General features: G+C 58.4%; 105 protein-coding genes and 13 pseudogenes (1 of these 118 running past the window's edge). 53 read left to right on the top strand and 65 right to left on the bottom strand.

From position 1 onward, the window contains the following. Positions 1-88, bottom strand: the 5' portion of a protein-coding gene (locus AC1D2N_RS04350) for a bifunctional sugar phosphate isomerase/epimerase/4-hydroxyphenylpyruvate dioxygenase family protein (protein ID WP_065276487.1). Its footprint begins 1,808 nt before the window's first position; the window shows 88 of its 1,896 coding nt (coding positions 1-88); the start codon lies at positions 86-88; its stop codon lies beyond the left edge, outside the window. A 247-nt stretch (positions 89-335) separates the two neighbouring features. Between AC1D2N_RS04350 and AC1D2N_RS04345 the strand changes: the two genes are divergently transcribed. The 7 genes from AC1D2N_RS04345 to AC1D2N_RS04315 all read left to right on the top strand — a co-directional run bounded on the left by AC1D2N_RS04345 (position 336) and on the right by AC1D2N_RS04315 (position 5,851). Beyond that, the gene (locus tag AC1D2N_RS04345) at positions 336-1,166 is read left to right on the top strand and encodes a transporter substrate-binding domain-containing protein (protein ID WP_113541669.1); all 831 of its coding nucleotides are present in this window, start codon (positions 336-338) and stop codon (positions 1,164-1,166) included. A 111-nt stretch (positions 1,167-1,277) separates the two neighbouring features. Beyond that, positions 1,278-1,721 (top strand): type II 3-dehydroquinate dehydratase, encoded by a 444-nt coding sequence (locus tag AC1D2N_RS04340; RefSeq protein WP_065276489.1) that lies wholly within the window; start codon positions 1,278-1,280, stop codon positions 1,719-1,721. A gap of 30 nt (positions 1,722-1,751) precedes the next feature. Beyond that, entirely contained in the window at positions 1,752-2,420 is a 669-nt protein-coding gene (locus AC1D2N_RS04335; RefSeq protein ID WP_018246292.1) for an amino acid ABC transporter permease, read from the top strand. Positions 2,421-2,430: 10 nt separating this feature from the next. Then, entirely contained in the window at positions 2,431-3,072 is a 642-nt protein-coding gene (locus AC1D2N_RS04330; RefSeq protein ID WP_065276490.1) for an amino acid ABC transporter permease, read from the top strand. A 52-nt stretch (positions 3,073-3,124) separates the two neighbouring features. Continuing rightward, positions 3,125-3,889 (top strand): amino acid ABC transporter ATP-binding protein, encoded by a 765-nt coding sequence (locus AC1D2N_RS04325; RefSeq protein ID WP_025397739.1) that lies wholly within the window; start codon positions 3,125-3,127, stop codon positions 3,887-3,889. A 59-nt stretch (positions 3,890-3,948) separates the two neighbouring features. Continuing rightward, positions 3,949-5,016, top strand: coding sequence for a Gfo/Idh/MocA family protein (locus AC1D2N_RS04320; protein WP_130653801.1), 1,068 nt, complete (start codon positions 3,949-3,951; stop codon positions 5,014-5,016). Positions 5,017-5,020: 4 nt separating this feature from the next. Beyond that, positions 5,021-5,851 carry a shikimate dehydrogenase family protein gene (locus AC1D2N_RS04315; RefSeq protein WP_130653800.1) on the top strand — a complete coding sequence of 277 codons (831 nt, stop codon included), beginning with the start codon at positions 5,021-5,023 and terminating at the stop codon, positions 5,849-5,851. Between the two features lie 7 nt (positions 5,852-5,858). Here AC1D2N_RS04315 and AC1D2N_RS04310 read toward each other — a convergent pair whose 3' ends face one another. Further along, positions 5,859-6,626 carry an SDR family oxidoreductase gene (locus AC1D2N_RS04310; RefSeq protein ID WP_130653799.1) on the bottom strand — a complete coding sequence of 256 codons (768 nt, stop codon included), beginning with the start codon at positions 6,624-6,626 and terminating at the stop codon, positions 5,859-5,861. A 47-nt stretch (positions 6,627-6,673) separates the two neighbouring features. On the opposite strand from AC1D2N_RS04310, the gene AC1D2N_RS04305 reads away from it, so the two are divergent. Then, a complete protein-coding gene (locus AC1D2N_RS04305) occupies positions 6,674-7,150 on the top strand; it encodes a helix-turn-helix domain-containing protein (RefSeq protein ID WP_281032827.1) in 477 nt (158 codons plus the stop codon). Here AC1D2N_RS04305 and AC1D2N_RS04300 read toward each other — a convergent pair. The 5 genes from AC1D2N_RS04300 to pcaD form a co-directional block, all read right to left on the bottom strand. After that, a complete protein-coding gene (locus tag AC1D2N_RS04300) occupies positions 7,147-8,193 on the bottom strand; it encodes a 3-carboxy-cis,cis-muconate cycloisomerase (RefSeq protein ID WP_130653798.1) in 1,047 nt (348 codons plus the stop codon). The genes AC1D2N_RS04305 and AC1D2N_RS04300 overlap by 4 nt on opposite strands. Before the next feature lie 123 nt (positions 8,194-8,316). Next, positions 8,317-8,928, bottom strand: a complete 612-nt coding sequence (gene pcaG / locus AC1D2N_RS04295; RefSeq protein ID WP_130653797.1) for a protocatechuate 3,4-dioxygenase subunit alpha — start codon at positions 8,926-8,928, stop codon at positions 8,317-8,319. A gap of 2 nt (positions 8,929-8,930) precedes the next feature. Continuing rightward, entirely contained in the window at positions 8,931-9,680 is a 750-nt protein-coding gene (gene pcaH / locus AC1D2N_RS04290) for a protocatechuate 3,4-dioxygenase subunit beta (protein ID WP_130653796.1), read from the bottom strand. A 9-nt stretch (positions 9,681-9,689) separates the two neighbouring features. Continuing rightward, positions 9,690-10,094, bottom strand: a complete 405-nt coding sequence (gene pcaC, locus AC1D2N_RS04285) for a 4-carboxymuconolactone decarboxylase (protein ID WP_130653795.1) — start codon at positions 10,092-10,094, stop codon at positions 9,690-9,692. Then, the gene (pcaD, locus tag AC1D2N_RS04280; protein WP_130653794.1) at positions 10,091-10,900 is read right to left on the bottom strand and encodes a 3-oxoadipate enol-lactonase; all 810 of its coding nucleotides are present in this window, start codon (positions 10,898-10,900) and stop codon (positions 10,091-10,093) included. The genes pcaC and pcaD overlap by 4 nt, the downstream gene beginning before the upstream one ends. A 95-nt stretch (positions 10,901-10,995) precedes the next feature. Between pcaD and pcaQ the strand changes: the two genes are divergently transcribed. Then, a complete protein-coding gene (gene pcaQ, locus AC1D2N_RS04275) occupies positions 10,996-11,913 on the top strand; it encodes a pca operon transcription factor PcaQ (protein WP_130748248.1) in 918 nt (305 codons plus the stop codon). 308 nt (positions 11,914-12,221) lie between these two features. Here pcaQ and AC1D2N_RS04270 read toward each other — a convergent pair whose 3' ends face one another. After that, the gene (locus tag AC1D2N_RS04270) at positions 12,222-12,800 is read right to left on the bottom strand and encodes an acyloxyacyl hydrolase (protein ID WP_130653792.1); all 579 of its coding nucleotides are present in this window, start codon (positions 12,798-12,800) and stop codon (positions 12,222-12,224) included. A gap of 740 nt (positions 12,801-13,540) precedes the next feature. On the opposite strand from AC1D2N_RS04270, the gene AC1D2N_RS04265 reads away from it, so the two are divergent. The 3 genes from AC1D2N_RS04265 to AC1D2N_RS04255 all read left to right on the top strand — a co-directional run bounded on the left by AC1D2N_RS04265 (position 13,541) and on the right by AC1D2N_RS04255 (position 15,348). Continuing rightward, positions 13,541-13,969: a lysozyme inhibitor LprI family protein gene (locus tag AC1D2N_RS04265; protein WP_130653791.1), complete on the top strand. Its 429-nt coding sequence runs from the start codon at positions 13,541-13,543 to the stop codon at positions 13,967-13,969. A 162-nt stretch (positions 13,970-14,131) separates the two neighbouring features. Further along, positions 14,132-14,653, top strand: a complete 522-nt coding sequence (locus AC1D2N_RS04260) for an MbcA/ParS/Xre antitoxin family protein (RefSeq protein WP_130653790.1) — start codon at positions 14,132-14,134, stop codon at positions 14,651-14,653. Then, the gene (locus tag AC1D2N_RS04255) at positions 14,650-15,348 is read left to right on the top strand and encodes an RES family NAD+ phosphorylase (protein ID WP_477980788.1); all 699 of its coding nucleotides are present in this window, start codon (positions 14,650-14,652) and stop codon (positions 15,346-15,348) included. Before AC1D2N_RS04260 ends, AC1D2N_RS04255 begins: the two co-directional genes overlap by 4 nt. Here AC1D2N_RS04255 and AC1D2N_RS04250 read toward each other — a convergent pair. Then, the gene (locus AC1D2N_RS04250) at positions 15,345-15,986 is read right to left on the bottom strand and encodes an alpha/beta hydrolase family protein (RefSeq protein WP_130653788.1); all 642 of its coding nucleotides are present in this window, start codon (positions 15,984-15,986) and stop codon (positions 15,345-15,347) included. The genes AC1D2N_RS04255 and AC1D2N_RS04250 overlap by 4 nt on opposite strands. Before the next feature lie 70 nt (positions 15,987-16,056). Here AC1D2N_RS04250 and AC1D2N_RS04245 point away from each other — a divergent pair, with 70 nt between their 5' ends. Further along, positions 16,057-16,239, top strand: a complete 183-nt coding sequence (locus AC1D2N_RS04245; RefSeq protein ID WP_018071481.1) for a hypothetical protein — start codon at positions 16,057-16,059, stop codon at positions 16,237-16,239. A gap of 519 nt (positions 16,240-16,758) precedes the next feature. Then, on the top strand, positions 16,759-17,202 hold the full coding sequence (locus AC1D2N_RS04240) for a hypothetical protein (RefSeq protein ID WP_130653787.1): 444 nt from the start codon (positions 16,759-16,761) through the stop codon (positions 17,200-17,202). Positions 17,203-17,491: 289 nt separating this feature from the next. Here the strand turns inward: AC1D2N_RS04240 and AC1D2N_RS04235 are convergent, their stop codons facing one another. Further along, positions 17,492-18,001, bottom strand: coding sequence for a hypothetical protein (locus tag AC1D2N_RS04235; RefSeq protein WP_130653786.1), 510 nt, complete (start codon positions 17,999-18,001; stop codon positions 17,492-17,494). A gap of 208 nt (positions 18,002-18,209) precedes the next feature. Here AC1D2N_RS04235 and AC1D2N_RS04230 point away from each other — a divergent pair. Beyond that, a pseudogene (locus AC1D2N_RS04230) lies at positions 18,210-18,404 on the top strand (LysR family transcriptional regulator); the annotation flags it as partial. Between the two features lie 188 nt (positions 18,405-18,592). On the opposite strand, the gene AC1D2N_RS04225 reads toward AC1D2N_RS04230, so the two are convergent. Continuing rightward, the gene (locus AC1D2N_RS04225) at positions 18,593-19,195 is read right to left on the bottom strand and encodes a hypothetical protein (RefSeq protein ID WP_130653785.1); all 603 of its coding nucleotides are present in this window, start codon (positions 19,193-19,195) and stop codon (positions 18,593-18,595) included. 134 nt (positions 19,196-19,329) lie between these two features. Between AC1D2N_RS04225 and AC1D2N_RS04220 the strand changes: the two are divergent. Continuing rightward, positions 19,330-19,477, top strand: a pseudogene (locus AC1D2N_RS04220) (recombinase family protein); the annotation flags it as partial. A 98-nt stretch (positions 19,478-19,575) separates the two neighbouring features. Beyond that, complete coding sequence (locus tag AC1D2N_RS04215) at positions 19,576-19,953, top strand: sunset domain-containing protein (RefSeq protein WP_065276502.1); 378 nt, start codon at positions 19,576-19,578, stop codon at positions 19,951-19,953. A 69-nt stretch (positions 19,954-20,022) separates the two neighbouring features. Here the strand turns inward: AC1D2N_RS04215 and AC1D2N_RS04210 are convergent. Continuing rightward, positions 20,023-20,493, bottom strand: a pseudogene (locus AC1D2N_RS04210) (alpha/beta hydrolase); the annotation flags it as partial. Here AC1D2N_RS04210 and AC1D2N_RS04205 point away from each other — a divergent pair. Beyond that, positions 20,415-20,624 carry a DUF3606 domain-containing protein gene (locus AC1D2N_RS04205; RefSeq protein ID WP_412104594.1) on the top strand — a complete coding sequence of 70 codons (210 nt, stop codon included), beginning with the start codon at positions 20,415-20,417 and terminating at the stop codon, positions 20,622-20,624. The pseudogene AC1D2N_RS04210 and the gene AC1D2N_RS04205 sit on opposite strands and share 79 nt — an antisense overlap. A gap of 125 nt (positions 20,625-20,749) precedes the next feature. Beyond that, the gene (locus tag AC1D2N_RS04200; RefSeq protein WP_027687745.1) at positions 20,750-20,986 is read left to right on the top strand and encodes a hypothetical protein; all 237 of its coding nucleotides are present in this window, start codon (positions 20,750-20,752) and stop codon (positions 20,984-20,986) included. Here the strand turns inward: AC1D2N_RS04200 and AC1D2N_RS04195 are convergent. After that, positions 20,929-21,156: pseudogene (locus AC1D2N_RS04195) on the bottom strand (CrpP-related protein); the annotation flags it as partial. The gene AC1D2N_RS04200 and the pseudogene AC1D2N_RS04195 overlap by 58 nt on opposite strands. Before the next feature lie 479 nt (positions 21,157-21,635). Here AC1D2N_RS04195 and AC1D2N_RS04190 point away from each other — a divergent pair. Then, entirely contained in the window at positions 21,636-22,577 is a 942-nt protein-coding gene (locus tag AC1D2N_RS04190; RefSeq protein ID WP_130653784.1) for an ATP-binding protein, read from the top strand. 121 nt (positions 22,578-22,698) lie between these two features. Beyond that, positions 22,699-22,930 (top strand): annotated as a pseudogene (locus AC1D2N_RS04185) (DUF599 family protein); the annotation flags it as partial. On the opposite strand, the gene AC1D2N_RS04180 reads toward AC1D2N_RS04185, so the two are convergent. Both AC1D2N_RS04180 and AC1D2N_RS04175 read right to left on the bottom strand, forming a co-directional pair. Further along, a complete protein-coding gene (locus tag AC1D2N_RS04180) occupies positions 22,908-23,033 on the bottom strand; it encodes a hypothetical protein (RefSeq protein ID WP_281032829.1) in 126 nt (41 codons plus the stop codon). The pseudogene AC1D2N_RS04185 and the gene AC1D2N_RS04180 sit on opposite strands and share 23 nt — an antisense overlap. 31 nt (positions 23,034-23,064) lie before the next feature. Then, positions 23,065-23,294: pseudogene (locus AC1D2N_RS04175) on the bottom strand (transposase domain-containing protein); the annotation flags it as partial. A 964-nt stretch (positions 23,295-24,258) separates the two neighbouring features. On the opposite strand from AC1D2N_RS04175, the gene AC1D2N_RS04170 reads away from it, so the two are divergent. Further along, entirely contained in the window at positions 24,259-24,552 is a 294-nt protein-coding gene (locus AC1D2N_RS04170; RefSeq protein WP_027687747.1) for an ArsR/SmtB family transcription factor, read from the top strand. Positions 24,553-24,558: 6 nt separating this feature from the next. Here AC1D2N_RS04170 and AC1D2N_RS04165 read toward each other — a convergent pair whose 3' ends face one another. The 8 genes and pseudogenes from AC1D2N_RS04165 to AC1D2N_RS04130 form a co-directional block, all read right to left on the bottom strand. Further along, positions 24,559-25,557: a GlxA family transcriptional regulator gene (locus AC1D2N_RS04165; protein ID WP_130653783.1), complete on the bottom strand. Its 999-nt coding sequence runs from the start codon at positions 25,555-25,557 to the stop codon at positions 24,559-24,561. A 90-nt stretch (positions 25,558-25,647) separates the two neighbouring features. Continuing rightward, positions 25,648-26,199, bottom strand: coding sequence for a G/U mismatch-specific DNA glycosylase (mug, locus tag AC1D2N_RS04160; protein WP_130748247.1), 552 nt, complete (start codon positions 26,197-26,199; stop codon positions 25,648-25,650). Next, positions 26,196-27,989, bottom strand: a complete 1,794-nt coding sequence (locus AC1D2N_RS04155; RefSeq protein WP_245484519.1) for an acetolactate synthase 3 large subunit — start codon at positions 27,987-27,989, stop codon at positions 26,196-26,198. Before AC1D2N_RS04155 ends, mug begins: the two co-directional genes overlap by 4 nt. A gap of 150 nt (positions 27,990-28,139) precedes the next feature. Next, entirely contained in the window at positions 28,140-28,667 is a 528-nt protein-coding gene (locus AC1D2N_RS04150; RefSeq protein WP_245277550.1) for a TetR/AcrR family transcriptional regulator, read from the bottom strand. Positions 28,668-28,801: 134 nt separating this feature from the next. Continuing rightward, the gene (locus tag AC1D2N_RS04145; protein ID WP_130653781.1) at positions 28,802-29,755 is read right to left on the bottom strand and encodes an aldo/keto reductase; all 954 of its coding nucleotides are present in this window, start codon (positions 29,753-29,755) and stop codon (positions 28,802-28,804) included. Between the two features lie 82 nt (positions 29,756-29,837). Then, a pseudogene (locus AC1D2N_RS04140) lies at positions 29,838-30,644 on the bottom strand (adenylate/guanylate cyclase domain-containing protein). A 38-nt stretch (positions 30,645-30,682) separates the two neighbouring features. Further along, complete coding sequence (locus tag AC1D2N_RS04135) at positions 30,683-32,230, bottom strand: MFS transporter (protein WP_130653780.1); 1,548 nt, start codon at positions 32,228-32,230, stop codon at positions 30,683-30,685. Then, positions 32,223-33,383 carry an HlyD family secretion protein gene (locus tag AC1D2N_RS04130; protein WP_245484520.1) on the bottom strand — a complete coding sequence of 387 codons (1,161 nt, stop codon included), beginning with the start codon at positions 33,381-33,383 and terminating at the stop codon, positions 32,223-32,225. The genes AC1D2N_RS04135 and AC1D2N_RS04130 overlap by 8 nt, the downstream gene beginning before the upstream one ends. Positions 33,384-33,771: 388 nt before the next feature. On the opposite strand from AC1D2N_RS04130, the gene AC1D2N_RS04125 reads away from it, so the two are divergent. After that, a complete protein-coding gene (locus AC1D2N_RS04125) occupies positions 33,772-35,529 on the top strand; it encodes an MOSC and FAD-binding oxidoreductase domain-containing protein (RefSeq protein WP_130653778.1) in 1,758 nt (585 codons plus the stop codon). A gap of 95 nt (positions 35,530-35,624) precedes the next feature. Here AC1D2N_RS04125 and tehA read toward each other — a convergent pair whose 3' ends face one another. The 7 genes from tehA to AC1D2N_RS04090 all read right to left on the bottom strand — a co-directional run bounded on the left by tehA (position 35,625) and on the right by AC1D2N_RS04090 (position 41,743). After that, positions 35,625-36,602, bottom strand: coding sequence for a dicarboxylate transporter/tellurite-resistance protein TehA (tehA, locus tag AC1D2N_RS04120; RefSeq protein WP_245484521.1), 978 nt, complete (start codon positions 36,600-36,602; stop codon positions 35,625-35,627). A gap of 58 nt (positions 36,603-36,660) precedes the next feature. Further along, positions 36,661-37,944, bottom strand: coding sequence for an epoxide hydrolase family protein (locus AC1D2N_RS04115; RefSeq protein ID WP_130653776.1), 1,284 nt, complete (start codon positions 37,942-37,944; stop codon positions 36,661-36,663). A gap of 204 nt (positions 37,945-38,148) precedes the next feature. Further along, a complete protein-coding gene (locus AC1D2N_RS04110) occupies positions 38,149-38,520 on the bottom strand; it encodes a response regulator (protein ID WP_130653775.1) in 372 nt (123 codons plus the stop codon). A gap of 142 nt (positions 38,521-38,662) precedes the next feature. Then, positions 38,663-39,652, bottom strand: a complete 990-nt coding sequence (locus tag AC1D2N_RS04105; RefSeq protein ID WP_130653774.1) for an enoyl-CoA hydratase/isomerase family protein — start codon at positions 39,650-39,652, stop codon at positions 38,663-38,665. A 24-nt stretch (positions 39,653-39,676) separates the two neighbouring features. After that, a complete protein-coding gene (locus AC1D2N_RS04100; RefSeq protein WP_130653773.1) occupies positions 39,677-40,156 on the bottom strand; it encodes a RidA family protein in 480 nt (159 codons plus the stop codon). Then, the gene (locus AC1D2N_RS04095; RefSeq protein ID WP_130653772.1) at positions 40,150-40,875 is read right to left on the bottom strand and encodes an SDR family NAD(P)-dependent oxidoreductase; all 726 of its coding nucleotides are present in this window, start codon (positions 40,873-40,875) and stop codon (positions 40,150-40,152) included. Before AC1D2N_RS04095 ends, AC1D2N_RS04100 begins: the two co-directional genes overlap by 7 nt. A gap of 226 nt (positions 40,876-41,101) precedes the next feature. Further along, complete coding sequence (locus AC1D2N_RS04090) at positions 41,102-41,743, bottom strand: response regulator transcription factor (RefSeq protein WP_165403124.1); 642 nt, start codon at positions 41,741-41,743, stop codon at positions 41,102-41,104. Between the two features lie 380 nt (positions 41,744-42,123). On the opposite strand from AC1D2N_RS04090, the gene AC1D2N_RS04085 reads away from it, so the two are divergent. Continuing rightward, positions 42,124-42,831, top strand: a complete 708-nt coding sequence (locus AC1D2N_RS04085) for a type 1 glutamine amidotransferase domain-containing protein (RefSeq protein ID WP_130653771.1) — start codon at positions 42,124-42,126, stop codon at positions 42,829-42,831. Between the two features lie 43 nt (positions 42,832-42,874). Here AC1D2N_RS04085 and AC1D2N_RS04080 read toward each other — a convergent pair whose 3' ends face one another. Then, on the bottom strand, positions 42,875-43,294 hold the full coding sequence (locus AC1D2N_RS04080) for a hypothetical protein (RefSeq protein ID WP_051447684.1): 420 nt from the start codon (positions 43,292-43,294) through the stop codon (positions 42,875-42,877). 43 nt (positions 43,295-43,337) lie between these two features. Continuing rightward, positions 43,338-44,387 carry an alpha/beta hydrolase gene (locus AC1D2N_RS04075; RefSeq protein ID WP_130653770.1) on the bottom strand — a complete coding sequence of 350 codons (1,050 nt, stop codon included), beginning with the start codon at positions 44,385-44,387 and terminating at the stop codon, positions 43,338-43,340. Between the two features lie 453 nt (positions 44,388-44,840). On the opposite strand from AC1D2N_RS04075, the gene AC1D2N_RS04070 reads away from it, so the two are divergent. Next, positions 44,841-45,062, top strand: a complete 222-nt coding sequence (locus tag AC1D2N_RS04070) for a hypothetical protein (protein ID WP_130653769.1) — start codon at positions 44,841-44,843, stop codon at positions 45,060-45,062. Between the two features lie 322 nt (positions 45,063-45,384). Here AC1D2N_RS04070 and AC1D2N_RS04065 read toward each other — a convergent pair whose 3' ends face one another. The 7 genes and pseudogenes from AC1D2N_RS04065 to AC1D2N_RS04035 form a co-directional block, all read right to left on the bottom strand. Further along, a complete protein-coding gene (locus AC1D2N_RS04065; RefSeq protein WP_130653768.1) occupies positions 45,385-46,332 on the bottom strand; it encodes an AEC family transporter in 948 nt (315 codons plus the stop codon). After that, positions 46,332-47,318, bottom strand: a complete 987-nt coding sequence (gene cydB, locus AC1D2N_RS04060) for a cytochrome d ubiquinol oxidase subunit II (protein ID WP_130653767.1) — start codon at positions 47,316-47,318, stop codon at positions 46,332-46,334. The genes AC1D2N_RS04065 and cydB overlap by 1 nt, the downstream gene beginning before the upstream one ends. Next, entirely contained in the window at positions 47,315-48,724 is a 1,410-nt protein-coding gene (locus AC1D2N_RS04055; protein WP_130653766.1) for a cytochrome ubiquinol oxidase subunit I, read from the bottom strand. Before AC1D2N_RS04055 ends, cydB begins: the two co-directional genes overlap by 4 nt. Before the next feature lie 10 nt (positions 48,725-48,734). Continuing rightward, positions 48,735-50,465, bottom strand: coding sequence for a ubiquinone-dependent pyruvate dehydrogenase (gene poxB / locus AC1D2N_RS04050; RefSeq protein ID WP_130653765.1), 1,731 nt, complete (start codon positions 50,463-50,465; stop codon positions 48,735-48,737). Continuing rightward, entirely contained in the window at positions 50,455-51,804 is a 1,350-nt protein-coding gene (locus tag AC1D2N_RS04045) for an NAD(P)/FAD-dependent oxidoreductase (protein ID WP_130653764.1), read from the bottom strand. The genes poxB and AC1D2N_RS04045 overlap by 11 nt, the downstream gene beginning before the upstream one ends. Before the next feature lie 13 nt (positions 51,805-51,817). Then, the gene (locus AC1D2N_RS04040; protein WP_130653763.1) at positions 51,818-53,449 is read right to left on the bottom strand and encodes an NAD-dependent malic enzyme; all 1,632 of its coding nucleotides are present in this window, start codon (positions 53,447-53,449) and stop codon (positions 51,818-51,820) included. A gap of 214 nt (positions 53,450-53,663) precedes the next feature. Further along, positions 53,664-54,305, bottom strand: a pseudogene (locus AC1D2N_RS04035) (HD domain-containing protein). A 144-nt stretch (positions 54,306-54,449) separates the two neighbouring features. Here AC1D2N_RS04035 and AC1D2N_RS04030 point away from each other — a divergent pair. Together AC1D2N_RS04030 and AC1D2N_RS04025 are read left to right on the top strand one after the other, a co-directional pair. Further along, positions 54,450-55,076 (top strand): VOC family protein, encoded by a 627-nt coding sequence (locus tag AC1D2N_RS04030; RefSeq protein ID WP_245484522.1) that lies wholly within the window; start codon positions 54,450-54,452, stop codon positions 55,074-55,076. 128 nt (positions 55,077-55,204) lie between these two features. Then, positions 55,205-55,780 (top strand): response regulator transcription factor, encoded by a 576-nt coding sequence (locus tag AC1D2N_RS04025; protein WP_130653762.1) that lies wholly within the window; start codon positions 55,205-55,207, stop codon positions 55,778-55,780. Between the two features lie 45 nt (positions 55,781-55,825). Here the strand turns inward: AC1D2N_RS04025 and AC1D2N_RS04020 are convergent, their stop codons facing one another. After that, complete coding sequence (locus AC1D2N_RS04020) at positions 55,826-61,402, bottom strand: trifunctional serine/threonine-protein kinase/ATP-binding protein/sensor histidine kinase (protein ID WP_130653761.1); 5,577 nt, start codon at positions 61,400-61,402, stop codon at positions 55,826-55,828. 388 nt (positions 61,403-61,790) lie between these two features. On the opposite strand from AC1D2N_RS04020, the gene AC1D2N_RS04015 reads away from it, so the two are divergent. From AC1D2N_RS04015 to AC1D2N_RS04000, 4 genes are read left to right on the top strand one after another with little or no spacing between them, the layout of a single operon-like run. Continuing rightward, on the top strand, positions 61,791-62,738 hold the full coding sequence (locus AC1D2N_RS04015) for a substrate-binding domain-containing protein (RefSeq protein WP_027687776.1): 948 nt from the start codon (positions 61,791-61,793) through the stop codon (positions 62,736-62,738). A 22-nt stretch (positions 62,739-62,760) separates the two neighbouring features. Further along, the gene (locus tag AC1D2N_RS04010; RefSeq protein WP_130653760.1) at positions 62,761-63,822 is read left to right on the top strand and encodes an ABC transporter permease; all 1,062 of its coding nucleotides are present in this window, start codon (positions 62,761-62,763) and stop codon (positions 63,820-63,822) included. Next, positions 63,800-64,543 (top strand): ATP-binding cassette domain-containing protein, encoded by a 744-nt coding sequence (locus tag AC1D2N_RS04005; protein WP_130653759.1) that lies wholly within the window; start codon positions 63,800-63,802, stop codon positions 64,541-64,543. The genes AC1D2N_RS04010 and AC1D2N_RS04005 overlap by 23 nt, the downstream gene beginning before the upstream one ends. A 48-nt stretch (positions 64,544-64,591) precedes the next feature. After that, positions 64,592-65,035 (top strand): response regulator transcription factor, encoded by a 444-nt coding sequence (locus tag AC1D2N_RS04000; protein ID WP_130653758.1) that lies wholly within the window; start codon positions 64,592-64,594, stop codon positions 65,033-65,035. Between the two features lie 179 nt (positions 65,036-65,214). On the opposite strand, the gene fumC is transcribed toward AC1D2N_RS04000, so the two are convergent. From fumC to AC1D2N_RS03985, 3 genes are all read right to left on the bottom strand, one after another. Beyond that, a complete protein-coding gene (gene fumC, locus AC1D2N_RS03995) occupies positions 65,215-66,669 on the bottom strand; it encodes a class II fumarate hydratase (RefSeq protein ID WP_130653757.1) in 1,455 nt (484 codons plus the stop codon). Positions 66,670-66,719: 50 nt separating this feature from the next. After that, a complete protein-coding gene (locus AC1D2N_RS03990; RefSeq protein WP_130653756.1) occupies positions 66,720-67,292 on the bottom strand; it encodes a HupE/UreJ family protein in 573 nt (190 codons plus the stop codon). A 68-nt stretch (positions 67,293-67,360) separates the two neighbouring features. After that, on the bottom strand, positions 67,361-68,389 hold the full coding sequence (locus AC1D2N_RS03985) for a DUF4331 family protein (protein WP_130653755.1): 1,029 nt from the start codon (positions 68,387-68,389) through the stop codon (positions 67,361-67,363). A gap of 1,264 nt (positions 68,390-69,653) precedes the next feature. Between AC1D2N_RS03985 and AC1D2N_RS03980 the strand changes: the two genes are divergently transcribed. Then, complete coding sequence (locus AC1D2N_RS03980; RefSeq protein WP_130653753.1) at positions 69,654-73,181, top strand: ATP-binding protein; 3,528 nt, start codon at positions 69,654-69,656, stop codon at positions 73,179-73,181. Between the two features lie 41 nt (positions 73,182-73,222). Beyond that, a complete protein-coding gene (locus AC1D2N_RS03975) occupies positions 73,223-73,483 on the top strand; it encodes a DUF4242 domain-containing protein (RefSeq protein WP_018246314.1) in 261 nt (86 codons plus the stop codon). A gap of 212 nt (positions 73,484-73,695) precedes the next feature. Here AC1D2N_RS03975 and AC1D2N_RS03970 read toward each other — a convergent pair whose 3' ends face one another. The 3 genes from AC1D2N_RS03970 to AC1D2N_RS03960 form a co-directional block, all read right to left on the bottom strand. After that, positions 73,696-74,001 carry a DUF982 domain-containing protein gene (locus AC1D2N_RS03970; protein ID WP_130653752.1) on the bottom strand — a complete coding sequence of 102 codons (306 nt, stop codon included), beginning with the start codon at positions 73,999-74,001 and terminating at the stop codon, positions 73,696-73,698. A 1,576-nt stretch (positions 74,002-75,577) separates the two neighbouring features. Next, positions 75,578-77,053, bottom strand: a complete 1,476-nt coding sequence (locus tag AC1D2N_RS03965; protein WP_245484523.1) for an EAL domain-containing protein — start codon at positions 77,051-77,053, stop codon at positions 75,578-75,580. Positions 77,054-77,441: 388 nt separating this feature from the next. Next, positions 77,442-77,705 carry a helix-turn-helix domain-containing protein gene (locus tag AC1D2N_RS03960; protein WP_130653751.1) on the bottom strand — a complete coding sequence of 88 codons (264 nt, stop codon included), beginning with the start codon at positions 77,703-77,705 and terminating at the stop codon, positions 77,442-77,444. Positions 77,706-77,829: 124 nt separating this feature from the next. Here AC1D2N_RS03960 and AC1D2N_RS03955 point away from each other — a divergent pair. After that, positions 77,830-78,723, top strand: a pseudogene (locus AC1D2N_RS03955) (LysR family transcriptional regulator). A gap of 461 nt (positions 78,724-79,184) precedes the next feature. Further along, positions 79,185-79,853 carry a hypothetical protein gene (locus AC1D2N_RS03950; protein ID WP_130653750.1) on the top strand — a complete coding sequence of 223 codons (669 nt, stop codon included), beginning with the start codon at positions 79,185-79,187 and terminating at the stop codon, positions 79,851-79,853. Positions 79,854-79,956: 103 nt separating this feature from the next. Here AC1D2N_RS03950 and AC1D2N_RS03945 read toward each other — a convergent pair whose 3' ends face one another. Further along, on the bottom strand, positions 79,957-80,328 hold the full coding sequence (locus AC1D2N_RS03945) for an RT0821/Lpp0805 family surface protein (RefSeq protein ID WP_112908487.1): 372 nt from the start codon (positions 80,326-80,328) through the stop codon (positions 79,957-79,959). Between the two features lie 303 nt (positions 80,329-80,631). Between AC1D2N_RS03945 and AC1D2N_RS03940 the strand changes: the two genes are divergently transcribed. Both AC1D2N_RS03940 and AC1D2N_RS03935 read left to right on the top strand, forming a co-directional pair. After that, entirely contained in the window at positions 80,632-80,877 is a 246-nt protein-coding gene (locus AC1D2N_RS03940) for a hypothetical protein (RefSeq protein WP_130653749.1), read from the top strand. Further along, positions 80,874-81,113 (top strand): DUF2934 domain-containing protein, encoded by a 240-nt coding sequence (locus AC1D2N_RS03935; protein ID WP_477980772.1) that lies wholly within the window; start codon positions 80,874-80,876, stop codon positions 81,111-81,113. Before AC1D2N_RS03940 ends, AC1D2N_RS03935 begins: the two co-directional genes overlap by 4 nt. Positions 81,114-81,515: 402 nt before the next feature. Here the strand turns inward: AC1D2N_RS03935 and AC1D2N_RS03930 are convergent, their stop codons facing one another. The 9 genes and pseudogenes from AC1D2N_RS03930 to AC1D2N_RS03890 all read right to left on the bottom strand — a co-directional run bounded on the left by AC1D2N_RS03930 (position 81,516) and on the right by AC1D2N_RS03890 (position 87,766). Then, on the bottom strand, positions 81,516-81,899 hold the full coding sequence (locus AC1D2N_RS03930; RefSeq protein WP_130653747.1) for a response regulator: 384 nt from the start codon (positions 81,897-81,899) through the stop codon (positions 81,516-81,518). A gap of 585 nt (positions 81,900-82,484) precedes the next feature. Further along, positions 82,485-82,613: pseudogene (locus tag AC1D2N_RS03925) on the bottom strand (DUF1236 domain-containing protein); the annotation flags it as partial. A gap of 151 nt (positions 82,614-82,764) precedes the next feature. Next, a pseudogene (locus AC1D2N_RS03920) lies at positions 82,765-83,492 on the bottom strand (CHAD domain-containing protein). Between the two features lie 35 nt (positions 83,493-83,527). Then, the gene (locus AC1D2N_RS03915; RefSeq protein ID WP_130653746.1) at positions 83,528-84,682 is read right to left on the bottom strand and encodes a sulfite oxidase; all 1,155 of its coding nucleotides are present in this window, start codon (positions 84,680-84,682) and stop codon (positions 83,528-83,530) included. 311 nt (positions 84,683-84,993) lie between these two features. Then, a complete protein-coding gene (locus tag AC1D2N_RS03910; protein WP_130653745.1) occupies positions 84,994-85,323 on the bottom strand; it encodes a hypothetical protein in 330 nt (109 codons plus the stop codon). A gap of 471 nt (positions 85,324-85,794) precedes the next feature. Further along, on the bottom strand, positions 85,795-86,319 hold the full coding sequence (locus AC1D2N_RS03905; RefSeq protein ID WP_130653744.1) for a cytochrome P460 family protein: 525 nt from the start codon (positions 86,317-86,319) through the stop codon (positions 85,795-85,797). A gap of 108 nt (positions 86,320-86,427) precedes the next feature. After that, positions 86,428-86,760, bottom strand: a complete 333-nt coding sequence (locus AC1D2N_RS03900; protein WP_130653743.1) for an SH3-like domain-containing protein — start codon at positions 86,758-86,760, stop codon at positions 86,428-86,430. Beyond that, complete coding sequence (locus tag AC1D2N_RS03895) at positions 86,757-87,419, bottom strand: nitrile hydratase subunit alpha (protein ID WP_112908501.1); 663 nt, start codon at positions 87,417-87,419, stop codon at positions 86,757-86,759. Before AC1D2N_RS03895 ends, AC1D2N_RS03900 begins: the two co-directional genes overlap by 4 nt. Beyond that, on the bottom strand, positions 87,416-87,766 hold the full coding sequence (locus tag AC1D2N_RS03890; RefSeq protein WP_130653742.1) for an SH3-like domain-containing protein: 351 nt from the start codon (positions 87,764-87,766) through the stop codon (positions 87,416-87,418). The genes AC1D2N_RS03895 and AC1D2N_RS03890 overlap by 4 nt, the downstream gene beginning before the upstream one ends. 175 nt (positions 87,767-87,941) lie before the next feature. Here AC1D2N_RS03890 and AC1D2N_RS03885 point away from each other — a divergent pair, with 175 nt between their 5' ends. The 6 genes from AC1D2N_RS03885 to AC1D2N_RS03860 all read left to right on the top strand — a co-directional run bounded on the left by AC1D2N_RS03885 (position 87,942) and on the right by AC1D2N_RS03860 (position 93,013). Beyond that, positions 87,942-88,151, top strand: a complete 210-nt coding sequence (locus tag AC1D2N_RS03885; RefSeq protein WP_027687784.1) for a CbtB domain-containing protein — start codon at positions 87,942-87,944, stop codon at positions 88,149-88,151. Between the two features lie 10 nt (positions 88,152-88,161). Continuing rightward, positions 88,162-88,908: a CbtA family protein gene (locus tag AC1D2N_RS03880; RefSeq protein ID WP_130653741.1), complete on the top strand. Its 747-nt coding sequence runs from the start codon at positions 88,162-88,164 to the stop codon at positions 88,906-88,908. A 73-nt stretch (positions 88,909-88,981) separates the two neighbouring features. Further along, positions 88,982-91,333: a PAS domain-containing sensor histidine kinase gene (locus AC1D2N_RS03875; RefSeq protein ID WP_130653740.1), complete on the top strand. Its 2,352-nt coding sequence runs from the start codon at positions 88,982-88,984 to the stop codon at positions 91,331-91,333. Continuing rightward, positions 91,314-91,970: a response regulator transcription factor gene (locus AC1D2N_RS03870; protein ID WP_130653739.1), complete on the top strand. Its 657-nt coding sequence runs from the start codon at positions 91,314-91,316 to the stop codon at positions 91,968-91,970. The genes AC1D2N_RS03875 and AC1D2N_RS03870 overlap by 20 nt, the downstream gene beginning before the upstream one ends. An 81-nt stretch (positions 91,971-92,051) precedes the next feature. After that, on the top strand, positions 92,052-92,447 hold the full coding sequence (locus AC1D2N_RS03865) for a response regulator transcription factor (protein ID WP_027687788.1): 396 nt from the start codon (positions 92,052-92,054) through the stop codon (positions 92,445-92,447). Between the two features lie 158 nt (positions 92,448-92,605). Continuing rightward, complete coding sequence (locus AC1D2N_RS03860) at positions 92,606-93,013, top strand: DUF6130 family protein (RefSeq protein ID WP_130653738.1); 408 nt, start codon at positions 92,606-92,608, stop codon at positions 93,011-93,013. Positions 93,014-93,222: 209 nt separating this feature from the next. Here the strand turns inward: AC1D2N_RS03860 and AC1D2N_RS03855 are convergent, their stop codons facing one another. Genes AC1D2N_RS03855 through AC1D2N_RS03835 form a run of 5 tightly spaced genes read right to left on the bottom strand, consistent with a single transcriptional unit; the run spans position 93,223 to position 96,674 of the window. Then, a complete protein-coding gene (locus AC1D2N_RS03855) occupies positions 93,223-93,771 on the bottom strand; it encodes a carboxymuconolactone decarboxylase family protein (protein ID WP_130653737.1) in 549 nt (182 codons plus the stop codon). Between the two features lie 53 nt (positions 93,772-93,824). Continuing rightward, entirely contained in the window at positions 93,825-94,775 is a 951-nt protein-coding gene (locus AC1D2N_RS03850) for a helix-turn-helix domain-containing protein (protein WP_130653736.1), read from the bottom strand. A gap of 39 nt (positions 94,776-94,814) precedes the next feature. Then, positions 94,815-95,588 carry an alpha/beta fold hydrolase gene (locus AC1D2N_RS03845; protein ID WP_130653735.1) on the bottom strand — a complete coding sequence of 258 codons (774 nt, stop codon included), beginning with the start codon at positions 95,586-95,588 and terminating at the stop codon, positions 94,815-94,817. Continuing rightward, the gene (locus AC1D2N_RS03840) at positions 95,585-95,821 is read right to left on the bottom strand and encodes a hypothetical protein (RefSeq protein ID WP_130653734.1); all 237 of its coding nucleotides are present in this window, start codon (positions 95,819-95,821) and stop codon (positions 95,585-95,587) included. The genes AC1D2N_RS03845 and AC1D2N_RS03840 overlap by 4 nt, the downstream gene beginning before the upstream one ends. A 19-nt stretch (positions 95,822-95,840) precedes the next feature. Then, on the bottom strand, positions 95,841-96,674 hold the full coding sequence (locus AC1D2N_RS03835; RefSeq protein WP_130653733.1) for a response regulator: 834 nt from the start codon (positions 96,672-96,674) through the stop codon (positions 95,841-95,843). A 380-nt stretch (positions 96,675-97,054) separates the two neighbouring features. Between AC1D2N_RS03835 and AC1D2N_RS03830 the strand changes: the two genes are divergently transcribed. The 4 genes and pseudogenes from AC1D2N_RS03830 to AC1D2N_RS03815 form a co-directional block, all read left to right on the top strand. Further along, the gene (locus tag AC1D2N_RS03830) at positions 97,055-98,029 is read left to right on the top strand and encodes an alpha/beta fold hydrolase (protein ID WP_425375831.1); all 975 of its coding nucleotides are present in this window, start codon (positions 97,055-97,057) and stop codon (positions 98,027-98,029) included. A gap of 81 nt (positions 98,030-98,110) precedes the next feature. Beyond that, complete coding sequence (locus AC1D2N_RS03825) at positions 98,111-99,079, top strand: MBL fold metallo-hydrolase (protein WP_130653731.1); 969 nt, start codon at positions 98,111-98,113, stop codon at positions 99,077-99,079. 57 nt (positions 99,080-99,136) lie between these two features. Further along, positions 99,137-99,766 (top strand): pyridoxamine 5'-phosphate oxidase family protein, encoded by a 630-nt coding sequence (locus AC1D2N_RS03820; RefSeq protein WP_130653730.1) that lies wholly within the window; start codon positions 99,137-99,139, stop codon positions 99,764-99,766. A 19-nt stretch (positions 99,767-99,785) separates the two neighbouring features. Then, positions 99,786-99,959: pseudogene (locus tag AC1D2N_RS03815) on the top strand (DUF1348 family protein); the annotation flags it as partial. Between the two features lie 70 nt (positions 99,960-100,029). Here the strand turns inward: AC1D2N_RS03815 and AC1D2N_RS03810 are convergent. After that, the gene (locus AC1D2N_RS03810) at positions 100,030-101,784 is read right to left on the bottom strand and encodes a PAS domain S-box protein (RefSeq protein WP_245494132.1); all 1,755 of its coding nucleotides are present in this window, start codon (positions 101,782-101,784) and stop codon (positions 100,030-100,032) included. Positions 101,785-102,150: 366 nt separating this feature from the next. Between AC1D2N_RS03810 and AC1D2N_RS03805 the strand changes: the two genes are divergently transcribed. From AC1D2N_RS03805 to AC1D2N_RS03785, 5 genes are all read left to right on the top strand, one after another. Then, a complete protein-coding gene (locus AC1D2N_RS03805) occupies positions 102,151-102,543 on the top strand; it encodes a DUF983 domain-containing protein (protein ID WP_130653727.1) in 393 nt (130 codons plus the stop codon). A gap of 11 nt (positions 102,544-102,554) precedes the next feature. Then, on the top strand, positions 102,555-102,989 hold the full coding sequence (locus AC1D2N_RS03800) for a DUF302 domain-containing protein (protein ID WP_130653726.1): 435 nt from the start codon (positions 102,555-102,557) through the stop codon (positions 102,987-102,989). A 275-nt stretch (positions 102,990-103,264) separates the two neighbouring features. Further along, on the top strand, positions 103,265-104,095 hold the full coding sequence (locus AC1D2N_RS03795; protein WP_112908861.1) for an alpha/beta fold hydrolase: 831 nt from the start codon (positions 103,265-103,267) through the stop codon (positions 104,093-104,095). Between the two features lie 371 nt (positions 104,096-104,466). Then, on the top strand, positions 104,467-109,755 hold the full coding sequence (locus AC1D2N_RS03790; protein WP_477980761.1) for an AAA family ATPase: 5,289 nt from the start codon (positions 104,467-104,469) through the stop codon (positions 109,753-109,755). A gap of 130 nt (positions 109,756-109,885) precedes the next feature. Then, positions 109,886-110,764: an MBL fold metallo-hydrolase gene (locus tag AC1D2N_RS03785; RefSeq protein WP_130653724.1), complete on the top strand. Its 879-nt coding sequence runs from the start codon at positions 109,886-109,888 to the stop codon at positions 110,762-110,764. A 50-nt stretch (positions 110,765-110,814) separates the two neighbouring features. Here the strand turns inward: AC1D2N_RS03785 and AC1D2N_RS03780 are convergent, their stop codons facing one another. Beyond that, positions 110,815-111,174 carry a winged helix-turn-helix transcriptional regulator gene (locus AC1D2N_RS03780; RefSeq protein ID WP_027687800.1) on the bottom strand — a complete coding sequence of 120 codons (360 nt, stop codon included), beginning with the start codon at positions 111,172-111,174 and terminating at the stop codon, positions 110,815-110,817. Between the two features lie 154 nt (positions 111,175-111,328). Between AC1D2N_RS03780 and AC1D2N_RS03775 the strand changes: the two genes are divergently transcribed. Beyond that, positions 111,329-112,447: an alkene reductase gene (locus AC1D2N_RS03775; RefSeq protein WP_130653723.1), complete on the top strand. Its 1,119-nt coding sequence runs from the start codon at positions 111,329-111,331 to the stop codon at positions 112,445-112,447. Positions 112,448-112,658: 211 nt separating this feature from the next. Here AC1D2N_RS03775 and AC1D2N_RS03770 read toward each other — a convergent pair. Together AC1D2N_RS03770 and AC1D2N_RS03765 are read right to left on the bottom strand one after the other, a co-directional pair. Beyond that, positions 112,659-112,952: pseudogene (locus AC1D2N_RS03770) on the bottom strand (transposase zinc-binding domain-containing protein); the annotation flags it as partial. Continuing rightward, the coding region (locus tag AC1D2N_RS03765) for a glutathione S-transferase C-terminal domain-containing protein (RefSeq protein ID WP_477980758.1) at positions 112,924-113,216 on the bottom strand (293 nt) is incomplete at its 5' end. The gene AC1D2N_RS03765 and the pseudogene AC1D2N_RS03770, both read right to left, overlap by 29 nt.

Genomic DNA, 113,216 nt, shown 5'->3' with positions numbered 1-113,216 from the left:
CGACGCCATCGAAGCCCGCCTGGGCGATCGCCTCGAGCTTCTCCGGGAGTTCGCCGCTGATCGTTACAGTCGCAATCGAGGTCCTCATGTCAAAGCCCTTCCGATATCCGTGCGAGATTAAACGAGCGCCGAAGACGACGATGCGTTCCAGAAAACCGCTCGCTACTATTATGGCAAATGTCGTGAGGAATTCAAATAGCGTGTCTTATTATAAATTCTCATATGATTTCGAAAAACTCTGTTGATTTGCGCGCTCGTCTCTGGCAATCATTGCTCTCACAGTCAAAAGGTGAGGTGGCTGTCCGGTCGAATGACCGCAAAGGAGGAGGAATTACATGTTCAAGTCTTTGCTAACGCGCCGAAATGCGATGCTCGGAGCCGCGGCCCTGGTGGCTGCCGTCACCCTGGCGCAACCGGCAGCCGCCGTCACGCCTGACGAAATCAAGGCTCGCGGCAAGATCATCGTCGGGATTCAGGGTGACAACCCGCCCTGGGGCTTCGTGACCAGCGGAGGCAAGCAGGACGGCCTCGATGCCGACATAGCGACGCTGTTCGCCAAGGAACTGGGCGTTACCGTCGAGTTCGTGCCGCTTGAAGTCAACAACCGCATTCCCGCACTGACGGCCGGCCGCGTCGACGTTTTGTTCGCGACGATGGCAATGCTGCCGGATCGCGCAAAGGCCGTGCAGTTCAGCAAGCCCTATGTTGCCAACGCCATCGTTCTGATTGGTCCGAAATCCGCAGAGATCAAGACGAATGCCGACATGGCCAAGTACACGGTCGGCGTGGCCAAGGGTGCAGCTCAGGACACGCAGGTCACCAAGAACGCACCCCCAGGCACGACCATCCGACGCTATGACGGAGACGCCGCAAGCGTCCAGGCGCTCGTGTCCGGCCAGGTCGAGACACTTGGTGGCAACATCTTCTATATGGATCGGGTGGAGAAGGCCCGTCCGGGCGAATTCGAAAACAAGCTTGAGTTCCAGAAGCTCTATAACGGTGCTTGCACGCGTCTCGGAGAAAAGGAAATCAATGCGGCGATCAACACCTTCATCGACAAGATCAAGGCCAACGGCGAACTCAAGGCAGTCTACGACAAGTGGATGAAGGTTCCGGTCCCGGAATTCCCAGCTAGCCTCGAGGGCATTCCGTTCGCCGCAAACTGAAAGCTCCATAAACCGAGCATTTAGCCGTGGAGGCGGGCGTCCCTAGTGATGCCCGCCAACGCTACCATCATGTTTCGAGACCGGCTTCGGCCCGCGTCCGGGAGCGCGATCATGAACAAGCCAATCTTTGTGCTCAATGGACCGAACCTCAATCTTCTCGGTCAGCGCGAGCCGGCGATCTATGGAACCACGACGCTTGCCGACATCAGGCAACGCTGCGTGACCAAGGCAAAGGCGCTCGGATTCGACGTCGAGTTTCGGCAGACCAATTTCGAGGGCGAACTCGTCGAAAGCGTGCACCAAGCCCGGACTGACGCCTGTGGCATCATCATTAATCCTGCCGCTTATACGTTCACATCGATCGCCCTTCTCGATGCGTTGAAAATGTTCGACCCGCCGAAGATCGAACTGCATATTTCGAATGTTCATGCGCGCGAGAGCATCTACCACAATTCGCTGATCTCGCGCGTTGTCACGGCCATCATGATCGGCTTTGGAGCCGACGGCTATGAACTCGCTGTCCAGGCGATGGCAGGCATGGTCAAGCGGGACTGAACTTTCAGGAAGACGGACCGAAGGATCGCCATGAACTATAAGTTGGATTTCACCCCGGTCATAGATGGCCTGCCGAGCCTTCTGCTTGGCTGCCTCGGGACATTCTTGCTTGCCATTTGTGGGATGCTGCTGGCGATCATCATCGGAATTGGCGGCGTTGCGCTGCGCGACTCTGCTCTCAAGCCTGCGCGATGGCTGGTCATCGCCTTCGTCGAATTGATCCGCAACACGCCTTTTCTGGTCCAGATCTTCTTCATCTATTTTGCGCTTCCGCTCACCGGCATCAGGCTGGATCCGACGCCGACGGCGATTATCGCGCTCGGCATCAACGGGGGTGCCTATGCCATCGAGATCATTCGCGGTGGCGTTCAGTCGATCCCGAAGGGACAGATGGAAGCGGGTCTGGCGCTTGGTCTGCACAAGGCTCAGGTTTTCCGGCTGATCATTCTCAAGCCGGCATTGCGGGCGATCTATCCGTCCCTGACCAGCCAGTTCGTCCTCCTGACGCTGACCACCAGCATTGCATCGGCGATTTCGGCCTACGAACTGACTTCCGTTTCGCAGCGCATCGAGTCGGAGAGCTTCCGCAGCTTCGAGGTCTACTTCACGGTCACGATTTTCTATTTCGTGATCTCCTGGCTGATGATGCGCATCTTCGCGTTGTTTTCGGCGCGCTACTTCAAATATCCGGTCAAGTAGGAGGAATTCCATGGGTCAAGAAGAATTCGTCTTCCTCCTGATCGGCTTGAAATGGACCGTGGTCCTGTCCGCTGTCGGCTTTGTCTGCGGCTGTATTTCAGGGCTCGGCATCGCTCTTGCCCGTGCCTCGGGCATACCGCTGCTGGAACGCCTGACGGCTGGCTATATCGCCGTCTTCCAGGGAACACCCCTGCTGATGCAGCTTTTCGTCGTCTATTACGGCCTGGCGCTGGTGGGGCTGATGCTCGATGCCTGGGTGGCCGTTGCCATCGGCCTGACCCTGCATGCCAGCGCATATCTGGGCGAGATCTGGCGCGGATCGATCGAAGCGGTTCCGCGCGGCCAGACGGAAGCGGCAAAGGCTCTCAGCCTCAGATATGTGTCGCGCATGAAGGATGTCATCCTGCCGCAGGCGCTGCGCATCTCGCTGCCTGCCACGGTCGGTTTCCTCGTGCAGCTGATCAAAGGCACCTCGCTTGCATCGATCGTCGGCTTCACCGAGCTGACGCGCGCCGGCAACATCATCTCCAACCAGATCTTCCAACCGCTGACGGTCTTCGGCATCGTCGGCATTCTCTATTTCCTGATGTGCTGCCCACTGACGATTCTTGGCGCGCGCCTCGAACGAAAGTTTGCCGTTTCTGCGCGCTGATCCCCATCCCTGTTCTTCGATGCGATCCAGCCGCCAACGTGGAGTTCATATGATGACCAGTCCCAGTCCTGCTCAAGGCGCAGAGACCATGATCACCATGGAGCGGGTGGAGAAGTGGTATGGCGCTTTTCAAGCCCTGCACGACATCAACATATCGGTTCGTAGCGGCGAGAGGATCGTCTTGTGTGGGCCTTCCGGCAGTGGGAAGTCGACGCTCATCCGCTGCATCAACCATCTTGAGACCTACGAGAAAGGTGAAATCCGCGTCGGCGGAATTCTTCTCGGTAATCAGGCCAAGACCATCGATGCGATCCGCCGTGAGGTCGGCATGGTGTTCCAGCAGTTCAATCTGTTTCCGCATCTGACCGTGCTGCAGAACTGCATGCTGGCGCCGATGAAAGCTGTCGGCGTCGGTAAGGCGGAGGCCGAGGAACGGGCACGCGGCCTGCTCGAGCGGGTCAAGATCCTGGAGCAGGCCGACAAATACCCGGTGCAGCTTTCTGGTGGCCAGCAGCAGCGCGTGGCCATCGCCCGCGCGCTTTGCATGCGGCCGAAAGTGATGCTGTTCGATGAGCCGACGTCGGCGCTTGATCCGGAGATGGTCAAAGAGGTGCTGGATACCATGATAGCGCTGGCCGATGAGGGCATGACGATGATCTGCGTCACGCACGAGATGGGCTTTGCCCGCCAGGTCGCCGATCGCGTGATCTTCATGGCCAGCGGCGCGATCGTCGAGGAAGCCCCGCCCGCCGAGTTCTTCACAAACCCACAGCATGAGCGAACCAGGAAATTCCTCGGAGAAATCCTGCGGAAGTAAGGGGTCTCAAGGTCGATGCGTCTGACAAATACACCTCTGGCAGATTCTGGGAGCCGGCAATGAAGCCGCTGGAGATTGCAGTCATGGGAGCCGGCCTCATCGGCATGCGCCACGTCGAGCGAATTATCTCCGAGCCCGGAACAGTTCTCTCGGCGGTGATCGATCCATCTGACGCCGGGCGTGACTTTGCCGAGACTGTCGGCGCCCGATGGTACCGGAACTTCTTAGACATCCGCCTTGAGGACAGGCCTGACGGCGTCATCGTGGCAACGCCGAACCAGCTCCACGTCGAGAACGGAATGGAGATCGTCGCTGCCGGCATCCCTGTTCTGATCGAGAAACCGATCGCCGACGATGTCGATGCCGCGGCCGCACTGGTTGCAGCCGGCGAGAAGGCAGGCATACCGCTGCTGGTCGGCCATCACAGGCGCCACAATCCGATGATCCAGGCGGCCAAACAGATCGTCGATGGCGGAAGGCTCGGTCGGATCATCACGGTGCACGCCACCTTCTGGGTCGCCAAGCCCGACGAGTATTTCGACATCCCCTGGCGGCGCGAAGCGGGCGCCGGCCCGGTCTTCGTCAACCTGATCCACGATATCGATCTCTTCCGATATCTCTTCGGCGAGGTTGAAGCCGTCCAAGCGATGGAATCACACGCCGTGCGGAACTACGCCGTCGAGGACACGGCTGTCGTCACGCTGCGTTTCGAAAATGGGGTGCTTGCCACCCTCAACGGCAGCGATGCTGTGGCCGCGCCCTGGAGCTGGGAAGCGACCGCCGGCGAAAACTCTGCCTTTCCCCACTATGACCAATCCTGCTACCAGATCGGCGGCACAAAGGGTTCGCTCGGAATTCCTGATCTAACACTATGGACGAGCCCTTCGAAGCCCGATTGGCTGGAGGAGCTTGCCCAGGAGCGCGTGCCTTACGCAGCAGCCGATCCCCTTTGCGTTCAGCTCAGACATTTTTGCGACGTCATTCGTGGCGATGCCACGCCTCTCGTGAGTGGCCGGGAGGGCCTTGCTACTCTCAGGGTCATCGAAGCGATCAACAGATCGGCGCGCTGGGGGCAGATGATCCACCTCTCCAAGGCCAGCGCCGCTTCCGACCCCCAGAAAGTCTGACCACATGATCACCGGGACGACCAAACTCATCGCTCACCTCGGCTATCCCACGGAGTCCTTCAAGGCCCCGCTGATCTACAATCCGTACTTCGAGAAGAATGGAATTGATTCCGTCGTCGTGCCGATGGGCTGCAGGCCGGAGGACTATCCGGCATTTCTGAAGCTTCTGTTCCGGCTATCCAATATCCACGGTGCTCTCATCACGATGCCGCACAAGATTTCGACGATGGCGCTTCTCGACGAAACGTCGACCAACGCGAAAGTCGCCGGCTCGTGCAATGCAGTGCGTCTCGCTTCGGACGGCAGGCTGATCGGTGACATGTTCGATGGCGAGGGCTTCGTTCGAGGAGTGTTGCGCAAGGGCAAAAAGATCGAAGGAGCCCGTGCGCTCATCGCCGGTGCCGGTGGCGTCGGTTCGGCGATCGCGGCATCGTTGGCACAGGCGGGCGTCGCCCATCTTGCGATCTTCGACGCCAACGAGACGACCGCGGCCGCGCTGCTCGACAGGCTGAAGAAATACTATCCGCATCTTGAAGTGACGGTCGGCTCCGTCGATCCTGAAGGTTTCGACATTGTCGTCAACGCGACGCCTCTCGGAATGCGACGGGGTGATCCGCTGCCCATCGATATCGACCGCATCTCGCCTTCGACCTTCGTCGGCGAAGTCGTGATGACGAAGGAGATAACCCCTTTTCTCGAGGCCGTGCGAGCGCGCGGCTGTGCGTTTCAGGTTGGGACCGACATGTTATTCGAACAGATCCCAGCCTATCTCGAATTCTTCGACTTCCCGACGACGACGGCCGACAATCTGCGTGCCATCGCCAAGCTCGGATGATGTGCACTCAAAGCGAGGCGGTGATGCCGCCATCGACGGTCAGCATGTGGCCGTTGACGAAGGAGGAGGCATCCGAGGCCAGGAAAACGGCGGCGCCGACAAGCTCCTTGACCTCGCCCCAGCGGCCGGCAGGCGTGCGGTTTTCCAGCCAGGCGGAAAACTTCGGATCATCGACGAGCGCCTGGTTGAGCGGCGTGCGGAAATAGCCTGGCGCGATCGCATTGATCTGCAGGCCGTATTTCGCCCAGTCGGTCGCCATACCGCGCGTGAGGTTCTTCACCGCGCCCTTGGTGGCGGTATAAGGCGCGATGCCGGGACGGGCGAGTTCGGCCTGGACGGAGGCGATGTTGATGATCTTGCCGCGGCCGCGCGCAATCATCGCCTGGGCGACCGGCTGGCTGACATAGAATAGGCTCGAGACGTTGGTCTTGAAGATCTCGTCCCACTTGTCGACCGGGAAGTTCTCCAGCGGGGTGCGAAACTGCATGCCGGCATTGTTGACGAGGACGTCGATCGGGCCGATCTCCGCCTCGATATAGGCGATGGCGGTGCGGCTGGCTTCCGGATCGGTGACGTCGAAGGCGGCGCTGACGGCATGGCGATGGCTGCGACGGATATCCTCGGCGGCGGCCTCAGCCTTCTGCGCGTTGCGGCCGTTGATGATGATCGAAGCGCCATGCTCGGCAAGCCCGACCGCCAATGCGCGGCCAATGCCCTGACTGGAGCCGGTGACGAGGACGCGGCGGCCGGAGAGATCGAAAAGGGGAAAGGTCACGAGGCTGCTCTCATCTTGGGAGGTCAACTTGAAAAACGTAGCACCGGGTGCTACTTTTAGGCATTCAGAACGGCTTTCAGACCGGGTGGTTTATCAAGGCAGCTCGCAAAGCGCGGATATCGGATTCCGTATTATTGAAAGCTATCAGGCAGGTCGCGGAAGGCAAGGCAGTTGATCTGGGCGGCGTCTGGAGATCGAACATGGCAAAAAGAATTAAGTACAAGAGTGATGCGTTCGAGGCTATTCACGCGTCCGCGAAGGCTATGCATAAGATAGGAACAATCGACAAGGAAACGATGCGCTCCTTCGACGAAAGTTGCCTCGTTTCGCCGGGCGTTCTCGATCCTGAAGAGATCAAGGCACTGCGGGAAAGCAATCACGTCAGCCAGCCGGTTTTCGCACGATATCTGAATACCAGCGAATCCACCGTGCAGAAGTGGGAAAGCGGTGCCAAACGGCCGAGCGGGACAGCGTTGAAGCTGCTCTCGATCGTGCAGAAGCACGGACTTCAGGTTCTGAGCTAGGCCGTTCCAAGCCTCTTGATATTCCCCGTAAGCTCCCCGGCGAGCCGCAGGCTGGCGGCGGTTGCCATCGTCATTTGCGGCAGCAGCAGCCATTCGAGCGTCCAGGCCGCGCCGGAGCGTTCCTGTTCGTGGACAAGGGACTGGTGGATGCCCGATAGAACAGTGGCGTTGAAGCGAGCGAGCGAGACGAGGACCTCGGCGGAAACGGGGTTCTGCTTGTGTGCCATCGCCGACGAGGTGCCGCCGCCCGAGATTTCGATCTCATCGCCGGCCTGGGCAAGCAGCGCGATATCCTGCCCCATCTTGCCGAGATTGCCCGATATCGACGAAAACAGGCCGGCGATATCGGCGATCGGCAGGCGCCCGCTCTGCCATTGGGGTGCGTCGGTGAGGCCGAGTTCCTGTGCGAGCGAAGCACGGATGGCTGCGGCCTGCGACCCGAGCTTGTCCAGCGTGCCGGCCGCTCCACCGAACTGGACAGGAAAACTCTGCTCGGTCAGGCGATCGCGATAGGTCGTCAACGGTGCGTGCCAGGCATTGAGGCGGTCGGCGACGGTGATCGGGATAGCCGCCTGCATGCGGGTATGACCTATCAGCTGGTTCCGGCCGAACTGGCCGTCCAGCGCATCGAGCCCAGCGGCGATGGCGGAAAGCCGGCCGGCAAACAGGAAGACGACGGCCTTCAGGCGGATCATCAGGCTGGTATCGATGACATCCTGGCTGGTCGCGCCGAGATGCAGGCTTTTTGCCGCTTCCTCGCCGACATCAGCGCGCAGCTGTTTGACGAGGTCGGGAACGACGACACCGTCCCTTGCCGTTGCCGATCGAAGACTGGACACATCGGGCGAGAAGGCGGCGCAGGTGTCAATGATGCGCCGTGCCGCTTCGGCAGGGATCAGGCCATGAGCGGCTTCAGCCTTTGCGAGCGCGGCCTCGAAGGAGAGCATGGCTCGGATATCCGCCTCGGCGGAGAAATAGGGCGCGATTTCATCGTCGCCGAGCAGGCCGGAGAGGAAGGGGTGGTCGAAGGGCGATGCGGTCATGAGCGTCTCGGTTTGTGGTGGCGGCCCCCTCATCCGGCTGCCTCTCCCCTCGGGGAGAGAGGGTAGAGTGAGGGGAGGCTACTTGCACGGAGCGCTTAGAACAAGCCGCCGGCATGCAGACCCTCAGATATCGAGAAACACCGTTTCCTTCGGACCCTGCAGATAGATATCGAAATGACAGATCGCGCCGTCGCGCGTGGCGACCATCGTTGCGACGCGCTCGCGATGTTCGATGCGCGAAAGCAGCGGATCGGCGGCGTTGGCCCCCGTCTCCTCCGGGAAATACATGCGTGTGTGCAGGCCGATATTGATGCCGCGGGCGACGATCCAGAAGGTGACGTGCGGGGCCATTTTGCGACCGTCCTTGAAGGGAACGCTGCCGGGCTTGACGGTCTCGAAGCTATAGACGCCGTCCTCAGCACGGGTCGGGCAGCGGCCCCAGCCGGTGAAATTGGGATCGGCGGCACCGCGCATTTCCGACGGGCTGTTGTAGAGGCCGGCGCTGTCGGCCTGCCAGATCTCGATGACCGCATCGCGCACCAGCGCGCCAGCGCCATCGAAGATCCGGCCGGTGACGGTGATACGCTCGCCGAGCGTCTTGTCGTTGACCATCTCGATGCCGAGATCGGTGTCGTAGACGCCCGAGATGTCGCAGAAATTCGGCGTCAGGCCGATATGGACATAGGGGCCTGCCGTCTGCGACGGGGTTTCCTTGAGATAGCCGAGCTGCTGCATGGTCAGTTGCCCTCCAATTTGTTTTCGAACATCGTCGAGCGGCGGCCGCGCAGCACGATATCGAATTTATAGGCGCGTGAATCCATCGGAATGGTATTGCCCCAGTCGAGCGGCGCGATCAGCTGCTCGATCGCCGCCTTGTCGGGGATCGTGCCGACGATCGGACATTTCCAGATCATCGGATCGCCTTCGAAATACATCTGGGTGATCAAGCGCTGGGCAAAGCCATGCCCGAAGATCGAAAAATGGATATGGGCGGGACGCCAATCGTTGATGCCGTTCGGCCAGGGATAGGCGCCGGGACGGACAGTGCGGAAATGGTAGCAGCCGTCCTCGTCGGTGATGGCGCGGCCGCAGCCGCCGAAATTCGGGTCGATCGCCGCCAGATAGGTTTCCTTCTTGTGGCGATAGCGGCCGCCGGCATTGGCCTGCCAGAACTCGACCAAGGCGCCTGCAACCGGCCTGGCGCGCTCGTCGAGCACGCGGCCATGGACGATGATGCGTTCGCCGATCGCACTTTCGCCGGGCTGCGCGTAGTTCAGGATCAGGTCGTTGTCGAGTTCGCCGATCATCGAATGGCCAAAGACCGGACCGGTGGTCTCGGAAATCGTGCCGTCGAGCGATAGCAGCGCGCGTTGCGGCGCACGCAGCACGGAGGTCTTGTAGCCGGGGGTAAGCGCCGGCGCATGCCAGGCGCGGTCGCGGGCGAAGAATCCACCGGTCTCAGGCTTGCGGTTCGGTCGTTCGGACATGTTCCCCTCTCAGGCCGCTTTTTCGGCGTCCATCTGTTCAAAAGCCTGCTTTGCGATCTTGATCGCGTGATTGGCGGCAGGAACGCCGGCATAGATCGCCACATGCAGCAGAGCCTCGCAAATATCCTCGCGGGTCGCGCCCGTATTGGCGGTGGCGCGCACATGCATGGCGACCTCGTCGTCCTGGCCAAGCGCCGCGAGCAAAGCGATGGTGACGATCGAGCGCTCCCGCTTAGTCAGCGCCGGGCGCGACCAGACATGGCCCCAGGCAGCTTCGGTGATCAGTTCCTGGAAGGGGCGGTCGAACTCCGTCGATGCAGCGGCGGCGCGCTCCACATGGGCGTCGCCAAGCACGGCGCGGCGGGTCGCCATGCCCTGGCGATAGCGCTCGGAGGAGGACGCGGTCTCATTCATGGGCTGACTTCTCCAGACGAAATGGATGTGAGGAAGGCGCGGATGATCGCCGTCAGCGCCTCCGGCTGCTCGACGCAGGGAATGTGTGCGCAATCGCGGATCACTTCGTAACGTGCGCCTGATATCAGCTTCGCAGTCGAAAGCACGAGATCGGGCGGCGTCGAACCGTCCTGGTCGCCGACGATGCAGATCGTCGGGACAGCAATCGTTTTTGCGATTTCGGCAAGATCGGCATCGCGAACCGCGGCACAGGCGGCGAGATAACCCTCGACGGGCTGGCGCGTCAGCATGTTGCAATAGCCGGCATAGGCGTTGTTCTCGGGCCGGCGGAAGGCGGGTGTGAACCAGCGTTCCATGATGGCATCGACAATGCTGCCGATGCCGCTTCTCTCGACGGCGGCGATGCGGGCGTTCCAGCTCTCCGCCGTGCCGATCTTATGGGCGGTGTCGCAAAGGATCAGCGCGCGGACGAGATCCGGCTGGCGGTGATAGAGCGACTGGGCGATGAGGCCGCCGACGGAAAGGCCGCAGATGACGGCATCCTTGACCGACAGCAGATCGAGCAGGGCGGCGAGATCCGTCGCATGGTCCTCGATCGATGAGGGGAGCTGGCCGACATCGGACAGGCCGTGGCCGCGCATGTCGTAAAGCACGATCGCAAATTCGCCGGCAAGCCGCACTACCACGTCGCGCCAGATGCGGAAATCCGTTCCGAGCGAATTGGCAAAGACAATCACCGGCCTGTCGGCAGGCGCGCCGATGACCTGATAATGGATCGTCACGTCATTTATGCGGGCGAATTGCACGTCACTCTCCTCTTGAATGGCGAATTTGACTGGTTGATCCGGTTAAGTAAAATGATATTTCTTGGCGTTTCGATAACTCTGGAGTTATGCGAACGATGATCGAAAGCCGAGTCAAGTTCCGCCATCTGCAAACCTTTGTCGAGGTGGCGCGGCAGAAGAGCGTGATGAAGGCCGCCGAATTGCTGCATGTCAGCCAGCCGGCGGTCACCAAGACGATCCGCGAACTGGAACAGGTGCTGGGTGTCGATGTTTTCGAGCGCGACGGTCGCGGCATCAAGATCACCCGCTACGGCGAGGTCTTCCTGCGGCACGCAGGCGCTGCGCTGACGGCATTGCGCCAGGGTCTCGATTCCGTCTCGCAGGAGCAGTTCGCCGAGGCGCCGCCGATCCGCATCGGCGCGCTGCCGACGACCTCATCTCGCATCATGCCGCGGGCGATGGAGCTCTTTCTCAAGGAGAAGACCTGGAGCCGGGTCAAGATCGTCACCGGCGAGAACGCGGTGCTCTTGGAACAACTTCGTGTCGGGGATCTCGATATCGTCCTCGGACGTCTGGCAGGCGCCGAGAAGATGGCGGGCTTTTCCTTTGAACATCTCTATTCCGAGCAGGTGGAGTTTGTCGTGCGCGCCGGACATCCGCTGCTCGACGGCCGGCAATCGCTGTTTTCAGGCTTCGGCAACTATACGGTGCTGATGCCGACGCGGGGTTCGATCATCCGGCCGGTGGTCGAAAATTTCTTGATCGCCAACGGGGTCTCCAGTCTGCCGAACCAGATCGAGACGGTTTCGGATTCCTTCGGCCGCGCTTTTCTGCGGGCAAGCGATGCAATCTGGATCATATCCAACGGAGTGGTGGCAAACGATGTCGCCGACGGGCGGCTGGCGCTTCTGCCGATCGATACCAGCGAGACCAAGGGGCCTGTCGGGTTGACGATGCGCGCCGATGCAGTGCCGTCGCTGCCGCAATCGATCCTGATGCAGACGATCCGCGAGGCGGCAGGCGAGGTTTCCTGAAGTAGGTAAGTCGGTCCTATTGAGATAAGAAGAAGGATCTGGGCAGGCGGGCAACGCAAGCGACAGTGGGGACCCGTCGTGGTGTTTTCGATTGATGACCTTCGTTGCGGCCCGCTCGCTGTCCTATCGGCCCCTGGTCGGCCCAAAGCTGGATTTTAGCCGTCTTTAGAACATCGCTTGTGGGATAGACTATACAAACGGTGGTTCGTGACATGGGCTCCAAGTTGAGGAGCGTTGCTGTGAATTCGAATGCCTGCCGTCAACAGCGGGCAGGCAATTTCTTCCTTGCGATGAACAGTGTTCGCTGCCTAGAATTTGTAGCCGATCTGCAGACCGGCGCGCGTCATGCCGTCGTTCGGCCCATCGCAGAGGTTGGCGTGCGAGGAGTGGGCGGCCTGGGCCATGACGTTCCAGTGCGCGTTGAAACGATAGCCGGCGCCCAGATATTCGTGGAAGAGGACGCGACAGCCGAGTTCCGGGCCGTCACCATCGCCCTCAAGATCGCCGGTATGAATGACGCCGCCGAAGCCGGCTTCGGCAAAAAGCTTCTCGTTCAAATCGACCGTCCAGGTGAAGCCGGTGAAGAACTGGCTGGCCTCGCCTGACGTGCCGATCGAGGTGCCGAGATGCACACGAGGATGCAGCAGCTGTTGCTGCCAGCCGGCCGCCGTATCGTGGCCGAAGGGGTCGAAGAGCGCGGTAATCTCCGGAAAGACACCGTCTTCTCTGGAATGGCCCGATTGTACCGAGGTCGAGAGGCCGAACCGCAATTCATCGAATATCTGCGCGCCGGCAGTTGCCGAGCTCGCAACCGAGATGGCGGCTGCCGCTGCCAATGATGCCATACCCAAAAAACGCAACGCGATCTTTCCGAAGTCGACCCTCATTTGCTGTCCTTTGATTCGCGTCGGACGGGAACAACAAAGAGGTAACATTGGCGCAAGGTTTTGCGAAAGGCCTATTGCCGAGGAAAATGGGGATGGTGGATTGTCAACTTATATGCGGTTTCGCGCTGTGTTCACGGTCGGCATCCTCTGTGGCGTTTGCACAAGAAGAACCGAGATATGATGGCACGAGAAGCCTCATGTCGGTTCTGTGCTCTGGCGGCAAATGCGCTTTGAATGGATGAGGCCATGGCTGACCTCTTCAAGGCTGTCGGCGAAGCGCCAGGTGCTAACCGCAGCGTCAGAAATCAACCAACTCCCTGCCTCGGAAAGCGCAATTATTGCATAGCTTAGAGCTGCCCGAGCTATCCCATCCGCTGTGTTGAACTCAGCGCTTCATATGATCAACAACATTTTTCGCGCATTCACAACTGTGTACCCTTGACGTGTATTAATTCCGCACGGCAATCTATCAGTTAACATCTCAACCGGTGTCGGCGGTCCTCCCCATCATGGTAAGTTTCCGTGCTTCGCTCGAGGGACCGCGGCACCATGTTTTCATACGGGAGGAATTAGTCACCGTGATCAATGCACGGTCGATTTGAAAATTCGCAGTTCGCAGATCGAGGTCGCCTCCAAGAACTTCGGACCTTGCGGTCTCTCGGCTTTTCGATGGCAGGCAGCGAAAATTACTACTATTACCGCCAGCCCGTTCAGCTGCGTTTTATCAAGGAGATTCATGGATGAAGGCGTTAACACGATCGTCGACGGCTTTGGCGGTTTGTCTGGTATTTGCAACGGGAGGGACCAGCCCCGCCTTTTCCAAGGATTCCGATCAGTGGGAAAAAGATTGGCAAACGTGCATGGACAAATCGGATGGCAGCAACGCGGCATGGGGCAGCTGCGGGCAGGTGTGGCTGAAGCGCGAAGATGACAAGTTGAATGCAACTTGGAAGGTGGTGTTTGAACAGGCCACAGGGCAGACCAAAACCGATCTTCTTGTAGAACAGCGCCTCTGGAACACCTACAAGGAAGCTTCCTGCCAATTATATGCGAACGGCGAGTGGGGCGCGGAGCGGGCGGTTCTAGACTATGTTTCATGTCGCGCGGGAGTGATCGGCAAGCGAATAACCGACCTCGAAAGCTACGCCGACCTGTTCAAGGGCAATTAGCCACCCTCCTGCAACCTTCCGATCATCAGTTTTCGCGGTGGTTGCCGATGGGTGTCGGGGCTGCCTCTACGGTTCGGAGGACGTCAGAAAGACCGGTTCCTTCAAATCACTTGAAAAATGCCCAGATCTGGACTAAGTCTAGTTCAAGACGGGAGACTTTTCATGCAACATGCGCGACGAGTGCAACGAGAAGGCCAGGAAGCACAGCGGTTGGAACCCGAGCGGTTCGCTCCGGCCAATCGCAAGAGGCTGAGTGCCCCGGCATTGCGCACCTTTCTGGCAATCGCCGATCTCTGGGGGCTGACCGAGGAGCAGCGTCTGCTGGTGCTCGGCTATCCATCCCGGTCGACCTACCACAATTGGGCCAAACAGGCGCGCGAGCACGGCGCGTTCACGCTTGATGTCGACACTCTGACGCGAATCTCGGCTGTTTTTGGAATCCATCAAGCACTCGGCGTGCTTTTTTCCGATGAACACGCCGGCGTCGCCTGGCTGCGCACACCGCACCAGGCGCTCGCTTTCGGTGGACATCCGCCTCTTGATATCGTGGCGAACGGAACTCAGGACGGGTTGCTGACCGTACGCCGGTTTCTGGACGGCGCCCGAGGTGGTCTCTACATGCAGCCGAACATACTAGATGAAGCGTTCACGCCTTACGAAGATGCGGACATCGTCTTCCGGTGAGGGATGGTTTTGCCCAGGCGCCGCGTCCGTCGCACCGGCTGATCCCCTCGCAATTTCCGCCAATCGGTCTTTTTGAAACGGTGACGAGGGCAGCCGATCTCGAGGCCGTGATGGAGCTGGTCGGCTGGACCAACGACCGTCTCGTCGCCGACCGCATCCGTCGGCTTCCCGAAGCCGAGTGGGTGTATGGCACACCCAACTCCAGTATCGTGATGGCGGCGTTCCTGCATGTCGCGCCGGGCGGGATGCGCTTCAATGGCCCGGATCTCGGTGCCTGGTATGGCGCCGACAATCTCAAGACGGCCGCCGCCGAGGTTGGCCATCATCTGAGGCGCGAGGCCGTCGCGCGCGGGGTCGCGACAATGGCGCGGACCTATCGAAGCTATTCGGCCAATCTGATTGGTGATTACCTCGACATTAGGGGCGAACAGATGCTGCGGCGCGCTGTCTATGACGGCACCAGCTATGCGGCGTCGCAAGTGCTGGGGGAAGAGGTGCGCTCGAGCGGCGGCGCCGGTATCCTTTATGACAGTGTCCGGCTGAGGAGCGGCGTCAACATCGTTGCGCACCGGCCGCGTAATATTMGCGACGTGGTGCAGGTCGACCATTTCGAAGTCACGGTATCGGCCGCTGAGCGGCGCATCGATGTCAGGAAGCTTGCAATAAGACGACGACAGCCAAGAGGGAACGCCTAGACCGGGAGACGCTCGGCCCATGCCTTGGCCGTCTTCGCCATCGTGGCCAGATGATCGGCACTGGAGAAACCGGAGATTTTCTTACGCGGCTTGAGGTCGTGGTCGCCGTCCTCAAGCCAGAGGATCTCGATCCTGTCGGACAGATCGTAGCCCGGCACCTCGTCCCGCGTGCCGAATTCATCACGCGTTCCTTGACAGATAAGGGTGGGTGTCGTCAGCGCTTTGAGATGGCCGGTGCGCAGCTTCTCCGGCTGACCGGGCGGATGAAAGGGATAGCCGAGGCAGAGCAGGCCGGCGATCTTTCCCTGACGATGAAGATCGTCGGCGATCATGCTGGCGACGCGGCCACCCATCGACTTGCCGCCGATGATCAGCGAACCGCTCGCCCCGAGCTCGGCAATAGCCGCCACATATTCGGGATTGAGCGTTTCGGCGCGCGGCGGCGGCTTGCGGCCTTCCGAGCTGCGGCGGGCGGCCATATAGGCGAATTCAAAACGTGCAACGCGGAAGCCCGCGCCGGCGAGCGCATTTGCCGCTGAAGTCATCGATGCCGAATCCATCGGCGCGCCGGCGCCATGCGCAAGAAGGATGGTGAAGCGCGCATCCTGGGGCCCCTGCAGTAGAAACCTGTCAAGCATCGGTAATCCTCCATCCCATCGTCGGAACCATGTCGACGGCCGTGACTTCTTCCTTGAAAGGAGACTGACAATGTCGACGAATGATCAAAACGTAAAGCCCGAGCAGCGGCGCCCCAAGGATGTCGGCGCCGTTCCCGAGAAGCCGGAGCCCGCCGACGCCGAATCGATGGCGCCGCCGGCGGTGCAGCCAGCTGGGGTCAGGGACAAAAGCGAACGGCCCGTGGTCAATCCGATCACCGGGGTCGCATCCTGATCGACTGCGGTCAATTGTTGTGCTGACCGTGGAAACGACTCTTGAAACACCGGCGGAGAGGGTCCATATACTCGTCCTGCCTGAAAAATGGATGCGCGTGGTATCGACGTCGTCGAGCTATTCGTTGTCCGACAGGATAAGGGCGCTCCCCGCAAGGGTCGAGCGCCCTTTTTGCTTTACAGCACTTGTGCCCATTCTAGCGCGTTCTGAACGTTCCGGCCGGAAGCGGCGGGCGCCTCGTAACCAGTTATAGTCCTGTTGTTCCGACGACGGACTTTTATGCTCTTTTCCCTGTCTTCGACAACGACGACATCAAGGTCTCGTCGATGGAGTAGAGCGAGACGATTTCGCGGTCAGCGCGACCTACGTTGAAGGAATATCGAACAATGCGAAGGCTGTCTTTGCTGTCGCGGTCACCGGGGAAGTGCTGGATGTCGGCGCCCGTGATCCGAACCGGACCAATCGATTTGTCAATGGTGCCGCTATCCCGACACGCGCCGCAACGAGATCATTATTCATGTGCCGCCGGGCGATTACAACCTCAATGCCACGCTGGGACTGATTGAAACGACCGCCAACCAGCCTATCATCCTGCAAGGCGCCGGCCGCGGGGCGACCCGCTTCATCATCCAGCACACCAACCATTGGGTGCGGCTCGGCGATCGCGCTGCGGCCGTCGAGTCGAAGAACATCGAGATCCGCGACTGCACCTTCCTCGGCAACGTCGCCCAGGACAGCGCCCATGCCGCTTTCGTCTGCGAGAAGATCTCGCTATACCGGCTGCGGAACGTCGAGATCGTCGGCGCGGCGGCCGATTTTTTTATCGGCAATCCCAACATTGCAGACGATGCAAAGCAAGGGAATGATCGACTGCCTCTATGCAAGCGGCGGCACCTCCGGTACCTATCGCGTCAATCTGCACTCCGAGTCGATCCTCGTCATTACCGACACATGCAAGTTTAACGGAAACAGGGTCGGTAACGGGCTCTTCGCCCAGACGAACCCCGGCATCAATTTCGATGGAGCAGCGATCGGAAACTCGCCGGGCGTCTCGGCCTTACTCTCGACCGGCTCAAGATTGCGCTGCCGGCGGCCGAGAAATCGGGCTTTCCGGTGAAGGATCCACTATTCGCAGGTCGCCGATACTGGCCGGCATTTATTGCCTGGCTGGATCGCCGCTACGGTCTTCGCGCGGATGGCGCAGGCGGGCCGTATGTGCCAGATGGTGAAGAACATTGGAGAGATTGACAGGTCACTCCTCGGCATCGTCTTCCACTTCATCGAGCAAATGCAGATATGAGCGCTTCGAGATCCGCACGAGGAAAGACCGGTCGCGCTTCCAGATTACTGGCTGCACGAAGCGCCAACGGACCGTGGTCTCTATGGTTTGATCAGGGTCCAGAGAACGCCAATTTGGTGGCGTAAGAACTGGAAAGGTCGCCTCTTGCCCGCCGTCGAGCACGACAGCTTTTTCCCCGTGCAGCAGGGATTTGACGATTGAGCGAGTGGAATGATCTGTCGCAATTCGCAGCACATCATCAGCGATCCCAGTCGGCCAAGACAGTAGAATTGGCCGCTCGCTGCGATTGACGACGCGGAGATAGCAGCCCTTCTGAGCGCCGCCAGGGATTAGAGGCGTAGCGATAATGAATGCAGTTGGCTGATAGCGGAAGAAACGCTCCCATATAACGAATGCGCCGGTGACGACGCCAATGATCGAGCCCGGAATGGTGAAATACGGCACGAAGTCCGCTGCGCTCAATTACCCCTCCTATCGCTGCTTCTCATCGGCATAGCTGAGGCGCTTTTTATGCTGTCCGCACCTGCCGGTGATCCATTTTCATATAAGGAAGGCAAGCGGGGGCAAGAAGGTCGAGGTTGCGGTTGATCCGATGCGACAGTTCCGTGTATTCCCGCAATTCAGTTGTCTCGCCACAGGAATGTCAAACTGAGCGGCGGTCACGCCGTAAGTCTCGGCAGGCCTTGGCATCGGCTTTGCGCCGGAGTGGACCGAGGGATTGCCGAACCGGGCCCTCGAGCTGAAGGCGGTCAGGGGCATCGACTTCCGGATCGGGCTTGGTGTTGCCTGGAATAAAGAGGACCCAACCGCCTCGCGCGGCGACATCGTCGATATCGCCCGCTCACTGGCGCGGCCGGGCAGGTGAGGTGAGGGGCACCACGGGTAGTGCGCGCTGAGCGGAAGATGCGCGATAGAGCATGCGCGGGTATCACAGTCGCGGCGGTCGCTTCAAATGCCGTTCTCGTTCCGCTCACGGGGCCCTTCCAATGTTCATCGCGTTCCGGTGTAACATTCCCGCTTTTTAGGTCAGTCAGCAAGCGCGGCCACGATCAATCAGTTGCCCCAGCCAATTTGGAACCGATCAAATCGAACCTCGCTCAACGGCTGGTTGGAGGGGCTCAGCCTTACCGAACGAAGAACGAGACGAAGCTCGGGGGAATAGTATTGTTCAAAAATAATCGGAGGCAATCCCGTTAGTTCGAGACGGCTGTTGACGGCCCAAACATTGTAAGAACAAGATGCAATAGTTTCCTCTCCCCAGCCGTCGAACCTAATAACAGTAGCGCCCGAAACGGATTTTTGGCCATTGATGAACAGTGTCGTCTCGGATTGCCAGTTCTTCTTCTGTGGTAGATCGTCTAACGCAATCGCATTCGCGTATTTCAGCTCATGCGTCCCGCTGGCACTAACTCTCTTTTCGACGAGCAACGGGTGAAAATATACAGCCGACACCGGCTGCAGTGAATGGTTACGCTCCATCAGCCGTTGTTCGGTGAGACCCGGACCGTCCGGCTTGTAGAACACGGAATAGAAAGGTACTTCTCTGGTAAGCAGCACGCCCTGTTTGGTTTCTTTAGCGCTCAAACAACTGCTAGAGGCAGGCGCCGCCAATGTTATTCCAGCCAACAGCGACAAACTTCTCAGCAAGATCGACATTCCAGAGATCCCTCATCCAATCCGCTACCGTGGCGCTTGGGCGAAATTCCATTCTCTTGCGCATGCCGTCCCCTACATCGCCATCTTCCTCGAGATCATGTAGCCTCATGCCTAAAGCTTGAGGTGACACAAAAATCGGTTATGCCCGGGTCAGCACCATTGATCAGGATTTCGAAATACAGCAGCAACGGCTCTACGCCCAGGGGTGCGTGATCGTTCGGTAAAGTCTCTGGCGCGAGCCGTGAGGGCCGAACGGAGCTCGCAACCATCATTGAGTTTCTGGCAATTCCTTTTCGTTCCAAGCGGTTAAGACGCAGCAGAATCTAAATTTCAAGGCTAGGCCCGCAGGTCGGAATTGGCGAGATACCCCTTTTTGATAAATGTTCGCCATACGCGAACGCGGCTACGATATTTCGCGCGAAATGGCGGAGATTGGGGGCATGCGTCCGGGTTATCGCAATCAGCAGAAGAAATCGGTGCTGTTCAAGGCGCCGGGCTTATTCATCGGCGCCCTCGCGTTTGGTGCAGCCGGCGGCTGGACCGCGAGCGACTTGCTGGCCTCATGGAGCGCCTCAGGCGGCTCGGGACAATCGTGCAAAATCAAGGGCAATGTCAGCATCGCCACCGGCGAGCGCATCTTCCATGTGCCGGGGCAGCGACGCTACGCAGAGACGAAGATCAGCCCCAAGTATGGAGAGCGGTGGTTCTGCTCGGAATTTGAAGCTTGGGCGGCGGGCTGGCGGAAATCGAAATCGTGATGAACCGACTTCGACCCGATGTCGCTGGGTCTCTCGATCAGCCAGATCGAGCGGCGACGACTGCGTCGTCTAGGCCAGATGCTGTCCGAAGAAGTCGGCGATCCGATCAAAGGGAATCTTGTCCATCCGGTCGTAAAGGTCGGTATGGCTGGAGCCAGGGATGATCATCAGCTCCTTCGGCTCCGCGGCTGCCGCGAAGGCGGTCTCGGCGAAATAGCGCGAGTGAGCCTTCTCGCCGTGGACGAACAGGATCGGGCGCGGCGAGATCTCCGCGATGTAGGTCAGGATCGGCATGTTCATAAATGACAGCGGCGTCGTCTGGGACCATGAATTGCCGGAATTGACTGCGCGGGGGTGAAAGCCGCGCGGCGTCATGTAGTAGTCGTGGTAGTCGACAAGGAACTGCGCCTCACCGCCCTTGAGCTCGTTGTATGGTGGTTGGTAGGCCGGAGTGCCTTTGTCTGCATCAGCCCAGCGCTGCCGGCTCAACTGCTCCAGCGTCTCCGCCCGCTTTTCAAGCGTCACGCTGTCGTTATAGCCATTCCGGCCAGGATCACGAGGTCAAGTACGAAGCAACGAAGGAAGGCGTCTCGAAAGATGCCGTCAAGAAGGCCGTGAAGAGCGCTGGCAACTCACGCAAGAAGGTCGAGACCGAGATTGGTCGCCGTTAGACGGCCGAGCGGCAATGCCCTGTCCACTGACGAAGCAGGCCCCCGTGGATGTCCTGTCTTTCCGCTGTGTCGTACGAAGCAGTCATAGCCAAGCAGGCCTGCCGCCTCCATGTCTGGGATAACGCATGTCCAAGTGCATAAAGGAAGACCACCTGCTGATGTCGAAGGCAGTCCGTGAATGGTATCGGTACTACGAGGTGGAGTGGGACGATCAAGCTTCCTCGTTTTTGTGTGATGCCGCCATCGAACTCTACACTGCGGGCTGTCGCTCGGTAGAGGAGATGGCGACCGTTCTGATCGGTACTTACGTCGGGCTGGCCGCCACGCGCGTAAACGCGCCATCTTCGAGCTCAGTGCATTGATAGGCCAAATCAGATCGGGCTGAACTCGACGATTTCGCACTGCATGTGATCCGACCGCGTCTTCTTCGGTACTCCGCCTCCCAGCCGAATTTCCATGCGTCGTGACGCGCCAGCCAGTCTCCCAGCGCAGACGTATCGCCTGTCGGCATTCGGCGTGGTGCGAGATAAGGTTGTCATGGGGGCGCCCGCGTCGGCGAAAATCTGGTTGGGAAGGTCTGCTCATAGGCTGTTGTCCCACCGATATCTACATTGGCGTCAGCCGCATCGCTGTTTCCGAAGTCTTCTACATAGGCAGCTTGTTACCGCATGCTCCACGTAAGATGCCAATCAGCTAGCCCACGAAGACCGGATGACCGACCAACCGAGACGAACATTCGTCGGTACGCACAAGGCTATCGGAAGTTCTGCGCTCCGAAGGCCACTTCTTCTGCCGTCGGGCACGTTTTGCGTGCGTGGATTAGGTTTCGATACGAGATATCTCTACCTGGCGGCGCCCGACGTTCGTAGGGGACACTGGACAACGGAGCGCAAACTGCAGATCATCGTTACCAGCTATGCCTTTGGTGAGACCTTCTCCTAGGCGGCTCGGCGACAGAGAGTCGCGCCAGACCTTTTACAGCGATGGCGCTGGACTCTGAGGGAGGGCGAGATGGCTGTGGATTCCGACGAGCCGGTCATCGGCAATTCTGACATCAAGAAGCTGGAAGATCGAGCGCGCGAGCTTGAACGCATTCTTGGACGCAAGACACTGGAGAACGAGATTCTCCGCGAAGCCCTTTCCAAAGCCCACTCTAAGCAGCCGATCAGGTTATGCGTGGATTCGGAGTCCGCCGTTGATCAAAGCGCTGAAGAGGCGCTACGCATCACCTATTCGGCGCTTGCTGACGCTATGCGTATTGCCACTCTGAAGGCGATGACAGCGTTGATCGCACACGAGGTCAGCCAACCGTTGTCGGGAATATGGGCAAACGCAGACGCCGGAGCGCGACTGCTAGCTTCGCATCCTCCCGACCTCTCCGGCGTTGCAGAGTCTATCGAACGGACAATGAGAGATGCTGAGCGGGCGAGAGAGATGATTCGACGGTTCCGTGGCATGTTTGCGGAGGCCGCGCCAAGTTCGCAAACGGTAAACATCAACGATGCTGTCAAAGAGGTAATAACTCTCCTCGCGTGGAATCTACAGAAGGGCGGTGCGATCGTTCAAACCAGTCTATCGGATGAATTGCCGCTCGCCGTCGGCGACAGGATTCAGTTGCAGCAGGTTATGCTCAACCTCATTTTAAATGCGATAGACGCCGTAGCCTCCGTCCAAAATCAGAGCAAAATCATAGGCGTTCAAACGTCTGGAGACCAATCGAACGGCTTGGTTGTCAGCATAACGGATACCGGAACCGGGCTAGCCGGAAATCCGCCGGACAGAATATTCAAAGCGTTTTACACCACCAAGTCGAACTCTATCGGTATCGGTCTTTCGGTTTGCCGGACAATCATTAAGAACCACGGTGGGCGAATTTGGGCGACGGGCAACGAGGATGGCCCGGGGGCCTGCTTTTCGTTCTCTCTTCCATGTTACAGGTCGGCCGACAGATAAAGCAGGCGCCACTTTGATCGTCCATTGAAGCAAGACACTCGATCTCTTGCTGCAACAGTATCTTCGCCACGACGGCTGCGCCATTGCACAAACGTATCGGCCCGCTCGAAGAATCTGTCCGAAGGTGCTCTTGGTCATGGGGACCTTGCTTCGCGGATTGTCAGACTTCATCTGGGCGGTGCGGCAGTTGAACTATTGCCTGGGGGCGATCGACGCCAGCCCGTCCCGGAGAAAAGGGTGACGTCATTGCCTGGACCGAGGCGTTGACAATAGTTGTGAACCCAGCCCTCCGTTCATTTAGTGTTTGCGTCCGATCCTATTATTTTACCGTTACGGCAGCAGCGTGGTTCTTACACCGAGGTCCTTGAGTTCCGCCTCCACCCATACGCGCTCATCATGCTTGGACGCTCTTTCGAGCGTGCCATTCTCCGTGGCCAAAACATTGACAAAGGACATCAGAGCGGTGTTTCCAGGCCACGGCCCTGGTTTCTGGTTTCGCGGCACAAACCCAGGGCAATAGGTCATGGCTGTTGGGATGTCCGTTGACGATCTTGTGGTCACGTCCGTCAGATAGGCCATCGGCACGACGCCGTGGAGCTTTGCCGTTTCAATGAGTGAGGCGATTGTCGCCCAATGCTTGGCTCCCGCGTCGGAACCGGCGAATAACGCGTTTTTCCGATTGAGGGCGATCGGCCGGATGGATCGCTCGACGGTACTCCCTGAGCTCGCCGAGCCGATCCTAAACGGTGCTGTCCTGCAAGCCAGCGCAGCAGCGCTTCACTACGGACAGGTGAGTCACGGTAATGTCGGACCGGGACGGCCTAGACTTCAAGCTGATCGGTTCTGACGTCAACCTTCTCAGCCGTATCCAGGCCACTTGCGGCGATCTTGCGAGAACGGTCTTGATGTCCAGGGCTTTTAAGAAAGCGGCTGAGCACGCCAACGCCGAACCAGTCGGCTGCCACAGCCTCAAGGGGTTTGAAGCCTATCGAGCTTTTCGCTCTGAACTCGCCCGACACAGCAGGTTAAAACTCAGGCCTATGCCGTTCTCCCTGAAAAGGTGGGCCGTCTCAAAGGCGGAAGAGACGGCCCAAGCGGGCCTCGCTAGGCCGCTGGCCCCGGCGGAGGGGAGGACGCCGGAGCATGTCGCTGGTCTTAACAAATGTTCGAGAGTGGAGGTCAACGACAGGTACAGGCTAACGCGATCGGGCGGACGATTTAAGTGCACTTAAGTATTGGTAGGTCCGTTGCCTCCCTTGCTGAGCTCCTTCCAATACCATCGTCCAATTGGTGTGGCGCAGGGAGTGGCGGATTGTAAGCACATCGATCGGCAGGATTTGCAGGGTCTTTGTCCGATTTCGCCTTTTGAAGCGAGTCTCAGACAGAAATGAGCACGATATTATGTCCGCAGAAGGTCTGCTCGAGTTGATCGCACGAAGTGTGGTCCCTGAAACAGTTGAGCCAGGTGCGGAGATGATGTCCCGAGAGGTGGTGTAGTTCGATAGCGGTGGTCATCGGAGTTAGTACCGGCTCTGCTCGATTGGAAAATTTGTTTCGGGCCTGCAGGGAGGCCTGTCTGGACCGCCGGTTGAGCCGCGAAAAGCGCGGCTCCCGGCGGCAGAGTTCTGCCACGAAGCGGTTCGCCACCGTTTCGAAAAAGAGATGACACCGGGAAGTAGATATGGACTCCGCAACCGTTATCAGGACGTTGGCTCATCCGACGCGATTGAACATTTTGAAATGGCTGAAGGATCCTGAACGTTATTTCGGACCGCAGGAGTATCCTATGGAGCTAGGCGTCTGCGCAAATCAGTTCCAGCGCGACGGGATGGCTCAGTCGACGGCCTCCGGTCATCTTAAAGCACTGACAGACGCCGATCTCTTGAGTTCTAGGAAGATCGGTCAGTGGAGATTTTATCGGAGGAACGAGCGCGCAATATCGAATTTTCTGCGGCAGCTAGCAGCAGAAATTTGATTGGAATCACGTGCCTACCAAACGGAGAAGTTCTCTTGGCGCCCGGCTAACGCCCCGACGGAAGCGGCTCCGGTATTCCACCGGCGTCACGTGGATGCGCCTCATGAAGGCCCGGCGAAAGGCACTCTGATCGTTGAAACCACACAACGCCGCAACTCGCTTTAGCGGGACATCGCCCTCTTCAAGCATCCTTCTTGCGGCATCCACCCTGACAGCTTCAACGTAGTCGCCAGGTGTCATGTCCGTTTCGCGTTTGAATGTGCGGGCGAAGTTGCGCGCGCTCATTCCGAGGCGGGATGCCAGCGCGTCGACAGCTAGGTCGTCGGCGATATTTGCTGCTATCCACTGTGTGATGTCGCGAATAGGGCCCATTTCGGAGATCTGAGCTTCAAGATGGACGCTGAATTGGGACTGGCCTCCTGGACGTTGCAGGAAAAGGATGAGCTCTTTCGCGACCCTTAGGGCAACGCCTCTACCGAAGTCTTCTTCGACCAAGGCGAGCGCAAGATCCATACTCGCCGTCACGCCGGCACTGGTGTAGACGGCACCGTCCCTAATGAAAATGGTATTCGGCTGCACGTCTATCGCGGGAAACATTTTTTTTAGCCGTGTCGTCGAATTCCAGTGCGTCGTGGCTCGTCGACCATTCAACAGACCTGCGCTTCCCAACAAGAAAGCTCCCGTACAGATAGAGGCCAGTCGGCGCAAACTCAGGGATCCGCTTTTTACCCATTCGACCAGGTCACGGTCCGCCTCGAAGTCTTTAACGCGCGGGCTGCCGGCGATCACTAACGTGTCAAATCCGTCTAGAGTTTGTTCGATTGTCCGATCGGGGAGCAAACGACCGCCATTGGAAGTGACGATCGGCTCCAAATCCCTCCCCACGATAGCAAGCTGGTATCCTGCTCTTCCATTGATCAGGTTGTTTGCCTCAGAAAACACGTCCATCGGTCCTGCGACGTCCAGCATCTGAACGCCTGGCATGGCTAGTATTGCTATGCGCATGAGACGCCTCCTTGCGCCCGGCCCAAGTCAGTCGACCGCCCCTTGGTCAACTTTGCCGGCGGTTGCAGCTATCGGGCAATTGGCATCGTTTTAGTCGTAGTTCGCGCGGAGCCGAGTGTACTCGGTTACGAGGGCGAGCAGTGAAAACGACCGGTTTAGACCGCTAGGGTTCGGCAATACCCAGACTTCTGCTCCACCGAATGTCACAGCTTGCCGACCCCAATCAAAACTTTGAGCTTTGATAAGACCAGCGAATGCCGGTTTGCCGAGAAACGCAAGTTTCCTCGGTCGAAAAACTTCGATTTTGCGTTTGAATTCCGGGGCGGCGAAGGCGTAGTCCTCGGGACCAAGTTCGGCGGCACCTTTCGTCGCGCGAGATACAAAAGCGGTGATGCCGCAACCGTAGTCCAGAATCTGTCGCTCCTGTTCGGCGCGCAGCAGATAGGGGGTAAACCCCGAAAGATGAAGTACGCGCCAAAACCGGTTGCTTGGAGATGAAAAATTGTGGCCGTCCCGGACAGCAGAGGTTGCTGGGTTCAGTCCGCAGAAAACCACGGGTAAGCAAGGCGCCAAAACATCAGAGAGCCCCGCAGAGGCAGCCGCGGGGCCTGGCGCTTGGAAAAGGGGAACAGGGTCACTCATACAAGTGCGCGACCCTCCCCAGTGATAACGGAACCGAGATCGATCGCCTCATCTGAAAGGATCATTTCGTTATGAGCCTTGCCGGAAGGGATCATTGGGAGGCAGTTCTCCGTCTTTTCTACTCGGCAGTCAAAGATCACCGGACCTGGATGAGACAGCATTTCTAGAATTTTCTCATCGAGTTCGGCGGGCGTCTCTGCTCTCATGCCTTTGGCGCCATAGGCCTCCGCCAACTTCACGAAATCTGGCAGGCTTTCCGAATAGGAGTGACTATATCGCTCGTCGTGGAGCAATTCCTGCCATTGTCTGATCATCCCCATGTACTCGTTATTGAGAATGAAGATCTTGACGGGGAGTTTGTACTGAACCGCCGTGGACATCTCCTGCATATTCATCAGGATGGACGCCTCCCCGGCGATATCAATGACCGTGCCCGTCGGGTGAGCGAGTTGCGCTCCAATTGCCGCGGGAAGACCGTAGCCCATGGTGCCCAGCCCGCCGGAAGTCATCCATCGGTTCGGTTCCTCGAGGCTGAAGAACTGTGCTGCCCACATCTGGTGCTGCCCTACTTCCGTCGTCACGTAAACGTCCCGGTCGCGGGTCAGCGCGCGCAATCGTTCGATGGCATACTGTGGCTTGATGACCTCGTCAGACTTTCGGTAGCCGAAGCCGTTACGTGATCGCCACTTTTCTATTTGCTCCCACCACGGCATAAGCCTTTCCTGACGGTTTGTGCGCAACGATTGCGGCCACGCGGCGATCATATCTTCGAGAACTGAGCAAGCGTCACCTACAATCGCTACATCCACCTGGACTAGCTTGCCGATCGACGAGGGATCTATGTCAACATGGATCTTGCGGGAACCGGGAGAGAAAGCCTCCAACCTACCGGTAACCCGATCATCGAACCGGGCGCCCACACAAAACATGACGTCGCAGTCGTGCATAGCGTGGTTCGCTTCATATGCTCCGTGCATTCCAGGCATCCCGATCCAAAGCGGATCGGACGCGGGAAACGCTCCCAAACCGGTCAACGTGGATGTAACCGGGGCGCCCAGCAAAGCCGCGAACTGTCTAAGCCGCTGGCTCGCTGCAGGACCGGAATTGATTATGCCGCCGCCGCTGTAAATGATGGGCCGTCGTGCTTCCGCCAGTAAGGCTATCGCCTCGTCAATAAGCACAGGATTCGCCTTGGTCTGCGGCTCAAAGCGATGAAGCGGCAGAGCGTCGGCCGGGCCGACGTATCGTCCGGTCTTGACCTGGATGTCTTTTGGGATGTCGATGACGACTGGACCCGGTCTACCCGTCGTTGCGACACGGTAGGCCTCATGCAAGACATGCGGCAGCTCCTCGACGCTTCTGACCAAGTAGCTGTGCTTCGTACACGACCTAGTTATGCCGATAGTGTCCGCCTCTTGGAACGCGTCCGTGCCTATGAGATGCGTGGGTACTTGCCCCGTGATGACGATCAGGGGGATCGAATCCATGAGCGCGTCCGCAATTCCGACAACCGTGTTAATCGCTCCAGGTCCGCTGGTCACGAGGACCACGCCGGGCTTTCCGCTGGAGCGGGCGTAGCCTTCCGCGGCATGTGCCGCGCCTTGTTCGTGGCGAACTAAAATATGACGCAGCCTCGGCTCGTCGAGCATCGCGTCATAGATTGGCAATACGGCGCCGCCTGGGTATCCAAACAGCACTTCGACGCCACGATCTGCGAGCGCTCGGACGACCATTTCGGCTCCCGACATTTCATTAGGCGCGGGCGGCATAGCGTATTCGTTGGGTTTCATACTTAAATTCCACTCGATATCAGGAAGCTGCGTCGCTTCTCATCCACACGAGTATAAAGAATTTAAGGGTGACCGATTTGTCTCGTTGAGGGCAAAAACGGACAGATGCTCGTCCATTGCTGCCAGCGCCCGTCGCCCAACGCTTGAGCTTCATCTCGAGAGACCTGTTCCTGCGATGTGCCCCATGAGCCGCCGGACGGATGATACCTGATCAAGCTCGTTCACTAGCAATTTGAACCAGCTCAGCCCGACCCAGAGCGTGACTTTGTCGTCTACGTCTTCCGCACGGACCTGACCTCGCTCCGCACCTCTCTTCAGCATCTGCCTGACGTCGGCGGTCCGAGCGGGGAGAAACCGCTCGCGCAATGCCTCCAGCGCCTCAGATGCGCCCTGCGCTTCCGCTATGAGGCTTTTCAACGCCGCACCCGCCGGATGCTGTGCCCAGAATCGCCACAAGCTGATGGTGTACTGCTCCAGGTCGTCCAAGAGGTCGCCGGTATCGGGGACCGGGACAGACACATGGCGTTCGGCCGTGTAGATCGCGATGAAAAGATCCGCCTTCGTCGGGTACCACCGGTAGATCGTTGTCTTCCCCGATCCGGCCCTTCGAGCGACTTCCTCGACTGAAAATCCGGTGTACCCCTTCTCGGAGATCACGTCACGAGCCGCCGCCAGCACGGCCGCCTCGGCCTCGGGATTCCGCCGAGCTCCGGTGGACTTGCGAGGTTTAGCGAGAGGTTTTGGCAGACTGGTCATACTTCAGGGGTAACCCAAGTTTAAGGTCCGGATCAACAGCGAAACGCGAGCCCTGATCAGGAGCTTGACGGTGGCGCGCGCGGGATGAAGCCTGGAACGCCGGTGTCGACGACCGAATTGAACCGGATCTCGGTCTCGATCTTCTGGCCGATCTCCATCAGCGCTTCCTCCGGAATAGAGAGAAGGTTGGCGTTTTCAAGGATGCGGCTGGGCGTCACCGACGTCGTCAGAAATGCGGTCCCTCGTTGCGCGGCCCATGCAAGAGATACCTGGGCAGGCGTCATATCAAGGCGCCTGGCGATGTTCTGGATCACCGCGTCCTCAAGGAGGTTCGGTTCCATGCCATGCCCCAAGGGTGCGAAAGCTAGAAGAACGATTCCTTCCTTCTTACAGAATTCGAGCATCTCCCACTCGGGGAGATAAGGGTGCGATTCCATCTGAACGATCGCGGGCTTTATCCTTGCGGCTTCCACGACCAGCTTCAATTTCGGCAGTGTAACGTCGGAGAGACCGATCGCCCTGCATCTGCCGCCATCGACAAGCGCTTCCAGCGCCCGCCATGTGTCGATCAAATTCACCTGATCATCGTAGATGACGGCACCATGCTCGTCGCGAGGATCATGGTCATCACCGGGCTGGAAAGCGAAGGGCGTGTGTATGAGGTATGCGTCGACATAGTCTACCTGCAGCCTCCGGCAGCTTGCGTCGAACGCAGCCTCGACCCGCTCTGGCCTGTGATTGGTGTTCCAAAGCTTCGTGGTGATGAACATATCTTCTCGGTCAACCACACCGGCGCTGAAGGCGTCCTGCAAAGCTTCCCCGATTACATGCTCGTTCAGATAACGCTCCGCGCAGTCGAGGTGCCGGAAGCCACTCTCGATGGCCAGCGTGACCGCTTCCCTTGTAGCCGTAGGGCTGGGTATCAACGTCCCGAAGCCAACGACTGGAATGTCGCCGCGGCCGTCCAAGAGCGGGATGCGGCGATCGCGAGGTGCTGTCGTCTCTTTCATTTCATACTCCTTGATTGAGAAAATCATCGATGCGCCAACGCTCGTTGCGCCGTCGTCGCAGATGTCAGGGTCGAATTTTCTGCTAGCCATCCACGTCGACGCGTTGTTCGATCGTGAAAAGTTCTTGAGTTCGGCTGACCCCTCGCAGAGCGTGCGTACCAATCGAAAGCAGGGGACCCTCGTGGTGGTCCGCCTGCAGTGCGGAGGCAAATGGCGCCGATATCAGCAGGTCTCTGTCGAGCGAGCGATAAAGGGAGGCAATCCGGCTGACCTCGTTTACCGCCGGCCCGATGACGGTGAAATCCAATCGCTCTCGTCCACCAATGTTGCCGTAGAAGACTTCGCCAAAGTGCAGAGCCAGATAGACTTCGGTCACGGCGCGGCCTACGATCCTGCGTCGCGCGTTCAGATCAACGAGCTTCTTGTCGAGCACGCCACGCCCGTGCAGCGCGGCAGCGCAGGCCTCTTGCGCGCAGTAGTTCCTCTGAAGATCGCGAGGGTGCCGTCGCCTATCAGCCTGAGCACTTCGCCGCCGGTTGCCTTCACGGACGAGGTGACCGCCTCGGCGTAGTCGTTGAGCATTGGGATGACTTCCTGAGGATCGGACATGTCTGAGATGCTGGTAAAGTTGGCAAGGTCCGAAAAGGCTTCCGCCCGTGCCCAATCCAAACTCGGACAACCTCTCGATCGCCTGATTGGAGTCCCATCGGAAAGCACGACGCTCGTACATTGGATGCAGCGCCTCGATCACCGCGCTGGCTCGTTCCACCGGAACGCCAGATGCCGCGCAACGTACGCAGAACCCGGCCAGCAAATCGATCTCCGGCATCCCTTCAAGACCCGCCTGCATTAGCCAAGCGGTCAACTCTGCAATTTGCTTGGTTTTCATCGACATGTCGAGAACGGTCCGTCAGCTCGGATATGCGGTCAGCGGGTCGTAAGTGGATGGGCGGGCGAGGGGGCCATGAGAGAGACGACGAGCAGTCCAGCGACCGCCGCAGCAAATGTGAGCCAGAAGCCGTCGATATAGGCTAGAACGCTGGCCTCTCTTTGCACGGTGGACGCCAATACGCCCAATCCGCGCTTTACTGCGTCCGCGGACGTCAAGCCGCTCGAAGAACCGGAGCCAAGACTGGCAAGCATCGAATTCCATCTTGGTGTCGTTCCTGTGACGTGTAGACCGATAAGGTTGGAGTGCAACTGCTCGCGCTGCCGGATCCAGGTGGTCATCGTGGTTGCGACCGTCTCGGAGCAGATCAGGCGCATAACCTGGACATAAGCCGTGAGCGACACGGCGCGCGCAGGGTTCACATTGCTGAAAAGCGTGGCGACGGCGGCAAGGAAGACCAGTTCTTCTCCAAAAATCTGCAGAACGACTATCAGACGGAATTCCGGCAGCGCCCAAAGGTTCGTGAGTTCGGTTCCCAACCATGCCGCTACTAGAAAACAGGAGAAGCCGAGGATCAGGGTGGCCCGCTGCTTGATAGTTCTTACCAGCACCACCGCAGTCCCAGTCGCCACCAGCAGGAGTGCGATGGCAAGCGGCGCAGAGAAGTCGCCCACTTGCTCGGGCCGCAGTCGCGTCACCGAGACCAAGAAGTTGGGCTCGAGTAGCGAGCTCCCCAAGCTGGTGGTCATGAAACAAGCGATGGCTGCAAAGCCCAAGGCCACATTTCGAGAGAAGAGCACAGAAATATGCGCCCAGGGATGCGCCACGCTCGCCTCATGCCAGAGGAATACGATTACCAGAAACACGGTGGCGATCATCAGAGAGACGACCATCCCGGATCGAAACCAGTCCAATCGATTCCCCTGATCCAGTGCAAAATAGAGCGTGGTCAACGCCACGCCGAACAGCGCCATTCCGCCCCAGTCCGCACGGCTCAGCAGCTCACGGTCAGTCGCGACTGGCTTCGCGCCATACCAAAATAGGATTCCGACCATGGGAGCAATCAAGGCTCCCTGCCAGTAAAGCCATTGCCAGCCGATCGTCTGGGTGTAGCTTCCCGCCGTATAGAGTCCCAGATTCTGCGCGAACGGTATCCGGAGGACGTAGAAAGCCAGCGCGAATATCCAGTACCTTCGATCGAGATTCTTGAACGCTATCATCAGCGTGGCGCCGACGAACATCCCGAGCACCACCGCTCGCAACGCGTGAAGGACTGCTAGAACTTCGAACGAATGCTGGAAGGGGATCAGAACCGATACCGTCGAGTAGAGCGCCACAGGGACGGTCATTACTCGCTTGACGCCAAAGACGGCTATCAACCAGCCGACGCTCGGGGCGACCAGAATTTGAGGTGCAGTCGCGAACGTGCTCAGCCAAGCGCCTTCGTCGAAGCTCAATCCGAACGCTCCTCGCAGGTCAGCAAGACCGATGTTCGCCAAACGGACATCGAACGCGGTCAGTATCGACGCCAGAACCATTGCCACCGCAACGAAACCCTGGCGTGGCAGATCGCTGGACTTACTCATGGGTTTTGGCCCCTGTATCGATCTTCGTGATGACCGACATTCCCGGCCGAAGCCTTTCGAAGTGCGGCTGTTTTGCGTCAAGCTCGATGCGAACCGTCAGGCGCTGAGCAACTTTGGTAAAATTGCCGGTGGCGTTGTCGGGAGGAAGCAGGGCGAAGGTCGAGCCGCTCGCAGGCGAAATCTTCGCCACGGCCCCATGAAACGTCTCTCCCGGAAGGAGGTCCGCTGTGACGTCGACGGCCTGCCCCTCCCGGACTCTCGAAAGTTGATTTTCCTTGTAGTTCGCGAGGATGTAAACGTGGGGAAGTGGGACTATCGAAATCAGACTGGTGCCAACGCTCACATAATTGCCAAGTTGCACGTTCCGTCGGGCGACAATGCCATCGATCGGCGCACGAACGCTTGTGTATCCGACGTCCAGCCGACGGGCAGCGACGTCCGCTTCGGCTAGATCGACATTCGCCTGCAGGACTTCGCGTTGTTTGGCGAGCACTTCCAGCTTCACCTGTTGCGCAGCTACATTCGCGTTGGCCGTCTTCAAATTCGCTGCGGCCCGCTCGAATGCCGCCGTAGCCTTCTCCAGGTTTTGAACCGAGCTTGCCCGGCCGTCCAGGCCCAGCCGCGTCTGGCGCTGAAGCTCCTTGTCAGCCTGGACCTTATCGGCTTCTGACGCATCGCGTTGCGCTGCGGCTACGTCGATCTGGGTGAATTGAAACACGCGCTGCGTCGAATTGTCTTCGAGTTGGGCGCGGGCTGCCTCAAGCTTTGCCTCGGCGGAACGAAGTGCCACTTCATACGGCTTCCGGTCGATCGAGAATAGAAGATCGCCAGTTTTGACACGCGAATAGTCCGCGACCGGCGCCAGCTCGACGGTCCCCCCGATACGCGCGCTTACCGACGAGACATCAGCGAAAACCGCTGCGTCGTCTGTGGATTGAAGGCTTCGAGCGGCGACCCACGAATCCCAGTTCGCCCCCGCTGCGACTACGGCGCCAAGTGCTATGATGATCGCCGAGCCGGGAACGATCAACGATGAACGGTTGCGCGCTTCAACCACCGGAGCTGCCGGAGCTACTGGAGCCGCGGGAGCCTTCAGCTCCTGGCCGTTCCCCGCAGGGGCCACGAGCGCTGTTACATTGTTTTCGGGTGCCAACTCTGGTTCCTTTCTTCTACCACGCCATGACTTCATTCGTGTGTTGGACCGTGGCGGTCCACAATTGGAGGGTTGGTTCGCGCTTCGGTCCTTGAAAGGCGACTGGTTTCGTCGACGGACGAGCCACCAGCAGTCACTCGAAACCCCACGGAAGTTATATAAACGATACGTAGCGTATCGACTAGATGGGCCTCATGAAATCGCGCCGGTACTGCTATTCGTTTTCGCTGACACTGGGCGGGTATATGAGACCACCCGACGGCGCTTGACGCCACAGAACTTAGGTATCGACGATACTATCGTATGATAGCTCGACGCGACGTGAGATGGTTCGATAGGCGCGCTGAACGCTCCGCCCTCGATGGAGCAAAAACTTCTGAGGTGGCCGATGCCCCGACTATTGTCTGTCAACGTAGGTTTGCCTCAAACGATATCCTGGCACGGCAGGGAGGTCCTAACTGGCATTTGGAAGGCACCCGTTGTCGGGCCCAGGATGGCAAGGCGCCTGAACATCGATGGTGACGGCCAGGGCGACCTTGCGGGACACGGCGGCGAGAACCGTGCTGTCTACGTGTACCAGATGGAATCCTATGAATATTGGAAACGTATCCTCGGTCGGAGTGACTTCGTCTTCGGGCAGTTTGGCGAAAACTTCACGGTCGAGGGGTTATCGGACGCGGAAACGCGCGTGGGAGACCGATATCGGATCGGGAAGGCGCTGTTCGAAGTCTCGCAACCTCGCGTGACCTGCTATCGTCTCGGAATCCGCATGGATGTCCCAGAGATGGCGGCGCTGCTGGTCTCCCACGGACGGCCGGGGTTCTATATGCGAGTCCTGGAGGAGGGGTTGGTTGAAGCGGGCGACGATGTCGAGCAAGTCGCCGTTGGTCCCGAAGGGTTGACGATTTCAGAGGTCGATGCCTTGCTTTATAAGCCGGACCATCCCCTCGACCGTCTCGAAATCGCGATCGGCAGTCCCGCATTGAGTTTCGGCTGGCGGCAGTCCTTCGAAAAGCTGAGGGCGGCCAGCCTCAGCTGGCACGCCGTCGGTAACGCAGGTCTGGCGACGCAGCCGCAGCTTGATCCTGCGTGGGAGGGATTCCGCCAATTTCGAGTTAGCCGGAAGACGCACGCGAGCAGCGACGTCGTCACGCTGGAGTTCGAACCGAGCGACGGGCTCCCGATAGGAGACGCCCTTCCTGGGCAGTTCGTCGTAATCGAGTTGAAGCCAACCGCTTCGATCCCGTGGCTGAGAAGCTACTCCCTATCAGCTCGACCTGACGGTAGGCACTTTTCCATCAGCGTGAAGCGTGAAGTCGGTGGAAGCGCCAGCGTCTACATCCACAACACCCTGGTCGTCGGAGACGTCGTCGGCTTGAGCGCGCCGCGCGGCGCGTTCGTTCTTCCGCAAGGTGACGGTCCCATAGTGTTGATGAGCGCCGGGATTGGCGTGACGCCAGTGTTTGCAATGCTCGAGGCGATGGCGGCTCAAGGCACCCGCCGGGAGGTTTGGTGGCTTCACGGCGCGCGGAACGGTCTACAACATCCATTTGGTGAAGCTGCCCGTCGGCTTCTGTCGTCGATTCCACGCGCCCACAGCGTGATCTGCTACAGCTCGCCGACGGCGGCGGACGTCATCGGACGTGATTACGACCGCAGATCTCGGCTAAATTCGGATCTGGTCGAATCCTTGTCCTTGCCCATCGACGCCGATTACTGCATATGCGGCCCCGCTGGTTTCATGAGCAATCTGATCGAATTTCTCCGCTCGGCTGGGGTGGATGCGGGCCGTATCCATTCCGAAGCATTCGGGCCGGCTGCTTCGATCACGCCCGGCATCGCGGCGGTCGAGGGCCGTCGTCCGCATCAGCCGGCGGGAGAACCTGGGACTGGACCATTGATCTCGTTCGCCAGAAGCGGCCTCAGCGTCGCTTGGAGTTCGAACTACGATAGCCTGTTGCATTTGGCAGAAGCCTGCGATGTGCCTGTGCGCTGGTCTTGCCGAAGCGGCGTCTGCCACACCTGCGAGACTGCACTAATTTCGGGTGCGGTTGCCTACGAGCCGCAGCCATTGGACAAGGCTGCGAACGGGAACGTCCTAATATGCTGTTCCAAGCCCAAAGCTGACCTGATCCTCGATCTTTAACGGCCGGCGGATTAGACGTGCGCCGTTTAGCGAGCTGCAAGAACCGAGATCTGAGCGCCTCGCTTCGACCGCGCCGTTTGCACTCGGAGCATAGTTTATCGCTTCACGAGCCATCGAATGCTTCCGATAGCGATGGCCAGCACGACGGCACTTGAAACGAACAGGAGGACCGGCGCCATAAATCCCAGCACTGGACCATCAGTTCGCGCTGCCATCTTCATGGAGGCGCTGGTAAGGGCAGTAAGCCCGAACGTAATTCCCCAGTAAGATAGATCGAGACTCTTTCGCCTGATCCAGGGGATGAGACGAACGAGTATCAGCAATTGAAGAAGGCCATATCCGAAGAGAGCGTGCGAAAGCGGGTCCGGATGCCCCACGGTGCCACTGAGATACGCAAGGCATCCGACCGCAGGCGGCGCCAGTTGGATGCCCAGCATGGGGCGCAGTAACTCTGGCAACTCCTTGTTTGTCAGAAGTCTGTGCAGGACAACCGATTCTATCGCCAACCAAGAGAAGAAGCCGGCTCCGAACGCCAATTGGCTCCAGTCTGAGTGGCCGAAAGCGCCTGCGGCGATGGCGGTTACGAAGGATCCCGCGCCGGCTGGGAGATACAGGGCGGCGGTCGTGGAGACGGGATCGCGGTTTCCTTCCCACAGGGATCCCGTCAACCAAATTGCGAATAGGAGGGTAAATATCGCTCCGAATGCGAAAAGTGTCGCTCCTGCAAGCAAGGAATACGGCTGGACACCAAGTGCGATAAGCATCGACGACACGCCAAGAAGCCCGACGAAGCAACTCTGCACCGGATTGTGGTACTCGGCGAGAGCTTCGTCTCGCGCAATCGCCCATTTTGTTAGAAACAGGAGGGTGAACACTATCCAAATCGCGCCGGCACAGAGGTAAATCACTTCGCCGATGATCGCCGGGAGGCTCCACAATTCCGCAGCAAGGCGCCAATTCGTCGCGAGCCCGGAAAGACCTAGCACGCAGCCGAAGTAACTTGCCTGCACTCGGGGAAAATGCGCCGCTGCATAGTTGGATCCCAAGCTTCCGGTATTCGAGATTTTGCTCACGAGCGCCTCCATTTTAGACAGCCAAGAACCTCCGATGACCTAAACGAACTGATCATAGTCAGCTTCTAAGCGATCGGAACGACGCTCTAAGTTCATTGCAAAAAACGGCGGGCTGCTCCCACGCTGCGAAGTGACCGCCATTCGGAAGCTTGTTGAAATGGATGAGATTGACGTATGCCTTCTCAGTCCAGCTCTTCGGCGCGGCGTAGATCTCATCCGGGAAAACGCTGACCGCCACGGGGATTTTCACATTCTTCGGCTGGAAGAAGGCGAGCTTGTTCTCCCAGTATAGGCGTGCCGAGGACACCGCCGTGTTCGTGAGCCAGTACAGCGACACGTTGTCGAGAATGTCATCGCGAGTTAGGCCTTCCTCCGCGCCATCGAAGACTCGTGCTATCAACTGATAGCTTCGAATGTCGTGGTCGATCATCCACGCCGCGAGGCCTACCGGTGAGTCCGCGATACCCACCAGCGTCTGAGGACGGTTCGCCATTTCGATCGCGTAGCCCAGCCCGTGTGCATAAAAGTCCGCGAGCTGATCGTAGGCATGAGACTCGTCAGGCATAAGTCCGTCCGGTTTTCTTCCTCCTGGTTGCAGCGCGGCTGCAATATCGTCGGGAACGGTCGCTGGCATATTAACGTGGATTCCCAGCAGTTCCCGTGGTGCGATAAGGGCCATCTGTTCAGTGACGGCGTCTCCCCAGTCACCGCCCTGCGCCACATATTGCGAATACCCTAGTCGCCTCATCAGTTCGATCCAGGCACGGGCGATGCGGATCGGGTCCCAGCCCCTTTCTTTTGGTTTCCCTGAGAAACCATATCCGGGGATCGAAGGAATCACGACGTCGAAGGCGTCCGAAGCAGCCCCGCCGTGCGCTGCGGGTTCCGTCAACGGTCGGATGATCTTCATCTGCTCGATGATAGATCCTGGCCACCCGTGGGTGATGATGATGGGCAGGGCGCCGCCCACCTTCGACTTGACGTGAATAAAATGGATATCCACCCCATCGATGTTCGTGACGTATTGCGGCAAATCGTTGAGTTTTTCCTCGATCTTGCGCCAGTCGTACTTGTGACCCCAATAGGTCGCCAGCTTCTGTATCGTAATCGATCGAACCCCTTGAGAGTCATCGCCGACGATTTCCGGATCGGGCAAGCGCGTGGCTCTCACACGCCTCAGCAGATCATCCAGTTTATCCTGAGAAGCTTTGAATTTAAATGGACGGATCTCTGAAGCAGGCTCCGCTGCAGCGACGTCGCGACGGGAAAGGACGGTCAGCACAGCAGCCGAAGCCACGCCGACGAGCACGCCCCTGCGGGTATATTGCGATAACGTAGTCACCGTACTCTCCTGCTTCTCGTTAGCGGCAAGCCTCTCACCAATAGGGGTTTCGATCTATTGCACCATGGTGTCGGGCGTCGCGAAACGGTCCGGGCCTTGCCTTCGAAACCGGGGCCCAGGCACACAACAGTGTCAGGCTCGCCATAGCTCAACGAAGGAGCATCCGACGGTTGAATGTGGAGTCGCGACCAGACCTCAGGTCTGTCAGCGATGGAGCGCAGAGGCGATTGCTTTACGAAGATCGTCAACGCACAGCGGCTTGTACAGACAATCGATAGCTCCCATTGAAATAAGCCGGTTTTGAAGGATTTCGTCCTCGACGCCCGTGATAAATACAATTGGAATATTGCGTCCGCTGGAGATCAAGGATTGAAAGAGTTCCGGACCAGACATCGCCGGCATCGCGACGTCCACAACGATGCATTCCATCTCATCGATCCGAGGAGAGCGTAAAAATTCACTCGCGGATGGAAATGTCTCGACAAAGAAGCCGAGAGAGCCAAGCAGGACCGACAGAGACTCGCGCACCGACACATCATCGTCAACGACGGATATGAGCGCCCGCCGATCCACCATCTTCACCTCCAAAGACGGGCCCCAGCCCCTCTTCTTTTGCGTCCACCGCCGAATGTCTCATGGCGCAACATCACGCATATACTCCCGAAAACCCAGAGTGTATTGGACGATAGTATCGGGTGTGAAGAGCGGTCGCGTAGACCTATCTTTCGCCCAGTGCCTCTGTGTAGTGGCCAAGCCTTGCTTCGACATCCGGGTTTTTCTGGAGACCCATCTCCATTAGCCTGGTGATATTCTTTTGTGCGACCGGCCGCTGCACGGACGTGATGAAGGCGTCCCATCCTGCGCCTATCTCCGGGTCGCTGGGAAGGCTCGCGAAGTCTACAAGCCGCTTCGTATCCGCTATCGCCTGGCGGTCGAAGCCGGATATCCGCAATGCGAGACCGTCGACAAACCCGTCTAGCTGCGTGTCAGGAAAAGCGCGATTCACGTAACCATACTGCGCTGCCAGATCGCCGTTGATGTCGTCGGAGCCTAAGAGTACCTCTAACGCCCGACCACGGCCGATTAGGCGGGGTAGGCGGGCCATTGGTCCTCCGCCTGGAACGAGGCCCGCGCCGACCTCCCACTGCGAGAGGATTGCCTTTTCCTTGCTTGCAAATCGCATGTCGCTTGCGAGGGCGAGTTCACTGCCGACGCCCGTCGCCCGTCCCCTAATAAGCGCAATGCTCACCACCGGAGCTCTGCTGATCCTGACCAGCATGTCTGGGAGGGGATGAAGCCCTGTGGAGCCCGATGGAAGGTCAGTCGAGGCCGAAAGTGGAGGGTCAAAGTCGTAGTGCGTGAGGAAGTAGCCGGGTACTGCGCTATCGAAAACCACGACGCGAAGATTGGGATCGGTTTCGATCTGAGCGACGACGTCTTCCAACTGAGGAATGGTGTCCGGCCCAAAGATGTTGAAGGGCGGGTTGTCGAACGTCACGCGCCAGTATCGCGAGGTTCGTTTTTCGACGTGGACCTGGGGACGCGCAACATTCTTCGATGCACTTTTGGTCAACTGCTCGGATGGAGTACCCGCAGGCTTCGCCGGCCCCGACAGGGCCAACGCAGGGATCATCAGCATAGCGATAGCACTTAAGAACTTCGATGCCGAGGCGAGTGTGGATCCTGCTTCACGCGGTCTAGCTTTCATAGCGGCCTCCAACGGCGTAGCTTCCTAATTGCGGTACGGCTCGATCTCGAACACGAGCTCGACTTCGATGGGCATGCCTAGCGGAACGTTGAGAACCCCTAGAACTATCCGGGGAGGGGCATTTTCGCGACCGAAGACCGCGCTCAACAGATCGGAAGCCCCGTCTGCGACTTTCGGGTGGTCGCGAAAATCTTCCGCCGCCGCGATGTAGACCCCGAGCTTCGCGATGGATCTCACCCGATCGAGCGAGCCGAGGTGCAGCCTCGCTGCCGCAAGGCCGCTCAAGCAAGCCGTCCGGGCAGCGTCGTATCCCTCCGCCGTGGACAGGTCGCGACCCACGACGCCGCTGTAGAGGGGTACATGGCCTACGACTGGAAGCATCCCGCTCAAATAAAGCAGCGAGCCGATTTCCTTCGTCTCGACATAGGACCCGAACGGCGTGGGTGCTGGTGGGATCGACAGCGCCATATCCTGGATCCGGCGTTCCGGCGCAGGGGCTACCATTTGCCAAGATGTGCGCCGTTGTCAACGTGCAGCACCTCCCCTGTAATATTGGCCGCGTCGGTGAGGTAAACCACGCCATCAACGATCTCCTGAACGGAACTGATCGTTCCCATCGGCGACAGTTTTCGCAGTGCGTCCTTCGGGTTGTCCTTGTGCAACGGAGTGTCCACGACCCCTGGTGAAACCGCGTTGAAGCGAATGTTGTTGCTTGAAAATTCAAGCGCGAGGCTCTTGGTGATCGAGTTGAGACCGCCCTTGGTGATTATGGGGACGGATGCGTTCACGCCGATGATAGGGTGGTCTGTCAACGAAGACGTGATGGTAACGATGCTGCCTCCGGTTTCCTGCCTGAGCATCTGTCTCACTGCGTGCTTCGTGAAATTGATGAAACCCTCGATGTTGGTCGCCGACAGAACCCGGAAGTCTTCAACCGTGTAATCCAAAAACGGTTTGGTGAAAAATACGCCCGCGTTGTTAATCAGGGCGTCAATAGAGCCGAACTTTTCTACTGCGCGCTTCGTAACCCGTTCCGCGGTCTCGGGGTGGGCGACGTCACCATCCACGAGTTCGATCTGATGTGCGTTTTCGAAGGGCAGGGATCCCGTAATTCGGCGGGAGGTCCCAACGACGTTCCAGCCTTTGTCGAGAAACGTCTTGACTAACCCCGCTCCGATGCCCTGAGAAGCACCGGTTATCACGATCGTTTTGCTCTTGGTCATGCCTTCCTCCTTAAGGCGGACGCGACTTGCTCTGAGAGCTCGTTTAGTCCGCAACGATTGCGTGAGGGCACCATCACGCTAAAGAGGGAGGGATGATATTGTACAAAGGTGTGTTCAATACCTTGGTATCGATCGGCGGCACGCAGGAATCGACAATCGGGGGCTCGGTAGAATACGACGCTCTAGTACGTCGGCACGCTCGGAGACGGGCTGTGAACGAGTTCGCCTAGGTTTGCCTTTTAACGTTCAGTAAGGCCGCCATGGTCACGAGATCGGGGAGCGAGCGAGCTTCCATCTTTCGCATGACCTGGCCTCTATGCGCTTTCACCGTTATTTCGCTGATGCCGAGCTCGTAAGCCACCTGCTTATTGAGTAATCCGGCGACCACGAGTGCCATCACCTCGCCTTCTCGCCGCGTCAGGGAATCGTGCCGCGCGCGTATTTGGCCAAGGTGAGTTTCTTCCCGTTGGATGGATTCGTTCTGGGCGACCGCCGTCCTCATCACCGCGAGTAGGGCGTTCGGATCTATCGGCTTGGTCAGGAAGTCGCACGCTCCGGCCTTCAGAGCTCTTACGGTCATCGGTATGTCGCCGAAGCCTGAGACGAACACTATGGGCACCCGGCTTCCCTCACTCGTAAGAGCTTCCTGTAGGTCGAGGCCGTCCAGTCCAGGCATGTTGACGTCGAGAACCAAGCAGCTCGGGAGCTGCGGTGGAAGATGAGACAGATAGTCTTGCGCAGAGGAAAACGAAAGGGGCGTCCACCCCACGGAGCGTACAAGGAGTTCCAACGATTCCCGCACAGAATCATCGTCGTCAATGATGATTATCACAGGTCGTGACCGCGCCGCCAGCACACTGGGCGCCAGGTCGCGTCGATCTCTTGGAGGGGTGATGTTATGCAAGACATCCTCCTGTGCCACGCCCGTCGGAAACCCGCCTTACTATTGGGTCGCTAAAACCAGAGGCCATTCGACCCGGACACCGGGCCACGCCGCACACGCAAGTATAGCATTAAAAACATGCCGAACTTCAATTGTCCGATGGTATCGGTTCGATCACGAATTACGACGACAGGCGTGCACGCCCGACAGAAACCGAACCACACTTGACGCTCGGTTTTACGCTCCGGGTCGCCAGGAGACTACGAGTGTGCAGTCGATACTATGGTGCAAATGCGCAAACGTGTGGTGGCGACCATAATGCTCCCGTAGCCCCTTCGGCTGACAACCTACTTGGAGAGCAAATCATGAAGATCCTGATGGTATTCACTTCACACGACATTCTCGGAAATACGGGCCGTAAAACGGGCTTCTGGCTGGAGGAAGGTGCGGCTCCCTACTATGTATTCATCGACGCCGGCGTCGAGCTGACCTTGGCGTCGCCGAAAGGTGGGCAGCCTCCGGTCGATCCGAAAAGTGATCTTCCCGAGAATCAGACTGCTGCGATGACACGCTTCAAAGGCGACGCCGCCGCGCAAGTTGTGTTTTCCAAAACCCGAAAGCTCGAGGACATGCGTTCGGAGAATTTCGACGCAATATTCTACCCCGGCGGCCACGGACCAATGTGGGATCTGGTCGACAACGAACGATCCATCGCGCTAATCGAATCCTTTTACGATGCAGGCAAACCGGTCGCGGCGGTCTGCCATGCACCGGCCGTCCTCCATCGCGTGACATACCAAGGCGTGCCGATCGTTCGGGGAAAGCGAGTGACTGGGTTTGCCAACAGCGAGGAAGAGGAGGTGGGTCTCACGAAGGTCGTCCCGTTCCTCGTGGAGGATGAACTCAAGCGGCTGGGCGGGCACTTCGAAAAGACGGTCAACTGGGAGAGCTTCGCGATTACCGATGGCAGGCTGATCACGGGGCAAAACCCCGCTTCGTCAACCGCCGGCGCCCAAGCTCTCGTGGAGTTGCTTAGAAACGATCGATCAACTAACCGGGCCGCGGCCGGTTGACACTAAGCGGCCTCGGACCCCAATCCGAGGTCGCAGATTTTCATCAAGCAGGTATGAAATCCGGATCAAAATGATAAGGCCCGTTAGTCTTACCAAGACGTCTTGCCGCCGCGTCTGCGCTGTCCAGAGGACCAGTGTTGAACGCAATCGGGGTTCCAGCAGCATAGCGGGCGATCGTGTTCACGACCGTCTCGAATAGCTCGAGGTTCTTAGGCGGCACCCGCATACCTGCGCCGATTACAATGCAGTCCCATTTTTCGACGAGCGCGGCTTTTGCGTCAGCCTCAGCACTCACGAGATGAAGCCCGCAAAATGCGGGTTCCCAGCCTCTGCGTTTCATTTCCGCCAAGCTTTGGTTGATGCTCTCGGAAATTTTTTCGTGGGTAAGATCGGCTGGAAAGAAAGGGTCGCTCAGATCGACTTCCCGTGGATCTATTCCGATCAGCAGCACCTTGTAGGCCATTTTGGTTCCTCCTTTTCAAATCCATGCAAGTAAGGGCCTGGCCTTACGCCCAGCTATGCACGTCGACGACGGCATCGACGAATGCGCGCGGCGCTTCCTGCGGAAGATTATGGCCGACACCGCCCGATACGGTGCGGTGGTCGTACTTTGCTTTGAATTTCGCAGCATATTTCGCAGGATCCGGATGCGGCGCGCCGTTCGCATCGCCTTCAAGAGTGATGGCCGCGACGTCGATGTTCGGGCCTGATTGAAGCTTCGCCTCCAGATCCGCGAAGCGCTTTTCACCGGCGGACAATCCCAGCCGCCAACGATAGTTGCTTATAACGATGTCGACATGGTCTGGATTGGCGAATGCCCGAGCGGCCTCATGATATGTCTCGTCCGTAAAATCCCAGCGCGGCGAAGCCAATTTCCAGATGACGCGGTTGAATTCGAGCTGATACTGTCGATAGCCCTCGCGTCCGCGTTCAGTTGCGAAATAGTACTGATACCACCACTGCCACTCATCACTTGGCGGTAACGGATGGCGCCCCGCCTCCTGGCTTCCGATGAGGTAGCCACTGACCGACACCAATGCTCGGCATCTCTCCGGCCAGAGGGCCGCTACAATATTTGCGGTCCTTGCCCCCCAATCGAAGCCCGCAATAATCGCGCGATCAAACGTCAGTGCATCCATAAGGTCGATTACATCTACCGCAAACGCCGATTGCTGACCATTTCGCTCGCTCTTCGCAGATAGAAAACGCGTGTCGCCGAACCCTCTGAGATAAGGAACAACCACCCGGAACCCCGATTTTGCTAGGGCCGGCACAACATCTACATAGCTGTTTATGTCATAGGGCCATCCATGGAGAAGGATCACTACGGGGCCGTTCGGTGGGCCGGCCGTAGCATATGCAACGTTCAGCTCTTTGGTAGCAATCCGCTCTGTCGCCTCAAGCTGGGCTGGAGGCCACGTCTCAACTGGCTGCGATCTCGCCTTAGAAAGCGGAGATGCGTTCGACTGCGCCACCACGGCCGGGGTCGCCAGTGACGCGACCACAGCGCCTCCAAATTGCCGGCGGGTGATGCCCGTGCTTCGGCATGTATTCATCGCGCGCTCCTTCCGTGGTGATTAGCGTTCCGCAGCCGCCCGGTCATGGAATGTCCCGATCGGCAGGATTTCACGATTTCAGTCTGCCGGACAACGCTGGAGGGAGCTACTGGACGATGGTGTCGCCAATACCTTGGTGTCCCCGATACCTTCGCACAGATGCGCTTCGGCGACCCGTTGGACATACTTCGCTTGGACGACCCGAAGGGGCTGCGCTTTCGATAGGAGCAGGCGATGGTGGATTGGGACAAGAGACCACGCGAGGGTTGCGAGCTTCCACTTTTCGCCATCGTAGTCGCAATGACCGCAATGGCCGCATCACTGGCATTTGTGCGGAGTCCAGCCGCTGAGACGCGGGTCTGGGTGCCAAGCGTGGAGAGGAACTCGGCCTATGGCGCTGTCGCTACAGGCCGCGCATCTTGTGACAAAGAGCATCTCCGGGGAAGGGGCGATATGTTCAGAACATTTGATAGTCGAGCTGCCAAAAAGCCACTGGATGGCGCGGAAATTGCCATGTTGCGGGTCGTTTTGCGAGACTTTCGCGAGACTCATGGCTTCACTGTTGACGACCAACAAACACTCCAGGCTGCTCGCCGGCTCATCGGCCTTTTTCAGGGCGGAGAGACTGACTGTGCGCGTTTGCGTGCCTTGCTGGACGTCCAATCATTGAATTGAGATCCACAGGAAGGCACGGCGGGGGTGGGGCTTCGGCCGACGTCTCGCCGATATCAACCAGCGTGCCGAGGGCCAGCCACGGCGAACAGCTTCATGTCCTGTCGAAGCGGAACGAACGTCGATGCCGGAAGTCTTCTACGCCGGCCATGTGCGGAGGGGCAGGTTCGAGGTGCGAAAGCATCACCGATCTCGGATGCAGGCTTTCCGCGCATATCAGAGGTGCATTCGCATCTTCGACTCTCACTTTCGGCGCATCAGCCGACCGTAAACGCGTGACGTCCGATCGGTTCAGCCCTAGCTGTCGACCTGAACGCCGCTGGGTCTACTCTTCGAGCAGCACCGCGACCGAGACGCCCGCCGCTATGGTGAATATGCTCGCCAGCACGCTAGCCAGTGTGCTGCCCGCGGCGCGGTCTTGATAGATGTTCCGTGAGACCGCGATGGCAGAAACCTCTGTTGCAGTGGGAAGCACGCCGAGAAGAAACGTTTGGGCCAGTAGCGCCCCCCGCAATCCCACGAGATATGCGGCGCCGAAGATCACTATGGGCTGCAAGACGTTTTTGACCAAGACGTTGAACGTCACTTCCTTGTTGAGCTGCAAGCTGATCCCCGACAGCGTCAAACCAAGCGCGAAAAGCGCTGCCCCTCCAGCCGCTACGCCGATCTCGCTTGCAGCGGTCACGGCAAGTTCGGGCAACTCGAAACCCGACGCCGCGACACAAGCGCCTGCAATAGGAAGAAAAACCAGGGGCTGCTTCACCGCGCTCCATAGCGCGCTGCCCATCCCGATCCGATGCTGTTCGTCGGTCGCGCTACGCGCCAGGACGACGAGTGCGATCGGGACGACGATCAACGTGACGATCAGATTTCCGGAGACCACCATGAGAAGCGCCGACGAGCCAACGGATGCAACCAGAACCGGCGGGCCACAATAGGCGATGTTTGGGAAGGAGCAGGCCAAAGCCTGTACGGCGCTGTCTGCCTCTCCATGCTTGAAAAGTAAATGCCCGGCCGCCCAGCCGATGAGGAACGTCACACCGAACCCTGTGAGAAGGGATAAAAGGATCCTTGCGTTGAAGATGTCCGCCGGATTGGCCTTGGCCGCCGCGAGGAAAAGCGCGATCGGGAGTGCGAACAGCACGACAAACCTCGCCAAGGCGCGGCCATATTCGACTGGCATCATCTGAAGCTTCCCTGCCATCCAGCCTAAGGCGATGCAGAAGCAGATGGGTGCGAGCGAATGGGTCGTGGTCACAAGAATGTTCTGCATCAGTAATGCTCCTGTTCCGGGTTCACCTTGCCTTTGAAAATGAAGTAGACGAGCAGGGTGTAGACGATCGTGATCGGCAGAACGAAGATCCCCGCTCCCCAGAACATGAAGGCCAATGTGGATTGTGGTGCGACCGCCTCGTCCAAGGTCACCGCAGGTGGGATGACGTATGGGTAAAACGACACGGCGAGCGTTCCAAATGCCGCGCCGAATATTGCAACGGACGCAAGGAAGGGCAGCAATGGCACTCGCCAGCGAACTGCTACGCTCAGCGCCAAACATGCGATGGCTCCGATGACCGGGAAGATGAAGATAACCGGCCGTTCTGTCCAACGGCGGAGCAATTCCAGGTCAATGGCTAATGCTCCCACGAAAGCGGCGGCAATAAAAAGGAGTACCGCGGCGAGCAGCCATGGCAGCGTCCGAAACGCGAGAGCTTGGACGTCGTCTTGCGTCTTGTAGGTCAGCCAGCTCGCGCCAAGGAGCATGTAGCCAATGCAGAGCCCGAGCCCACAGAGGACTGCGAAGGGCGAGAGCCATGCGAATGCATCGCCGGCATACCTCCCGCCGACTACCTTCAACCCTTCGACAAGGGCTCCGATCGTGGCTCCCTGAATGAACGCCGCAAGAAATGAGCCGGCCGCGAATGCGAAATCCCAGATGCTCGCAAGCGCACCCGCTCGCGATCGGAACTCGAACGCGACGCCCCGGAAGATGAGCGCGACCAGCATCAGAATGAGGGGCAGATAGAAGGCCGATAGCAAGATTGAATATATCAGCGGGAAAGCACCAAACAGGATGGTAGCGGTGAGAACGAGCCAGGTCTCATTGCCATCCCAGACCGGCGCGATAGCCGAAATCATGTGATTTCGGCTATTCTGCCTTCTGTCGAAGGCGAACAGCATTCCAACGCCAAGATCGAAGCCATCTAGAGTAACGTAGAGAAAGATCGTCAGGGCGAGGGCCGCTACCCAGAACTCCATCATGACACATGCTCCCGCTCGACTGTCAAAGCGACGTCGCTACTTTCCGACAGGGGGCGTTTGGGGTTGCCGATGGCGACGTCGGATTTCAGCCCTTGCACCGGTCCACGCTTAAGGAGAACGTAGATGTAGACTGACCCGAAGATGAAGAGGATCGAGTACACGACTCCAAAGAGCGCGAGGCTGAACGCCACCTCGAATCTTTGAAGAAATGGTGTCGCCGCGTCGGTCGTCCGCAAGAGGCCGAAGACTGTCCAGGGCTGCCTTCCCACCTCGGCCGTGAACCAACCGGACAACGTTGCAATAAAGCCGACAGGGAAGCTGTAGAATATCATCCACAGGAGCCACCTCTGTCCTTCGACGCGTCCGCCCCAAGCGTAGGCCGTTCCAACCCACGAAAGAAAAAGCATTAGGAACCCGCAAGCGACCATGATGCGAAATGCAAAGAAAGGGATCAGCACGGGTGGCCTGTTTTGGACCGGGATACTCTTCAGGCCGATCTCCTTCGAACTGAAGCTCATCGACCCGATGACGCTGCCGAGGTACGGAATGCCGACTTGGTAGTAGTTTTGTTCCGTCTCTTCGTCGGGCCAAGCGACCAGGACTTCGGTGGCCGGTTGTTCGTCGTTCCAACGCCCCTCGATGGCTGCAAACTTGGCGGGTTGTTTGTCGTGAACGTAGTCGCCCGTCAGGTGTCCGACGCCTAGTTGTAACGGCACCAAGAGCGCCGCCAGTCCTAGTCCCGTGCGCAGCATCACTCGCGCTTCCGATTTGAATCTTCCGCGCAGGAGGTGCCATGCTCCGGTTGCCGCCACGCAGAATGCAGTCGTCAGATACGCGGCGAGTAGCATGTGAGGGAACCTGACCCACGCGACTGGGCTAAAGACGATCGCGGCCCAGTCCGTTGGTTCGTAGACGCCGTCGCTGCGTACGATGAAACCTACGGGCCACTGCATCCAACTGTTGTTCACCATGATCCAGAAGGCCGACATCGTAGTCCCGAGCGCCACCATGAGACAGGCGAAGAAGTAAAATGCCGGCCGAACCTTCTTTCTGCCGAACATCAGCACGCCGAAGAACGACGCTTCGAGAGCGAACGCGGTGAAGCTCTCGTAACCAAGCAAGGGTCCCTGAATGGAGCCAGTCCGTCGGGAAAGCTCGCTCCAATTGGTGCCGAACTGGAAAGCCATCACGATTCCGGTGACGACGCCGATCCCGAAGGCGATTGCGAACACGCGCAGCCAGAACTCGAAAAGCCGGCGGTAGACTGTCATGCCGGTCTTAAGCGACATGCCTTCGAGGTAGCAAAGATAGGCGGCGAGGCCGATCGTAAACGCGGGAAAGATGATATGGAACGAGATCGTCGCGGCGAACTGCAGACGCGAGAGGAACAGCGCAGTGATTTCCATATTGGCCTCCTCAGCGTCGTAGGAAGTTCGATAGGGTCAAATCGACGAGTTGGTCGCCTCTACCATTCATCACAGCTTTCAAAGCCCAAACCCCGAATCCCTTCACCTGCGTCGCCTCGATCTTCGGAGGCATTGAGAGCTCTTCGGTGTTCGTGACCACGTCAAGTAGGGAAGGTCCGTCATGCGCGAGTACCTCGCGCAGCGCGTTTTCCAAATCGCCTGGATCCTCGACACGGACACCGTGGATCCCCGCAGCCATGGCTACCGCGGCGAAGTTCGGGTTAGAGAGATCGACGCCGGTTTCGAGAAAGCCCGCTGCCTTCATTTCGAGGGCAACGAATCCCAAAACCGAATTGTTGAACACGATGATCTTCACCGGAAGATTCTGCTGCACAAGCGTCAGGACGTCCCCCATCATCATCGAGAAGCCCCCGTCCCCTGAGAGGCTGATAACCTGTCGTCTGGGGAAGGCGGCTTGAGCACCGATCGCCTGCGGAAGAGCGTTGGCCATCGAGCCGTGAACGAGCGAACCGATCATGCGTCGTCGACCGTTCATCGCAAGATACCGCGCGGCCCATACCGTGGGGGTTCCCACGTCGAACGTGAATACCGCATCGTCGGCCGCGAGATCGCTTACGAGCTTGGCCAGGTACTGGGGATGGATCGGCTTCCTACCCGGTTTGCCCGACGCGAGGTCGTCGAGCCCCTCGCGAGCTTTCGCATAGTTTTTCAGACTGTCAGAGAGATGAGACGTGTCCGACTTCTCGTCAATCCTGGGCAGCAATGCCTCGACGCTGGCCCTCACGTCGCCCACAAGTCCGAGATCGAGAGGCGCGCGGCGCCCAAGGTTCTCCGGTCTGATGTCGACCTGAGCGATCTTGGCGTCGGTGGGATAGAATTGCCGGTAAGGAAAGTCCGTGCCGAGCATCAGCAAGGTGTCGCAGGCGAGCATCGCCGTGTACCCGGACGAAAACCCGATGAAACCTGTCATGCCCACATTGTACGGGTTGTCGTGTTCGATATGTTCCTTACCGCCAAGAGCATGCACAATCGGCGCCTTCAGGCGCGCCGCGAGGGCGATGACTTCGTCGTGCGCCCCATGGCATCCCCGCCCACATAGGATTGTCGTCCGATCGCTCTTGTTCAGCAGGGCGGCGAGACGATCGAGATCGCGTTCTGCCGGGAGTACCGTAGGTGCTTGGACCTTAAGTCCTTCAGGCTGTGAGATCGGGGCGTCGTAGTTGGCCAGGGCAATGTCCCCCGGTATGACCACCACCGCCACGCCTTTCTTGCCGATCGCTGTCCTGACCGCGGTTTCCAGAACACCCGGAAGCTGCTGAACGTTCGAAACCAGCTCGCAGTAGTGACTGCATTCCTTGAAGAGGTTGTCTGGATGCGTCTCCTGAAAATAGCCGCGGCCGATCTCCGTAGATGGGATCTGTGCGGCAATTGCCAGAACCGGAACTCGCGAACGATGTGCGTCGAAGAGGCCATTTATAAGGTGTAGATTTCCCGGTCCGCAGCTTCCGGCGCAGACCGCGAGTTCACCTGTAAGGTGCGCCTCAGCGCCGGCGGCGAAGGCCGCCGTTTCTTCGTGCCTGACATGCACCCAGTCGATGTCGCCTCGGTTCCGCATGGATTCCGTCAGGCCGTTAAGACTGTCTCCGACGACGCCGTAGATGCGGCGTACGCCAGCCGCGTGCAGGACTTCGGTAATGATATCAGCTGCTTTATGCGGCATGACCGCCTCCTTGACTGGTGCTATCCCGCTTAGGCGAGAGTTGGACATCTGAAGATGCCGAAGTGGCGAGAGGTGATGCGTCGCCATCGGATATGAGCCGGGCGCTTCGCTGACGCGTTACGAACGCCCAGATCCAGTCGAGTGCGACCGAAGTCTTGCTGCGGAAACCGATGAGGAACATCACGTGCACGAGCGACCAGAAGATCCAGCCCGTGAATCCGGTGAGCGAGATTTTCCCGATGCGGACCACTGCCGCGCTGCGTCCGACAACAGCGAGATCGCCTTGATGACGATATCTAAAGGGCGGTGGCGGAGGCTTTTGCGCGGCATGCGCTCCGATCACCTTGGCCACGTAAGCGCCCATCTGCTTGGCGGCGGGAGCGATTCCTGGAACCGGCTTCCCATCCGACATTGCAGCGCACGTGTCGCCGATAACGAAGATCTCGGGGTGGTCATCAAGGTTAAGCGCCGCCGACACGAAGACGCGGTTGGACTTGTCAGCCCTCGCGTTCAACCAGTTTGCAGCGGGGGACGCCTGAACGCCAGCCGCCCAGATTACGGTCGCCGCGTCGATCCTTAATCCATCAACCGAAACGCCCTTCGCGTCGCAGTCCGTAACCCGCGACTTGAGTCGTACCTCGACGTTCATCTTGTCGAGCGATGATAGACATTTTTCCGACAGTTCGACTGGGAACGTGCGAAGAAGTCGTGGCCCGGCCTCCACAACCACAATCCTCATGGATTGCGGGTCTATCGTCCGGAATTCCCCCTTCAAGGTCCGGTTGGCTAGCTCCGCTACCGCACCCGCCATTTCGACGCCTGTAGCACCGCCACCGACTATCACCGTCGTCAGGCATCGACGCCTTTCTGCTCCGTCGCGGGTCTTTTCCGCAGTTTCGTAGGCGCGTAACAGATTTTCGCGCAAAGCCCTGGCATCTTCGATTGTCTTTAATCCGGGGGCGAAGGGCTCCCATCTTTCGTTTCCGAAGTACGCGTGCCTCGCACCCGTCGCGAGCACGAGGTAGTCGTAGGGAACGACTGAGCTGCCGTCCGTGACCGTTCTTGATCGAGTGTCAACGGCGTTGACCTCCATCATCAGAACGCGTGCATTCTTTTGAGCAGAGAAGACGCTTCTCACTGGCCACGAGATTTGACCTGGCGAAAGCGACGCCGTCGCGACCTGGTAGAGCAGTGGCTGGAAGAGATGGAAGTTTCTCCTGTCCAGCAACGTGATATCCACCGGAGCAGACCTGAGACCTTGAGCGACGGCAAGGCCGGCGAAGCCCGCGCCGACGACTGCGACGCGGGGCCGGGGCGAGGCGGGAGGACGGTTTACCACGACCAACCCTCCCTTAGTTCAGATGCCGATAAACGGGCTTGTACGTCTTGCTCTTGATCAGTTGGGCGACATCGGCCGGGCGTTCGACATTCGCCAGACCGTTGTCGAAGATATGCTCCGCAATCTTGCGGGCGACGTACAGCGAGGCCTTGAGGATGTTGCTCTGCGGGGGATAGATCAGGCCGAGGTCGAGGCTTTCCTGATCTACCTGCTCAGCAACGGCCTTCGCTGAAACGATGAACATCTCGTCAGTTACAAGTCTAGCCTCGGTCGCATAGACGGCCATTCCCATGGCCGGAAATATGTACACGTTGTTTCCTTGGCCAGGAACGAAGCGGCGCCCCTTCACGGTTAAGGGCGGGAAGGGGCTCCCACTCGCGAACACGGCTTTTCCCTGCGACCACGTGTATGCCTCCTCGGCAGTGCATTCGGACCGCGACGTGGGATTCGAATAGGGGAAAATGATCGGCCGGTCGTTTAGCGCCGTCATCGTCTCGATGACGGTTTTGGTAAAAAGCTTTGGGACGGTGCTGACCCCGATGATCGCGGTGGGTTTCAGGAGCTTGATCGCTTCGACGAAGTCCGTGATGGGTTCGTGATCGACAACGAACGGCTTCTGGAAGTCCTTCACCGCACGCGACGCCACGAGGAGGCCGTCGACGTCGAAAAGCGAGCTGCGGCGACGAGCTTCCTCAACAGGCAGACCCTGCATCACCATGCCCTGAGCGATTAGGTCCGCGATGCCCGTTGCAGCAGATCCTGCTCCAAGGAAAAGAAAGCGCTGATCGGTGAGCTTCCCTCCGCTGATCTTGAGCGCTGCATAAATGCCAGCCAAGGCTACCGAGGCGGTTCCCTGGATGTCGTCATTATAGGTGCAGATCTTTGTCTTGTACCTGGACAGTATCGGGATCGCGTTGAAGTTGGCGAAGTCTTCCCATTGGATGCAGCATTTCGGAAAGAGTCCGGTGACCGCAGCGACGAACTCGTCAATGAACGCGTGATAGTCATCGCCGCGGATTCGGTCATGCCGAAGTCCGAGATAGAGTGGATCATCGAGTAGAGCAGGATTGTTCGTTCCGACGTCGAGCGTGATCGGAAGGCACACCTCCGGGGGGACGCCCGCGCATGCCGTATAGAGAGATAGTTTTCCGATTGGGATTCCCATCCCGCCGACGCCAAGATCTCCAAGCCCGAGAATTCGTTCGCCGTCAGTGACCACGATGAAGCGGACGTCTCGCTGTGGCCAGTTCGAGAGGAGTTCTCTAATGTTCCCTTTGGCGGAGATCGGGATGTAAAGTCCGCGAGCTGAATGGAAGATATGGTCGAATTTCTGACAGGCCTCGCCGACCGTGGGAGTATAAACGAGCGGTATGAACCCCGCGGGATCCGACATCAGAACGGCATAGTAAAGGGTCTCGTTTCTCGCCTGGAGATCCGACAGCAAAAGGTACTTCTGCAGGTCGTCGGTCAAGGCGCCGAGCTGCGCATTAATTCGCGCTACCTGGCTTTCGATGGACGTGGGCGTCGGCGGAAGAAGCCCATCAAGGCCATAAATGTGGCGCTCATTGCTGTCGAACGCAGTTCCCTTGTTCGCGTGCGGGTCGCGCAGAAGCGCATAGCCGTTAGACATAGCTTGTAAAGCCATGGTCGAGCTCCTTGGTTGATTGTTTGTTCGGGGTGTCCGTCGGCCGAGTGCCGAAATGGTATCTCGCTACGGGCTCGAGACACGCCTGCAGCTGGCGCCTCGCTTTCTGTGATCCTGCACCAGGGTGCATGGCCACGCGCTCGACGCTTCCTTAACATTCCGAAAGACTAGGCTTGGGAACCGTCTCCGGCAACACGTACGATGGTATCGATCGTCACGTCGTCCATTTCGAAGACAGAACGGCCTCCGTGAAATCTGTTCGCTTGTAGGTCGGGTCCGTTTTCGAAAGAACGTCCGCCTTGATGTTTCCAAATGTCGTATTGGGCTTTCGGATGGTGCCCATGCAGAACGAGGACAGGATGCCTTGTTTGAATCTCAAGCCTCTTGGGTGACAGGCACATACATCGTTCCGCTGCTTGGACGTGAACTCCTCGAAGCCGATGCCGAGAACGTCCATCTCGACGCCTGCCGTTACCAAGGCCACGGTGGCCCGCTTGTGCTTGGGAATACCCGGCGTCGTGTGGAGGGCCAATCGAATCCCATACGTCATCGACGTCCCGCTCGGCGAGTCCGTAAGATTGAAGAAAGTTTCGGGCGGCATTCGCTCCATCGACTTCGAAACGTTCCTCGGCACTTGAGATATCCATGAGCCGATGTCGTGAAACATCGCGCCGATGTACAGCAGCTCGGCGTCATAATTCACACCCCGGCGGTCGCTAGTAAGCGCGTCAAAGAGGAAAACTCGTCGTGAGTGGTGGTAAAGGAGCTCCGTTTCAGCGTCACGAACGAGCTCGGTTGCTGCCTGAGCCGTCGATGGAATTCTCACCCCCGCGATCGTGCTGAGATTTGTGGACACCTGCGTTTCGCCAACAGTGAACGCCGGACCATCCGGCTGCAAATTTCACTTGAGAATTACTCGCAATCTGGCGGGAGCGTATTGGACGAGTGTACGATTGACGGCGAGCGCTTTAGCGGTGCCATTGGCTGATACCTAAGTGCAATGGAAGCGGGAACTATTGACGCTATCCTCCACGGCGGATCGAACGAAGAAGATCGGAATTTGTTGGAGGTGGCTATGTTGGACGCAAGGAACCCTGCGGGACAAAAGTCGGATCTCGCTGAGGAAGCATCATCAATGGCGCTGGAAATTGCTGTGATCGGCGTGACGGACGTTGACCGCGCCAAGGAATTTTATTCGAGCCTCGGTTGGCGTTTTGACATCGATGTCCTGCGCGATGACTACCGCGTCGTCCAGTTCACTCCGCCTGGCTCCGGCTGCTCGGTCATGTTTGGAAAAAACGTCACTGCGGCAGAGCCAGGCTCGTCGCGCGGCCTTCATCTGGTCGTGACGGACCTGGAGGGCACGCGGCGCAGGCTGCTGGAGCATGGTATCCCCGTCGGCGAGCCGTTTCATGATGCTGGAGGAATTTTCCACCATGCCAATGGCCTTGGGATGGTGGCCGGCATGAACCCGGAACGGAAAAGCTACGCCTCCTTCATGTCATTCAGAGATCCCGACGGGAATGAATGGACGGTACAGGAAGTTACGGCTCGCCTTCCCGGTCGCCTCGGCTCGAAGCGGTTTACGCCGGAACTTGCCGAAGCCGTACGTGGCACGGGCGAATAATACCCAAAAACGAGGCGGTAGGCTTTCGGACCCCGGTGAAACCATCGCTATCGGCGGATGGGTCCAATCTGATCATCACGCGTGTGCCAGGCAATTTCGGACGCGCGCGTTCATCGTAGGAGCAGACCATGAACAATCTCGTCAGCTTATGCCGCATCGCCAAGTCCGACCGATCGACGACGTCGCCAACGGTCCTCATCGTCGATCCACAGGTTGATATGGACAGTCCTCTGGCGTCCGAGTTTCGCGAACGAGGCGTCGTTGTTTTCATAGCTCATGATCAAGCTGCAGCTTTGGACATCGGAGCAAGTGTCCATCCGGTATTTGCAATAGTCGAGGTTCAACTGCGCAACGGATGCGGGTTTGAGGTCATTAAAGCGCTCGCAACTGGCCAGCCCTCATGCAAAGTGTTCGTATCTACGGATTATTGCGATCTCAAGGTGACCGTGTGCGCCGTCAAATTCGGCGCTCTCGACGTTTTCCCAAAATCTATGCCGGTCGCACTGCTGGTCGGCCTGGTACTGGGAGACGAACTCGAAGCGCTGGTTGCAAAGGGCTGCCTTGCGCGCCCTGAGCAGATTAGACGCGACCATATCGTCGGCGTGTATGCAGCTTATGATCACAACGTTTCCCGCGCCGCGCGGCGTCTCTCGATGCACCGACGGTCCCTGCAACGATATCTCGATCAACACGGGGTGAACTGATCCGTCATAAGGAGATCGGAAACCATCGTCTCGCGAGATAACGCTTCAATCGCCATCGGCCTCGTCGACGGGCGGCGTGGCGGTAACACAAACAGAGGGGGGAAAAAGAAGATTGAAAACCGCGCCTTTCGGAACGCCTGCCGCTACCCACAGCTTGCCGCCGTGCGATTCAATAATCGACCGGCAAATCGACAAGCCCATGCCCAATCCGTCGGTCTTCGTAGTGTAGAACGCACTGAAAATCCGTTCAAAGTTGTCTTCGTCAATTCCCGGCCCTGAGTCCTGGACAGATATGTGAACACCGCCCAACGCGGATTCCATCGAATGTATTTTGATTTCGCCCAACGCACCGCCATCCTCATTGATGGCATCGAGTGCATTCATAATCAGGTTTAATACGACCTGCTGCATCTGAACCCGATCGCCTTCAAGAAGCGGTAAGCCCTTAGAGAGTTTGGCTTCCAGCAAGATACCATTCTTGGCCGCCTGGCTGCCCGTTAAGCTGATCACCTCTTCGATAATATCGTTGATATTGAGGGTGGTTTTCTGCGGAGGCGCTTTCTTGATCAGCGTACGGATCCGGCCGAAAACCTGACCCGCGCGGGTGCCGTCCCGCACGACGCGAGCTAGCGCCTTTCGGGCTTCCGGTAAGTCTGGCTCGCCATTTAGCAACATTATCGCAGTTTCCGCGCTGACGACCACGCCCGACAAAGGCTGGTTCAGTTCATGGGCTATGGACGCCGCCAAATGTCCCATTGCGGAGACGCGGTTCGCATGGGCAAGGGCCAATTGGCTCTCGTGGTAGCGTCTCTCATTATCGCGGGCCAGTCTCTCGGCTTGTCGGCGATCCGTAAGGTCGATAACAAACGCAACGCCTTCCATTGATCGCCCTTCGAAAAGCGCGGCACCGATTAGAACAGGAACGCGTGTGCCGTCTTTCTTGACGTACTCACCCTCGAAGGGGGTAGCGACGCCGGTCGCGCTCATTTCGTCCATGACGCGATCGGTTTCTGGATCCCACTCGCCGGGCATTAGGCCTTTCCAGCGCATGTTACCTGCGCTCAGATCCTCACCTTGATATCCAACAATTTGAAGAAATGCATCGTTGGCATCAGTGATTCTTCCGTCGAGGTTCCAAGTGAATATCCCGATGATATTGGCGTTGAAGAGGCGGCGAATACGAGACTCACGCTCTTGGAGATCCCCGTAAAGTCGAGTGTTCTCCAGCGAGATGGCAGCCTGCGTGCCCACAAGCTCTAATAGTCGCGCTCGATCGCTTGTAAAAACGTGCGATGCCAAACGGTTTTCGAGATAAAGCAGGCCACTCAAAGAGCCTTGACGAATGAGCGGAACGCAAAGGATCGACCGCGGGCTCTGCACGGTCAAATACGGGTCGTCGGAAAACAGGTGGTGCTCGGCAGCATCGTCGACAATCAGCGTCTCTTGTGTCCTCATCACATATCGGATGATCGACCGAGGAACTGATGGAGCTGCAAGATCTTCCCGACGCAGAACGATCGACTCGCCTTCCAACAGCGCCTCGGCTTCGATTGTGTAATCGCTCGGGTTGGTTAAGATCAGAAGTCCACGATCGGCGCCTGCGGTCTGCATGGCGATGGTCATCAGGCGCTCAACCAAACGTGGGAGTAAAATTTCACTCGACAGAGCCTGCGATGCTTTAAGCACAGCATCGACGTCGACATCAACGCCCGCTAGGTCTGAGCGGCCGTCAGTTCCCGCCTCCGTGCTGGCTAGACGATGCGCCCTGGCATCAGATAATTGGGGGTAGCGCAAATCTAGTTGCTCAACTTTTCCTAGTGCACCCCATCGTAGATAACAGTCTCGCGATTTCCTGAGATAAAAATTGTAGATTTCTGCAAAGCCTCGGGCGCCATAGAAGTGTGCGGCAGTCTCATACGCTATCGCTTCGTTCTGAAGGAAACCGTTTGCTCGAGCAGACTGAATTGCGAGTTCGTAAAAGCGCTGGGCATCGAAATCGCGGCCCTCAAGTCTTGCGAGTTCGCCGCCGACTAGAGCGGCCCGATTCTCGAAATTTTCTGGACAATTCGAAGCCCACGCCACTAGCTGTCTGTGATGATCCGCTAGAGCATCTATATCCGCCTTCGTGACAATGGCGCCACTTTCGCGCAGCGTTCCAGCGAGAGATAAAGCAGCGTAAAAATGATACTCTGCGACTTCGAACATTGCTGCAGAAGTCCAGAGTAACTCTTTCGCTTTCATCGCCGCGTTCAACGCAACGGAAAACTCCCCGGCAAAAAAACGCGCCTGTAGCTTTCGTATCCAATACCAGCACTCGGGTTGCTTTGTGGAAGGGTCAAGCGCGTAGCGCTCCTCAAAGTCGCTTTCAGCCACTTGTCCGTCATCGAATGAGCCAAGCCGGTCAGTGAGACCCCGCAGGCTTCTTACGACGCCGCGCTGGGCTTTCATGATGTCAACGATATGGCCATAACGCGCGCGTTCAGCGAGCTCCAAGCCGAAGTCGGCCTGGCGTTCCGCTTCTACGAGGGGATCGCCGGCAGCGAGGAAATTAGTGTTGAGATTGTCGCAGCAATATACCGCAAAGGTTGGGTCCCCACTTTTAGTCGCCGTCTCAAATGCTCGGATGATCACGTCCCGACTTTCACGAACATGCTTCATCCACATGAGTGAAAATTGCGCATACCAGAGGTAGGCAGGGGCTCGAAATCTCTCAAGACCGCGATTCTCCACCAGATGATAACCAAGGCTCGCGAACCGGTATCCAGCATTGTAGTCGTTGAACTGTGGCCCGGCTATTTTGCTGAAAAAGACGTACGCGACACAAGACCCGTCGCCGTGGCCTCGCTCGAGACTGATATTGACGGAATGACAGATAGCTAGTGACATAAAGTTCGCATCGACGAAAAGCGCCGACGGTAGTACGCGCGTAAGGACATCTAATGTCGCGAGGGCTGCATCGTCGGTCATCAACGGCATGTCAATGAGCTCTTCGATCGTCCGATCGCCAAGGTTCTTCCAAATTTCGTCGTATTCACGCTTAACCTGAGACCTTTGAGGATGGGGCGTCCAATTCACTCCCAAAGTCTGCAGATACTCGATACAAATGCCGACGGCTTTATCGCATTGGTCGAGGGTAGAGTACAAATCGATGCGTAGACATGCGACGCTCGCGCGGTCGAGTATGTTCGCGGATCTCGGCGAGAGACGGGCTAGCCGATCGTCCGCAGCCTCCATTTCGCCGACAAGGAACTCGCATTCAGCCTGGTACAATTCCAAAGCAAACGCGGTCTCGTGATGTTTTTCCCATGTTTCGTTCGTCAAAAGCGATGCGCCGACCGAGAAGTACTTCAATGCCTGGTGATAGGCCGTTGATGCCCTCGCACGCTTCCCCGCCATCAAATTTAGTTCAGCAAGTTTCTCTCGTTCCACGCTCGAACTAATCAATTCTATTCCGCGGTTTAGATGAGCGACTATGTCGAAGATGATCTCTTCTCTTTGCTCGGCCGGGGTTTGCGAGACCAGAAGACGTCCAATGTGAAGATGAGTCTCGGCGCGGTTTTCCTGTGGAATGAGCGAGTACGCTGCTTCCAGCACCCGGTCGTGCATGAACCGGTAAGAGCCTTCGCTGTGTTCGAGGAACTCACGCCGGGTTGCCTCCCATAACGCGGCATCGACTTGACGCTCTGACTTTGCGAGTACCAATGACAATGTCGCAGTCGTCGCGCTGGTGCCAAGACAGGCTAACCTCTGCAAGGCGACACGTGTCTCCGCCGGCAACTGACCAAGCTTGTTTGCCATCAGCTCGGCAACGTTTGCGGTATATTGCTTGCGCCTGATGACACCGGGATCCCACAACCACTTAAGCTTGCCGGGATCGAAGGTGATCAGGCCTTCCTCGGTGAGGCCAATCAAAAATTGCTTTACAAAGAAAGGGTTACCGTCAGTCTTCTCGTGCATGATCTGAGCGAGCGTCGCTACCTGTGAGTCATCACAATGCAGGGTGTCGGCGAGAAACTGTTCGAGATGACCTCGACTAAGACCCCCCAGAACAATCTGCTGACTTTCGAACCCTCCTTCTCGAATCGAGGTCAGTGTCGAAAGAAGTGGATGGCCAGCGCCGATCTCCCTTTCTCGATAAGCGGCGACCAGCAAAAGGTACCGTACTTCGGAATGCGTCATCAAATCGTGGAGGAGATCCAGGGATGCGGTATCGGCCCAATGAAGATCATCGAGAAATAGGACGAGAGGATGGTTCGCCGTCGCAAACACCCCCACGAAACGGCGGAGCGCAATCTGGAAAGCCTGTTGGGTCTGCTGGACCGAAAGATCGGGAGCTGCCTTCTGTGGCCCGATGATCAGTGCAAGCTCGGGCATGAGATCGACTAAACGACTTCCCTGTGTCCCCAGTGCTTTCTGCAGCGCCTGACGCCAGGTGTCCAATTCGGCTTCGTGTTTGCTTAGGAGGGTGCGGATAGGCCTCTGAAACGCCTGGGCAACGGTTGCATATGGAACGTCGCGTTTCTGCTGGTCGAATTTTCCGGGCGCGAATATCCCCCAAGATGGCAAAAGAATTCGCTGTAGCTCGTTGAATACTGAAGATTTTCCGACGCCCGAGTAGCCGCAAATCGTGATCAGCTCCGGAACGCCGCTGGTTGAAACGCGACCGAAGGAGTCCGTCAAGGATGAAATTGCCGACTCCCGCCCGTAGAGTTTTTCGGACATCATTAGGCGATCAGGGATATCACGGCAGCCCACCGCGAACGGATCTATACGTCCTTTGGACCGCCACTCGGCCAAACACTGCCCCAGATCGTATTCGACGCCCGCAGCGGTTTGGTACCGTTCATCAGCCGTCTTTGCGAGCAGCTTCGTCACAATATCCGAAATCGTGACTGGGATACTGGGGACTCGCTCATGCGGCGGAACGGGCGGCCGAGCAATGTGGCAATGCATCAATTCTAAAGAATCAGACGTAGCGAATGGCAACTCTCCTGTTAGCATTTGATAGAAGATCACGCCCAGTGCATAGAGATCACTGCGAGAGTCAATTGAGCGGTTCATCCTGCCCGTTTGCTCCGGTGCCATGTAGAGCAGGGTTCCGGCAATTGCCTCTGGAGGATCCAGCGCTTGGCGTTCGCGAGGCAGGCGAGTAGCGTAGCCAAAACCGGTAAGGTGCACGCCAGCACTGGCGCCGCCGGCCAAAATGTGGATCGGCTTGAGGTTTTTATGGATCAGGCCAGTTCGGTGCATTTGTCTAATTGCAGCGACGGTTTGTATCGCCAAATCAAGGAACTGCGCGATCGGCATTGGTTTTCCAAGTGTGCGATCTAACCCCTCGCCACCTGGGTCTGCCAGAATTAGCATCGTCTGATCCCGCTCTCGAACAAGCTCCTGGGGTAGTACTGCCCATTCGCCTTCGAGGTGGTCTCTGAGTTGATATTCGTTTTCGAGCTGCGCCAGGCTCGCCGGCCGAGGGAATGGTGTGTTTAACCGCAAGGTGAGGAGGTTTTCAGGACCCCCGTCACAATCCGAAAAGATCTCTCGGGAGAGAACGCGATCGCCATCTTCCCAAAGGAGAATCGAACCGTCTCCGCGCGCGCCAAGCGGGGTCTGGGGATCCATCCGTCACGCTCCACATTCCGCTAACTGATCGTATGGGCACTTTCAGAAGAGCACGAGCAAAAGTTCAGCCATCGCCGTCCAGCTTTTGTTGGCGGCAACAACATGTAAAATCTGAAACGTGCCCGAATTATTTCAGGAGCATTGGCTTAAAAACAGTGCTAAGCTCAAGCCAACGGTCTGGCCGCAAAGCATGAAGTAGCGTTAGTTCTTTCAGCGCCGTGGCCACCTAACACTTATGCAGCACCGGTAGAGCGACGCGTTATACTGACACAGTGATTAGCTACCTTTATATTCTGTTTTTCCGAGAAATGGAACATGACATCCGATCGGTCGAAAACTGATACTTTCGGCCCCCTGAAGCACAGGTTTACATGTGAGGGAGGATTTTATGATCAGGAAACTTTCATTCGCGGTCATCGTTGCGACGGTTGTTTTCGTGAATTACGGTCTCGCATTCGCTAACTCCACAATCATAATGGTAACCCACTCTCCGCCGTCCGACACGTATTGGGTGAGCGTAATCAAAGGACTAGAGGAGGCGGGACGGGAACTCGACGTTACAGTCCAGTATCGAGGGGTGGAGAACAATCTCAATGATCCCAACCAGCAGCGCCGGAATTTGGAAGCTGCGATCGCGGCAAAACCTGATGGAATTGTCGTCTCCGATCCAACGCCAGCGTCTTTGAACGCCACCATCAAGAAAGCGTCGGATGCTGGCATCCCAGTGGTGCTCGTGAACCAGGGCGGCGATCAGGTAGATAGTGTTGGCGCGCTTGCGTTTGTTGGCGACGACCCCGGCACGCAGGGCGCGATGGGCGCTGCACAGTTCAATGCATTCGGCTCCAAAAGAGCGCTTATCATTACTGCACCTCCTGGCGCGCTCCCTTTCCTCGATGCACGTACCAACGGGTTCATTAAAACCTTCAAAGGAAAGGCGACATTGGCAGAAATCCCGCTCTCGGATTTCAATAACTCCAATCGGATCAAATCGATCACGGAGTCGCAATTGCAAAAAGATGGATCGATCGACGCTGTTTTCTCAATTGGCGGCTGCTGCATCACGGCGATGATGCAGGCTCGATCGGACGTCGGCGAAAGGGCGCGGGCCATTCACTGGGGCACCATTGATATGACGGCTAGTGCAATTCGGTCGTTGAAGGCCCGAGAGCTCGACTTCGCCCTCGATGCACAGCAATACGCGCAGGGCTACTATCCCGTTGTTATGCTAGCTTTATACGTGCGCCGAGCGATCAAACCGGCCGAGGAAAGGTTGATTACCGGTCCCGTGGTTATCACACCAGATAACGTCAATCGGGTCGAGTCGACTGGTCCCTGAAAACGAACGTTGGGGGCCTCATATGGAGGAAGGTTCTCAGAAAGGAAGCGGCGAGAGTGCTGGGGCAAGAAACAGGTTTTCGCTACTCGCCCGCCCTGAATTGACCGCTTTAGTTGGCACTGTAGTAGTTTTCAGCTCTTTCGCCTTCTTCACCGGCGAAGCTGGCTTCCTGACGTTGCCAATGACCCGCAATTATCTTGAAGTTGGAGCCGAGATCGGAATTATCGCCGCGCCCGTGACACTACTGCTCGTTGCAGGGGAATTCGATCTTTCTGTGGGAGCGAACGTTGCACTTAGCCAATCGATCTTGGGCTATTTGATGGTGTATAACGGCTGGCCGTTCGCCGGCGCCTTCCTAGCCGCCTTGGTCATCGCCTCAGCCGTTGGGGCGGTCAATGGGATCTTGGTAGTGAAGACTAAGCTGCCCTCATTCATCATAACACTTGCCACGCTATTCATCCTTCGAGGCATCGCCCAAGGCGGGCTTCGGATGCTTGTCGGCACAACGACGATTGACGGCGTCCGCGATCACGCAAGCGCGCCTGGTTTGTCATTTCTGTTCTCGGCTTCCGTCGGCCCTTTCTCAGTATCTCTCCTTTGGTGGTTCTTCACTGCGATTCTTGCCGCATGGGTCCTCGAAAAAACCGCCTTCGGCAACTGGGTTTTCGCGACGGGAGGGGACCAACGTGCCGCGGTGCAGTTGGGGATTCCTGTGGGGGTAGTGAAAGTGTCTCTCTATATCGCGGTTGCAGTATCGACTGTAATCGTAGCTGCGCTGGACATATTTGCGATAAATCAGAGCGATGCGAACGCGGCAATCGGCCGGGAATTCGAGGTTGTGACAGCCGCAGTTATCGGCGGCGCTCTCCTGACAGGCGGCTATGGTTCGCCTATTGGTTCGCTTTTGGGCGCGCTTTTGTTTGGCATGGTCGAACAGGGTTTCTTCTTCACGCCGTTGCCCGACGTTTGGTTCATGACGTTTCTCGGCGTCGTGCTGCTCCTTGCCGTGCTCGTAAATAATTATACGAGACTGCAAGCGTTGAAACCAAGGAGGAGCGGCGATACTCGGCGAACCATACCTTGAGACGGTGAACGTTTCAAAATTCTACCGGGATGTAACGGCTTTGCGGGACGTCTGTCTTTCCGTCCGGTGCGGTGAGGTGGTTTGTCTGCTGGGCGACAATGGAGCGGGCAAGTCCACGTTGATTCACATTCTGAGTGGGGTGGAAAAACCCGACCTTGGGACGATACGGGTGAGTGGGATCGATGTTAAGATAGGTTCGCCCGCGCAAGCGCGCGACAGAGGTATCGCGACTGTTTTTCAGGACCTCGCCTTGGTGCCCATGATGCCGGTGTATCGAAATTTTTTTCTTGGGCGTGAACCGACCATCGGTTGGGGGCCGTTTCAAAGGTTCAACTCGAAGGCAGCCATCGCGATGGCTGAGGAGGCACTGCGCGACTTTGGCGTTGGCGCCACTGCCGTACGACTTCCTATAGGCGCGCTTTCCAGCGGGCAACGCCAAGGCGTCGCGGTAGGACGGGCTCTTTATTTTGGCAGTCGTATCCTCATTCTCGATGAACCCACATCAGCTCTCGGGGTCAGGCAAGTCGAAGTGGTGCTCGGGCATATAAGGCGCGCGAAGGAGGCTGGAGTGGGGATAATCCTCGTCACGCACAACGTGCAGCATGCATATGCGATCGGCGACAAGTTTGTTGTGCTATTTCTTGGGCGTCAGGTTGGAACTTTTGACAAGTCGGACTTAACGGAGGCCCAACTCACGAGGATGATGGCAGGTATCATTTGAAGAATGACCCAAGCCAAACGCAGATCGGAGGCATAGGAGGGATCCAGAATGACGGCGAAGCCAAGTGCACCGAGTTCGGGAGACGATCAGACGACGTCGATTGTTTATATCGTTGACGACGACGTGTCCGTCCGCGAGTCTCTTGAGCATCTGCTTCAGATTGCTGGATGGAAGCCCGTGGCGTTTTCGTCCGCTGGACAATTTTTGGCAGCCAGCGCCAATCCGTGCCCGTGTTGCTTGATCTTGGACATTAATTTGCCAGAGCTCGATGGATTGGAGCTTCAACGTCTGATGGCGGCGGAACGGATAAACATCCCGACTATTCTCGTGTCTGGAAGCGAGGACGAGCGCGTTGACACCCTGATCAATGCAGGCGCCGTGGGATTCTTAACGAAGCCGATTAACACTGCTGAACTACTGAAAACGGTGAGCACGGCGCTCGCAACGTGGGAAACGGTTCAGAAGGGTGCCTCGTCGCCTGCCAAGACCTGATGGTTTTATGAACGTGCTTCTCGAACACCGAGTAGGACATTGTGACATTGTGGCTACGCCTGCTACTTGCTCCCGACCGCAGGGACGCGTCATCTGGCGAATTGCAGCTACGAAACATGAGAACCGATCCAGTCGACACCGGACCCATGTGGGTCCGAAGCTTGTCACAGTTTATGAGCTCATGCTCCTGCCAAGCCGGTCCCCACCATTTCCAGAGGATTGATAGCCATATCGTACAGCGCAGCGTCCACTTTGCCCGACGACAAAGCCGCGGCTCGGAGGGTAATCCCCTCGGCGATCGCCCGTTCGGCAATGTGCGCGGCATTTTGGTATCCAATGGCCGGGGACAAAGCTGTTACAAGCATGACGCTTCCCTCCACATAGGATGCGATTTTCGCCGCGTTCAACTCGGTTCCTTCGACGGAGTAGCGGCGGAATCTCTCGCAGCCGTCCGCCAAGATCCGAGCGGAATGGAGAAAATTATTGATGATTATAGGACGCATGGCATTGAGTTCGAAATTGCCCTGGCTTCCTGCAAAGGCGACGGCGGAATCGTTGCCGAGCACTTGAATTGAGATCATCATCAACGCTTCGCACTGCGTGGGATTGACCTTGCCCGGCATTATCGACGAGCCGGGCTCGTTGGCAGGGAGAACTAGCTCGGCAAGGCCGCACCGCGGGCCGGAGGCCAGCCAACGAATATCGTTCGCGACCTTCATCAGAGCTACAGCCAATCCGCGCAGCGCTGCGTGGCTTCTGACCATCGCGTCAAGGGAGCCCTGCGCCGAAAACTTGTTCGGCGCTGTCTTGAACGGCTTGCCGGTCAATTCGGCGATCGTGCCAGCCACGGCTTGAGAGAATCCTTTCGGTGCGTTGACGCCGGTCCCGACTGCGGTGCCACCGATGGCAAGCTCATACAATCCATCCCGCGACGCACTGATCTCTGCCATCGCACCGCGAAGTTGCCCCGCCCAGCCATACCATTCTTGTCCAACCGCGAGTGGAACGGCGTCCTCCAAATGTGTCCGCCCGATCTTTACTACGTCCATCCACCCTTCGGCTTTGCGTTCGATCGTGCCAGCAAGTTCTTCCAATCGCGGAAGGAGAACGTCATCGATCGCTGTGACAGACGCGATGTGCATTGCAGTCGGAAACGTGTCGTTGGACGACTGACCCATGTTGACATCGTCGTTTGGCCCGATGGGACTTTGCGATCCCAATGTTCCACCTAGGAGCTGGATGGCCCGGTTGGAAATTACCTCATTGACGTTCATGTTCGACTGCGTGCCAGATCCTGTCTGCCACACATAAAGCGGAAAATGATCATCGAGCGAGCCTGCGATGACTTCGTTCGCGGCTCGGACTATCGCGTCCCGCTTCCACCTGGGCAGTCGGCCGCTTTCCGCGTTCACCAGCGCGCAGGCCTTTTTCACATAGCCGTAAGCGTGATAAACGCCCTTTGGCATTCGGTCCTCGCCGATGTCGAAGTGATGAAGGGATCGTTCAGTCTGAGCACCCCAGTATCGGTCGGCAGGAACCTCAGTCTTCCCCATTGAATCGAACTCCGTTCGCTTGCCGGTTGCCGATATCCCAATTGGGAGCTCGGCTAGTAACATCTCGCGTGTCGATTCCATCGACCTGCTCCTTCCGTGCATTAGTGATAGTTTCCTGCCTGCTGGGACCGCTACGATGCGATTTGCTTCCGAGACGACGTCGCGAAATATCCGACGGGGACGTTGGTTGGCGATCGCGCGATCGCCTTCCACCCCACCACCAAGCCAATCCCGACGGAATGGAGGAAGATGGTCGCAGTTGAGAAGCCAAGCGCGAAGGCTAGCCCGTTCGCAGAGTGCGGCAGTTCGCTGCCGTGCGCGTGACCGTGAAGGATTGCGAACCCAGCGATGAGAGCTGCTCCGGTCCACAGGGACGGGACGATCGACAACACGACCATCAGCGCTAGTATCAGGACGGAGGCGGCTATTCCGATCTCAACGTAGGGAAGCCGCACATGTCCAAACCCAAGAACACCGCCGATAGCCATCATTCCTACGAACGATAGCGGCCAGAGCCAGAGCGCGCGACCGCCCTTGAAAGCGGCTAGCATCCCCACGGCGATCATGGCTGTCACATGATCGAGGCCGGAGATCGGGTGCGCTAGTCCGGCATGAAATGAAGAGGCTGATCCACCGGCTGTGTGCGCGGACGCCGACGTCGTGGCCACAAACAACACGATCGTTGCTACAGAGAAAACTCTCATTGTCTTGCTCCTTTTAGGATTGACGGCACGGTTCTTTCGTCTGTTTTAGCATCTTCCGACGCCCGCAATCACGTACGATGGGGCGGGCCGAGGTGCGGGAACTCCAACGTGATGTCCTCGTGAGGGCCGACGCCGTCCCTGATGATCTTTCCGTTTGTAAGGATGCTTAGAAAGACGTCCGCTGCATCGTCGGTAAGCGATCTTCCGTTGGTAGGAAAAACCGCCGGCCGTGCAGGGTCGTACAACATCACGTCGGGTAGGAGGGACCTCGCGACCTTTTCAGCTTCGACAGCAGAGTACCCACCGGCATGTTCAAGTGAATGGGCCAGCGCTGAAATGAATTGACTGTCGTTCGCGGGCCCTGCCGCTAGGTATGCTTCCTGTTGGTCACCTGGAAGAAAGACGGCCTGCTGAGGTCGCGCGCCTCGTTCAATTTGCACCCAGCTTTCATCTACCTTCTGTGAAACACATCCCCAAAGGGAAAGGGGGCGGGTGCCTAGCCTCGAATTCGGTATCTCCAGGACAATGCTGCAAACGTCCTTGTCGATGAAGAAATCGTGGCCGGTGAATTTCAGCCCATTCACCGCGCCGAGCGTGTCGAAGAAGAATGGATCGCTGCGCCATCCTGCAAAAAACCGGTAGCCTTGCGACTCGGCAATCCATGCCTTGTGCCCGGTCGAGATCGGGGCGTTGCGAAATAATATTTCTCCCTCGTTGCTAGTTCCAGCAGCCGAGATGCCTTCGGCACGTCGGACCATTGCCGTCGTCCCGAATTCCTGGGTACCTGATACGAGCACTCGGTACGCAATATCCGCTACCGCGTCCCCATCAGTATCTATCTTTAGCTCGTACACGGCATCAGGGGAGAACGGGTCGGTGGTCGTCGGTTCTAACGTAGTCAAGTTTGTGGAGGGGTGAGCGTTCAACACTAAGACCGAAGCATCGCCGCGAAGGGGTGAGCGGAACGCATAAATGTCCGTCAAATCGAGCCTCGCGTCACCGCTAGGAAACCCAAAATTCGGACCTGAGTAGTGGTGCGACATAACTGACAACTCCTCAACTTTAAGCGGCATCGAGATGTTTGCGACCCTCGCCAAGGACGTCCGATCTTCGCGTCAAGCCGTCCTAAGCCCCGCCCTCGTGACGCTAGTCTCGTTGCGACGACTGCCATATTGGACGTTGGTATCGTCGACACGATGGTATCGGGCGCCACCTTTGCCTTGAGAGGGAAGACGCGTTGCCTGGATGCGGGAGGTCCTAATCCCCTTGCCGCGAAGCGGCGATCAACGGTCGTTGGTCAGCGACAGGTCTGGTGCCGCTATTTCATTCGCCCTCCGCTTAGCACACGCCGACAGAGCCCTGCACACCAACGCGTCACAGTGAGGTCCCGCTGACTTCGCGCTTACCGCAGATGGTTCGGAGATGGTTGCACCTAGGAGTCATTCGCAATTCTAAAAGCTGTTTCGTGTCAATGACTTCTCGCGTCGAATTTGGAACTCGATTCAAGGTTTGCTGATTTTCCGTGATAGGTATGATCCTGAACCAGCGGTCAGCGCTGACAACAAGAGCAAAAAGGCCCGCCGAAGCGAGCCTGATAGACGTCATATCAACGCGCGATGCGTCTATTTCCTCTTGGGCCGACCAACTTCGACGGGTGCGTCGGGTATATCGGAACGGAGGAAAGAGCGGCTTACGTTCCCGCGGTCGTCATAGATGGGGTGGACCCCAATTCCCGCATAGATATCCAAGATTGTGTTCGGATGTGTCTCGTGCAGGGCGGCCACTTCGAAGATCGGGACCTGGTCCTTCCAGAAGAGATCCATGGATTGTACGGTCGTCGTTCGCCTAGGTCATTCCATCGAAATTTGATCCAAGTTATGGTTCGATCAGTCCATAAAGTGGTGCATCAAGTCTAACGTCGGACCCCCCAAGGACTTGCGCGGCCTGGTCGGTCGGAAAGTTCCCCTAACTCAATTGTATAACCCGGATTGTCTAGTCATATTACTTAAGAGCTAATTGATTTATTGTTGTATGGATTTTAGGATCCCCAATCTGGGAAAATAGCCAAGGCAGCCATACACAGCCAACCATTTCTCCGTCTTAGTGTCGCGGCAGCGGACTGAGCGACACTGCAAGGTTACTACATCACGTTGCGCCTCGGCGGCTAGGGCTGCGAACGATTTCATCGATCGCGACGCGGTCGGCGACCCGACGAAACCGCCCCTACAGACGCTCTATGGTGGGCTTGGCATCGACACGGCAGTGTCCCACGGTCTCCGCGCGCAATATAAGATTGAGCCGCCGATCTCGCTGATGAATTCAGGCTGATGAATTCCGGAGGCGCAAGCGGAATGAACGTCGATGCAGACGATTGAGGATTGGCTCCGTCAACTCGGTCTCGGCCAGTACGCTGAAGCCTTCGTCAAGAATGACGTTGATCTTCGGGCGCTCCCTCATCTCGCGGAATCGGACCTCCAGGAGCTCGGTGTCTCGCTTGGTCACCGGAAGATTATTCTAGCTGCTATCAATGGACTTGCGCAGCCACGCCCGGCCGAACAGCCTCCTGCTTCAGCCGCTTCCGAAACCGCGTCCGAAGCTGCGGCTGACCGGCGACTGCTCAGCGTGCTCTTCTGCGATTTGGTCGGATCGACAGCGCTCTCTTCGCAGCTCGATCCTGAAGACATGCACGAGTTGATACGTCGTTACCAGGATAGCGTTGCCAGCGCAGTTACGCGGTTCGGAGGCTACGTCGCCAAATATCTCGGAGATGGCGTGCTTGCCTATTTCGGATGGCCTATGGCTTACGAGGATCATGCTGAGCGTTCAATCCGGGCCGGCCTCGAAGCAATGGCCGCCGTCGACGCCCTGCAGTCTCCGAACGCGCAGCAATTGAAGGCTCGCATCGGCATCGCATCCGGGCACGTGGTCGTTGGCGACACCGACGGCAGCGCGAAGGAGCGTGCATCGATCGCGGGAGACACTCCAAACCTGGCTGCACGCCTGCAGAGCGCGGCCGCCCCTGGCCAGATCGTGGTCTCAGACACCACCCGCCGCCTCGCCGGGCAGTCGTTCGATATCCGGAGCCTCGGCGGGCAGGACCTCAAAGGCTTCGTCTCACCCATTGCGATGTTCGAAGTCCGAGGTCAGCGAGCGGTGGATAGCCGTTTCGAAGCCGCGCATGCCAGCGGACTTTCGAAATTTGTCGGCCGCGTTAGTGAGATCGGCCTTCTGCTCGAACGGTGGGAGTTGGCGAAGTCGGGGCAGGGCCAAGCGGTCTTTCTGTCGGGAGAGGCTGGCATCGGGAAATCGCGCCTTGTCGAAGCTTTTGAAGAGCGCCTGCAAGGGACGCAACATGAACTCATTCGATTGCAGTGTTCACCCTATCACGCGACCTCGGCCTTCTACCCGATTGTCGAGCGACTGAGCCGGGTCGCTTCGTTCGACCCGGCAGATGACCGGTGCATTCGTCTCGAAAAGTTTCGCGCCCTAGTTCGCCGCTATGGCGAAAGTCCCTCCGAAGTTGGCGCGATCTATGCTGAGCTGCTGTCGCTCGACTTGGGCGACGAGTTCAGACCGCCGGATCTCTCCGCGCACCAACGCAAGGAACTTCTCGTCCGGACATTGGCTAATCGTTTGCTGCTTGCGGCCAAGATCGCACCGGTGCTCCTGGTCTTCGAAGATGCGCATTGGATCGACCCATCCACCAGCGAAGTGCTGCGGGAATTCGTCAGCCGGCTTCATGGCATCGCAGCCCTAGTCGTCGTGACCCATCGCCCGGAATGGAGAGCGGATTGGGCGAGCGGACTGGCGCAGGCGACGACGCTCTCCATCGGGCGCCTGACCAGGCAGCAAATGCACGAACTCATCGAATCAATGGTATCCGACATTCCCGAACAGCTTGCCGAAAGGATCGCGGAGCGAACGGACGGCGTGCCGCTGTTCATCGAGGAGCTCACACGCTCTGTCGTGGAGAGCGGAAAGGCGTCGTCGCTCAACGCTGAGATCCCGGACAGTCTGCAGGGCTCGCTGATGACACGTCTCGACCGTTTAGCGAAGACGACCAAGGAGATTGCGCAAATTGCCGCCGTGATAGGCAGGGAATTTGATCGGGGCCTTCTCTCAAAGGTCGCAGGCGTCGACGATCGAACGCTCGAGAAGGCGCTGAATCAGCTTGAGTCCAGCCAGATCGTCGTTGAAGACGGCGTCTTGCAGGATGCTCTGGTTTTTCGCCACGCGCTCATTCAGGATGCAGCCTATCAATCACTTCTAAACCGCCGCCGTCGACATTTCCACGAGGAGATCGCACGGGTTCTCGTCGACCAGTATGACGACGTCACTGCGACCCAACCCGAGCTCATCGCCCAGCACTACGAGAAAGCGCAGCGGACTGAGCTCGCGTTTCCCTTCTGGATGAGGGCTGGAGAACGTGCCCTTGCAAGGTCAGCCAACTATGAGGCGGTCGACCATTTCCAGAATGCCCTGGCGATCGCAGAGCGAATACCCAAGGGACCTGTCCGGCGAACGAATCTCCTCGCCGCGATCCTCAGGCTCGGGGACGCCCTTTTTGCTGCTGGCCGGATGACGGATTCGCTGGCGCAATACAGGCTGGCTGCGCAATTGGCACGCGAAGGGGCCGACACGCAGGCCTTTGTTCGCGCAGTCATCGGTCTCGACGGCTCCAAATTCCTCTCCTCGAACTCGCTTGCCGAAACCGTGCCGCTTCTCAAGGAAGCCCTGACGATGGTTCAACCAGCAGATGAGAGTTCCCGGTGCCAGCTTCTCAGCCGCCTTGCGCGGGGATACACCTACCTGAGCGACAGCAATAACGCCGCAAAATACGTTGTAGAGGGAATCGAACTAGCCCGACGGGTCGGAGATAAAACTGCGTTAGTGGAGCTCTCCGCTCTGCCATTCCTAACACCGGCACCGGTTAAGTCCGTCAGGGAGAGAAACGACCGGCTCGCTCGCGTAGATGAAATAAGACGCCTCGCGGATGAGATAGACGACGACGATGTGAAAAGCCGTGCGCTTTCAGTTGAGGCGTACGTCTCCACCGAGCTCGGCGATCGCGCCCGAGCCGATCGGGCGGTTGACGCACTAGACGAACTTGGGACCAAGCGGCAGCATCTCAACATCCAGTTCTACGCTCGTATCGCAAGAGCGATGATGGCTATCCTCGATGGACGATTCACCGCCGCAGAGGCGCTTGCTGACGAAGCTCTGATGCTGGGCATGCGTACTCTTGGCGAGGCGGCCGAGGGCGTCTATGGAATGCAGATGTTCGCGATCCGGCGGGAGCAGAGCCGCCTGTCGGAGGTCGCACCGATCATGAAATTGTTGATCGAGGAGAATCCGGAGGAAGTCACGTGGTTACCAGGCTTTGCGTTGGTCGCCTTTGATCTGGGCTATCGGGAAGCGGCCCAGCGGAGGCTGAGCGAGCTCGCCCGCACCCGCTTCGCTCTTCCGATTGACGGTAAACGAAGCGCGTCTCTCTCGTTCCTGACGGAAGTCGCCGCCGGTCTCGGCGACGCGGATGCTGCTCAGACCCTCTATGAGCTTATGCTCGACTACAAGGAGATGACCGTCACAATAGGTATGGCAACCGTCTGCTTCGGCGCGGCAAGCCGCTATTTGGGAGTGTTGGCCGCCGCGCTGGGTGAATTCGACAGAGCGCCGAAGCACTTTGAGCACGCGCTCGAGATGAACTCGGCCATCGGCTCGCGGCCGTGGCTCGCGCACACACAGGCAGATTATGCGGACTTCCTAATGAAAATTGGTAGCCGGGCCGCAATAAAGAGAGCAATGTCTCTATTCGAGCATGCCCGGTCAACCGCGGCCGAACTGGGAATGGTCCGGCTGCAACAGCGACTGAAGCCAACGATTCATTAGGACCAGCAGTTCGCTGCGTTTAGTGGGAAGAAGGTCTCGTCATGCCACGCTACATCATTGAAAGAAACTTCGCAGAGCAACTCGATTTATCGAAAGAAGGGGTCGAGCAAATCAACCTGATCAACGACCAGGAAGGAGTGAAGTGGATTTTTTCCTTTCTCAGCGCGGACCGGAAAAAGACTTACTGCCTTTACGAGGCGCCCAACACTGAAGCCATTCTCGCCGCCGCCGGGAGGAACCATGTTCCCGCAGATGTGATCATCGAGGTTAGCGGGGAGATCGGCCCCAACATGTTTGCATAGCTCTCCTCGGCCAAGCACAGCTCGTGGTGAGGCGGCTGGGATCGTCCGGGCTGCCTTCGGCCGGAGTGTGACTTTTTTATTCGCGAGGACTTTGAAGGGCCCTGCAAAGCTATGATTGCCAAAGCTCGTTTGCCTGGGGCAGGCCCGCGGCACGATTTCGCAAGGGCAACGATACGCTGACAGACGAGTATTAGTTTGAAATGAGGACCTGCCTAGGATCGCGCCGACGCGACTGGTCTCCGCACGGGCACTGGCTGCTGGACGACGGTTAGAGCTGTGATACCCGCCTCATCGGCCGCACGCAGGAATGCGACCCGAAATTGCTCTGGAGCGATCTTACCGCTGATCGCGTCGAGGCAAGCCTTCACCGCAGTGACGTATTCTTCGCCGTCATCGGTGGGCCAGTCCTTGAGCAGCATATATGCCGCGTCGCCGAGGGTGCGGACTATCCTGTGAACTGGCTGGCCGCGCAGAGCCAGCCCGACGGGTGCGAATGCAGAGGTTGCGTCCCAGTCCATGTTCTCGACCGCCCAAGGCAGGGATCGCAATCCCCAAAGAGCACCATACGCGTATATTCGGAATCCGTAATTGACGATTGGTTACCTGACGTGACCAGGCGTGAAGGTATACCGTAGGAAAGGAGCGGGCGCTCTACGATTTGACATCGGAGCGCCCTAAGCTGCATCGGCCTTTGTTGCGATGATGGCCGATGGCTGGATGCCCTAATGATGAGATTCTGATGAGATTTCAACCTCCAGTGCGGCAGTTTCTGGTTGGATCGGAACAGGGACTCGGCGAAACATTCACTTTCACCGCCCATTTACCAGCTTTCATGCTGAACGCAGGTTCGTCTTGGAGGCGTTGGTTGTTTTGTTTAGAATGAAAACACTAACAAGGGTTGTGCTCGGTGCTATTCATTTCGATTGGACTTCTCATAGCCCACGTTGCCATTGTCGCAGCGATTTTCGCTCTTGTCGGCCAGCATCGATGGATGATTGCGCTTTTGCTAAGCTGGTATGGCATCGTCATGATAGGGGTCATCGCGGCCATTTGGGTTCACTATAAGAGATCGACCCGACGCGCGGAGCCGTCTCACTAAAATGCGGGGCACCTCAAACTCGAAGCCGGGTGGCGCGGTACTCGTTCTGTTCGAGACGGAACATCTCAAAGGCAGCATTCGAACTGCGCTCGCCCAGGCAACACTCACTCCGTGGCAACGGAACTTCCTGTCGGACGTGCTCGCCAGGTTGGAGAGGTGTGGCAGCAAGACGCGCTTGAGCGACAGGCAGTTGTCCAAGTTACACCAAATTCTCGGCGGTGAAGGTGCGGGTATTCGAGGAGCGCCGCAGAAACAGCGAACGACCCTGGACAGCAGGCGCTTCCAACGTCACGCACGGTCGTTCCTGTCACGAGAGGCCGCATGGTGGCGCAGGAGAATTCTCCGCGACACGATGATCGTGGCTGTCGTTGCGTCAGCTGGGCTCCTCTATTCATTATTCGAGATGGGCGAATTCGCATTCGAAGGCGCGTCCCGGCCGTCACCCATTGCGTCGGTCTTGGCCAAGCAGGCATTCACGATCACTGATGGCGATACAGTCCACGTTTCGGGAGAGCGGGCAGGGACGCGCCTGGTTGGCTTCAACACACCGGAGAAGTTCTCGCCCCAATGCGAATACGAGCGCCAACTGGGGGAGCGGGCATCGGCACGGCTTCGGGAGCTTGTCGCCCATGGCAGTGCTCGGCTTACCAAAGTCGCATGCGCCTGTGCGCCGGGCACCGAGGGTACGAAGAAGTGCAACCATGGGCGCTATTGCGGGACCTTGCCAGTTGATGGAAGGGACGTCGGGAGCATTCTGATCAGCGAGGGCGCCTTGCCGTGCCGTTCATCTGCGGAGAGACCAGCTGCCCGCCAACGCCTCGGCCGTGGTGCAAGGCGTAGCCCAGTTCGAAAACCGGGATTTAGAATGCCTTTATCCATGGACATCGGGGTATGCGATACAACCGCGTCCCCTGGAAGTGGTAGCGGTACCTGCGATCGTCCGGTGGCGAGATTACCATCATCTGCCAACCTTGTTGGCGGGCGTTCAGCCTCAGTTACCGAAGGCGCTGAAAGGGCATCGTCTCTACCATTTGTCGGCCCGTATGATCTCGGGAGCCTTTCCAAATTGGGCAACTGAGGCATCCCGAAATTCGAAGGTCCTTCGCGGCGAGCGGCTTGGAAAAAAGCCAGCCTTGTCCGAACGAAACCCCGTGTTCGCGAAGATGGGCGGCTTGCTCTTCTGTCTCGACACCTTCCGCAACGGAGAAAAGCCCAAGCTCTGTTGCCATTTCGATGATGTGCAAAGTTACCGAACTCGTCGCCGCGCCTCGTCCGATCGTATCGATAAACGATTTGTCGATCTTGAGCGTATCTACAGGCAAACCTTGAAGATACTGAAGACTTGAATACCCTGTGCCAAAGTCGTCGATGGCGATCGAATGGCCAGCCCTTCGCGCTCTGTCCAAATTCGCGCGGGTGGCATCGACGTCGATAAAGCCCATTTCGGTCGCCTCCAACCAGATTTGCTCGTTGCGAATGCCCGTGTGCCGAAGTTTTTCGGCTATCATATCGATGAAGCGGCCCGACTTGATGTCTGCCGCAGAGAGATTGATGGCAATGTGCAGCCCTCTGTCGTCAACCAGAACAGTGTTCAGTTCGCGAACGACCTCGTCGAGTACCTGGTCGGTGATCGGCACGATCAGTCCCGTTTCCTCCGCCAACGGAATGAAGAGATCAGGCCTGACGAGGCTACCATCTCGCCGCCTCCATCGCACCAGCGCTTCGGCACCCACGCAGATGCCGGTCGCTAGTTCGACGATCGGCTGATAGTGCACGATGAATTGGCGCTTTTGGATCGCAAACTCAAGCTCGGCACGTGGCGACAGCCTGCCTCTAGAAAACACCACGACCATAACCATGATGAAGGCGGCAATGAACAGGCCTACAGGAAGAAACAACGCCAACTCGCGACGGAGCTGACCGTAGACCATCTTTGACTGCTCTGATGCCACGGCGACTACGCCGTCACCCACTAGCGACGCGAACATCCTCTCGCCGTCAATCCCGCTGTCATCATTGCGCAGGTGATGGCACGCAAACGAAACATCGGGATCATTAACCCCGTCGATCAGCAACCCCGTATTACTAAAGAGGACGAGTGATATCCCCGGACGCAGCTCGACATCGACAAACCTCGAAGGCACGACCAAGGCATTGTAACTGCCGAGGGAAAGCTCCGTCATGGCGTTCCCCCGGCTGATAAGCGGAAGAATTCGCAGATGCACCTGTACGCCGTTGGAAGTGGTATAATCTCCGCCTTCCTTGCGGATGTCGGCTTCCGTTATACCCCATGAGGTGCATTTTAACTTGCCGCCCTCGAAGTAGCCGATCTCTTCGACAGATACGGTATTCATCGTCATCTTGCGCATCAGCGCGATGTGCTCTTGCGAGCATGGAGCGACGTTTGCCGCATTCATATCGATGAGCGCTTGGCGCGCGTCGGAAAACGTGAATTTTGCGCGCTCATGCACGCTGACGGCATGCTCGCGAAGGATAGACAGTTCCTTGGCTATTGCGATCTACCAAGAGGCATAAGCCATGGCGGCGAGCGGCGCGAGAGCCCCAACGACCGCAAGAACAATGCCTAGCGAGATAACGCGATACCGTCGTGCTTGCATGAGCCACCTGTAATTAACACCATAGATGGCAATCGTTAATGAATAGGGATTGCTCGCAGGCGAACGGCGCAGTCGCGGATTTACCTGCCCCGATCGCGATCCATCTTGACATGCAGAAGCATGCTGGAGCCGGCGACGCCAAGTTCAAGCAGGAATGAAACCAGCGACAACATCAATGATACGATCGCGCCGCCGAAGAACCAGACGAGGTTTTCTGGACGGCGAACTGCCCTGCAGGAGATCAAGCCTTCGGCTTTCTTCCGGCCCTCATTGGCGCTGGTTTTCCCTCAGACAAGGACGGTTCAGAAAAAAACGCAGAAATGTCTATTGAGAGCGCGACCGCGAGGCGATCCATAAGATCGATCGAGGCATTGTGCTTGCCTCTCTCCAAATCGCTAATCACCGTTCGATCCACCTGCGCGTCCACAGCGAGATTCTCCTGTGTGACTTTCTTGGAGACCCTGAGATTTCGCAGGTTCCAGGCGATGCGTGTGCGAGTGTCCATATCTCATGGCCACCATCTTGCATTGCATTAATCCATCGGATATATCCGACATATTATCATTGTGCCCTAGCTTGGTCATCGAACGATGCGGCGAGGGCGCAGAGCCTGAAGAGGAGACGCGAAAATGGAACTACGCCAGCTCTCCTACTTCGTCGCGGTGGCCGAAGAACTGCATTTCGGCCGCGCGGCCGCCAAGGTGCGCATCGCCCAGCCAGCGCTCTCGAACCACGTGCAGGCGCTGGAGCGCGAACTCGGCTGTCCGCTGTTCATCCGCTCGACCCGGCGGCTGGAGCTGACCAGGGCAGGGGAGATCTTCCACGCGCGCTGCGTCGGGATCCTGAGCGAGGTCGACCTTTCTGCCGAGATCACCAGGGCGGTGGCCGACAAGACTATCCGGCAGATCAGGATCGGCACCGTCTATCCGGCGACCACCGGCGTGCTGCCGGCGTTTCTGGCCAAGATCGCCCGCAAGTACCCGGATATCCGCATCAATATATCAAACGGCAATACCGGCGACATCATCCGCGGCCTGGAAAACGGCCAGATCAATCTCGGCTTTATCAGACCGGTGGAAAACATCGGCTCCTTGGCTTCTCGTCAATCGCCCATGAACGTTATCTTCTGGCGGTCGCCCGCACCAACCGGCTGGCGGAGCAGGCGGAGATTGCCATCGACGATCTGCGCTCGGAAAAGATCATCGCCTTCAATCGCAAGAACCTCTCTTTCACCGAGCGGTACTTCAACGAGAAGTTCGAGGAATACGATCTGACCCGCAACATCGCCTATAGCTGCGACGACACCTATTCGCTGGTGTCGCTGGTCTCGGCAGGCCTTGGCATCGGCTTTGCGCCGGAGTGGACCGAGGGATTGCCGAACCGGGCGTTCGAGCTGAAGGCGGTCAGTGAGGGGTATCGACTTCAGGATCGGGCTTGGTGTTGCCTGGAACAAGGAAGACCCAACCGCCTCGCGCGATGACATCGTTGATATCGCCCGCTCATTGGCGCGGCCGGGCAGGTGAGGCGATTTAGTGGAAGTCGCTGCCTCTGCAGACCGTGGTTACCGCGATTGTTGGCGATGATGCATGATGCCTCCAACGGCTTGAGGCTAGAGAAAATTGAGTGGGGATTCTAGAAGGCGGAGTAATATTGCTACAAGCCGCCCCTCTCAACGGACAAACGGTCCTTGAAAGCGATACCGTTTGATCTCACTTGATATGCTGACTTCGATTTTGAACTGACAGTTTTTTTGGCAAAGAAGCTGCCGCCGGTGCTCAGTAAAGACGCCTTATGACGTCAAGGAAACCAGCATGGCTATCATTGACCAAATTTTTTGCTTCTCCGTTCGCTCAATAGTGGGCGGATAGGCTAGGAAACAGTGTTCCTTATCTTCTCAGTTCGCGGCACATTGGAACGGAAAGTTATGATTCCGTCTGCGCGTGTTTTTGACGCGACCCGCATCTCCAATCGAATGAGGTGACTTTTGACGCAGTTCTTCGAAACCACTCAAGGAATAATGGCAATGGGAGCTCTGATTGCTGCGGGTGGCTTAACTGCTGGCGCCTGCATCCCCGCGGTGATTCAGCTCGCAAGAAAGCAGATCAATCGACGCCCAAGAAGCGAGGCGAGAAATCTGGCGATGATGACAGTGTTGGCGCTCGACAACTTCGTTGGCGCGAGCTATGCGGCAGTGCGGGACATCCCAGAATTCAATCCGATGGATGAAGGCGAATTCACTTTTCACGTTCCGGATCCCGTCCTTTCGCTTCCGAAGGACGCCGATTGGAAGCTTTTCACTACCGAGTTGTCAGACGAAATCTTGTGGCTGTCGAACAGGGTCAAGAACCTCAACTATGCATTGGATAGCCTCGATCTGTCCAGGCCCGGGTTCGATGGCTTCTTTGAGAAGCGCCAGGAAGGTTATGCGGGTCTTGCAGCCGAGGCCATGGACCTGATCGAGCGCATGCTCGAAAAGTTCGGCCTGACGCTGCCTACCAAGCCTGACTACTATCGCCAGCGTGAGGGCCTCGCATCGGCGATCCTGAGCGTGGGAGAACGAAGCTCAGGCCGTCGAACGACCGCGACTGTCACGCAATCGAACGGATCGAATGTCCTGCAACTATTTCCAAAGACAGGCGATGAAGCTGACTGATCTAACGCAAATGAATTGCTCTGCTGACGGCAGGAATTTCGATTGAGATCCGCGATAGGGAGTTGAAATGCAAGAACAATCGCTAAACCCTATCCAACTTGGGTTAGTGCAAGCCCGACGAGCCGTTTAGCTTCCAAGACCCATCTGCTGGACAAGCTACACCATTGAACCGAGTCACGCCCTCAAGACTTTGCTTGCTTGTGACGAAGTCGCGGCATCCGTCTGGATTGTTTGTGCCTGGCCGAACCTGCTCGATAACCCCAGCGCTGCCAGTGGACGGGTTAGCCCACGCTAGCGGATCAGAACCGACCGTGGCCCGTCCCACAGTTTCGGCAATCACCATTTGGTCGGTGATCGGAACTGCCGTCGCAGCGACCGGAGCAACTGTGGACGTCTGAAGCGGCTCGGGGTGCGAGCAAGCGGTAAGCACCAGCACAGGCGACACGAGGGTAATCACGATCAGTTTTGAAAGCATAGAGTGACAAACCAGCCATTCGGACTCTGCCCATGACATCGCATTGTGACCAGATGCGGGCGCCGTCGTTATCTGTTGTGGATATGGCGCTTCGCGGTGCGGTACTTCTCGGCAGTTTGAGCGCCTTCTCCTTAATCGGGAGGGCGCTTTTTCGTTTGTGGCGTAGCCGCCAAAGCGCAGGCGGCCGGCTTTCGCGCCGCAGCTCCTGACGGCACTACCGGACGAAAAAAACGCTGAAAATTGGCGGAACTTCCGCCGCTATTATTTGTTCTCACATTCGGAAAACAAACTGGGGTTACCACAATGACGCAAATCCGTGAACCGGAGCGCCGGAGCAGAATCTTGCGCGGCCGCCCCTATAGCCTTGATGAATTCGCTTCCAAATATGGCTTGAAGGGCGAGCAGGCAGAAAGCCTGTTCGCCCGCTTCGGGCCCTCCTCGATCGAACTCGACTTGCTGATGGCCGCCAAGCGCCGCCTGCCGGTTCGGCCGGACAGACCGGTCCCGCAGGACAGCAATCCCGAACCATCGAATGGAATGCATGGATGAGCAGTAGAGGCCACGAATGGATCAGTAAAAGAGCTTACGCGATCTGGGAGGAACAGGGCCGCCCTCACGGCCGCGACGACGAACACTGGCGCCAGGCAGTTGCCGAACGCGACGCGCTGGAGCGCACACAGGCTTCCGTTGATGGCCGCGAGGTGCTGGTGAAGTTTCGCCCGAAACCGCAACGGCCGGGAATGCCGCGCCAGCATTGGGGCAATCCATCGACGAAGGTCGGCTGAACGGCGTAACTCGCTTTTAAGCGGTTACTCGTGCGATCATCACATGACAAAGCACCAGTTATCGCTTGGCCGGCTTCACCATCGACGGGGTTGCGGCTTGGGTCAGGCCAATTAGCTGCACTGCGCGGCGCAAACCACCACTTCCGGTCTTTGGATTGGGAGCTTGCTGCTAGTGGATGGGGCTTGATGTTGGCGCGTCCACTCGTGTCGAACAGCGGCATACGTTCCGATCAGCGCAGTGCGGAGTTGCCGAGCGTACAGTAGCCTTCGTTGAAAACTTCGAGCACAGCCACTTCATACGATTGCGAAGCGGACATGTTGCATCTCCTTTGACAGGCAACAAAAATAGTGTCGGCAGCATGAGTTCGGTCGGAGGGAGCCGATCAACGGGGCCTCAAGCGTTCAGTGGAAGGTGTGCCCGCTCGCGACGCGATGCGTTCTTGCGCGAGCGTTCTTGGCTGCCATGGACAACGCATCAACTATTCTTTCGGGGCTCGCCGGCTTGGTGACGACAGCTCGGCCCTCCGGGTCGTCGGTGAGGACGGGGTTCACAGTGAAATACACCACCCCAAGTCCGAATTCGGAAAAGAGGGCGCGGGCAATGGACGGTCCGGTGATTCCATCCCCAAGCCGGGCGTCGATGATGGCGATGTCTGCTGCGGAGCCGAGCTCCAGAGCTTCCGACATGTTCCCCGCGGTGCCAGTGATTTCAAATCCGGCGTCGATCGCGACGTCCTCAATCACCAGAGCGATTCCCGGTTCGTCTTCGACGATGAGCAGGCGCATGGTTCGTCTCCAGGGCGGCTACAAAATCGGCGCGGCGCTCTCTGGCGTCGCCAATCAAAAACACTCCCCACCACAAGCGGTTCCACGTGTAGGACTTCAGTCTGATCCCCAACTAAGGTCCGAGATCCTCGCCCGCGCCCTGTCCGCGATCTGCATGAACGAATTGTCCGAGGACCAGACCTTAACGTCAGGCCCGAATGCTTCCAGTTTTTCATCAACGTGCGGCTGAAATATCATCACTCGTGACGCTTCGGCCGATATTACGAAGCGACCCGTGTTTCGTGGTTCGACTTGTGCTCGAGAAGGGTCTGCGCGGAATACTACGCTGTCTTCGTCTCGGGACGACCAAAGCGAACCGTGAATATCAACCGCGAATGAAGATGAAATTCGTCGATCAAATTGCTCCTTCGTGTTTGGAATGCCCAAAGGAGACCCCGCAGTCACGACGCGCTCTGATGCGGCTGGCTGCGGTGGATGCCAAACTGAATTCAACTCTCGCGGCCCGAGCGAACGGTGCCTAATGCGAGCGAGGTTGCATGAGCGAGAAATCGCGGGCCTGGGAAGCAGGCCCGCGATGCTTTCAACTTATTTGATGACTTCAATCACCGTGCGGGTCTTCGGATTGACGAGCACACGTTTTTTGTTGACGACCACATAACCGTAATCAGTTTGATCGGGGATTGTGTGGATCTCGACCGTGTCAGGAAGCGCCGTGGGTGTGTTTCGGAAACACAATGCACCATACTGCTGGATCGGCTTCGGATAGACGTCAATGTCATTCATCGTGTCTGCTCATCTTCATCGACGTTCTCGACCGTGCCAAATAGTCGAGGTTCCTTCGCTTAAGGTTCATGGCGTCCTCGTGTCAGCGCCAGAAGCGCTTCGTGTCGATGACCTCATCTACTGAGGACTGCGCCATGCGGATCAACGCATTCTTGTCATCGTGAGAAACGACAGAATCTCGAGCAGGGTGGTTGGCCAGTCCATGCTGCGCAAGCACGTTCGGTCCGGTTGCCAGATCGTTCAGTGCTCCAAGACAGTCCTGCAGCTCCTCCATCTCTGCGATGAATTTCCGGTGCCGGCGCGTGCCGCTCTTGTCGTCGAACAGCGATCCGAAGAACTCGGCCTCGTATCGAAACTTTTTAGCGTCCTTGCGAACCCGGTGTCGATGCTCGTCGTCGGTCTCAGCCAACGCACTGCCATGCTTTTTCAGCTTCTTAAGCATCTTGCGAGGGCCCGCGCGGCAAACTCCGAAGCCGACGCGACCTCGGAAGTTGCGCTACCGCCAGCGCTATCGAGGTCACATTGAAGCCACTCGTTGAAATCGAGCGCGCGCGCTCGCGCCGACCCCAGAGCCTCGACAGCGTCGTCGTATGCGTTGTTGCGGGCATCCTTGAGCTTGGCCCGAAGGTCGGAGTCCTTCGCTTTCATCAGCAGGACGTCGAGATTACGTGCTTCGCCGAGGACGCCAGCCAGCCAGCGAAGCTCCTCTTGGATCCTTTTCGGCTCGTCGCCCATCAGGAGCGGCTTGAACAGAGAGAACGCAGAGCGGAGACGCCGCAGAGCTACCCGCGCCTGATGAAGGGCTTCCAAATTGTCACGGAGGGCGAAATGACAACGCCTCGTTCTCAAGAGATGCGGACGCGGCGTGTCACCTGGCCGTTGCTCTCCCAGTATGTGTGTTTTTTGGCGATCCAGGGATCGTCCATGGCCGGTTGAATCTGCCCAGCGGCACTGATCGCGCGTGAGGTCACTGTGTGTTCTCCAGGAGAGGGATTTGCCCAATCAAAGGACCAAATTTTCCAAGCGTGCTCGGCTTCCTCGGTGTGATCAATGATCGCTGGTTTCCATGGGGTTTGATCGATTTGCACTTCGACCCGGTCGATCGGTGCCCCCCAGGCTGCGCCAATAACGCGGTAACCTGTGTCTGTCCGGGTGACTTTGGCGGGTGCGGACTTTATCAGCGCTCGGCCGACGGAAGTCTCAGCCCATACTGTCTCCCCGTTGTGCTCCTCCTCCCGGATGGTGACATAGTCGCGGGCCATCAGCAGGCTCATAAAACGGGTGTCGCGAACCTCGATGGCCTTCAGCCACTTGACGTTGGCGATGCCGTACCATCCCGGAGCAATCAGCCGCAGCGGGAAACCATTGGGTGTCGGCAGAGCCGCACCGTTCATTTCATAGCAGAGTAGATTTTCCGGGTTCATGGCGTCGGCCAGCGACATGCTGCGAGCGAAGTTCTGCTGCATCTTAATGTCGCGGTTTATGACCTCGCTTCCGTCGGTGCCGAAGAAGACGACCTCGATGCCACTATCAAGGACCCCGGCTTCCTGGAGGATCGGGGCAAGCGGCGTGCCTGCCCAGCGGGCATTGCCGATACCACCGGTGAAGAAGGGAAAGCCATGGTTGCCCGAGCATTCCACGGTAAAAACGACCTCCTGTCGCGGCCGCGCCTTGATGTCAGCAAGCGTCAATTTCAACGGCTTCTTGACATGGCCCCCGATCTCGAGGGACCAATTCTTCTCGTCGATCGACGGTCGATTGAAATGCGAGATGCTGAAGAACTTGTCATTTGGAGTTATGAAGGTATCCAAATCTTCCCAGACGAGCTGCGTCTGGATTCCGACTGGATCGGGACTTTCCGTCGGCTGATCGAGCCACGGAATAACCTTCTCGCCCGTCCGCGTCGGAAAAGCGTTGACCCCCGATGCGTACAGACCAGCGATTGCGGCGAGAACCGCACTCCCTTGAACGACAAATTCTCTGCGTTGAAGATCAGGCATGTTCTTCCCTCCCGGACGCCATCCGGAACGGGCTGCAATGCGCCTTGGGCCGCAGCCTAAGGACGGATAAGCGCACGATGTTTAGCCCGTCCGGAAATGCCCCCCGAACGAAGTTAAGCGTCAGCTTCGCATATCAAACATGCAGCGCCGGACGACATCTATGTTGCCTCATATCGTTAATATGCGCGACTTCAGAAGAATAGTCCATAGTTGTGGACGGACTGTTCTGGCGGAGCGCGTGCTTCTGCCATTGCCCGCTTATCGTTGATATGCGGTTGGCGGAGGTAATACTGCAGAAGCCCTTCCTGGTTTCAGGCAGCGTCCCAAAGAAGTTTTCCTCGACCGCTCCCCAGTCGCCAAGAAACCGGCAAGAAACGTGAGGCAAGCCATCTTCCTTCCGGCATCTCCAGCAAGAAGCGCTCAATGCTCCCAGCATCGAAGGGAAGGTACTCGAAATTCGGCTTCACTTGTTCAATATGTTCGCCGCCGACCCACTTCAAACGGTCCTTGAGAGCGATACCTTTCGATCTCACTTGATATGCTGACTTCGATTTTGAACTGCCAGCTTTTTGGCAAAGAAGCTGCCGCCGGTGCTCAGCAAAGACGCCTGGTGACGTCACGGAAACCAGCATGGCTATCATTGGCCAAATTTTTTTGCTTCTCCGTTCGCTCAAAAGTGGGCCGATAGGCTAGGAAACAGTGTTCCTTCGCGGCACATTGGAACGAATGAGGTGACTTTTGACGCAGTTCTTCGAAACCACTCAAGAATAATGGCGATGGGATCGCTGATTGCTGTCGGTGGCTTAACTGCTGGCGCCTGCATCCCCACGGTGATTCACCTCGCAAGAAAGCAGATCAATCGACGCCCAGGGAGCGAGGCGAGAAATCTGGCGATGATGACAGTGTTGGCGCTCTACGACTTCGTTGGCAGGACGCGGATGATCCTTTCGCGTGAGTGCCGAAACCATCTTGCCGGCGATCGAGACCGCTTCGGCGACGCCGTCGCCAGATCGGATTCACCCCGTCATAGTCTGGATCGAATCCTCCTGCATCGAATGTGGAAATGGAATCTGGCCAGGAGAAATGCTTCCACATCCAAGTACCGGCGATACTCACGGAGAATAGTGGCTAAACACGAAGTCTTTCGAGCGGTCCAGCTTGGTATGGCACGCAAAGCAGGACTTCAAAAGCGGCTCGCTCTGGTTGGCGACGCCGTTCTCGAACTGGCCATATCCCCACCCGCCACTGTCGGCGTACTTCTTCGAGTCCTTCACGCTGATCTGCACGTTCGTGGGGTCGCCCGCCACGAAGGACTGCGGCGCCGGAAATACGGCGTCGTTTTCGGGAGAAGACTTGTAGACGTAGGCTAGACGGGCGATCATTGCCCCATCCGGAAAAGGTCGCGTCCCCTCGCGGAAGGCCTTCACCGCGATGTCGTTTCCAAGGATCCCGCGGATGTCGTTGTTCTTCCCGGCTTCATGGGCGACCGTTATCATCTGCCAGCCGCGATATCCTTCCGGAAGACTGACCCCGTAGATGGGTGAGACGTTGTTCGACACGATGGTGGCGGCCCCGACGGAGACCCCGATCAAGACGACGCCCGCCGCAAGCAAGCGGAACGCTGTGATTGTCCGCATTTAACCTCCATCTGGGTAGATCGTCGATACTGTCAGTACGGCGAGGCACAGCGAAACGTTCGGATCGTCCTCGACGAAGCATGTGCGCGATGACGTGGTAACCGCCCCCTAGGGGTGCGACGTCCATCTCGCCTCCACGGCGTCCATCTTTACCGCAAGTTCTTCCGGGGTGAGCAGACCTTTCTGGAATGCGATGTTGGCGAAAGCGGCGATCCATCTCTCGTAGTACGAAAGCTTGCCGACGAGATCGGAGCCCAGAGACTCGACGCCACGTCGTTTCTCCTCGGTATTGATAATCTTGTGGAAGTCGAGGACGTCGGCCAGCGCGTGGCAACGTTTCTCCCAGGGGAGGAGTTCGTGCTCGACACGTTCGATCTTCGGCGCTTCCAACCCGCCGATGTCGTTCGGCAGACGCTTCAGGAACTGCTCACTGCCCGTCATGCCGGTTCTCCTTGACTTGGCGGTTGGATCTGAATGACGCCAATCATTGCGTCGCGGGTAACCAGGGCGGCAAGGTGCTCCTCGTCGAGACCGTCGGTCCCGGCCGGACGCATCGGTAGAACGAGATATCGCTGGATGGCGGTGGAGTCGCTCACCCGAATCTCGACGTCGTGTGGAATGTTGGTGCCGAATTCTTCGAGCACCTTTCGCGGCTCGTAGACGGCACGCGCCCGGTAGGGCTTCAGCTTGTACCAGTCGGGCGGTAGTCCGAGGACCGGCCGGGGGTAGCAGGAGCAGAGCGTGCAGACAATGAGGTTATGGACCTTCGACGTGTTCTCCAGCACGATGAGCTGGGTTTCGTCGTAAAAGGTGATGCCGAGTTCTTCGCAGCCGGTTCTGCCGTTCTCCAGCAGCCGGGCCTTGAAGTCCGGATCGGCCCATGCCCTTGCGACAACCTTCGCGCCGAGTGCCGGATTTCGGGAATCAAGGACCTCGATCTGCCGTCGGATTTCACCTGCAGTGAAGTACCCTTTTTCGATCATCAGCTCCTGAAACGCCGTCTCCATGATGTCGTAGTAGCCAGGCGCTTCAGACGCGACGATCGGAGCGTGATCGTCGTCATCTCCATGGTCGTGGTCGCCGTGTTCGTGCTCGCTCATTCTGAAACTCCCTCCAACCATGTTTCGAAGACCTCGATCCGAAGGCCGTCGTCGGGCGAACCGGTGTAGTCGCTCCAGATCGACGTCATCGGAACTGCAATTCGATAGTAGTGACGGACGGCGCCTGCATTCCGGCCAAACGCCTCTTCCTCGTTGTTGACCGCCTTCGGCTCCATGATCGCCTCGACGATCGCCGTCTGGCCACGCAAATAGAACGGCACCCGGTAGTGTCCGACCGGTGCACGGTCCGAGACCTTGACCCGCTGTCCGACCGCAAAGATGGGCAGCTCGCCAAAGGCCGGCACGACGCCTTCGATCTTCCTGTTGGGTGTATGGGCGGAATTCATCCAATCCTCCGATCATGCTCCCCGAACACTAAGAGGACGACGCCGGGCGATATTTCGAATTCGTGCGATGGCATGTTGAACGGAGGAACGCACGCAATCGGACGGTTTCGATAAACGGCGGGCCATCGATCTGATGTGATAGCCGCAACTTCCATGCTCTAAAAGGAACATCCCGATGACCAATATCGTCGTCCATCCCGTGCCGGGTCAGTTGCCGATCTCCCCGCAGGAACTCCTACCCTGGACCGTCTTCGTCGGCCTCCTCCTGCTTATGGCCCTCTACTTCGTGGGCGCGGAGCAGGGTGCGACCTCGCTGATACAGGGCGACACCGTTCACGAGTTTGTTCACGACGGCCGGCATCTGCTCGGCTTTCCCTGTCATTGAGGACGTCGCTATGATCCAGAGACTTCTGCTCGCAGGAATGCTGTCCGGACTGGTCGTCGCGCTGTTCGCCTTTGCGTACGCTCGGGTCTACGCCGAACCGACCATCGAACGCGCGATCGCCCTGGAACAGGGCGGCTATCGCGATCATGCGGGCGTCGAGGAGGGCACAGTCTCTCGGAGCACCCAGCGCAACACGGGCCTAGTTACCGGCCTCGCCACATACTGCACGGCACTCGGCGGTTCCCTTGCGATCGGACTGGCCTTTCTCCATGGTCGACTGAGCGTCAGGCCAAGGTCGGCGGTCTGGACGCTCGCCCTTGCAGGCTACGTCTCGCTCGTGCTGGTGCCTCAACTCAAGTATCCGGCGAGCCCGCCAGGCGTCGGCAACGCTGAAACCATTGGAAGCAGAACCGAACTCTACTTCATCATGATTCTGGCATTGGCCATCTGCATGGCGGTATCGTTCTGGATGTCCTACCGGACAGCGCGCCGGATGCGGCCGGCTGGATCGATAGCGATCGGCATTGCCGCGTTTGTCACACTTGCTTCGGCGCTGATGGCGAGCATGCCTGCGATCTCAGAAACGCCCCACGACTTCCCTAGAGACCTTCTGCTCGAATTCCGCGCCCACGCTGCACTCCTGCAGTTGATCGTCTGGGGAGGGCTGGGCTTACTGTTCGGGCAGGCGGCCGAATATGTAGCCCAGCGCGATCGCGGGATGGAACGCGTTGCGAGCCATGGGATGCCGAACGCCTGAACGTGTTCATAACTGGCTTTCGTCCGTTCCCAGAAATAGCATCCCGCCATGGGATCGCGGAGCAGTGGCACCGATGAGCGACGTAACAGGTGGGGAGAACCAAGGAACGTCTCATATCAAGGATGCCGACCGGCACGATATGGAGCAGTTCCTCGTGACAGCGTTGCGTGCGGCTGGAGCGGGCAGAGGATTTGTAGTCACGTCCGGCGACCGCGGCGTCTTCGTAGAAGTCGAGGCGACCGCGGAAGATGTTTCGCCCGCCTCGCTCCCTTCGGCTCATCAAGAACTGGATGAGACCCTCATTCTCGAAGTGCTTGGTTCCGGGAAAGGAAGAATGACTTCCGGGACACTTGGATCGACCATATGCGTTCCGCTCGCTTTTCCATTTGGTCCCGAGGCGGCGATTTATTTGGAAGTCGAAAATGACTCGGTCTCCGGCAGGCGGCTGGAAAATATCGAATGGCTGGCATCAACCTTCGTCGGATCGCTCTGGAAGAGAAAAGCCGACGAGGAACTGCGCTTCGTCGTGGAGGAGGCAGCCCGCGTAGAGCGGGAACTGAGGCTCAACCTCGACATGATCCCGGCCCTCACTTGGATCGGCGGCCCTGGAGGCGAGCTCGAGGAGGCGAGCAGGCAGTGGCACGACTATACCGGCATTGGACGTGACGAGGCTCTTGGGATGGGATTCCTGGCGTCGTTCCATCCCGACGATGTTCAGAAAGTCATCGCCGCTTGGACCGAACTCCTTGTCGCCGGAAAGCCCGGCGGCGTCGAGGCGCGCATCCTGCGGCACGACGGCGAGGCGAGGTACTTTATGCTCCGAGCCGTGCCGCTTATCGGGGCCGATGGCAAGGCGCGGAAGTGGTACGGTATCAACACCGACATCGACGATCTGAAACGCGCCGAATTCGAGCTCGCGAAGAGCCAGGCGGTGATGGCCGAGGCCCAGCGGATCATCGAGACCGGCAGTTGGTCATGGGACATGATGTCGGACGTCTTCACCTGTTCCGCCGAATGCATGAACATTGTCGGTCTTCCAAGCACCGAGATCACTTTCGAAACCTTGATGGAAAGGGTGCATCCCGAAGATCGCGAAACGGTCTCGGATGCACATGGCAGGGCGCTCCAAGGCGACGAACTGAACGTCCAGCACCGCTTCGTCCTTCCGGATGGTACGGTGAAGTTCATCCATGCTCGCGGCCGCCTGATCTACGAGAAAAGTCATCCGCGGGCCTACATCGGCACGATCGTCGACATCACCGAGACAAGGCGTTCCGAGGAACGAATACGAAATTCGCTTGCCGAGGCCCAGCGAGCTCAGGCCTCGCTCGCCGAAGCACAGATGCTCAGTCACGTCGGAAGCTTCCGGATCAAGCCTTCGACAGGCGAGATCATCTGGTCGGCGGAGACCTATAACATATACCGTCTCGATCCAGCCAAGCCCTTGAGGCACGAAGCGGTGATGATGAGAGTTCATCCTGACGACCGCGAGCGTATCGATCAAATCTACGCGTCCGGTATTCGAGATCGGAAGCCGTGGGAAGCTGAACACAGGCTGCTGCTGCCGGACGGCTCGATCAGGCATGTCCACTGCATGGTCCGCGTCGAGACAGACCCCGAACAGGAACCCGAGGTGTTCGGGGCGATCATCGATCTGACCGATCGTGTGAACAGCGAGGAGGCGTTGAGGAAAGCACAGGCCGACGTCGTCAGAATGAACCGCCTGACGGCGATGGGCGCCGTCACCGTGAGCATAGCCCATGAAATGAACCAGCCCCTGATGGCCATCGTCACGAATGCTGCCACGTGTCTGAGCTGGCTCGACCGTCCGGAACCCGATTTGGACGAGGCGAAAGTCGCTGCGAAGCGCATCGTCAAGGAGGGGAAACGAGCGGGAGACGTGCTATTGAACGTCCGGAACATGGCCCGCAACTCGCGTCCCTCGATCGCGATGGTCGATATCAACGAAGTCGTGGGGGACGTTTTGACAATGATGCGTAGCGAACTTCGAAGCCGCCAGATCACTACAGCCGTCTCGTTGTCGCCGACCACAAGGCCGATCCGCGGTGACAGGGTTCAGCTTCAACAGGTTCTTCTAAACCTCATGCTCAATGCTGCTGAAGCGATGACCGAAAAGGAGCATTGCCGGACCATCACCGTGGTCAGCGAGGATCGCAGCGCGCAATCTGTCGCCGTCCGGGTGGAGGACAACGGCCATGGCCTCGACCCCATTGCAACTGAACGTATTTTTGAAGCATTCTTCTCGACCAAGCCGGAGGGGACCGGCATGGGTCTCGCGATCTGCCGGTCTATCATCGAGGCGCATAGCGGGACGCTGTCGGCTCGGCCGCTGCCGTCTGGAGGATCGGTCTTCGAATTCGCGATCCCGTACGCAAGAGGGGCACATGAATCAGAAACAACGTGAAGATACCTCCGCGCAGGTCGTCGTTATCGAAGACGACGTCGGCGTCCGCGAGTCGCTCGTCGGCCTGCTGCGTTCCATGAAGTTCAACGTTATAGCGTTTTCCTCGGCGAGCGAGTTCTCGTCGAAAGGTCAATTGGGGTCTGTCGGCTGCATGATCCTGGACGTCCGGCTCCCTGGTCAGAGCGGAATAGAATTTTACGAAGAGGTGCGGACCCGTGGTTTCCACCGGCCGGTGATCTTCATGAGCGGCCATGCCGACGTTCCGATCGCCGTTCGGGCGATGAAGGCAGGCGCGGTAGAGTTCCTGACGAAACCGGTGCGCGAGCAGGATCTCCTGGACGCTGTCCACGCCGCGATGAAGCGGGACAGCCGCACGACGATGAAGGAAGAAGCGGCCGCGAGCGCCCGCGCCGACTTCGAAACGCTGACCAAGCGTGAGCAGGAAGTGCTTATCCGCGTGGTGGAGGGCCAGCGCAACAGGCAGATCTCTACAGCCTTGGGGATCACCGAGGCGACGGTGAAATTGCACCGAGGAAACGTCATGCAGAAAATGCATGTCCATTCCCTTCCGGAGCTGGTTCGTCACTACGATTTGTTGGAGCTGGGCGAGCCGGCGAACACCTCTACCAAAGGCTAGTTTTCATTTGAAATTTTGTGACGTTAGTCGCATTGCGAGCGTGCAACCCCGGTCATAGAATCACAACGATAGGATCGATTGATGGTTGATGCCTCGAAGACCTCCCTGGTGATTTGCGTCGAGGATGACGAGCCCGTCCGTGATGCGCTCAGAGGACTGCTTCGCGCCAATGGCATGCGGGTTGCCGCCTTCGCGTCGGCAGAAGAATTCCTCGCGTCCACGGAGCTTCAAACTGCAGCCTGCCTCGTCACTGACATCCAGCTCGGCGGTATTTCTGGACTGGACCTGCTCGACAGGCTGTCCGGGATGACCAGAAGGATTCCTTCAATTCTTATCACCGCCCACTCCGACGTTGCAGTCGGCGACCGTGCCAGGAATTCAGGGGCGTCGCGTATCTTCCTGAAGCCGGTCAGTCCAGCGGACTTGCTCGAGGCGATCAGGACGGCTCTGGCAAGCGGTCCGGCTTCCACGCCGTAAGGGCAGCGCAGCGTAACGGGTCGCACAAGAACCAACGGCGCCCCACATGATCTAACTCGACTTCGTCTTCGCTCCAGAGGAAATTTAGAGGACGATGGCGACGGTGTGCGAACGCCGCCGGATCACGCTATCGAAGCAATCGAGCTAGGAGGGCCGCCATGACGACGCCTGCCACGAGCATACCCGCTCAGACTGCCAGAGACATCATTGGACCTTCCCCCTTGATCGCCATCGAAGACGAGCCGACACCGAAGCTCATCGTGGATCCGCCGCTTCCGGAGCCTTTGTCCCGTGGCCTCGTCTTCATCCAGTATCGGGGGGAAAACATCCGCATCGCCCCGGTTTTCGGGGAGGGCGCGCTGCAGGTCTCGCCCCGCGTCGGACACGTCCATGTTACCGTCGACGATCTTCCGTGGCACTTCGTTGATGCGAGCGGCGAGACGCTGATCGTCGTCGGCCTTCCAGCCGGCGAACACAAGGTTCTGTTTGAACTGGCCGATCCAAGACATCACGTGATCACCGCGGAGACGGTCAGGTTCGTCGTGCCCGATAAGAAAGAGTTCTGAAGGATTCGAGCTTCCAAGGCGAGCGCATGCGGAACGCGGTGCCCGCAAAGGGCGCCAGTCCCTTACTGAAAGAGGGCTACCAGATCACTTTGGACAGTTCGGAAGAGGACAGCATTGCCATAGTCCCTATCCTTGTTGCTGAACTCCGCTTCGCCGGACAACAGATTGAAATTAAAGTAGACTTCAGACTGGTCTTGCCCCAGAAACGCTCAGGCGGCTTCGCGATCAACCTTCGGGAAATCGACGTCGGTTTTGAAGACTTCGTTCATGTAGTTCGTGAACGTGTTCGCCGCGACGTGCGCGACAATCTCCAGAATCTCACCGTCATCGAAGCCGGCCGCCTTCAGTGCATCCACTTCCTGTTCGGAAACGCCGCCCTTCGCTTCGGCAACCCTGACGGCAAACTTGACGGCGGCGTCGGCCCTTGCCTCGGAGGATCCGCCGCGGCGCGCAGCCGCGATTTCCTCGAGACTGAGCTTGGTCACGTGGGTGCCGGTGTAGGTATGGGCGGCGAGGCAATACTCGCAGCCGTTCTTCTGGGCGATCGCCAAGGCGATGCGCTCGCGGATCTTCTTGTCGAGCTTGCCTTTGCTGAGCGCCCCGTTGAGAGCTGCGTAGGCCTCAATCACGGCCGGACTGGCCGACATCATGCGGAAGACGTTCGGCAGCGCGCCAATCTGCTTCTTGATCGCCTCCAGCGTCGGCTTGGAAGCTTCCGGCGCCGCATCGAGCGTCGCGGGAATTGGAATTCGGGCCATGCTTCAATCTCCTTTGTTGCTTCGGTCCTGGGTCTTATGCGTTTGGCCGGGTTTCAATGCAGATCATGCGGAACGAACGCTTCCGGGTTTGCTGGCAGGTGTTCGATGACGGCTGCGGCGTGGAGCACATTCTTGAGGCTGCTTGCCACTGCGGCGGACCGGCGGGAATCCCGCCATTTTCGCGGCGTGACCGCAGTGATCTTCTTGAAGACCGTCGTGAAATGTGGCTGGTTCTGGAAGCCCGTCTGCAAGGCGATTTCTACGAGGGCCAGATCGGTGCATATAAGCAGTCTGGCTGCTGCCTGAATTCGCATCCGTAGGAGGAACTCATGGGCGCTCATCGAGGTGGCTGCCTTGAACGTTGCCGCGAAATGCGCCCGCGAAAATCCCGCGACATCGGCCAGTTCCTCTAGCGAGATCCGTTGATCGAGACGGGTTTCCGCATAGCGTCTAACGCGACTGAGACGCCATGCAGAGAGGGGATGGACGCGGGGTAGCGATCGATAGCGCTCGAACGCCAACTGCGAGAAATTTCTGGTGAGTTCACTTCTTCGCGCGGGCGAACTTTCGGAAATTTCGCCAATCAGTTCCGCAAGCCGGATGTCACGGATGTTGAACCGTCCTCCAACGACGGAACAGGGGTCTCGACAAGGCTCCCGTAGGAAGGTGAGCACATAGAGACAGGCGTCGGACTGCAGCTCGACGGTGATGGGATCCGAGCCCTCCACGAACGTTACGCTGCCTTCGATCATGAGGCCCTGAAAAAGCATGCGTCCCTTCTGTTCGAGGCGCAGTTCGGAATCGCGAGCCGCGACGACGAACGTCCCGACGCCGGAATCCAGCGAGGTGGTGATCGCACGGTTCCCGTTCTCCCGCGTCAGCTTCGCCAGTGAGATGTTCGGGTCGGCGACGCTGAAGTGTTCGACGTGCAGGCAGTCGGCGATGGTTTCGAAGACGTCGCGAATCCTGCCCAAGCTCACCTTGACGGCGATATCGGCCTGCATCGGCTGCTCCTCATGAAAGGGCGCGAATTGAGTGTGACGTTATTTGTCGGCGGCGGCCCGCTCGATCATCGCGGACACCAGATCAGGATGGGAGATCATTACGACATGCGATGCTCCCTTCACGCCGACGGTTTCCTTGGCACCCGCTCGCTTCGCCATGAACTCGTGAAGCTCCATTGGGATGTTCTTGTCGGCGGTTCCGTAGATGAAATGGGAAGGCAGTTTCTTCCAGGATGGATCGCCTGAAGGATCGTTCAGGGCCTCTGCCGTGACCGGACGCTGCTCGGCGCCCATGAGTGCTGCTTGCTGCTCGGGGACGTCCGCGGCGAACTGCTTCCAAAACTTGCTCTGCAGGATGTAGAGATCGTGCTTACCGTCAGGCTGGATGACGGGTGGCGCTAATGCGTCGCCGAGTGTGCCCGTCGGGAACTTCTTGCCAAGGCTGCCGGCGCTTTCGCCGTTGTCCGGCGCGAGTCCTGCGACGAAGACGAGGGACTTCACGTTCGTTCCTTCGACGGCGACGTCGGTGATCACCGAGCCACCGTAAGAATGTCCGACCAGGACGACCGGCCCGTCGATGGACTTCAAGACTGCCGAGACGTAGTCTGAGTCGTATTTTACTCCTCGCAGAGGGTTCGCCACTGCGACAACGGGATAACCATCCTTTACCAGCTTGGCAGCGACGCCGTCCCAGCTAGCCGACTCCGCGAACGCGCCATGGACGAGGACAATCGTGGGCTTCGACGCCGCCATCGCGTTCTGGTTTAGGAGGAGAGCCGCGGTCATTGCCGCACCAGACAACCACTTGTTCATGTGAAGAACCTCACGCTCGGCGCATTGCTGTAGCGAGCATGCGCGCTCGGTTTACGTTCCCACGAGGCTACTACGCGGCGCCGCCCAACGGTGTGAGTTGTCGAGATGGCGTGTGAGATCCGGTTGGCCGCGGGCGCTCCGTTCGACGTCCAGTCGGAGATGCCGAGAAGATCAAAATCGATGCCACAATGGACGAAGGCGGCCTTTGCGGCCGCCTTCAATTTAAGCGTCATGGTGGTAGCGCCTATGCGGTCAGGCGTTTATCGCCATGTCCACCGCCGACAATAGATCCTGATGCCGCACCGGCTTCGTCAGGAATTCGATTGCTCCCGCCTTCATAGCTCGCACCGACATTTGAATGTCGGCATGACCGCTGATGAAGATGATCGGGTATCGTATGCCAGTCTTCAGGAGATCGGCCTGAAAGTCTAAGCCGCTTCTGCCAGGCAGGCAGACGTCGAGGATGAGGCAATCGGGCTGCGGCGAATGCGCACTTTCCTGGTATTTCTTGACGGATTCAAAGGATGCGACGCCGAGGCCGATCGATCGCAGCAGTGTTGAAATCGAGCGCCGAACGCTTTCATCGTCCTCGATAAGGACGATGTAGGGCGCCGTGGCCCTTATCGCCACGGGCGTGTCGATCTCAGAAACGGTCGTCGACCTCGTCGCATCGAACCGCACCTCGTCTTCGGGCAGCACGTCGTCCCTGATCAGCATGTAGCCTCTTCGGACGATCGTCTTGATCATGTTGCCTTGGCTGCCCAAGGCCCGCCTTAGAGACTTCACCTGGAAGCGGAGATTGCATTCCTCGACCACCATCGAAGGCCACACCTCGTTCAGGATTTCGTCCTTGCTGACGATCTTGCCGTTGGACCTGAGCAGGACCATGAGAAGGTCGAACGCCCGGCCGCCTATCTCCTGTGGGCATCCGTCCAGCAGAAGCTGACGGGAGTGCGGGATCGCGCAGAACCTTCCGAAGCGGATCGCGTCGTCGTTGGCTGCGCGCTTAATCTCTCCATAGGCTTGAGGCAGATATGCGCCTGCTGGATTCGTTTGTTCGAGCGTATCGGCGAATTGGACTTGCATGGCTGACTTCCCCCGTCGGCTGCAATGTTAACCGCGCTGTTGAAGGTCGAAGTGGTACAAATCTGGCCTCGTTTTGCGAGGCGCTCTCCAACTGCGAGCGAGCAAGCAGAGCCTAGCTCCCGCCATGCACGCAAACAATCCGACCAATGGCCAGTCTGACCTCGACAAGGTCATGAAGAACTAGACCAAGGTCTAGGAATTCGAACCACCTGGCGAAGTCGGCTGAGATGACCTCTCACGCAAACTCACGACGCCTTACGACAACTAGCTCGTCGTTTTCGCTCGCCGGGCGTAGCAATCAACGGGAAATCAGCGACGAGACGAGCGGTCTCGTCCGCGCCCTCATTCGAAAACCGGAGGCTGAAATGAACAGATCCATCATGAGTAGAACGGTATTGGCCATCGCGATCGCATTGTCTGCATCAACGATCCTGCCGGCCACGTCCTACGCGGCGAAGAAGGTCGTCGTCGCACATAAGCTTGTCGTGCCCCAGGTCACCTACCATACTGCGGACATCGATGGGACGAGCATCTTCTACCGCGAGGCCGGCCCCGCCGACGCTCCCGTCGTGCTGCTGCTTCACGGGTTCCCGACGTCTTCGCACATGTTTCGGAATCTGATCCCGATCCTCGCCGACAAGTATCGTGTGATCGCGCCGGACTATCCAGGCTTCGGCCAGAGCGCCGCGCCCGACCACACAAAGTTCGCCTACACCTTTCAGCACTACGCGGACATCGTCGATGGTCTCCTAGGCAAGCTCGATGTCAAGGAATACGCGATGTACGTGATGGACTACGGCGCTCCGGTCGGATACCGGCTCGCGCTCAAGCATCCCGATCGCGTGTCGGCGCTGATCGTCCAGAACGGCAACGCCTACGAGGAGGGGCTCAAGGAGTTCTGGGACCCGATCAAGGCATACTGGAAGAACGACACTCCCGAAAACCGTCAGGCATTGATGGTGCTGTTCAAGCCGGAGACGACCAAGTTCCAGTACACCGATGGAATGAGCGACCTCGCGAATATCGATCCCGATAACTGGGGTCACGACCAGCCCTTGCTCGATCGTCCAGGAAACAATGACATCCAGCTCGACCTCTTTCACGACTACGGCACGAACGTTCCGCTATATCCGGAATTCCAGAAGTTCTTCCGGGACAAGAAGCCGCCGACCCTGATCGTCTGGGGGAAAAACGACAAGATCTTCCCGGCCGACGGCGCGTCGCCTTATCTTCGCGACCTGCCGCATGCGGAGATGCATCTTTTCGACACGGGCCACTTCGCACTCGAAGACAAGCTGCCGGAGATGGCCCCGCTAATTCACGACTTCCTCGATCGAAAACTTAGCCGCGACTAGATCGAGGCCTGGCCACCACGCACCCCTCCCTGCGTGGTGGCACTCTTTCACCGCAACTGGCACGACGTGATGGAGCCGGAAATGAACAAGCACGATTACGCACTCTCGAGACGTGGGTTCTGCCTCTGCTGCCTTGGTGGCGCGACATTCGCGGCCACGGGCAGATGGCTCACGCCGGCCGAAGTTTTCGCGGCCGCCAAGAGCCTCGTCGTCCAGATCCGTGAGGCCGCGGCTGCGGCGGACATCACCACGACCAAGCTTCGGGGCGGCATTAGTGCGCTGTCCGGCTCTGGCGGGAACATGGGCGTGCTTGTCGGAGAGGATGGAAAGCTCCTCGTCGACGCCGGGATCACGGCGACCCGCCCGCGCATCGAGAAGGCACTTGCCGATCTCGGGCCGCAGCCGATCAAGCATCTCATCAACTCGCACTGGCACTTCGACCACACGGACGGCAACGAGTGGCTGAATTCGGAAGGCGCCATGATCATGGCACACCCCAATTCGCTGAAGCATCTCACGGTCGCCACCCGCGTCGAGGATTGGGATTTCGACTTCCCGGCGTCGCCGAAGGGCGCGCTACCGACGATGCTCATGAAGGGCGACGAGGAGACGTTGAAGCACAACGGCCAGACGGTCGCGCTGAAGTACTACGGCCCGGCCCATACCGACAGCGACATATCGGTCTTCTTCCAGGAGGCGAACGTCGTCCACGTCGCCGATACGTTCTGGAACGGCGTCTATCCCTTCATCGACTATTCGACCGGTGGCAGCATCGACGGGCAGATCCAGGCCGCCGAGGCCAACGTCAAGATGGTCGACGACCAGACGATCGTCATTCCGGGCCACGGCGAGATAGGCAACAAAAAGGATCTCATCGCCTGGCGGGATATGCTCGTCGGCATACGGGAGAACGTCGCCAATCTGAAGAAGGATGGTCGAAGCGTCGAAGAAACGATCGCCGCGAAGCCCACGGCGAAATGGGATCCGGTCTTCGGCAACTGGGCAATATCGCCGGCGCTGTTCACCCGCCTTGCCTATGAGGGCGTCTGAGCTGAAACTCTCCGCGGCGGCGTCGGGCCGCCGATTCCAAAACGAGGGCAGGCGGCCGTGGAGACTGAGAAGTATATATCGAGCGACGTCGCCTTTTCGCCTTCGGTGAAGGAGATTCAGGCAAGGAAGGGTTCGCGCCGATCCTATTCGCGCGTGGAAGAACGCGGCGGATGGGCGACCGAGATCACACCCGACCTAAAGGACTTCATCGAGAAGCAGATTAGCATCTTCATGGCCACCGCCAACAAGGAATGCCAGCCGTATATCCAGCACCGGGGCGGGCCGCCTGGGTTCCTCCGAGTGATCGACGAGACCACGCTCGGATTCGCGGACTACATCGGCAACCGGCAGTACATCACTCAGGGAAACCTCGTCGACAACGACAAGGCGCAGCTATTCCTAATCGACTACGGCAGCCGGTCCCGAGTGAAGATTTGGGGGACGGCCCGCGTCGTCGAAGACGACCCGGCGCTCCTAGAGCAGTTGATGCCGAAAGACTACCAGGCCAGGCCGGAACAGGTGATCCTGTTCCATGTCGAAGCTTGGGACGCGAACTGCCCGCAGCATATTCCGCTCAGGTTCGAGGCTGACGAAGTTCTGAAGGCCATCGAGAGTAGGGACGCGAGGATCAAAGAACTCGAGGCCGAGATCGCCACGCTCAAATCCGCGAAATCTTCCGGCAAATAGCTTCATTCGAAGGACTCAAATGAGCCGCCCGCCGCTACCTCCCTTTACCCTGCGGTCGGCGATCGAGAAGGTGCGGCTGGCTGAGGAGGGCAGGAACACCTACGACCCCTCGAAGGTCGCCTTGGCGTACAGCGTCGACGGCCATTGGCGGAACTGTGGGGAGTTCGTCGTCGGGCGTGCGGCCATAGGAGCAATGCATCGGCGCCTGCCACCAGGGTGGACGGCTTCATCTCTCCTACACACGAGTTTCGACCTACTCCCCACTATTCTTCAGGAATTGCGGATCGCTCTTGCGAGGATTGTGGAGGCGGTAGGGTGAAGCTGAATGTGCTTCCCGCGCCCTTCTCGGTCGTGACCCAGATGTGGCCGCCGTGTGCCTCAATGATGGATCGGCAGATCGAAAGTCCCATGCCTATGCCGGTCGCCTTGGTGGTGAAGAATGCCTCGAACGCCCGATCCGCTGTATCCGGATCGAGCCCGACGCCGTTGTCCGTGACGCTGACCTCAATCGATCCGTTGCTCCGGCTCGTGATGACGTGCAGCACCTTTCGCTCGCCCTCGATTGTCCCCATCGCGTCCGCGCCGTTCATCACCAGATTGATTAGCACCTGCTGGAGCTGGATTCGATCCCCGTTGACCGCATCGGCCGTAGCATCATAGGTGGTTTCGACGAGGACGCCTTTCTGTCGAAGTTCGCTCTTGGTCAACAGCAGCACTTCCTCGATCACGCTGCGGATGCTCAGTGGCTCGACCTTCGGCCGTGAATTCCGGGCCAATGCCAAGACGCCGCTCAGCACCTCGCCGGCTCGATGGCCGTCGCGCAGAACCCACTCGATCGCCTGCATGGCCTCTTCGATGTTCGGGGAATCGGCTTTCAACCAGCTCATGGACGCGGCGGCGTTCGTGACAATAGCCATGAGAGGCTGGTTCATTTCGTGCGCGATGGACACCGCCAACTCGCCGATGGCGGTCAGGCGGCTCATGCGGGCAAGGTCCTCCTTCGACTTTCGCAGGGCGTCCAATGTCTCGTTTCTCTGGGTCATGTCCCTGAACACGAGAACCGCGCCCTTCATCTCGCCGCTGGAATCGATGATTGGCGCGCCCGATACGTCGATGACGACTTCTGGCCCGGTCTTAGACCGGAGGGCGTACTGGTTGCCTATAGTAAGATCGGCCTCACGACCTAGGATTTCGGAGACCGGATCGACGATGATTTGGTGAGTTTCGCCGATCAGCTTGAAGACCTCTTCGACAGGTCTGTCGGCGGCCTCCTGCTGCGTCCACCCAGTCAGCTTCTCGGCGACCGGGTTGATAAACGTCAGCCGCCCCCGATCGTCCGTTGATATGACCGCATCCCCGATACTCGACAGCGTTGCCGCATATCGCTGCTCGCTCTCCTGAATTCGGTTCTGCGCAATCTTCAGGTCTTCGACATCTGTGTTCAGCCCGTACCATTTGATGACCTTGCCGCTCTCGTCGCGGATCGGCACGGCCCTTAGGAGGAACGTGCGCGACGCGCCGTCGCGACGCACCATGCGGGCCTCGACGCCTCCCGCCACCTCGTTTGTCAGTAGTCCCGTCCATAACTCCTGGACCCTTTCCCGGTCCTCGGGATGGAAAACCCGCATGTATCCGAAACCCATCGACTCTTCTTTTGTGAGGCCGAAGTAGCTTAACCACTGTCGATTGACGTCCTCTAGCCTCCCGTCCGGGCTCGTATGCCAGGCATGGGCCGGAAGCGTGTCCCATGAAAGACGCAGTTCCCATTCGGCAAGGCGAGCTCTTTCCTGCGACTGCCGAAGCTCGGAGTCGACGGTCGCCTTCTCGATCCGCAATGCGGCATAGGAGGCCAGATGTTCGAATGCATTGGTCTGGTCCGCTCCGAACGCAGCGATGGTGGAGCTTTCAATCCTCAACGTGCCAAGGACGTCCTCTCCGACGAGGAGCGGGACAAGCAGTTCACAGCGCAGACCGGAATCGTTGCCGCTGACATCAAATCCTGCCGCGAACAGCGGCATCTTGGTTTCCCGGAGCGAGGACATGACCGAGGACGGAAAAAGATCGGAACTTTCGTTCGGGAGGAAGACCACTTCCGCCCGATCGACGTCGTCGAACTTCAGGCAGGCATTCGAAAGCGCATCGACGATACTGTCGCGATCCGCATCGGCGGACAGCGCTCGCAGCAATCGCATGCCTTCCGTTGCATCCATGGTCCGTTCCGCCGGATGTCGCCGAGGTGCAGAGTAGCAGGACGCCTGATATCGGCAAGTTGCCCGAAATTTCGTCAGAGTACGATACCGTGGACATCCATCGCGGATGGTTCTCGACAGCCATTGAAACCAGTGACTTAATGAGCCCTATGGGGTGAACGGAAGGGCGCAGACATGGAAGATCCTTATCCGCCGTTGTCGCCGCTCAAGACGGGCGTCCGCGGACTGTGCCCCCGATGCGGGCGCGGCCACCTGTTCGACGGCTTCCTCACGTTGCGCAAGGAGTGCGAGGTCTGCGGCCTGGACTACTCGTTCGCCGATCCCGCCGATGGGCCTGCTTTCTTTGTGATCTGCTTCGCCTGCATTCCGACGGTGCTCCTGTCGGTCTGGCTTGCGGTCGCGCACCAGGCGTCTATCTGGACCCAGATCTTCGTGACCGGGCCGTTCATGATCCTGACGTGCATTCCGCCCTTGCGCCCGCTCAAGGGGTGGCTTGTCGCCAGCCAGTATTTCTACAAGGCCGAGGAGGGGAAATTGTCCCGTGGGGACGATGGCAGCCAGGAATAGAGGAGCTTCATATGCGTTCAAAAGCCATCGAGCAATGCACGACCCACGCCTTCCAGGAGGCGCTGGAAACAGTCGCGAGCGAGATCGGGAAGGCTGGGATGACCGTATTCGCCGAGATCGATCACGCGAAGGCGGCACGAGACAATGGGCTGTCGATGCCCGAGACGCGGGTGATCGTCTACGGCAATCCGAAGGCGGGAACGCCAGTCATGGTGGAGACGCCGCTGACCGCCCTCGATCTGCCATTACGAATTCTCGTCCGGGAACTCCCTGGGCGCAACTCCGCGGTCGCCTTCCATCCTATGTCGGAGATGTTCGAAGAACTTGGGGTAAAGCGCGAAGTGGCGGCCCGATTTGATGCGGTTCAACAGGCGGTCGTCGACGAAGTCTGCGGCGGTTGCCCAACTGCTACTCGAGATCATAACAACGGCGGCGATCTGGCATAGCCGACCGCCCGATTGAAACGGACGTTTTCGAAAGACCGGCTGCCATCAGGACGCAACAATCGTTCCGTTCCAAGAGGCGGCCGGTGCGCGTCGATAGTCTTGCTGTAGCCTCGAACCACGAACTGGAGGTTCTCCCGATGACACCGACGTCAGACATTTCCCTTACGAGACGAGATGCTCTCCTCGCAGGATCCGCCGCCGCGATCGCACTTGCGGTCGGTCCGTCGGCTTCAGCCGCCACCAAACCGCAACAAGCAACAATGGAGAACAAGTTCATGGGTACTGTGAAGGTGAAGGACGGAACCGAGATCTTCTACAAGGACTGGGGACCGAAGGACGCGCAGCCGATCGTCTTCCATCACGGCTGGCCGCTGAGTGGCGACGACTGGGACAACCAGATGCTCTTCTTCCTTGGGGAAGGGTTCCGGGTCATCGCGCACGACCGTCGTGGCCATGGCCGTTCCTCGCAGAGCCGTACCGGCCACGAGATGGACACCTACGCAGCCGACGTCGCGGAAGTCGCGGAAGCGCTCGATCTCAAAAAGGCGGTTCACATCGGTCACTCCACCGGAGGCGGCGAGGTCGTTCATTACGTCGCGCGGGCGAAGCCGGGCAGGGTGGCGAAGGCGGTCATCGCAGGCGCAGTTCCTCCGGTCATGCTGAAGTCGGACAAAAACCCAGGCGGCCTACCGATCGACGTCTTCGACGGATTGCGCAAGGCGCTCGCCGCGAACCGGGCACAGTTTTACATCGACGTTCCGACCGGCCCTTTCTATGGGTTCAACCGCCCGGATGCCAAAATCTCTCAGGGTCTGATCAATAACTGGTGGAGGCAGGGCATGATGGGCGCCGCGAACGCGCATTACGAGTGCATCAAGGCGTTTTCCGAAACGGACTTCACCGAAGATCTGAAGAAGATCGACGTCCCGGTCTACGTCATTCACGGAACCGACGATCAGATCGTGCCCTACAAAGATGCGGCCGAGCTTTCAATCAAACTCCTGCAGCACGGCACCTTGAAGCTATACGATGGATATCCGCATGGGATGCTGTCGACGCACCCCGAGGTGCTCAATCCGGACATCCTGGCGTTCATCAAAGCCTGACTTAGTGATGCGGTCGGCGCAAATCTCCCTTCATCGCTCGAAACGACCGAGGAGTTGCTGAGAAACTTTTTGTACCTCCATCGACGAAATGTTCTAGGATCGAAGTCGTTCGTCCAGGCGTTCGCGACCGGTGATCTGGGCCGGGTCGGGCCGGGCGACCTCCTGAGAGCCGGGCCGCTGGGAGCATCGTGATGGACGTGTCTCGATACCAACCTCGGATATTATGGGAGAACGGCAACTTCGTACTTTACCGTGGCTGGTCGCCGGAGAAAAACGCCTCAGTCCTGCTTAAGGGTCCTGTTCAGGCGAGCGACGCCGAAGAAGGCCTCCGACGTCTTGAACGCGAACTTGCCCTCGCGGAAAGACTCGACGTGTCCTGGGCGGCAAAGCCGTTGGCGCTCGAGCATCACGAAGGACGACCGGTTCTCGTGCTGTCGGATGATGGAGGGACGCCTCTAGGCAACCTTGTCGGAAAGCCTTTCGAGATCGAACGGTTCATGGTCGTCGCCACGAATGCGGCGGCGTCACTAAGAAAGGCCCATGCTACCGGCCTCGTCCACAAAGACGTCCGGCCTGACAATCTCCTCGTCGATCCCTCCGGGAGGGTCTGGTTGACCGGCTTCGACAAGGCCGATCTCGCGATGCCAAAGGACCAGCCTGTCGTTCTTTCGATCGACGTCGCAGATCTCGCCTACATTTCGCCTGAACAGACCGGGCGGGTGAAGCGGGCGGTCGATGCCCGCAGCGATCTCTATTCGCTCGGAGTCGTCCTCTACCAAATCCTGACGGGGGAGCTGCCGTTCATCGCTACGGATGCAGTAGAGTGGATCCATGCGCATGTCGCCCGGCAGCCGATTCCGCCCGGTCAACGACATGATGACGTTGCCCCGACGCTCGAAGCCATAGTCCTGAGGCTTCTCGCGAAGAAGCCCGAGCAGCGATACCAGACCGCCGCAGGGCTCGAAGCTGATCTCATGCGGTGTTTGGACAGTTGGCGGCAGAGCGGGCGCGTTCATCAGTTCGACGTCGCCACAGAAGATGCGGGCGATCGGATCCGCGTGCCCGAAGGCCTTTACGGTCGCTCGCGCCAAAGCGACGCCATCTCCGCGGCGTTCGAGCGAGTGAAATCCTCCGGCAGGGCGGAGGTCGTCCTCGTCTCTGGACCCGCCGGGGTCGGCAAATCTTCCATCGTGCACGAGCTTCGGAAGAGGCACTTTCCGCACGCCGGCATTTTTGCCTCGGGGAAGTTCGACCAGTACTCGCGCAACATACCGTATGCAACGATAGCGCAGGCATTCAGAGTGCTTGTAAGGCAGATCCTCGGCTCCGGGGATGCAGACCTCGCGCGGTGGCGACAGGCCCTTGTCGAAGCCCTCGGGCCAAACGGGCAGCTCATGGTAACCCTCGTCCCTGAACTCGCTCTTGTAATCGGCGAACAACCTCCGGCACCCGATCTTCCCCCTCAGGAGGCGAAGGCTCGCTTTCATCTGATCTTCCGTCGATTTCTGAGCGTCTTCGCCTTGCCGAAGCGCCCGCTGGTTCTTTTTATCGACGACGTGCAGTGGCTCGACGCGGCGACGATCGAGCTCCTTGCGTGGATCACGGTCGATCCTGACGTAGGACATCTTCTCCTCATATGCGCATATAGAGACGACGAGGTCTCCGGAGATCATCCATTCATTGCGACGCGAGAGGCTATGCGAGACGCGGCGATCCACGTGGAGGAACAACATCTGTCGCCGCTCGCCCTCGACGACTTGAAGCATCTCCTGGCGGACGCGTTCCAGTTGGAAAAAGAGTTAGTCGCTCCGCTGGCGAAGGTTGTTCTTGAGAAGACCGAAGGTAATCCCTTCTTCGCACTTCAGTTCCTGACGACGATGGAGGAAGAGAAGCTCGTCGCCTTTGACGCCGTTCAGAGAACGTGGACATGGGACCCCGATCGTATCAGGACGAAGGGCATCACCGACAACGTCGCCGAGCTGGTCTCGTCCAAACTCCTACGGCTCCCGCGAGTGACACTGGAGACGGTCAAACTTCTGGCATGTCTTGGCAGTGGCGCATCATCGTCGACGATGTGTATCGTGACCGGTAGATCCAGGCAGCAGGTCGCCTCGATCCTCTGGGAGGCGGTGCAGGCGCGGTTCCTGCTGCATGTGGAGGGCGGCTACGCTTTCGCTCACGATCGCATACAGGAAGCGGTCTATCTCCTCATTCCAGAACAGGAACGGCCGGCAATCCACCTTCGGATCGGCCGAGCTCTCATCGCTAAGATGAAGCCGAGCGATCTTCAAGGCCGCGTCTTCGAGGTCATCGACCAGATCGGACGAGGTCTCGGTCTGATCACCTCGGACGCTGAGAGAGAACAGGTCGCCGAGCTGTTTCTTCATGCAGGCGCTCGCGCGAAGACCTCGGCGGCATACCCTTCGGCACTCCGATATTTCACGACTGGTTTGAGCCTGCTCGACCGCGGCCATCGGGAACGGCGCTACGACCTGATGTTCGCTTTGGAGCTTCAGAAGGCCGAATGCGAGTTCCTGACCGGCGCGCATGAAGTGGCGGAGACCAATCTGGTGGACCTCTTCGCCCGCGCGGCGTCGCGCGTCGACGGCGCCGCGGTCGTCCGCCTGCTGTCGTCTCTCTATGTCACACTCGGCGATCAGACCAAGGCCGTCGACGTGGGGTTGGCGTTTCTTCGCAACATGGGCGTCGACTGGTCGGCTCATCCGACGGAAGATGACCTCCGATCCGAAATCGAGGATATGAGAGGGCTGCTCGCAGGGCGGGGCATCGATCAGCTCGTGGATCTGCCGCGGATGACGGATCCAGACTGGCTCGCGGCCATGGACGTGCTTGCCTACATGATCCTTCCAGCGCTGCTGACCGACAGTAACCTCGAAGACCGCATTTATGTGCAGATGGCCAACCTCAGCATGAGGTACGGAAACTGCGACGCATCCTGCTACGCCTACGTATCACTCATGATTCCGTTGGGCCTTCGCTTCGGCGACTTCGAATCCGGAAGTCGCTTCGGCAGCCTCGGCATCGAGCTTGTCGACAATCATGGGCTCGACCGCTTCAAGACGCGCACCTACACCTGCTACGCCGCCTTCGTGGTGCCTTGGGCAAGACATCTTCCGATCTCGGAAACATTCAGTAGGGCGGCTATCGAGGCGGGGCTTCAGGCGGGCGACCTCGTCTTCATAGTCACGACAGCACAGCTCCTGGTCTCGCACATGCTCGTTGCGGGCAAGGACTTGGCCACGGTGCAGAAGGAGGCCGAGAGTTTCCTCGCGTCGGCGCAAAAGACGGGTTTCGGTCTTGCTGCCGACTCTGCGATCGGACAGCTACTCCTAATCCGTTCCCTCCGGGGGGTGGGAACCGGTCCGCCTAGCGAACCGGTGCTGCCTGACAAGGACGCCTTCCAGCAACATCTGCAGAGCGCCGGGACACAACTGATGCTCCCCCTCGCTTGGTATTGGATCCAGCAGCTCCAGGCGCAGTACCTTAAAGGTGACTACGGAGCGGCCATCGAGGCCGAGCAGCGGGCGCGAGATGTCATCCATGCAGCGAGGTCATTCATCGACGTCGCGGAATTCCATTTCTACGGCGCTCTTGCCCGAGCTGCCCAATGCGATATTTCCGCCGGCGAAGAGCGCAAGGCGCATCTCGAGGCAATACGGCAGCACCGGAAGCGGATCGAAATCTGGGCACAAAGTTGTCCGGAGAACTTCAGCAATCGCCTCAGCCTTGTTTCGGCCGAGATCGCTCGTCTGGAAGGCCGCGACCTCGAGGCTTTCGAACTTTACGAGCAAGCTGCACGTTCGGCGAGCCGCTATGGCTTCGTCCAAAACGAAGCCATTTCGAACGAGCTTGCCTCCCGCCTCTACGCCTCTCGCGACTTGACCACCAGCGCGGACGCCCTGCTTCGCAAGGCAAGGGACGGTTATGCAAAATGGGGCGCGCTCGGTAAGCTCCGCCAACTTGATCGCTCGAACCCCGATGGCGAACCGCCGCCCAGATCGGCTTCTACCGGAACGCCCGGAAACCACCTGGACTTGGCGGCAGTGATGGAGATGTCGCAGGCGGTGTCGGGCGAAATCGTCCTGGATCGCCTGATCGAGCGGCTGATGGTTACCGTCGTCGAGCATTCGGGCGCAGTCCGGGGGCTGTTGCTCCTCTCACCGGATGGAGAGATGCAGGTCGTGGCGGAGGCGGTCACCGATCACAAAGGCGTCTCCGTGTCGCTGTCCACCTCGGGCGGGGTGGCGTTCCCAGAAACGGTCGTCAGCTTCGTCAACCACACCCGAGAGGTGGTCATTCTCGACGATGCGCAGCAGGCTGACCTGTTTTCCGGCGACGTCTACTTTCAGCAATTCGGTTCGACATCCATCCTTTGCCTCCCGCTGGTGAAGCAGCAGCAGCTCGTCGGCATCCTATATCTCGAAAATAGCCTGTCATCCCATCTGTTCACCGAGGACCAGGTCGCAGTTTTGCGTCTTCTTGCTTCCCAGGCGGCGATTTCTCTCGAAAACGCCGCTTTATATCGCGAGGCGCAGGAGACCAATGAGCGGGCACGACGCGCGGCCGAGGAGCTTCGCGTCTCGTACGACATGATCCCGGCCCAGGCGTGGAACACGGAGCCGGACGGTCTCTACCCTGCATTCAACAAGCAGTGGCACGACTACACGGGAATTTCTCCCGACCGCGCGCGCGCCGGCGGGTGGGTGGATTCATATCACCCCGAAGACAGGGACAAAGTCGTCCGAAAGTGGACCGAGCTCGTTCAGACCGGAACTGCCGGGGAGATAGAGGCGAGGATTGTTCGACATGACGGGGTTTCGCGGGTCTTCCTTGTGCGGGGATCGCCCATGCGTGACGAAACGGGAGCGATTTTGAAGTGGTTCGGCACCCACACCGACATCGACGATCTCAAGCGCATCGAGGAAGCGCAGGAAGTGCTCGCGCGCGCCGGCCGGCTCACGGCCCTGGGTGAACTGACGGCGTCGATCGCACACGAGGTCAATCAGCCTTTGATGGCCATCGTTATGAACGCGGCTACCTGCCTGCGCTGGCTGAGTGACGACCAGCTCGACGTCGATGAGGCCCGGCAGGCGGCCGAGCGGATCATCCGTGACGGTCATCGCGCAGGCGACGTCATCACGAGTATCCGCGCCTTGGCGAGGAAGTCGCCTCTGATAATGGAAGACGTTGACGTCAATGCCATGATCGAAGACGTCCTTGTGCTCACACGAGGCGAGCTTCAACGCCACGGGATCACTCTCCAGAAGGTTCTGTCTGCGGGCGCCGGCTCGGCTATCGGAGACCGAATTCAGTTGCAGCAGGTCGTCCTCAACCTGATCCTGAATGCCGTCGAGGCGATAGGATCCTCCGAGAACGGACCCCGGCGCCTGCAAGTCACTTCGGAGCTGTCGGGCAACGGAAAGGTCTCGATCTCCATTGCCGACAGCGGACCGGGCGTCGAGCCGGCAAAGTTGGATCAGATATTTGAAGCATTCTTCACGACGAAGCCTGGCGGTCTGGGGATGGGATTGTCGATCTGCCGTTCGATCGTCGAAGCCCACGGAGGACGACTTTGGGTGTCGCCGAACGAGCCGGACGGAAGCGTGTTCTCCTTCACCCTGAAGGCTGCTGCCACCTGACCCTGGTTCCCGATTTTCCGACGCCTTACAAGAACTCACAGGAATACACTCGCCTTCCCAAAGAGCAGAGGGCAAACTCCTGACGTTCGCGCGGACATCCACGTGTGCCGATTAAATGAAGGAGATCGAGATGTCTTCAGAAAAGGCGATCCGCCCGCCAGGCGCGCTCGCGGACGGATTTCACAAGCTCAAGCACGGCCGCTTCGAGATCACTGTTCTCAGCGACGGGTACATCACCCTGACATCGGACATTCTCATGCCGGACGGAAACCCGGAAGACAGGCGAAGCATTCTCGGCCGGCTCGGAGGCGACGCAGACAGCGCACCGCTGCACACGAACATCCCGCTCATCCGCCACGGAAACGATCTCATTCTTGTCGACACCGGCGCAGGAGGAAATTTCCAACCGAGCGACGGCCGGCTTGCGGAGAACCTGTCTTCGTTCGGCGTTGATCCGGCATCTATCACCAGGGTCGTCTTCACCCACGTCCATCCGGATCATTCCGGCGGGACGACGAAGGCCGACGGGTCTCTGCTCTTTCCGAACGCCCACTACTACGTCAATGAAGCCGAGTGGTCGTTCTGGACGGACCCAGACTACGAGCAGAAGATGCCGGAGGCCTTGCACGCATTCGCACGCGGCGCCCAGCGCGATCTCTTCGCCGTCAAGGACACGCTGACGATGGTGAAGCCTGGAGACGAGATCGTATCGGGCATGAACGTGGTCAGCACACGCGGGCATACACCAGGGCACATATCTCTGGAACTGGCGGGAGACGGGAGCCTCATGATCGCCGGCGACGTCATCCCGAACAACATATTCTCCTTCGAAAATCCGAAGTGGCATTTCGGGTTTGACACGGAGCCGGAGATCGCCCTCACGAACAGGGCCGCCTTGCTGGACAAGGCGGCGAACGAGAGGCTTCGAGTGCTCGGATACCATTGGACCTATCCGGGGGTAGGGTATGTCGAGCGAAATGGGACAGCTTACCGTTTCCAACGCGGCTGAGGAGTTGTACTGCTGCTTAGGCTTGGATCCGCAATGGCCAACAAGGGGCGCTAGGCCGCCGCTGAGGCTCGGCTTCGATTCTGGACGATGATGGCGACCTCGGAAGAGTGGCGCGTCCCCCATTCGCACAACGGGGCGAGAACGCTGGCCAAGCTATGGCCGAAGTCGGTCAGCTCGTACTCGACGTGAGGCGGGACCGTCTGGAAGTCGATACGACGAACAACACCATCATCAACCATTTCCTTGAGATGCTGGATCAACATCTTCTCGCTCACATTGGTCACGAGCCTGCGGAGGTGACCGGTGCGTTTGGCCCCGCTGGCCAGATGAAAGAGGATGAGCGGCTTCCATTTGCCCCCGAGGATTTGGAGAGCCGCTTCCAGACCGCATTGGAAATTCGTCTCAGTCATTGTCATCTCCAAAATCAGACACTTACGAAATAGTGGGTACTGGATTGCAGGTATGCTTCGTCTTACGTGAAATGCGCTGCGATGTCGACGGGCATCGTCGCTCTCCATTCAGGCGCAAAGCCGCGGATAGCGCTACCAACAAAGGTGAATAGACATGAACAGAAGCCATACCTTGCTAGATCCAATCCGCCTGGGCGACGTTGACCTACCCAACCGCATCATCATGGCATCCATGACCCGTGCCCGGACGGACAATCCCGGCTTCGTTCCCAATGAGCTCCAGGCACGATATTACGCACAGCGCGCATCCGCCGGCCTTATTCTCACTGAGGGGACTTGGCCGAGCCGCGAGGGCGTCGGTTTCATAAATGTGCCTGGCATTTACACTCAGGAACAGGCCGATGGGTGGCGCCGGGTCACGGACGCCGTCCACCAGGCTGGAGGTCGCATCTTCGTCCAGCTCGGCCACATCGGATCATCATCGCATCCAGACCTGCTCGATGGCGCTCTGCCGCTGGCCCCATCGCCCGTGAACCCAGGATTGAAAGCGTATACGCCAGATGGGTTTAAAGATACCGTGACGCCCCGAGCGATGGGTCGGAGCGATATCGCCCGGACTGTGGAACATTATGCCAAAGCTGCCCGCCTGGCACAGTCTGCCGGGTTTGATGGAGTCGAGCTACATGGCATTAGCACTTACCTGATTCCAACCTTTCTTTATGAAGGCCTCAACCAGAGAACGGATGACTATGGCGGCACACCCCAAAACCGCGCCCGGTTTCCCCTTGAGATTGTCGACGCCCTTGTAGACTCCTGGGCACCAGGACGCGTTGGGATCAAGCTCAGTCCCGCTTTGACTGGCGTCGGGAATTTCATCGCTGGATCCGAAACGTTGGCGACTTTCGAACATATGATCGGTCAATTGTCGAAGCGGCATCTCGCTTATCTCCATCTGATGAATCCCATAAACGATCTGACTGGGACACCAGTGGAAATTCTCGGCGAAGGCGTCGCGAAGCACTTCCGGCCGCTCTATTCCGGCACTCTGATTGCCAATGGCGGTTACACCTTTGATACTGGCTATGCACTGGTGCGCGATGGCTTCGCCGATGCTGTTGCCTTCGGCGCGCCGTTCATCTCCAACCCGGACTTGGTCGAGCGCTTCTCCAATGATCTCAAACTCAGCCCCAGCAATCCCGATACATACTATAGCGGCGGGGCCGCGGGCTATGTTGACTATCCGACCGCGACCGAACAAGTCGGCGCGAGCTAGGATGCCTTACAACTTTTCCTCATCGGGCAGCCGCGAGTATTCTCGAGCTCGCCGCTGTCCGATGTGCTGATTGGCGATAGTGATCACCCTCCCCGGTACCCGATCAAGCCGTCGATGGATGATTGTCGCCAGCGGCGACGACGAGAAAGTCTCCGGTGGGATCGCCTCGGCCAGGGCCGCGATCCAACTGCGCGGCAAGGCGCCAGCCGGGTGCAATCGCGGCGACCTCGGCAGGCAGCGTGAAGACGACATGGAAGTATCCGACCGGCAAGAGATCAGCCTCGCGCTCGGCGAGCCATGTGCGTGCGGCGGCGCCCTGGCACTTCGGGCAGTGCCGGTTCCGGCAGGAATTGTAGGAAATGCGCCATTCTCCGCAATCCTCGCAGGCCCCGACACGGAGACGTATAATTCCGGTGAGCGCCGAAAACACTCTCCGGAAACAGCCGCGCCAGCCAAGTGAACATGGCCGTACCTCTTTATGCCGGGAAAGGGTTTCGCCACGCATCCAGTTCTTCAAGCCGTCCGTACCACGTTTGGATATGCCGAAATTCGGCGACTGGAATCCCGGCGGCGGTTGCAAAAGGAAGTGCAGCGGCCAATGCGAAGTCTGCCACAGTCACTGTCTTCCCGACGGCGACGCTGTTCTTGGCCAAATGATCGTCGAGCACGCGACCATGGAGTCGAAAACTCGTCTTCGCATCTTCGATCACGGCGACGTCAGGCTCCCCGCCGAACAACGGCTTGATCAAGGTTTCAAACCACAGCGTTG

The sequence above is a fragment of the Rhizobium sp. P1_B8 genome (assembly GCF_056406515.1).
The sequence above is the reverse complement of the archived record's forward strand: the minus strand, read 5'-3'. Positions and strand labels throughout refer to the sequence as shown.

Excerpts from the sequence above, each read along its gene's own strand:
- AC1D2N_RS04345 (WP_113541669.1), top strand. The coding sequence starts at position 336 with ATGTTCAAGTCTTTGCTAACGCGCCGAAATGCGATGCTCGGAGCCGCG.
- AC1D2N_RS04340 (WP_065276489.1), top strand. The coding sequence starts at position 1,278 with ATGAACAAGCCAATCTTTGTGCTCAATGGACCGAACCTCAATCTTCTC.
- AC1D2N_RS04335 (WP_018246292.1), top strand. The coding sequence starts at position 1,752 with ATGAACTATAAGTTGGATTTCACCCCGGTCATAGATGGCCTGCCGAGC.
- AC1D2N_RS04330 (WP_065276490.1), top strand. The coding sequence starts at position 2,431 with ATGGGTCAAGAAGAATTCGTCTTCCTCCTGATCGGCTTGAAATGGACC.
- AC1D2N_RS04325 (WP_025397739.1), top strand. The coding sequence starts at position 3,125 with ATGACCAGTCCCAGTCCTGCTCAAGGCGCAGAGACCATGATCACCATG.
- AC1D2N_RS04320 (WP_130653801.1), top strand. The coding sequence starts at position 3,949 with ATGAAGCCGCTGGAGATTGCAGTCATGGGAGCCGGCCTCATCGGCATG.
- AC1D2N_RS04315 (WP_130653800.1), top strand. The coding sequence starts at position 5,021 with ATGATCACCGGGACGACCAAACTCATCGCTCACCTCGGCTATCCCACG.
- AC1D2N_RS04300 (WP_130653798.1), bottom strand. The coding sequence starts at position 8,193 with ATGACCGCATCGCCCTTCGACCACCCCTTCCTCTCCGGCCTGCTCGGC.
- pcaG (WP_130653797.1), bottom strand. The coding sequence starts at position 8,928 with ATGCAGCAGCTCGGCTATCTCAAGGAAACCCCGTCGCAGACGGCAGGC.
- pcaH (WP_130653796.1), bottom strand. The coding sequence starts at position 9,680 with ATGTCCGAACGACCGAACCGCAAGCCTGAGACCGGTGGATTCTTCGCC.
- pcaC (WP_130653795.1), bottom strand. The coding sequence starts at position 10,094 with ATGAATGAGACCGCGTCCTCCTCCGAGCGCTATCGCCAGGGCATGGCG.
- pcaQ (WP_130748248.1), top strand. The coding sequence starts at position 10,996 with ATGATCGAAAGCCGAGTCAAGTTCCGCCATCTGCAAACCTTTGTCGAG.
- AC1D2N_RS04270 (WP_130653792.1), bottom strand. The coding sequence starts at position 12,800 with ATGAGGGTCGACTTCGGAAAGATCGCGTTGCGTTTTTTGGGTATGGCA.
- AC1D2N_RS04265 (WP_130653791.1), top strand. The coding sequence starts at position 13,541 with ATGAAGGCGTTAACACGATCGTCGACGGCTTTGGCGGTTTGTCTGGTA.
- AC1D2N_RS04260 (WP_130653790.1), top strand. The coding sequence starts at position 14,132 with ATGCAACATGCGCGACGAGTGCAACGAGAAGGCCAGGAAGCACAGCGG.
- AC1D2N_RS04250 (WP_130653788.1), bottom strand. The coding sequence starts at position 15,986 with ATGCTTGACAGGTTTCTACTGCAGGGGCCCCAGGATGCGCGCTTCACC.
- AC1D2N_RS04245 (WP_018071481.1), top strand. The coding sequence starts at position 16,057 with ATGTCGACGAATGATCAAAACGTAAAGCCCGAGCAGCGGCGCCCCAAG.
- AC1D2N_RS04225 (WP_130653785.1), bottom strand. The coding sequence starts at position 19,195 with ATGTCGATCTTGCTGAGAAGTTTGTCGCTGTTGGCTGGAATAACATTG.
- AC1D2N_RS04215 (WP_065276502.1), top strand. The coding sequence starts at position 19,576 with ATGTTCGCCATACGCGAACGCGGCTACGATATTTCGCGCGAAATGGCG.
- AC1D2N_RS04200 (WP_027687745.1), top strand. The coding sequence starts at position 20,750 with ATGTCCAAGTGCATAAAGGAAGACCACCTGCTGATGTCGAAGGCAGTC.
- AC1D2N_RS04190 (WP_130653784.1), top strand. The coding sequence starts at position 21,636 with ATGGCTGTGGATTCCGACGAGCCGGTCATCGGCAATTCTGACATCAAG.
- AC1D2N_RS04180 (WP_281032829.1), bottom strand. The coding sequence starts at position 23,033 with ATGTCCTTTGTCAATGTTTTGGCCACGGAGAATGGCACGCTCGAAAGA.
- AC1D2N_RS04170 (WP_027687747.1), top strand. The coding sequence starts at position 24,259 with ATGGACTCCGCAACCGTTATCAGGACGTTGGCTCATCCGACGCGATTG.
- AC1D2N_RS04165 (WP_130653783.1), bottom strand. The coding sequence starts at position 25,557 with ATGCGCATAGCAATACTAGCCATGCCAGGCGTTCAGATGCTGGACGTC.
- mug (WP_130748247.1), bottom strand. The coding sequence starts at position 26,199 with ATGAGTGACCCTGTTCCCCTTTTCCAAGCGCCAGGCCCCGCGGCTGCC.
- AC1D2N_RS04155 (WP_245484519.1), bottom strand. The coding sequence starts at position 27,989 with ATGAAACCCAACGAATACGCTATGCCGCCCGCGCCTAATGAAATGTCG.
- AC1D2N_RS04145 (WP_130653781.1), bottom strand. The coding sequence starts at position 29,755 with ATGAAAGAGACGACAGCACCTCGCGATCGCCGCATCCCGCTCTTGGAC.
- AC1D2N_RS04135 (WP_130653780.1), bottom strand. The coding sequence starts at position 32,230 with ATGAGTAAGTCCAGCGATCTGCCACGCCAGGGTTTCGTTGCGGTGGCA.
- AC1D2N_RS04125 (WP_130653778.1), top strand. The coding sequence starts at position 33,772 with ATGCCCCGACTATTGTCTGTCAACGTAGGTTTGCCTCAAACGATATCC.
- AC1D2N_RS04110 (WP_130653775.1), bottom strand. The coding sequence starts at position 38,520 with ATGGTGGATCGGCGGGCGCTCATATCCGTCGTTGACGATGATGTGTCG.
- AC1D2N_RS04105 (WP_130653774.1), bottom strand. The coding sequence starts at position 39,652 with ATGAAAGCTAGACCGCGTGAAGCAGGATCCACACTCGCCTCGGCATCG.
- AC1D2N_RS04100 (WP_130653773.1), bottom strand. The coding sequence starts at position 40,156 with ATGGTAGCCCCTGCGCCGGAACGCCGGATCCAGGATATGGCGCTGTCG.
- AC1D2N_RS04095 (WP_130653772.1), bottom strand. The coding sequence starts at position 40,875 with ATGACCAAGAGCAAAACGATCGTGATAACCGGTGCTTCTCAGGGCATC.
- AC1D2N_RS04085 (WP_130653771.1), top strand. The coding sequence starts at position 42,124 with ATGAAGATCCTGATGGTATTCACTTCACACGACATTCTCGGAAATACG.
- AC1D2N_RS04080 (WP_051447684.1), bottom strand. The coding sequence starts at position 43,294 with ATGGCCTACAAGGTGCTGCTGATCGGAATAGATCCACGGGAAGTCGAT.
- AC1D2N_RS04075 (WP_130653770.1), bottom strand. The coding sequence starts at position 44,387 with ATGAATACATGCCGAAGCACGGGCATCACCCGCCGGCAATTTGGAGGC.
- AC1D2N_RS04070 (WP_130653769.1), top strand. The coding sequence starts at position 44,841 with ATGTTCAGAACATTTGATAGTCGAGCTGCCAAAAAGCCACTGGATGGC.
- AC1D2N_RS04065 (WP_130653768.1), bottom strand. The coding sequence starts at position 46,332 with ATGCAGAACATTCTTGTGACCACGACCCATTCGCTCGCACCCATCTGC.
- cydB (WP_130653767.1), bottom strand. The coding sequence starts at position 47,318 with ATGATGGAGTTCTGGGTAGCGGCCCTCGCCCTGACGATCTTTCTCTAC.
- AC1D2N_RS04055 (WP_130653766.1), bottom strand. The coding sequence starts at position 48,724 with ATGGAAATCACTGCGCTGTTCCTCTCGCGTCTGCAGTTCGCCGCGACG.
- poxB (WP_130653765.1), bottom strand. The coding sequence starts at position 50,465 with ATGCCGCATAAAGCAGCTGATATCATTACCGAAGTCCTGCACGCGGCT.
- AC1D2N_RS04040 (WP_130653763.1), bottom strand. The coding sequence starts at position 53,449 with ATGGCTTTACAAGCTATGTCTAACGGCTATGCGCTTCTGCGCGACCCG.
- AC1D2N_RS04030 (WP_245484522.1), top strand. The coding sequence starts at position 54,450 with ATGGAAGCGGGAACTATTGACGCTATCCTCCACGGCGGATCGAACGAA.
- AC1D2N_RS04025 (WP_130653762.1), top strand. The coding sequence starts at position 55,205 with ATGAACAATCTCGTCAGCTTATGCCGCATCGCCAAGTCCGACCGATCG.
- AC1D2N_RS04020 (WP_130653761.1), bottom strand. The coding sequence starts at position 61,402 with ATGGATCCCCAGACCCCGCTTGGCGCGCGCGGAGACGGTTCGATTCTC.
- AC1D2N_RS04015 (WP_027687776.1), top strand. The coding sequence starts at position 61,791 with ATGATCAGGAAACTTTCATTCGCGGTCATCGTTGCGACGGTTGTTTTC.
- AC1D2N_RS04010 (WP_130653760.1), top strand. The coding sequence starts at position 62,761 with ATGGAGGAAGGTTCTCAGAAAGGAAGCGGCGAGAGTGCTGGGGCAAGA.
- AC1D2N_RS04000 (WP_130653758.1), top strand. The coding sequence starts at position 64,592 with ATGACGGCGAAGCCAAGTGCACCGAGTTCGGGAGACGATCAGACGACG.
- fumC (WP_130653757.1), bottom strand. The coding sequence starts at position 66,669 with ATGGAATCGACACGCGAGATGTTACTAGCCGAGCTCCCAATTGGGATA.
- AC1D2N_RS03990 (WP_130653756.1), bottom strand. The coding sequence starts at position 67,292 with ATGAGAGTTTTCTCTGTAGCAACGATCGTGTTGTTTGTGGCCACGACG.
- AC1D2N_RS03980 (WP_130653753.1), top strand. The coding sequence starts at position 69,654 with ATGCAGACGATTGAGGATTGGCTCCGTCAACTCGGTCTCGGCCAGTAC.
- AC1D2N_RS03975 (WP_018246314.1), top strand. The coding sequence starts at position 73,223 with ATGCCACGCTACATCATTGAAAGAAACTTCGCAGAGCAACTCGATTTA.
- AC1D2N_RS03970 (WP_130653752.1), bottom strand. The coding sequence starts at position 74,001 with ATGGACTGGGACGCAACCTCTGCATTCGCACCCGTCGGGCTGGCTCTG.
- AC1D2N_RS03960 (WP_130653751.1), bottom strand. The coding sequence starts at position 77,705 with ATGGACACTCGCACACGCATCGCCTGGAACCTGCGAAATCTCAGGGTC.
- AC1D2N_RS03945 (WP_112908487.1), bottom strand. The coding sequence starts at position 80,328 with ATGCTTTCAAAACTGATCGTGATTACCCTCGTGTCGCCTGTGCTGGTG.
- AC1D2N_RS03940 (WP_130653749.1), top strand. The coding sequence starts at position 80,632 with ATGACGCAAATCCGTGAACCGGAGCGCCGGAGCAGAATCTTGCGCGGC.
- AC1D2N_RS03935 (WP_477980772.1), top strand. The coding sequence starts at position 80,874 with ATGAGCAGTAGAGGCCACGAATGGATCAGTAAAAGAGCTTACGCGATC.
- AC1D2N_RS03930 (WP_130653747.1), bottom strand. The coding sequence starts at position 81,899 with ATGCGCCTGCTCATCGTCGAAGACGAACCGGGAATCGCTCTGGTGATT.
- AC1D2N_RS03915 (WP_130653746.1), bottom strand. The coding sequence starts at position 84,682 with ATGCCTGATCTTCAACGCAGAGAATTTGTCGTTCAAGGGAGTGCGGTT.
- AC1D2N_RS03910 (WP_130653745.1), bottom strand. The coding sequence starts at position 85,323 with ATGATAGCCATGCTGGTTTCCGTGACGTCACCAGGCGTCTTTGCTGAG.
- AC1D2N_RS03905 (WP_130653744.1), bottom strand. The coding sequence starts at position 86,319 with ATGCGGACAATCACAGCGTTCCGCTTGCTTGCGGCGGGCGTCGTCTTG.
- AC1D2N_RS03900 (WP_130653743.1), bottom strand. The coding sequence starts at position 86,760 with ATGACGGGCAGTGAGCAGTTCCTGAAGCGTCTGCCGAACGACATCGGC.
- AC1D2N_RS03895 (WP_112908501.1), bottom strand. The coding sequence starts at position 87,419 with ATGAGCGAGCACGAACACGGCGACCACGACCATGGAGATGACGACGAT.
- AC1D2N_RS03890 (WP_130653742.1), bottom strand. The coding sequence starts at position 87,766 with ATGAATTCCGCCCATACACCCAACAGGAAGATCGAAGGCGTCGTGCCG.
- AC1D2N_RS03885 (WP_027687784.1), top strand. The coding sequence starts at position 87,942 with ATGACCAATATCGTCGTCCATCCCGTGCCGGGTCAGTTGCCGATCTCC.
- AC1D2N_RS03880 (WP_130653741.1), top strand. The coding sequence starts at position 88,162 with ATGATCCAGAGACTTCTGCTCGCAGGAATGCTGTCCGGACTGGTCGTC.
- AC1D2N_RS03875 (WP_130653740.1), top strand. The coding sequence starts at position 88,982 with ATGAGCGACGTAACAGGTGGGGAGAACCAAGGAACGTCTCATATCAAG.
- AC1D2N_RS03870 (WP_130653739.1), top strand. The coding sequence starts at position 91,314 with ATGAATCAGAAACAACGTGAAGATACCTCCGCGCAGGTCGTCGTTATC.
- AC1D2N_RS03865 (WP_027687788.1), top strand. The coding sequence starts at position 92,052 with ATGGTTGATGCCTCGAAGACCTCCCTGGTGATTTGCGTCGAGGATGAC.
- AC1D2N_RS03860 (WP_130653738.1), top strand. The coding sequence starts at position 92,606 with ATGACGACGCCTGCCACGAGCATACCCGCTCAGACTGCCAGAGACATC.
- AC1D2N_RS03855 (WP_130653737.1), bottom strand. The coding sequence starts at position 93,771 with ATGGCCCGAATTCCAATTCCCGCGACGCTCGATGCGGCGCCGGAAGCT.
- AC1D2N_RS03850 (WP_130653736.1), bottom strand. The coding sequence starts at position 94,775 with ATGCAGGCCGATATCGCCGTCAAGGTGAGCTTGGGCAGGATTCGCGAC.
- AC1D2N_RS03845 (WP_130653735.1), bottom strand. The coding sequence starts at position 95,588 with ATGAACAAGTGGTTGTCTGGTGCGGCAATGACCGCGGCTCTCCTCCTA.
- AC1D2N_RS03840 (WP_130653734.1), bottom strand. The coding sequence starts at position 95,821 with ATGACGCTTAAATTGAAGGCGGCCGCAAAGGCCGCCTTCGTCCATTGT.
- AC1D2N_RS03835 (WP_130653733.1), bottom strand. The coding sequence starts at position 96,674 with ATGCAAGTCCAATTCGCCGATACGCTCGAACAAACGAATCCAGCAGGC.
- AC1D2N_RS03830 (WP_425375831.1), top strand. The coding sequence starts at position 97,055 with ATGAGTAGAACGGTATTGGCCATCGCGATCGCATTGTCTGCATCAACG.
- AC1D2N_RS03825 (WP_130653731.1), top strand. The coding sequence starts at position 98,111 with ATGAACAAGCACGATTACGCACTCTCGAGACGTGGGTTCTGCCTCTGC.
- AC1D2N_RS03810 (WP_245494132.1), bottom strand. The coding sequence starts at position 101,784 with ATGCCGCTGTTCGCGGCAGGATTTGATGTCAGCGGCAACGATTCCGGT.
- AC1D2N_RS03805 (WP_130653727.1), top strand. The coding sequence starts at position 102,151 with ATGGAAGATCCTTATCCGCCGTTGTCGCCGCTCAAGACGGGCGTCCGC.
- AC1D2N_RS03800 (WP_130653726.1), top strand. The coding sequence starts at position 102,555 with ATGCGTTCAAAAGCCATCGAGCAATGCACGACCCACGCCTTCCAGGAG.
- AC1D2N_RS03795 (WP_112908861.1), top strand. The coding sequence starts at position 103,265 with ATGGGTACTGTGAAGGTGAAGGACGGAACCGAGATCTTCTACAAGGAC.
- AC1D2N_RS03785 (WP_130653724.1), top strand. The coding sequence starts at position 109,886 with ATGTCTTCAGAAAAGGCGATCCGCCCGCCAGGCGCGCTCGCGGACGGA.
- AC1D2N_RS03780 (WP_027687800.1), bottom strand. The coding sequence starts at position 111,174 with ATGACTGAGACGAATTTCCAATGCGGTCTGGAAGCGGCTCTCCAAATC.
- AC1D2N_RS03775 (WP_130653723.1), top strand. The coding sequence starts at position 111,329 with ATGAACAGAAGCCATACCTTGCTAGATCCAATCCGCCTGGGCGACGTT.